110 protein-coding genes and 3 tRNA genes (2 of these 113 running past the window's edge) are annotated in these 112,161 nt (G+C 62.1%); 58 read left to right on the top strand and 55 right to left on the bottom strand.

Annotated elements, in window-relative coordinates; translation table 11 throughout:
* Window positions 1–534: the 3' portion of a hypothetical protein gene (locus ACZ5U1_RS09450; RefSeq protein WP_464778188.1), read on the top strand. 303 nt of this gene lie to the left of the window's left edge; 534 of the gene's 837 nt are visible here — the last part of the coding sequence; its start codon lies off the left edge, out of view; the stop codon is at window positions 532–534.
* A 10-nt stretch (window positions 535–544) separates the two neighbouring features.
* Here the strand turns inward: ACZ5U1_RS09450 and ACZ5U1_RS09445 are convergent, their stop codons facing one another.
* Together ACZ5U1_RS09445 and ACZ5U1_RS09440 are read right to left on the bottom strand one after the other, a co-directional pair.
* Window positions 545–916 carry a hypothetical protein gene (locus ACZ5U1_RS09445; RefSeq protein ID WP_464778187.1) on the bottom strand — a complete coding sequence of 124 codons (372 nt, stop codon included), beginning with the start codon at window positions 914–916 and terminating at the stop codon, window positions 545–547.
* Window positions 913–1,098: a hypothetical protein gene (locus ACZ5U1_RS09440; RefSeq protein WP_097092364.1), complete on the bottom strand. Its 186-nt coding sequence runs from the start codon at window positions 1,096–1,098 to the stop codon at window positions 913–915. The genes ACZ5U1_RS09445 and ACZ5U1_RS09440 overlap by 4 nt, the downstream gene beginning before the upstream one ends.
* A gap of 115 nt (window positions 1,099–1,213) precedes the next feature.
* Here ACZ5U1_RS09440 and ACZ5U1_RS09435 point away from each other — a divergent pair, with 115 nt between their 5' ends.
* Entirely contained in the window at window positions 1,214–1,885 is a 672-nt protein-coding gene (locus tag ACZ5U1_RS09435; RefSeq protein ID WP_464778186.1) for a S24 family peptidase, read from the top strand.
* Between the two features lie 51 nt (window positions 1,886–1,936).
* On the top strand, window positions 1,937–2,854 hold the full coding sequence (locus ACZ5U1_RS09430) for an XdhC family protein (RefSeq protein WP_464778185.1): 918 nt from the start codon (window positions 1,937–1,939) through the stop codon (window positions 2,852–2,854).
* Window positions 2,855–2,863: 9 nt separating this feature from the next.
* Here the strand turns inward: ACZ5U1_RS09430 and ACZ5U1_RS09425 are convergent, their stop codons facing one another.
* The 4 genes from ACZ5U1_RS09425 to ACZ5U1_RS09410 all read right to left on the bottom strand — a co-directional run bounded on the left by ACZ5U1_RS09425 (window position 2,864) and on the right by ACZ5U1_RS09410 (window position 6,029).
* On the bottom strand, window positions 2,864–3,049 hold the full coding sequence (locus ACZ5U1_RS09425) for a YbdD/YjiX family protein (protein ID WP_464778184.1): 186 nt from the start codon (window positions 3,047–3,049) through the stop codon (window positions 2,864–2,866).
* Entirely contained in the window at window positions 3,046–5,094 is a 2,049-nt protein-coding gene (locus ACZ5U1_RS09420; protein ID WP_464778183.1) for a carbon starvation CstA family protein, read from the bottom strand. The genes ACZ5U1_RS09425 and ACZ5U1_RS09420 overlap by 4 nt, the downstream gene beginning before the upstream one ends.
* A gap of 64 nt (window positions 5,095–5,158) precedes the next feature.
* Window positions 5,159–5,617, bottom strand: a complete 459-nt coding sequence (locus ACZ5U1_RS09415) for a DoxX family protein (protein ID WP_464778182.1) — start codon at window positions 5,615–5,617, stop codon at window positions 5,159–5,161.
* Window positions 5,595–6,029, bottom strand: coding sequence for a pyridoxamine 5'-phosphate oxidase family protein (locus tag ACZ5U1_RS09410; protein ID WP_464778181.1), 435 nt, complete (start codon window positions 6,027–6,029; stop codon window positions 5,595–5,597). Before ACZ5U1_RS09410 ends, ACZ5U1_RS09415 begins: the two co-directional genes overlap by 23 nt.
* A 115-nt stretch (window positions 6,030–6,144) precedes the next feature.
* Between ACZ5U1_RS09410 and ACZ5U1_RS09405 the strand changes: the two genes are divergently transcribed.
* Window positions 6,145–6,702, top strand: coding sequence for a 2'-5' RNA ligase family protein (locus tag ACZ5U1_RS09405; RefSeq protein ID WP_464778180.1), 558 nt, complete (start codon window positions 6,145–6,147; stop codon window positions 6,700–6,702).
* An 89-nt stretch (window positions 6,703–6,791) separates the two neighbouring features.
* Here ACZ5U1_RS09405 and yihA read toward each other — a convergent pair whose 3' ends face one another.
* The 9 genes from yihA to ACZ5U1_RS09360 all read right to left on the bottom strand — a co-directional run bounded on the left by yihA (window position 6,792) and on the right by ACZ5U1_RS09360 (window position 15,112).
* Window positions 6,792–7,439, bottom strand: a complete 648-nt coding sequence (gene yihA, locus ACZ5U1_RS09400) for a ribosome biogenesis GTP-binding protein YihA/YsxC (protein WP_449474163.1) — start codon at window positions 7,437–7,439, stop codon at window positions 6,792–6,794.
* 13 nt (window positions 7,440–7,452) lie between these two features.
* On the bottom strand, window positions 7,453–9,153 hold the full coding sequence (gene yidC / locus ACZ5U1_RS09395) for a membrane protein insertase YidC (protein WP_464778179.1): 1,701 nt from the start codon (window positions 9,151–9,153) through the stop codon (window positions 7,453–7,455).
* Window positions 9,154–9,189: 36 nt separating this feature from the next.
* Complete coding sequence (gene yidD / locus ACZ5U1_RS09390) at window positions 9,190–9,402, bottom strand: membrane protein insertion efficiency factor YidD (RefSeq protein ID WP_066526720.1); 213 nt, start codon at window positions 9,400–9,402, stop codon at window positions 9,190–9,192.
* Entirely contained in the window at window positions 9,399–9,785 is a 387-nt protein-coding gene (rnpA, locus tag ACZ5U1_RS09385; RefSeq protein ID WP_464780009.1) for a ribonuclease P protein component, read from the bottom strand. Before rnpA ends, yidD begins: the two co-directional genes overlap by 4 nt.
* Window positions 9,786–9,817: 32 nt before the next feature.
* Complete coding sequence (rpmH, locus tag ACZ5U1_RS09380; protein WP_013848777.1) at window positions 9,818–9,952, bottom strand: 50S ribosomal protein L34; 135 nt, start codon at window positions 9,950–9,952, stop codon at window positions 9,818–9,820.
* 271 nt (window positions 9,953–10,223) lie between these two features.
* Window positions 10,224–10,994, bottom strand: coding sequence for a DsbA family protein (locus ACZ5U1_RS09375; RefSeq protein ID WP_449474159.1), 771 nt, complete (start codon window positions 10,992–10,994; stop codon window positions 10,224–10,226).
* Window positions 10,991–12,340: a M48 family metalloprotease gene (locus ACZ5U1_RS09370; protein ID WP_464780008.1), complete on the bottom strand. Its 1,350-nt coding sequence runs from the start codon at window positions 12,338–12,340 to the stop codon at window positions 10,991–10,993. The genes ACZ5U1_RS09375 and ACZ5U1_RS09370 overlap by 4 nt, the downstream gene beginning before the upstream one ends.
* Entirely contained in the window at window positions 12,340–12,471 is a 132-nt protein-coding gene (locus tag ACZ5U1_RS09365; RefSeq protein ID WP_464778178.1) for a hypothetical protein, read from the bottom strand. Before ACZ5U1_RS09365 ends, ACZ5U1_RS09370 begins: the two co-directional genes overlap by 1 nt.
* A gap of 13 nt (window positions 12,472–12,484) precedes the next feature.
* Entirely contained in the window at window positions 12,485–15,112 is a 2,628-nt protein-coding gene (locus ACZ5U1_RS09360) for an Rne/Rng family ribonuclease (protein ID WP_464778177.1), read from the bottom strand.
* 479 nt (window positions 15,113–15,591) lie between these two features.
* Between ACZ5U1_RS09360 and ACZ5U1_RS09355 the strand changes: the two genes are divergently transcribed.
* Together ACZ5U1_RS09355 and ACZ5U1_RS09350 are read left to right on the top strand one after the other, a co-directional pair.
* A complete protein-coding gene (locus ACZ5U1_RS09355; protein WP_464780007.1) occupies window positions 15,592–16,524 on the top strand; it encodes an N-acetylmuramoyl-L-alanine amidase family protein in 933 nt (310 codons plus the stop codon).
* A 66-nt stretch (window positions 16,525–16,590) separates the two neighbouring features.
* Entirely contained in the window at window positions 16,591–19,128 is a 2,538-nt protein-coding gene (locus ACZ5U1_RS09350; RefSeq protein WP_464778176.1) for a penicillin-binding protein 1A, read from the top strand.
* A 21-nt stretch (window positions 19,129–19,149) separates the two neighbouring features.
* Here the strand turns inward: ACZ5U1_RS09350 and ACZ5U1_RS09345 are convergent, their stop codons facing one another.
* Window positions 19,150–19,659, bottom strand: coding sequence for a hypothetical protein (locus ACZ5U1_RS09345; RefSeq protein ID WP_464778175.1), 510 nt, complete (start codon window positions 19,657–19,659; stop codon window positions 19,150–19,152).
* 216 nt (window positions 19,660–19,875) lie between these two features.
* Between ACZ5U1_RS09345 and prfB the strand changes: the two genes are divergently transcribed.
* The 3 genes from prfB to ACZ5U1_RS09330 all read left to right on the top strand — a co-directional run bounded on the left by prfB (window position 19,876) and on the right by ACZ5U1_RS09330 (window position 22,150).
* Complete coding sequence (prfB, locus tag ACZ5U1_RS09340; RefSeq protein ID WP_464778174.1) at window positions 19,876–21,003, top strand: peptide chain release factor 2; 1,128 nt, start codon at window positions 19,876–19,878, stop codon at window positions 21,001–21,003.
* Window positions 21,003–21,737, top strand: a complete 735-nt coding sequence (locus ACZ5U1_RS09335) for a class I SAM-dependent methyltransferase (protein WP_464778173.1) — start codon at window positions 21,003–21,005, stop codon at window positions 21,735–21,737. Before prfB ends, ACZ5U1_RS09335 begins: the two co-directional genes overlap by 1 nt.
* A gap of 101 nt (window positions 21,738–21,838) precedes the next feature.
* A complete protein-coding gene (locus ACZ5U1_RS09330) occupies window positions 21,839–22,150 on the top strand; it encodes a PilZ domain-containing protein (RefSeq protein WP_464778172.1) in 312 nt (103 codons plus the stop codon).
* A gap of 3 nt (window positions 22,151–22,153) precedes the next feature.
* On the opposite strand, the gene ACZ5U1_RS09325 is transcribed toward ACZ5U1_RS09330, so the two are convergent.
* Genes ACZ5U1_RS09325 through ACZ5U1_RS09315 form a run of 3 tightly spaced genes read right to left on the bottom strand, consistent with a single transcriptional unit; the run spans window position 22,154 to window position 24,256 of the window.
* Window positions 22,154–22,309: a hypothetical protein gene (locus tag ACZ5U1_RS09325; protein WP_464778171.1), complete on the bottom strand. Its 156-nt coding sequence runs from the start codon at window positions 22,307–22,309 to the stop codon at window positions 22,154–22,156.
* A gap of 18 nt (window positions 22,310–22,327) precedes the next feature.
* On the bottom strand, window positions 22,328–23,038 hold the full coding sequence (locus ACZ5U1_RS09320) for a hypothetical protein (RefSeq protein ID WP_464778170.1): 711 nt from the start codon (window positions 23,036–23,038) through the stop codon (window positions 22,328–22,330).
* Window positions 23,039–23,041: 3 nt separating this feature from the next.
* Entirely contained in the window at window positions 23,042–24,256 is a 1,215-nt protein-coding gene (locus ACZ5U1_RS09315) for a toxic anion resistance protein (RefSeq protein ID WP_464778169.1), read from the bottom strand.
* Between the two features lie 191 nt (window positions 24,257–24,447).
* On the opposite strand from ACZ5U1_RS09315, the gene typA reads away from it, so the two are divergent.
* Both typA and ACZ5U1_RS09305 read left to right on the top strand, forming a co-directional pair.
* Entirely contained in the window at window positions 24,448–26,265 is a 1,818-nt protein-coding gene (gene typA, locus ACZ5U1_RS09310) for a translational GTPase TypA (protein ID WP_464778168.1), read from the top strand.
* Window positions 26,266–26,400: 135 nt separating this feature from the next.
* Window positions 26,401–27,453: a DUF1176 domain-containing protein gene (locus tag ACZ5U1_RS09305; protein ID WP_464778167.1), complete on the top strand. Its 1,053-nt coding sequence runs from the start codon at window positions 26,401–26,403 to the stop codon at window positions 27,451–27,453.
* Window positions 27,454–27,480: 27 nt separating this feature from the next.
* Here the strand turns inward: ACZ5U1_RS09305 and ACZ5U1_RS09300 are convergent, their stop codons facing one another.
* The 3 genes from ACZ5U1_RS09300 to gluQRS are packed head-to-tail and all read right to left on the bottom strand — an operon-like array spanning window position 27,481 to window position 29,209.
* Window positions 27,481–28,050, bottom strand: coding sequence for a cob(I)yrinic acid a,c-diamide adenosyltransferase (locus ACZ5U1_RS09300; protein ID WP_464778166.1), 570 nt, complete (start codon window positions 28,048–28,050; stop codon window positions 27,481–27,483).
* Between the two features lie 7 nt (window positions 28,051–28,057).
* Window positions 28,058–28,291 carry a twin transmembrane helix small protein gene (locus ACZ5U1_RS09295; RefSeq protein WP_464778165.1) on the bottom strand — a complete coding sequence of 78 codons (234 nt, stop codon included), beginning with the start codon at window positions 28,289–28,291 and terminating at the stop codon, window positions 28,058–28,060.
* 9 nt (window positions 28,292–28,300) lie between these two features.
* Window positions 28,301–29,209 (bottom strand): tRNA glutamyl-Q(34) synthetase GluQRS, encoded by a 909-nt coding sequence (gene gluQRS, locus ACZ5U1_RS09290; protein WP_464778164.1) that lies wholly within the window; start codon window positions 29,207–29,209, stop codon window positions 28,301–28,303.
* Between the two features lie 96 nt (window positions 29,210–29,305).
* Between gluQRS and ACZ5U1_RS09285 the strand changes: the two genes are divergently transcribed.
* Entirely contained in the window at window positions 29,306–29,872 is a 567-nt protein-coding gene (locus ACZ5U1_RS09285) for an HNH endonuclease (RefSeq protein ID WP_196224561.1), read from the top strand.
* A 14-nt stretch (window positions 29,873–29,886) separates the two neighbouring features.
* Here ACZ5U1_RS09285 and ACZ5U1_RS09280 read toward each other — a convergent pair whose 3' ends face one another.
* Complete coding sequence (locus ACZ5U1_RS09280; protein WP_464778163.1) at window positions 29,887–30,621, bottom strand: Crp/Fnr family transcriptional regulator; 735 nt, start codon at window positions 30,619–30,621, stop codon at window positions 29,887–29,889.
* Window positions 30,622–30,832: 211 nt separating this feature from the next.
* Here ACZ5U1_RS09280 and murA point away from each other — a divergent pair, with 211 nt between their 5' ends.
* Window positions 30,833–32,116, top strand: coding sequence for a UDP-N-acetylglucosamine 1-carboxyvinyltransferase (murA, locus tag ACZ5U1_RS09275; protein ID WP_464778162.1), 1,284 nt, complete (start codon window positions 30,833–30,835; stop codon window positions 32,114–32,116).
* A complete protein-coding gene (locus ACZ5U1_RS09270; RefSeq protein WP_464778161.1) occupies window positions 32,109–33,632 on the top strand; it encodes a sensor histidine kinase in 1,524 nt (507 codons plus the stop codon). Before murA ends, ACZ5U1_RS09270 begins: the two co-directional genes overlap by 8 nt.
* Here ACZ5U1_RS09270 and ACZ5U1_RS09265 read toward each other — a convergent pair.
* From ACZ5U1_RS09265 to ACZ5U1_RS09255, 3 genes are all read right to left on the bottom strand, one after another.
* The gene (locus tag ACZ5U1_RS09265) at window positions 33,577–34,014 is read right to left on the bottom strand and encodes a response regulator (protein ID WP_464778160.1); all 438 of its coding nucleotides are present in this window, start codon (window positions 34,012–34,014) and stop codon (window positions 33,577–33,579) included. The genes ACZ5U1_RS09270 and ACZ5U1_RS09265 overlap by 56 nt on opposite strands.
* A gap of 69 nt (window positions 34,015–34,083) precedes the next feature.
* Entirely contained in the window at window positions 34,084–34,314 is a 231-nt protein-coding gene (locus ACZ5U1_RS09260) for a DUF2188 domain-containing protein (RefSeq protein ID WP_464778159.1), read from the bottom strand.
* Window positions 34,315–34,318: 4 nt separating this feature from the next.
* A complete protein-coding gene (locus tag ACZ5U1_RS09255; RefSeq protein ID WP_464778158.1) occupies window positions 34,319–34,936 on the bottom strand; it encodes a DNA-3-methyladenine glycosylase family protein in 618 nt (205 codons plus the stop codon).
* A 78-nt stretch (window positions 34,937–35,014) separates the two neighbouring features.
* Between ACZ5U1_RS09255 and ACZ5U1_RS09250 the strand changes: the two genes are divergently transcribed.
* A complete protein-coding gene (locus tag ACZ5U1_RS09250; RefSeq protein WP_449474120.1) occupies window positions 35,015–35,332 on the top strand; it encodes a 2Fe-2S iron-sulfur cluster-binding protein in 318 nt (105 codons plus the stop codon).
* 21 nt (window positions 35,333–35,353) lie between these two features.
* Here ACZ5U1_RS09250 and ACZ5U1_RS09245 read toward each other — a convergent pair whose 3' ends face one another.
* Window positions 35,354–36,100: a hypothetical protein gene (locus ACZ5U1_RS09245; protein ID WP_464778157.1), complete on the bottom strand. Its 747-nt coding sequence runs from the start codon at window positions 36,098–36,100 to the stop codon at window positions 35,354–35,356.
* Window positions 36,101–36,152: 52 nt separating this feature from the next.
* Entirely contained in the window at window positions 36,153–36,893 is a 741-nt protein-coding gene (locus ACZ5U1_RS09240; protein WP_464778156.1) for a TrmH family RNA methyltransferase, read from the bottom strand.
* A 107-nt stretch (window positions 36,894–37,000) separates the two neighbouring features.
* Between ACZ5U1_RS09240 and ACZ5U1_RS09235 the strand changes: the two genes are divergently transcribed.
* The 4 genes from ACZ5U1_RS09235 (at window position 37,001) to ACZ5U1_RS09220 (ending at window position 42,017) form a co-directional block, all read left to right on the top strand.
* Window positions 37,001–37,087: transfer RNA gene (locus ACZ5U1_RS09235), tRNA-Tyr, on the top strand.
* Between the two features lie 97 nt (window positions 37,088–37,184).
* Window positions 37,185–37,505 (top strand): DMT family transporter, encoded by a 321-nt coding sequence (locus ACZ5U1_RS09230; RefSeq protein ID WP_464778155.1) that lies wholly within the window; start codon window positions 37,185–37,187, stop codon window positions 37,503–37,505.
* Window positions 37,506–37,575: 70 nt separating this feature from the next.
* Window positions 37,576–39,855: a beta-glucosidase BglX gene (gene bglX / locus ACZ5U1_RS09225; protein WP_464778154.1), complete on the top strand. Its 2,280-nt coding sequence runs from the start codon at window positions 37,576–37,578 to the stop codon at window positions 39,853–39,855.
* Between the two features lie 293 nt (window positions 39,856–40,148).
* A complete protein-coding gene (locus ACZ5U1_RS09220; protein ID WP_464778153.1) occupies window positions 40,149–42,017 on the top strand; it encodes an ABC-F family ATP-binding cassette domain-containing protein in 1,869 nt (622 codons plus the stop codon).
* 6 nt (window positions 42,018–42,023) lie between these two features.
* Here the strand turns inward: ACZ5U1_RS09220 and ACZ5U1_RS09215 are convergent, their stop codons facing one another.
* Window positions 42,024–42,470, bottom strand: coding sequence for a nuclear transport factor 2 family protein (locus ACZ5U1_RS09215; RefSeq protein ID WP_464778152.1), 447 nt, complete (start codon window positions 42,468–42,470; stop codon window positions 42,024–42,026).
* A gap of 205 nt (window positions 42,471–42,675) precedes the next feature.
* Complete coding sequence (locus ACZ5U1_RS09210; protein WP_464778151.1) at window positions 42,676–43,980, bottom strand: NtaA/DmoA family FMN-dependent monooxygenase; 1,305 nt, start codon at window positions 43,978–43,980, stop codon at window positions 42,676–42,678.
* 306 nt (window positions 43,981–44,286) lie between these two features.
* Here ACZ5U1_RS09210 and ACZ5U1_RS09205 point away from each other — a divergent pair, with 306 nt between their 5' ends.
* The 7 genes from ACZ5U1_RS09205 to ACZ5U1_RS09175 all read left to right on the top strand — a co-directional run bounded on the left by ACZ5U1_RS09205 (window position 44,287) and on the right by ACZ5U1_RS09175 (window position 52,077).
* A complete protein-coding gene (locus tag ACZ5U1_RS09205; protein ID WP_464778150.1) occupies window positions 44,287–44,613 on the top strand; it encodes an SDR family NAD(P)-dependent oxidoreductase in 327 nt (108 codons plus the stop codon).
* A gap of 165 nt (window positions 44,614–44,778) precedes the next feature.
* The gene (locus tag ACZ5U1_RS09200; protein WP_464778149.1) at window positions 44,779–45,132 is read left to right on the top strand and encodes a hypothetical protein; all 354 of its coding nucleotides are present in this window, start codon (window positions 44,779–44,781) and stop codon (window positions 45,130–45,132) included.
* A 291-nt stretch (window positions 45,133–45,423) separates the two neighbouring features.
* A complete protein-coding gene (locus tag ACZ5U1_RS09195; RefSeq protein ID WP_464778148.1) occupies window positions 45,424–46,095 on the top strand; it encodes a TadE/TadG family type IV pilus assembly protein in 672 nt (223 codons plus the stop codon).
* On the top strand, window positions 46,068–46,763 hold the full coding sequence (locus ACZ5U1_RS09190; protein WP_464778147.1) for a TadE/TadG family type IV pilus assembly protein: 696 nt from the start codon (window positions 46,068–46,070) through the stop codon (window positions 46,761–46,763). Before ACZ5U1_RS09195 ends, ACZ5U1_RS09190 begins: the two co-directional genes overlap by 28 nt.
* A 95-nt stretch (window positions 46,764–46,858) precedes the next feature.
* Window positions 46,859–48,643, top strand: coding sequence for a pilus assembly protein TadG-related protein (locus ACZ5U1_RS09185; protein ID WP_464778146.1), 1,785 nt, complete (start codon window positions 46,859–46,861; stop codon window positions 48,641–48,643).
* Between the two features lie 161 nt (window positions 48,644–48,804).
* A complete protein-coding gene (locus ACZ5U1_RS09180; protein WP_464778145.1) occupies window positions 48,805–49,953 on the top strand; it encodes an HlyD family secretion protein in 1,149 nt (382 codons plus the stop codon).
* Between the two features lie 6 nt (window positions 49,954–49,959).
* A complete protein-coding gene (locus ACZ5U1_RS09175; protein WP_464778144.1) occupies window positions 49,960–52,077 on the top strand; it encodes a glycosyltransferase in 2,118 nt (705 codons plus the stop codon).
* Between the two features lie 67 nt (window positions 52,078–52,144).
* On the opposite strand, the gene ACZ5U1_RS09170 is transcribed toward ACZ5U1_RS09175, so the two are convergent.
* A tRNA-Ser gene (locus tag ACZ5U1_RS09170) sits at window positions 52,145–52,235 on the bottom strand.
* Between the two features lie 221 nt (window positions 52,236–52,456).
* Between ACZ5U1_RS09170 and ald the strand changes: the two genes are divergently transcribed.
* Complete coding sequence (gene ald / locus ACZ5U1_RS09165; RefSeq protein ID WP_464778143.1) at window positions 52,457–53,572, top strand: alanine dehydrogenase; 1,116 nt, start codon at window positions 52,457–52,459, stop codon at window positions 53,570–53,572.
* 22 nt (window positions 53,573–53,594) lie between these two features.
* On the opposite strand, the gene ACZ5U1_RS09160 is transcribed toward ald, so the two are convergent.
* The gene (locus ACZ5U1_RS09160) at window positions 53,595–54,797 is read right to left on the bottom strand and encodes a phospholipase D-like domain-containing protein (protein WP_464778142.1); all 1,203 of its coding nucleotides are present in this window, start codon (window positions 54,795–54,797) and stop codon (window positions 53,595–53,597) included.
* A 123-nt stretch (window positions 54,798–54,920) separates the two neighbouring features.
* On the opposite strand from ACZ5U1_RS09160, the gene rpoZ reads away from it, so the two are divergent.
* On the top strand, window positions 54,921–55,265 hold the full coding sequence (gene rpoZ, locus ACZ5U1_RS09155; RefSeq protein WP_196224478.1) for a DNA-directed RNA polymerase subunit omega: 345 nt from the start codon (window positions 54,921–54,923) through the stop codon (window positions 55,263–55,265).
* Between the two features lie 225 nt (window positions 55,266–55,490).
* Here rpoZ and ACZ5U1_RS09150 read toward each other — a convergent pair whose 3' ends face one another.
* Complete coding sequence (locus ACZ5U1_RS09150) at window positions 55,491–55,937, bottom strand: hypothetical protein (RefSeq protein WP_196224477.1); 447 nt, start codon at window positions 55,935–55,937, stop codon at window positions 55,491–55,493.
* 138 nt (window positions 55,938–56,075) lie between these two features.
* Here ACZ5U1_RS09150 and ACZ5U1_RS09145 point away from each other — a divergent pair, with 138 nt between their 5' ends.
* Both ACZ5U1_RS09145 and ACZ5U1_RS09140 read left to right on the top strand, forming a co-directional pair.
* Window positions 56,076–56,747 carry a spermidine synthase gene (locus tag ACZ5U1_RS09145; protein WP_464778141.1) on the top strand — a complete coding sequence of 224 codons (672 nt, stop codon included), beginning with the start codon at window positions 56,076–56,078 and terminating at the stop codon, window positions 56,745–56,747.
* A gap of 170 nt (window positions 56,748–56,917) precedes the next feature.
* The gene (locus ACZ5U1_RS09140) at window positions 56,918–57,922 is read left to right on the top strand and encodes an IS30 family transposase (RefSeq protein ID WP_464778140.1); all 1,005 of its coding nucleotides are present in this window, start codon (window positions 56,918–56,920) and stop codon (window positions 57,920–57,922) included.
* Between the two features lie 62 nt (window positions 57,923–57,984).
* On the opposite strand, the gene ung is transcribed toward ACZ5U1_RS09140, so the two are convergent.
* The gene (ung, locus tag ACZ5U1_RS09135) at window positions 57,985–58,683 is read right to left on the bottom strand and encodes a uracil-DNA glycosylase (RefSeq protein WP_464778139.1); all 699 of its coding nucleotides are present in this window, start codon (window positions 58,681–58,683) and stop codon (window positions 57,985–57,987) included.
* A gap of 84 nt (window positions 58,684–58,767) precedes the next feature.
* On the opposite strand from ung, the gene ACZ5U1_RS09130 reads away from it, so the two are divergent.
* From ACZ5U1_RS09130 to ACZ5U1_RS09115, 4 genes are all read left to right on the top strand, one after another.
* Window positions 58,768–59,736, top strand: coding sequence for a serine hydrolase (locus tag ACZ5U1_RS09130; RefSeq protein ID WP_464778138.1), 969 nt, complete (start codon window positions 58,768–58,770; stop codon window positions 59,734–59,736).
* A 64-nt stretch (window positions 59,737–59,800) separates the two neighbouring features.
* The gene (locus ACZ5U1_RS09125; RefSeq protein ID WP_464778137.1) at window positions 59,801–60,166 is read left to right on the top strand and encodes an Mpo1-like protein; all 366 of its coding nucleotides are present in this window, start codon (window positions 59,801–59,803) and stop codon (window positions 60,164–60,166) included.
* A gap of 70 nt (window positions 60,167–60,236) precedes the next feature.
* Window positions 60,237–60,994 (top strand): IS5 family transposase gene (locus ACZ5U1_RS09120; RefSeq protein WP_464778136.1). Its coding sequence is split into 2 segments (ribosomal slippage): window positions 60,237–60,555 and window positions 60,555–60,994, totalling 759 coding nucleotides; the frame shifts between segments, so codons are not numbered across the junction.
* A 74-nt stretch (window positions 60,995–61,068) separates the two neighbouring features.
* Window positions 61,069–62,136, top strand: coding sequence for a GNAT family N-acetyltransferase (locus ACZ5U1_RS09115; RefSeq protein WP_464778135.1), 1,068 nt, complete (start codon window positions 61,069–61,071; stop codon window positions 62,134–62,136).
* Here the strand turns inward: ACZ5U1_RS09115 and ACZ5U1_RS09110 are convergent.
* The gene (locus ACZ5U1_RS09110; protein ID WP_464778134.1) at window positions 62,114–62,974 is read right to left on the bottom strand and encodes a transcriptional regulator; all 861 of its coding nucleotides are present in this window, start codon (window positions 62,972–62,974) and stop codon (window positions 62,114–62,116) included. The genes ACZ5U1_RS09115 and ACZ5U1_RS09110 overlap by 23 nt on opposite strands.
* Complete coding sequence (locus ACZ5U1_RS09105; RefSeq protein WP_464778133.1) at window positions 62,971–64,101, bottom strand: GNAT family N-acetyltransferase; 1,131 nt, start codon at window positions 64,099–64,101, stop codon at window positions 62,971–62,973. The genes ACZ5U1_RS09110 and ACZ5U1_RS09105 overlap by 4 nt, the downstream gene beginning before the upstream one ends.
* A 191-nt stretch (window positions 64,102–64,292) precedes the next feature.
* Here ACZ5U1_RS09105 and ACZ5U1_RS09100 point away from each other — a divergent pair, with 191 nt between their 5' ends.
* The 4 genes from ACZ5U1_RS09100 (at window position 64,293) to ACZ5U1_RS09085 (ending at window position 67,984) form a co-directional block, all read left to right on the top strand.
* Entirely contained in the window at window positions 64,293–65,291 is a 999-nt protein-coding gene (locus ACZ5U1_RS09100; RefSeq protein ID WP_460986619.1) for an NAD-dependent epimerase/dehydratase family protein, read from the top strand.
* A gap of 287 nt (window positions 65,292–65,578) precedes the next feature.
* Window positions 65,579–66,586, top strand: a complete 1,008-nt coding sequence (locus ACZ5U1_RS09095; RefSeq protein WP_464780006.1) for a KpsF/GutQ family sugar-phosphate isomerase — start codon at window positions 65,579–65,581, stop codon at window positions 66,584–66,586.
* Window positions 66,587–66,627: 41 nt separating this feature from the next.
* Window positions 66,628–67,389, top strand: coding sequence for a cytidylyltransferase domain-containing protein (locus tag ACZ5U1_RS09090; RefSeq protein ID WP_464778132.1), 762 nt, complete (start codon window positions 66,628–66,630; stop codon window positions 67,387–67,389).
* A 4-nt stretch (window positions 67,390–67,393) separates the two neighbouring features.
* Window positions 67,394–67,984, top strand: coding sequence for a histidine phosphatase family protein (locus tag ACZ5U1_RS09085; RefSeq protein ID WP_464780005.1), 591 nt, complete (start codon window positions 67,394–67,396; stop codon window positions 67,982–67,984).
* Window positions 67,985–68,104: 120 nt separating this feature from the next.
* Here the strand turns inward: ACZ5U1_RS09085 and ACZ5U1_RS09080 are convergent, their stop codons facing one another.
* The 4 genes from ACZ5U1_RS09080 to ACZ5U1_RS09065 form a co-directional block, all read right to left on the bottom strand.
* Window positions 68,105–68,929 carry a hypothetical protein gene (locus tag ACZ5U1_RS09080; RefSeq protein WP_464778131.1) on the bottom strand — a complete coding sequence of 275 codons (825 nt, stop codon included), beginning with the start codon at window positions 68,927–68,929 and terminating at the stop codon, window positions 68,105–68,107.
* A 148-nt stretch (window positions 68,930–69,077) separates the two neighbouring features.
* Window positions 69,078–69,623, bottom strand: a complete 546-nt coding sequence (locus ACZ5U1_RS09075) for an LptA/OstA family protein (protein ID WP_464778130.1) — start codon at window positions 69,621–69,623, stop codon at window positions 69,078–69,080.
* Complete coding sequence (locus ACZ5U1_RS09070) at window positions 69,623–70,270, bottom strand: LPS export ABC transporter periplasmic protein LptC (RefSeq protein ID WP_464778129.1); 648 nt, start codon at window positions 70,268–70,270, stop codon at window positions 69,623–69,625. The genes ACZ5U1_RS09075 and ACZ5U1_RS09070 overlap by 1 nt, the downstream gene beginning before the upstream one ends.
* Window positions 70,271–70,291: 21 nt before the next feature.
* Window positions 70,292–70,909, bottom strand: coding sequence for a ribonuclease D (locus ACZ5U1_RS09065; RefSeq protein ID WP_464778128.1), 618 nt, complete (start codon window positions 70,907–70,909; stop codon window positions 70,292–70,294).
* Window positions 70,910–71,151: 242 nt separating this feature from the next.
* On the opposite strand from ACZ5U1_RS09065, the gene ACZ5U1_RS09060 reads away from it, so the two are divergent.
* Window positions 71,152–71,991, top strand: a complete 840-nt coding sequence (locus ACZ5U1_RS09060) for a cold-shock protein (protein ID WP_464780004.1) — start codon at window positions 71,152–71,154, stop codon at window positions 71,989–71,991.
* 310 nt (window positions 71,992–72,301) lie between these two features.
* The gene (locus ACZ5U1_RS09055; RefSeq protein ID WP_464778127.1) at window positions 72,302–73,786 is read left to right on the top strand and encodes an AAA family ATPase; all 1,485 of its coding nucleotides are present in this window, start codon (window positions 72,302–72,304) and stop codon (window positions 73,784–73,786) included.
* A 244-nt stretch (window positions 73,787–74,030) separates the two neighbouring features.
* Here ACZ5U1_RS09055 and ACZ5U1_RS09050 read toward each other — a convergent pair whose 3' ends face one another.
* The 8 genes from ACZ5U1_RS09050 to hflK all read right to left on the bottom strand — a co-directional run bounded on the left by ACZ5U1_RS09050 (window position 74,031) and on the right by hflK (window position 83,514).
* Window positions 74,031–75,347: a cell wall hydrolase gene (locus ACZ5U1_RS09050; protein WP_464778126.1), complete on the bottom strand. Its 1,317-nt coding sequence runs from the start codon at window positions 75,345–75,347 to the stop codon at window positions 74,031–74,033.
* 18 nt (window positions 75,348–75,365) lie between these two features.
* A complete protein-coding gene (cysK, locus tag ACZ5U1_RS09045; protein WP_464778125.1) occupies window positions 75,366–76,295 on the bottom strand; it encodes a cysteine synthase A in 930 nt (309 codons plus the stop codon).
* Entirely contained in the window at window positions 76,292–77,596 is a 1,305-nt protein-coding gene (locus tag ACZ5U1_RS09040) for an MFS transporter (protein ID WP_464778124.1), read from the bottom strand. The genes cysK and ACZ5U1_RS09040 overlap by 4 nt, the downstream gene beginning before the upstream one ends.
* A 106-nt stretch (window positions 77,597–77,702) precedes the next feature.
* Window positions 77,703–78,107, bottom strand: a complete 405-nt coding sequence (locus ACZ5U1_RS09035) for a hypothetical protein (RefSeq protein ID WP_464778123.1) — start codon at window positions 78,105–78,107, stop codon at window positions 77,703–77,705.
* Between the two features lie 25 nt (window positions 78,108–78,132).
* The gene (locus tag ACZ5U1_RS09030; protein WP_464778122.1) at window positions 78,133–79,764 is read right to left on the bottom strand and encodes a helicase HerA-like domain-containing protein; all 1,632 of its coding nucleotides are present in this window, start codon (window positions 79,762–79,764) and stop codon (window positions 78,133–78,135) included.
* A gap of 123 nt (window positions 79,765–79,887) precedes the next feature.
* Entirely contained in the window at window positions 79,888–81,399 is a 1,512-nt protein-coding gene (locus tag ACZ5U1_RS09025) for a Do family serine endopeptidase (RefSeq protein WP_449474036.1), read from the bottom strand.
* A 136-nt stretch (window positions 81,400–81,535) separates the two neighbouring features.
* Window positions 81,536–82,387, bottom strand: coding sequence for a protease modulator HflC (gene hflC, locus ACZ5U1_RS09020; RefSeq protein WP_196224459.1), 852 nt, complete (start codon window positions 82,385–82,387; stop codon window positions 81,536–81,538).
* A complete protein-coding gene (gene hflK / locus ACZ5U1_RS09015; RefSeq protein ID WP_464778121.1) occupies window positions 82,387–83,514 on the bottom strand; it encodes an FtsH protease activity modulator HflK in 1,128 nt (375 codons plus the stop codon). Before hflK ends, hflC begins: the two co-directional genes overlap by 1 nt.
* A 73-nt stretch (window positions 83,515–83,587) precedes the next feature.
* Between hflK and ACZ5U1_RS09010 the strand changes: the two genes are divergently transcribed.
* From ACZ5U1_RS09010 to ACZ5U1_RS08970, 9 genes are all read left to right on the top strand, one after another.
* Entirely contained in the window at window positions 83,588–84,547 is a 960-nt protein-coding gene (locus ACZ5U1_RS09010; protein WP_464771246.1) for an Mrp/NBP35 family ATP-binding protein, read from the top strand.
* 66 nt (window positions 84,548–84,613) lie between these two features.
* Window positions 84,614–85,048 carry a CoA-binding protein gene (locus ACZ5U1_RS09005; protein ID WP_464778120.1) on the top strand — a complete coding sequence of 145 codons (435 nt, stop codon included), beginning with the start codon at window positions 84,614–84,616 and terminating at the stop codon, window positions 85,046–85,048.
* A 39-nt stretch (window positions 85,049–85,087) separates the two neighbouring features.
* The gene (locus ACZ5U1_RS09000) at window positions 85,088–87,364 is read left to right on the top strand and encodes a molybdopterin cofactor-binding domain-containing protein (protein WP_464778119.1); all 2,277 of its coding nucleotides are present in this window, start codon (window positions 85,088–85,090) and stop codon (window positions 87,362–87,364) included.
* Between the two features lie 8 nt (window positions 87,365–87,372).
* On the top strand, window positions 87,373–88,428 hold the full coding sequence (gene hemH, locus ACZ5U1_RS08995; RefSeq protein WP_464780003.1) for a ferrochelatase: 1,056 nt from the start codon (window positions 87,373–87,375) through the stop codon (window positions 88,426–88,428).
* Window positions 88,373–89,095: an acetoacetyl-CoA reductase gene (phbB, locus tag ACZ5U1_RS08990; protein WP_449474026.1), complete on the top strand. Its 723-nt coding sequence runs from the start codon at window positions 88,373–88,375 to the stop codon at window positions 89,093–89,095. The genes hemH and phbB overlap by 56 nt, the downstream gene beginning before the upstream one ends.
* A complete protein-coding gene (locus ACZ5U1_RS08985) occupies window positions 89,095–89,388 on the top strand; it encodes a ribbon-helix-helix domain-containing protein (protein ID WP_449474024.1) in 294 nt (97 codons plus the stop codon). The genes phbB and ACZ5U1_RS08985 overlap by 1 nt, the downstream gene beginning before the upstream one ends.
* A gap of 68 nt (window positions 89,389–89,456) precedes the next feature.
* The gene (locus ACZ5U1_RS08980) at window positions 89,457–91,889 is read left to right on the top strand and encodes a TonB-dependent receptor (RefSeq protein WP_464778118.1); all 2,433 of its coding nucleotides are present in this window, start codon (window positions 89,457–89,459) and stop codon (window positions 91,887–91,889) included.
* Between the two features lie 174 nt (window positions 91,890–92,063).
* Complete coding sequence (locus ACZ5U1_RS08975) at window positions 92,064–92,831, top strand: energy transducer TonB (RefSeq protein ID WP_464778117.1); 768 nt, start codon at window positions 92,064–92,066, stop codon at window positions 92,829–92,831.
* A 27-nt stretch (window positions 92,832–92,858) separates the two neighbouring features.
* The gene (locus tag ACZ5U1_RS08970) at window positions 92,859–93,542 is read left to right on the top strand and encodes a Fe2+-dependent dioxygenase (protein ID WP_464778116.1); all 684 of its coding nucleotides are present in this window, start codon (window positions 92,859–92,861) and stop codon (window positions 93,540–93,542) included.
* A 14-nt stretch (window positions 93,543–93,556) separates the two neighbouring features.
* Here ACZ5U1_RS08970 and ACZ5U1_RS08965 read toward each other — a convergent pair whose 3' ends face one another.
* The 6 genes from ACZ5U1_RS08965 to ACZ5U1_RS08940 form a co-directional block, all read right to left on the bottom strand.
* Entirely contained in the window at window positions 93,557–94,429 is an 873-nt protein-coding gene (locus tag ACZ5U1_RS08965; protein WP_464778115.1) for an FAD:protein FMN transferase, read from the bottom strand.
* 98 nt (window positions 94,430–94,527) lie between these two features.
* A complete protein-coding gene (locus ACZ5U1_RS08960) occupies window positions 94,528–95,367 on the bottom strand; it encodes a DUF4198 domain-containing protein (RefSeq protein WP_464778114.1) in 840 nt (279 codons plus the stop codon).
* 10 nt (window positions 95,368–95,377) lie between these two features.
* Window positions 95,378–95,902: a DUF2271 domain-containing protein gene (locus ACZ5U1_RS08955; RefSeq protein WP_464778113.1), complete on the bottom strand. Its 525-nt coding sequence runs from the start codon at window positions 95,900–95,902 to the stop codon at window positions 95,378–95,380.
* Window positions 95,903–95,921: 19 nt separating this feature from the next.
* The gene (locus tag ACZ5U1_RS08950) at window positions 95,922–96,560 is read right to left on the bottom strand and encodes a PepSY-associated TM helix domain-containing protein (RefSeq protein WP_464778112.1); all 639 of its coding nucleotides are present in this window, start codon (window positions 96,558–96,560) and stop codon (window positions 95,922–95,924) included.
* A 371-nt stretch (window positions 96,561–96,931) separates the two neighbouring features.
* Window positions 96,932–101,602 carry an NAD-glutamate dehydrogenase gene (locus ACZ5U1_RS08945; RefSeq protein WP_464778111.1) on the bottom strand — a complete coding sequence of 1,557 codons (4,671 nt, stop codon included), beginning with the start codon at window positions 101,600–101,602 and terminating at the stop codon, window positions 96,932–96,934.
* A 170-nt stretch (window positions 101,603–101,772) separates the two neighbouring features.
* Window positions 101,773–103,047, bottom strand: a complete 1,275-nt coding sequence (locus ACZ5U1_RS08940) for a PAS domain-containing protein (RefSeq protein WP_464778110.1) — start codon at window positions 103,045–103,047, stop codon at window positions 101,773–101,775.
* 188 nt (window positions 103,048–103,235) lie between these two features.
* Here ACZ5U1_RS08940 and ACZ5U1_RS08935 point away from each other — a divergent pair.
* The 5 genes from ACZ5U1_RS08935 to ACZ5U1_RS08915 all read left to right on the top strand — a co-directional run bounded on the left by ACZ5U1_RS08935 (window position 103,236) and on the right by ACZ5U1_RS08915 (window position 106,500).
* Window positions 103,236–103,311, top strand: a tRNA-Thr gene (locus ACZ5U1_RS08935).
* 164 nt (window positions 103,312–103,475) lie between these two features.
* Window positions 103,476–104,714, top strand: a complete 1,239-nt coding sequence (locus ACZ5U1_RS08930; protein ID WP_464778109.1) for a tyrosine-type recombinase/integrase — start codon at window positions 103,476–103,478, stop codon at window positions 104,712–104,714.
* Window positions 104,715–104,745: 31 nt separating this feature from the next.
* Window positions 104,746–105,423 carry a hypothetical protein gene (locus ACZ5U1_RS08925; RefSeq protein WP_464778108.1) on the top strand — a complete coding sequence of 226 codons (678 nt, stop codon included), beginning with the start codon at window positions 104,746–104,748 and terminating at the stop codon, window positions 105,421–105,423.
* A 72-nt stretch (window positions 105,424–105,495) separates the two neighbouring features.
* Window positions 105,496–105,675, top strand: coding sequence for a helix-turn-helix domain-containing protein (locus tag ACZ5U1_RS08920; RefSeq protein WP_087573338.1), 180 nt, complete (start codon window positions 105,496–105,498; stop codon window positions 105,673–105,675).
* A gap of 123 nt (window positions 105,676–105,798) precedes the next feature.
* The gene (locus ACZ5U1_RS08915; RefSeq protein WP_464778107.1) at window positions 105,799–106,500 is read left to right on the top strand and encodes a hypothetical protein; all 702 of its coding nucleotides are present in this window, start codon (window positions 105,799–105,801) and stop codon (window positions 106,498–106,500) included.
* A gap of 521 nt (window positions 106,501–107,021) precedes the next feature.
* On the opposite strand, the gene ACZ5U1_RS08910 is transcribed toward ACZ5U1_RS08915, so the two are convergent.
* Window positions 107,022–107,782 (bottom strand): IS5 family transposase gene (locus tag ACZ5U1_RS08910; RefSeq protein WP_464777745.1). Its coding sequence is split into 2 segments (ribosomal slippage): window positions 107,022–107,449 and window positions 107,449–107,782, totalling 762 coding nucleotides; the frame shifts between segments, so codons are not numbered across the junction.
* A 652-nt stretch (window positions 107,783–108,434) separates the two neighbouring features.
* On the opposite strand from ACZ5U1_RS08910, the gene ACZ5U1_RS08905 reads away from it, so the two are divergent.
* The 4 genes from ACZ5U1_RS08905 to ACZ5U1_RS08890 form a co-directional block, all read left to right on the top strand.
* Window positions 108,435–108,854, top strand: a complete 420-nt coding sequence (locus ACZ5U1_RS08905; RefSeq protein WP_464778106.1) for a hypothetical protein — start codon at window positions 108,435–108,437, stop codon at window positions 108,852–108,854.
* Window positions 108,851–109,108: a hypothetical protein gene (locus ACZ5U1_RS08900; RefSeq protein ID WP_464778105.1), complete on the top strand. Its 258-nt coding sequence runs from the start codon at window positions 108,851–108,853 to the stop codon at window positions 109,106–109,108. Before ACZ5U1_RS08905 ends, ACZ5U1_RS08900 begins: the two co-directional genes overlap by 4 nt.
* Before the next feature lie 105 nt (window positions 109,109–109,213).
* A complete protein-coding gene (locus ACZ5U1_RS08895; RefSeq protein WP_464778104.1) occupies window positions 109,214–111,337 on the top strand; it encodes a hypothetical protein in 2,124 nt (707 codons plus the stop codon).
* A protein-coding gene (locus tag ACZ5U1_RS08890; RefSeq protein WP_464778103.1) for an HNH endonuclease crosses the window boundary here: on the top strand, window positions 111,334–112,161 show its 5' portion. 123 nt of this gene lie beyond the right edge of the window; 828 of the gene's 951 nt are visible here — the first part of the coding sequence; it begins with the start codon at window positions 111,334–111,336; its stop codon lies off the right edge, out of view. Before ACZ5U1_RS08895 ends, ACZ5U1_RS08890 begins: the two co-directional genes overlap by 4 nt.

The raw sequence follows: 112,161 nt of genomic DNA, 5'->3' as shown, positions 1-112,161 counted from the left end.
AACTGGCTGTCTCGCGGCCGGACCTCGGGAGCCTCCAGAATATCGAGCCCGCTGATGCGCCGCGCCGACGCGCATCCCGACGCCCCGGCGCGTGCCCCCATCTTTGCGAGCCGCGACTTTGGCGGTTTGGAGATTTTTCCCCGGATTGGTCCTGCGCGCGGTGAACAGTTCGAATCGGATCAACCGGAAGCAGAGGCCTTGATCTTGCCCGGTGCGCCGACGCCGGAAGAAGCCCCGGACAGCGATGCAATTGAAGCCGTGAGCGTCATTGCCTCCGATCCCACCCCCGCCACGCTGTCCAACGACATCCCGCCAGCTCCCGGCCTGCCTTCGCTGGCTGAACTCACCGCGCGGTTCGAAAAAGGCCTCGCCGATCGTGTGCGCGGCACCAGGACTGCTGCGGCGGACGGTGTCATCGCTGACATGCCGACCGAACAGCGGGTCCCGGTGCGGGATCGGGTCGAGGATGATGTCGATCAGGCGCTGCGCGCCGCGCTTGGCACATTGCGAGCCATGGCGGATCGGGCGCGCTGAGAACTGCCGCTCACCAATCTTCGATGGTGAGCGCCGACAGTTCGATCCATTCGTCATCCGCATCCGATCTGCCGCCGTCAATCGTGATGTCGGCGACAAAATGTCTGGGCAGCGTCCATTCCGCTTCCTCCAGTCTCTCGGCAAACCGGGTTCGCCGATCTTTGGCGTCCGGTCCCTTTATCCGCAGCGTAATGACGTGCCGCCTCCCTTGGAACAATGCGCTGGCCCAGGGGCGGCTCATGGCGCGTTCTATGCTGGCGGGTTCGCCTGCACGCTCGATCAATTGGGCGAGCAGTCGGGGCAGGGGGTCCTGTCCGCTCAGGCGCCTTCCTTCATTTTCGACCAGTTTCCGGCCTTGGCGGAGATGATCCAGACTTGTCATTGACCCGCGCTCCTGCGATATGTGTTCATGAAATGTTCTATACGTCTTTTGATCCGTTCCCCCGGTTCGCGACCTTGACGCAGGTCGAACACCAGACGGGGATCGCGAACGCTTTCACGACCAAAGCGTGTCGCCGGAATGCCGTTGTCCCGCAGGAACTTCTCTACGGCGCGAATCAGCATGCGGTTCAATCTCCCTCTTCGATGCGATTCGCCCCCTGCGAATCCCTAAGTGTTTTCCTATTTCTCCCCCTATTTCCTACTTGTCTAGGAAAAATCCTATCATTATGGATGAATCATGGTCGGTAATGGAGAAGATCCGCGCGTGGTGCTGGAACGGCTGATCGCCGAGAGGGGGGAGAATTATGCCGACCTGTCCCGCCTGCTGAAGCGCAACCCGGCCTATGTTCAGCAGTTCATCAAGCGCGGCACGCCCCGCAAGCTGGATGAGGAGGACCGGCGGGTGCTGGCCCGCTATTTTGGCGTTGCCGAAGACCTGCTGGGTGGGCCGACGCGCCAAGCCCCGGTGGAAAGGAAATCGCGGCCTTTGCCCGCAGTGGTGCCTGTGCCGCGCCTGTCGCTCGGCGCGTCGGCCGGACCCGGTTCGCTTGACGAGGATGAGCGGGCGGCGGGTGTCATGGCTTTCGACGCCAATTGGTTGCGCCATCTGGGTGTGAAGCCTCAAAGAGTTTCCATCATCCGGGTGGATGGCGAATCGATGGCGCCGACGCTCAATGATGGTGACGAGATCATGGTCGACCATGATGATGACGCGATGCGGCTGCGCGACGGTGTATATGTGTTGCGGCTGGACGGCGTGTTGATGGTGAAGCGTATCGCGATGGGTCCACGCAGAGGATTGTTCAGTGTGCGCAGCGACAATGTTCATTATCCCGATTGGGTGGACATCGACCCATCGCTGGTAGCGATCGTCGGCCGGGTCGTGTGGACCGGGCGGCGGCTGGTCTAGCTTGGCGACGCATCGGCGACCTCCTATGTGCGATGGGCAAGGAGGCCGGGATTGAACGACAATGACGCAGTGATACGCAAGGCGATCGAGTGGCGTGGCGCGTCCATGGCGCTGGCAACGGTCGTATCGACATGGGGATCGGCCCCCCGGCCGCGCGGCAGCCACATGATCGTCCATCGCGACGGCCGTTTCGAAGGCAGCATTTCAGGCGGCTGCGTTGAGGCCGACGTCCTGCAACGCGCGGAGGAGGTCATTGCGGGCCGTCCGGCGCATCTCGAACGCTATGGCGTGGCTGATGGAGATGCCTGGGCAGTGGGCCTTCCCTGCGGAGGTGAGATCAGCGTGCTGGTCCAGTCGGTGGAGGAGGGGAGCTTCGCGCCTGCGCTGTTCGACCGGATTGCTGAGGCCCGCGATGGGGGGCGGTCCCTCATCCTTTCCACCGACCTTGGTACAGGCATCACCCGCGAGGCAGTGATCGAGGGGCAGTTCCACAACCGTTACGATCCGCCGCGCCAGTTGCTGATCGTGGGCGCAGTGCAGATCGCGCAGTCCTTATGCGCACTTGCCCAGGCCATGGGCGTCAGACCCGTGGTGATCGATCCGCGCGGCCGCTTCCTGACAGAAGAGCGTTTCCCCGGCGTCGAGTTGGACGACCGCTGGCCCGACGAGGCGATCGCGGCGCGCCGTCCCGGTGAAGCGACGGCAGTCGTGACGCTCAGCCATGATATCAAGATCGACGATCCGGCTCTGGCCGCTGCCCTGCGCGCGCCGACCGGCTATGTCGCCGCGCTGGGATCGCGAAAGAGCCATGCGGCGCGGCTTGAGCGCCTGTCGGCAATGGGCTTTTCCGCAGAGCAGATTGGGCGAATCGACGGCCCGGCCGGGCTCGACATCGGCGCAGTTGGCGCGGCTGAGATCGCCCTGTCCATCGCAGCTGGCATGATCGCAGGTTTCAACGCCCGCAGTTGACCGCCGCCCTCAACAGCATTTGCCACCATTCTTCCCGCCATAGCGCGCCTCCTGCCGATCGCGGAAAAACTCGGTGGGCGTCATGACCGGCTCGCCGGGATGATGCATGTGCATGTGGCGGGCATAGCCCTCATAATCGGGCACACCGACCATCATCATCGCCATCCGGCGCATCCTGTCGAACAAGCCGATCATTCCGCTGGCACCAGAGACGCGGGGATTTCGCGCGCCGTCGGCGCATCGGCCCGCCGCGCGGCAAGGCAGGTGCGGACGGTGAAGAACAGCAGCGAAAGCACCACCATCAGAAAAATGGCGACAAGTCCGGCGTCCACCCGATCGTTGAAGATGATCTGCTGCATTTCCCCCATCGATTTGGCGGGGCTGAGCAACTTGCCTTCATTCGCCGCTGCCGAGAACTTCGCCGCATGGGCAAGGAAGCCGATCTTCGCATCGGTCGAAAATAGCTTCAGCAATCCCGCCGACAGCGTGCAGACCAGCAGCCAGGCGGTCGGGATCATCGTCACCCAGGCGTAGCGGTTCCGCTTCATCCGGAACAATACCGCCGTCGCCAGCATCAGTGCGATCGCGGCCAGCATCTGGTTGGAAATGCCGAATACGGGCCATAGCGTGTTCACGCCGCCGAGCGGGTCCGTGACGCCCTGATAAAGGAAGAAGCCCCAGGCTGAAACCGTCAGCGCGGTGGCCACCAGCCCCGGCATGATACCCGCTGTATCCTTGAAGCGCGGCACGGCCAGCCCGATCAGGTCCTGCAGCATGAAACGGCCCGCGCGCGTCCCTGCGTCAACCGCTGTCAGGATAAACAGCGCCTCGAACAATATGGCGAAATGATACCAGAAGGCCTTCATCGCCGGGCCGCCGATCACATGGGAAAAGATTTCCGCCATCGCTACGGCCAGCGTTGGCGCGCCGCCTGTGCGCGAAATGATCGTATGTTCGCCCACATCCCTGGCGGTTTGCGCGATCAGGTCCGGGGTGATGGGAAAGCCCATCGCCGTGACTGCGGCTGCCGCGCTCGATGGATCGGTCCCAATCACCGCCGCCGGACTGTTCATCGTGAAATAAATGCCGGGATCGAGGATCGACGCGCCCACCAGCGCCATGATCGCGACGAATGCCTCCATCAGCATCGCGCCATAGCCAATCAGCGGCGCATCGCTTTCGCTCGCGATGAGCTTGGGTGTCGTGCCGCTGGCGATCAGGGCGTGAAATCCCGACACCGCCCCGCAAGCGATGGTGATGAACAGGAAGGGGAAGAGTCCGCCCGACCAGACCGGGCCATTGCCATTCACGAACTGCGTTACGGCGTGCATTTTGAGCGGTGGCGCCATGATGACGATGCCGATGGCAAGCGCGGCGATGGCGCCGATCTTGAGAAAGGTCGACAGATAATCGCGCGGTGCCAGCAGCAGCCACACCGGCAGCACCGATGCCACTGCGCCATAGCCGATCAGGATCCAGCACAATTGTACCGGCGTGAAGGTGAAGACCGGCCCCCATAGCGGCGATTGCGCGATGGACTGCCCATATATGATCGCCGCCAGCAGGCCGATGAGGCCGATCAGCGACACCTCGCCAATCCGCCCCGGCCTTATCCAACGCGTATAGGCGCCCATCAGCAGCGCGAGCGGCACCGTGGCGGCCACGGTGAACATGCCCCACGGACTTTCCGCCAGCGCTTTTACGACGATCAGCGCCAGCACGGCCAGGATGATCACCATGATCATGAAGGCGCCGAACAGCGCAATCGTCCCTGCGGCCTGCCCCATTTCCATGCGGATCAGTTCGCCCAGCGACTTGCCGTCGCGGCGCATGGAAATGAACAGGACCATGAAATCCTGCACCGCGCCTGCCAGCACCACGCCCGCGATGATCCAGATAGTGCCGGGCAGATACCCCATCTGCGCGGCGAGGACCGGCCCCACCAGAGGCCCGGCGCCCGCGATCGCTGCAAAATGATGGCCGAACAGGACCACGCGGTCGGTTGGGACATAATCAAGCCCGTCCGCTCGCCTTAGCGCGGGCGTGGGCCGTGCAGGATCGAGCCGCATCACATGCCGCGCAATGTAGAGCGCGTAATAGCGATAGGCGACCAGGAAGCTGCTGACCGCCGCCACGACGATCCAGAGCGCATTGACCGCCTCGCCCCGGGATATCGCAACCACTGACAAGGCGATCGCCCCGACTATGGCCGTCAGGATCCAGGGGATGTGCCGGGTCATCACTCTCTCTATCTTCGTTCGTGGAATGCGGGCGCCACAGTAGGGCCGCGCATTTCAAAGACAATCATTGATATGGGACGTCATGTTTCCGCCCGAACGGCCATTCGACCGCCATGCTGGACCACAAGGCCCACCATATGATCACCGGCTGCAACAGCAGGCGCGGGCCGTGATACCACCAGCTCAAATGCACGCCGCTCAATGGAATATCGTTGAGCGCATGGTTCAGATTGGCTGGCCAAACGCACAGCGCGTAAAGGGCAAGCCCGATCCCGGCGGACTTCCGCAGTCTAGGAATATGCAATCCCGCAGCCCCCGCAATTTCCGCCACGCCGGTCAGCGCGATGATGTCAGCGGGGTGGGGCACCCAATATGGCGTGATGGCGATGAAGCCGCCGGGCCGGGTCAGATGGGCCACGCCCGCGATCAGATAAAATAAGGACAATATCCAGCGTGACGCCGTCCTGACGCGATCTCGCTTGCCCGCCCCTTCGTCAAGATCAGAGCTGGACCTCCCCTTCATCCTCTCCATCCCAATAATGCGCCCGTTCCGCGCTGACCTTAATCATCACGAGCCCCGGCGTGTCGATGCCTTCGCCGAACCAGCGGTCAAGGTCGCTGTTCCAATGCGCCTCGAATGCCCCCTTGTCACGGACAAGATCGGCGCGTCCTTCTATCGCCACGAATAGCGGACGCTGCTTCAATAACCCGCCGGAGCCCTGAAAGGCCAAGCCAACCTTCGGGTCGCGCTCAATATCGTGGACCATGACGGTGTCGTCGGTGGTGAAATAATAGCTGTCGCCATCATAATCGACGTCGCGATTGTTGCTCATCGGCCGTGCGGCGATCTGGCCACCTTCAGCGCGGGTGGAAAGCATCGCGAAGTCGATTTCCTTCATTTTCTTCGCCAGCTGCGGCAGCGTGAGGTGGGCCATCGGACACTCCTTGATTGAGACCATGCCCAACGTCCCAATGGTGGATCGGCTCCCGGGACTCGCTATCAGCACTATAGGAACATATAGTGAACATATCGACTCGAAAGGATCAGCCATGCGCCATGACATGTGCGCCGACACCAAATATCGTCTCTTTTTCGCGCTGAAACCGTCGCCCATCATCGCGCGCCAGACGGATCATTTTGCCGAGACACTGGGCGGCGGGGAGCGCCGCATCCGGCCGGAGCATCAGCATGTGACGCTCGCCGTGACCGCCGACTATGTCGAATATCCCTATGCGGTGATCAAGGCATTGTTGCGGGCGGGAACTGCGATCGATGCTGAACCTTTTGACTTGAAGCTCGACCGGCTGAGCCTCAGCAACCGCTCCGCTGCTCTCCGCCCTTCCCGATCTGTGCCGCTGCTCAATCAATTACAAAAGTCGATCATCGCCGCGATGCGGGGGGCAGGCGTGGCCTTGCGCCCCGGCTGGACCTTCAGCCCGCACCAGACGCTATTCTACAGGGATGGCCCTCCGGCGCAGCAAGCGATCGACGGCTTCCTGTGGTCGCTCGACCAGTTTGTCCTGGTTTGCAGCCATGTGGGCCGCACCCGGCACGATATTCTCGGTACTTGGACGCTCAAGGGCGACGGGCAGTATGAGTTGTTCTGACCCCGCCTTGGCTGTTTGGGGAATGTGATAGCTTAAAGCGCAAGCGGAAGGAGGGGCAGCGCCTGCTGCTCCGCTTTAACGGAGACCCATCATCCTTCAGTAACGCTCGCCAGAACGGCAGCCCGAAGTTCCGCTATGCCCATGCCCTTTTCGCTCGATGTCGGGATAATCTCCGGATGGGCGGCAGGGCGCTTCCGAACGGCATCGCCGGTCGCCTGTATCACTTCGGCGAGATGGCTGGCCTTTACCTTGTCCGCCTTGGTCAGCACGATGCGATAACTGACGGCCGCCGCGTCGAGCATGTCGAAAATCTCATTATCGACATCCTTGATGCCATGGCGGCTGTCGATCAGGACGAGTGCGCGCTTCAGCTTCGCCCGCCCGCGCAGATAGTCGTTCACAAGGAAGCGCCACTGGCGCACCATATCCTTGGGCGCGCGCGCATAGCCATAACCCGGCATGTCGACGAGGCGAAAACGCAGCGGGTCGCCGACATCGAAAAAGTTCAGTTCCTGTGTCCGCCCCGGTGTGTTCGATGTGCGGGCAAGCCCGTTGCGGCCCGTCAGCGCGTTCAGCAGGGACGATTTGCCGACGTTCGATCGGCCCGCGAACGCCACTTCATTGACCGACATGTCGGGCAGGAACTTCAAATCCGGTGCTGACTTGAGGAAGGTGATCGGCCCGGCGAACACCTTGCGCGCTTCCTCGATCAGCTCTGCCTGTTCCTGCTCGTTCACTGGGATATCCGCCTTATTTCGCCGGAGCCGCGTTCAGCACGGGGTGGCGCTTGTAGAGCCACCACTGCTGCAGCATCGACAGGCAGTTGTTGGTGATCCAGTAAACCAGCAGGCCCGCAGCGAACGGCGCCATGATGAACATCATCATCCACGGCATGATCGAAAAGATCTGCTGCTGCATCGGGTCCATCTGCGCCGGGTTCAACTTGAACTGCAGCCACATCGAAATGCCCAGCAACAACGCCAGCACGCCGATCGCCAGGAAGGACGGCGGTGTGAAGGGCAGCAGGCCGAACAGGTTCAGGATGTGCAGCGGATCGGGCGCGGACAGATCCTTGATCCACAGCACGAACGGCTGATGGCGCATTTCGATCGTCAGCTGCAGCACCTTGTACAGCGCGAAGAAAATCGGGATCTGGATGAAGATGGGCAGGCAGCCGGCGAGCGGATTGACCTTCTCGCGCTTGTAGAGCTCCATCATCTCCTGCTGCAGCTTGGGCTTGTCGTCCTTATACTTGTCCTGCAGCGCCTTCATCTTCGGCTGCACCGCGCGCATAGCCGCCATGCTGGCGAACTGACGCTGGGCGACCGGGAACATCAGCGCGCGGACCACGAAGGTCAGGCAGATGATCGCCACGCCGAAATTGCCGATATGTTCGAACAGCCAATGCAGCAGCGCGAAGATCGGCTTTTCGAACCAGTAGAACCAGCCCCAGTCGATCGCCCGGTCGAACAGCGGAATGCCCGCGTCCTGATAGGCTTCGAGCGTCTTCACTTCCTTCGCGCCCACGAACAGGCGAGTGGTTTGAGTGATGGCTTTGCCCGGCGCGAGCATCGTCGGCGCAAGACTGTAATCGGCCTGATATTGTGTGCCTGCGCCCTTGCGGAACTGGCCTTCAAAAGCGGCCTTCTGGTCGGGGACCAGCGCCGACAGCCAATATTTGTCGGTGAAGCCCAGCCAGCCACCGGTCGATTGGAAGCTCTGCGAGGAAGGACCCTCGTCGAGATCCTTGTAATTCACGTCATAATTGGCAGCGCCGTTGAACACGCCCATCGGGCCGATATGGATGGTCCAGGTGTCCGGATCATTGGGGATGCCCGTGCGGTTGATGTAACCATAGGGCTTCACCCCCACCACGCCTGTGCCGCTGTTCGCGACCTTCTGCTGCGCGGTGATCATGTAATTCTCATCGACCGACAGGCGGATTTCGAAAGCCTGGCCCGCACCATTGTCCCACCGCAGGGTCACAGGGCTGGTCGGCGTCAACTCCTTGGCATCGGCGGTCCAGACGGTGTTCGCGTCAGGGGCCTTAAGTCCCTCGCCCTGCCATCCGAACCCGGCAAAAAAGGCGTCCTTCGTGCCCGAAGGGCTATAGAGCCGTATCGCAGGCGAATTTTTCGCAATCGTTTCGCCATAGGTGGGCAGCACGATATCGTCGATACGCGCGCCCTTCAGGTTGATGGAGCCGGTGAGCTTGGGCGTACGGATCGCGACACGCGGGCTTTCCTTCAAAACCTGCGCACGATCGCGAATCGCGGACGGGCTGCTCGCCACCGGGCTTGATCCCTGCGTCACCGGCGTGGTCTTGCCACCTTCGATCTTGGTCGCGGGTGGGTTGGCGGCCGGGAAGAAATGCTGGGCGATATAGGGCCAGCCGAACAGGATCGCTGCGGTCAGTAGCACCGCCAGAATAATATTCTTCTTGTCGTCCACGCTTGTCGGCTCCGCCGTCTCTTGTGAAAATTCGTATCAGGGGACCGGGTCGTAGCCCGAACCGCCCCAAGGGTGGCATCGCATTAGCCGCTTCGTGGCGAGCCAGCTACCCTTCACCGCACCATATTTGCGGATGGCCTCTATGGCATATTGCGAACAGGATGGCGCATAGCGGCAGCTGGGGGGCAATATGCGCGAAGGGCCAAGCTGCCAGAAGCGCGCGATCAGGATGAGCAAGCGAGCAATCATTGCTCCTGAGCGCCCTGTTCGCGGGAAGGTTTCTTTCGCGGAGGCCCTCGATGGGTGCCAGCAGGGCGGCTCATCACCTTACCCAGGGCCTTTTCCAGTTCCGAGCGGAGCAAGGCAAAGTCGCGCTCTATGCCTTCGGAACGGCCGATCAGCACATGGTCGGCGCCCGCGACTCCGTGGATGGGCAACAAGTCCCGCGCCAAGACGCGAAAACGGCGCTTCATCCGGTTGCGGATGACAGCGCCGCCAATCTTTTTCGTAACCGTGATGCCGATACGCATCGCCGGATCGCCATCGCCACGTTCGCGCACCAGCAGGACAAAGCCCGGCATCGGCGCGCGCCGCCCACGATTCGCCGCCAGGAAGTCAGCGCGCCGCCTCATCATGGCTGGCGCGCGATCCGGCGGCGCGTCGTTCAGGCGCTCAGGCTCTTGCGGCCCCGCGAACGGCGGGCGCGGATCACATTGCGGCCGCCGGGGGTCGCCATGCGAGCGCGGAAACCGTGACGGCGCTTCCGAACCAGATTGCTCGGCTGATAGGTGCGCTTCATCGTTCATTCCTCAAAGCAAAACGTCAAAATCGGGCGTGACAAAAAAGGGCCGCGATGGGCGGCCGCATGTCAGGGGGCGTCCGATAGGCAAAAGCTGTAGATGAGTCAATGGCGGAGAGGGGGATATGCTCAACATGTCCCCTCTCCCCTTCAGGGGAGAGGGTGCCGAGCGTAAGCGAAGGCGGGAGAGGGGAAATGGCGTGAGAGCGCCTTGTAGCCGCCCCCTCTCCCCAACCCTCTCCCCTGAAGGGGAGAGGGAGAAGGTCGCCCACTACTTCGCCCGTACCGCCGCTACCGCCTGCTTCAGCGCGTCATAGCCCACCGCGCCATTCAATACCTGATCGCCCACGACGAAGGTCGGCGTGCCCGTGGCGCGCAGCTTCTGCGCCAGCGCGATGTTCGACTGGATTTCACCATCATATTTGCTGTTCGCCATGGCCGCCTCCGCAGCCTTTCCGTCTATGCCGACCTTGGCGGCAGCGCCCAATATAGTGTCTCGCGTGACCTTCCCGCTCGCATACAGCGCGCGGTGGAAAGGCATATACTGGCCCTTCTCAGCCGCCAGCAACGACACCTTGGCCGCATCTGCGCTCTCGTCGGACAGGATCGGCAATTCACGATAGACGACCTTCACCCCCTTGTCCTCGCCCACCAGCTTGGCGAGGTCGGGCAGGGATGCGCGGCAATAGCCGCATGCGTAATCGAAGAATTCGACCACCGTGACATCGCCATTGGCCGCGCCTTCCCACGCGCCCGCATAGGGCGTTTCGATCGCCTTGCGACTTTCGCCGATGCTGTCCGACACGCGTTTAGCCTGCAGCCGTTCGACCGCCTCGGGAATGATCTCGGGATGCTCCAGAATATAGTCGCGCACGATCTTCTCGATCGCGGCCTTGTCTCCGGCGGCGACGCTGCCGCTACTCTGCATGCCCAGAGCCGCGCCAGCGGCAGTGGCGGCGATGAAGGCGAGGGCGCCAATCGTCATCTGAATGGTCCTGTTGGAAAGGGCGGCGCGAATGCCGGGTCGAGAGGTTTCGGTCATTTCTTCTTTCGCTTCTGCTCGACGGCTGCGCGGGACACCATGGCGATATCCTGTGCCCGCAGATAGTCAACCGTGCCCGGCCTCAATCCCTGCATGGCCGCGTCAGCGCTGCGCAGCGCCATCTGATCGTCGCCCATCAATGCATAGCGTTCCGCCGTGGCCAGCGCCGCGCGAGGCGTGTCACCCCGCCGTTCATAAACGACGCCGAGCTGATACCAGGCAAAGGGGTTTTCCCGATCGCGCGCTACGGCGTTGCGCAATACCTGTTCGGCTTCCACGAAATTCCGGTCATCTTCGGTCGCGATGAGCGCATGGCCCAGCATCGTGGCGATCAAGGGCTGCTGCGTCAGTTGCACCGCTTCGCGTAGCGGCGGGATGGCGTCGGCGGGCTTTCCGCTTTCCAGCAGCACCTGACCCTTGAGTTCCAGAAAATACGGGTCGTGCGGCTGCGCTGCCAGAAGGGCGTTCACCTCGGCGATCGCTTTGTCGGGATAGGCGCTTTTATGCCAGGCGTAGGCGCGCGCATAATGCGCCGGGAGAGACTGATCGCTCTCGGGATATTTGATCAGCGTCTGTGTGGGTTCGGAAACGAAGCCGACCAGCTTGGCCTTTATGCGCTCGAACCGGGCTTCCAGCTTCGGGTCGATAGGTTTGTCCCACGCTGGATCGACCGTATAAACTTCTCGCAGAACATTGATGCGTTCGCCGGACAGCGGATGCGTGCGGCCGTAGCTGTCGTCCTGCGGGATCGCGAGACGATATTCCTGGTTCTGCAACTTCTTGAAGAATTCCAGGCTGCCCTTGCCCGACAGGCCCGACTTGCTCAAATAGCGCGCACCTGCAAGGTCGGCAGAGCTTTCCTGCGCGCGGGAAAAGGCGAGATATTTGCCCATCGCCGCTTGCTGGCCCATTCCCAAAATGCCCATGCCCGCTTCCGCGCCGCCTGCCGCAATCGCAGCGGCGCCCAGGACCAGGCTGAGCAGGGTGATGCCGGTCGCCGCCTTCATGCCTTCCGATGACCGGATGATATGTCCGCCCTCGATATGACCAAGTTCGTGCGCGACGACCCCTTGCAGCTGGTTTACATTGTCTGTCGCCGCGATCAGTCCGCTATGGACCCAGACATACTGACCGCCTGCTACGAAGGCGTTGATTTCCGGATCGTTGATAACGAGCACCTGGACATTGCGCGGTTCCATTCCCGCCGCGCTGACGAGCGGTCCCGACATGTCCGCCATGAAAGCTTCGGTTTCGGCGTCGCGAAGTATCTGTTGCGCCATCGCGGGCTGGACCATGAATGCCAGCGAGGCAACGGCGATCGCGGCGGTGCGCAGCCATCGGCGCATCATGGCCGATCACCATGGATCAGGGACGAAGGCAGCATGTCCGCGCCCCTGCCAGCACCGGGATGAACTCCGCCTGAAGCGAGAACGCCGCCGCCTTCCCGGAAATCCGGAAGGGCAGCGGCGTTGCTCATCGGGCGGACGTCCTTACTGACCGAAGGTGCGCTGCCACCATCCGCGGCGCGGTGCGCTATCGTCGTCGTTCGTCTCTTCGCCATCAGCCGTCGAGACCGCGCTCTCACCAGCAGGAGCTGCCGTTGGTGCCCCAGCTTCCGGTGCAACGGCTCCTGCGATCGCGGGAGCCTCCGCCGCGTCCTGGGCAATGGCCTCGACCTTCTTGCGCCGCGTGCGCTTGGGCTTGGCGGGTGCCTCGGCTTCCGGTTCCACGCTCACGGCCGGTTCGGCAGGCGCTTCGGGAGCGGCCTCTGCCTTCTTGCGCCGCGTGCGCTTGGGCTTGGCGGGCGCTTCCTCGGCTGCCGCTTCGACCGGAGCCTCGGGAGCCTCCACGGGCGCTTCTACGGCTTCCTTTGCCTTGCGAGCACGGGGGCGACGGCGCGTCTTTGGCGCCTCTTCCTCCGCAGGCGCTTCGGGCGCTGCTTCTGCTGCCGTCTCGGCGACAGGCTCGACAGCGGCAGGCTCGGAAGCCTCGACGGCTTCGCTAGCAGCCTCGTCGGCGACCGCTTCGCCCTCGCGACGACGGCGTCCGCCACGACGACCGCGACGGCCACGACGGCGACCGGCCTCTTCGCCTTCGCCATGGGCCTCGACAGGCTGTCCTTCCGTTACTTCGTCAGTCGATTCGGCTTCTTCGCCAGCGTCCTCGACCGGGGCACCGGCAGCTTCCGCCTCACCTTCGGCGTGATGCTCGTCACGCTGGCCGCCACGGCGGCGACGACGGCGACGACGACGACGGCCGCCTTCGCGATCCTCGCCCCGGTCGCCGCGCTCTTCGCGCTCAGCGGCCTCGACTTCCTCGATTTCCTCTTCTTCCAGCTCCTCGACGATATCGAGGTCATCCTCTTCCTCGACGATCGGAGCATAGCTCACCACCCGTTCGGGACGCGGGCCGCTGGCTTCCACCGACATGCGCGCGCCTTCGACTTCGCCGTCCGGCAGGATCGCGATCGTCACGCCATAACGCTGCTCGATCTCGTCCAGCTCGCGGCGCTTGTTGTTGAGGACGTAGAAGGCCGCTTCCTGGCTCGCGCGCAGGGTGACGAGGTTGCCGCGACCACGCGCCGCTTCCTCTTCCAGCATACGCAGCGCGCTAAGGCCCGCCGATGACGCCGTGCGGACAAGGCCCGTGCCTTCGCAATGCGGGCACTGGCGGGTCGATGCTTCCAGCACGCCGGTGCGCAGGCGCTGGCGGCTCATTTCCATGAGGCCAAAGCCCGAGATGCGGCCGACCTGAATACGGGCGCGATCGTCCTTCAGCGCCTCCTTCATCGCCTTCTCGACCTTACGGATGTTGGAGTTCATCTCCATGTCGATAAAGTCGATCACGACCAGACCCGCCATATCGCGCAGGCGCAACTGGCGAGCGATTTCGCGCGCGGCTTCCAGGTTGGTGGCGACGGCGGTCTGCTCGATGCCATGCTCTCGCGTCGACCGGCCCGAGTTGATGTCGATCGACACCAGCGCTTCGGTCGGGTTGATGACCAGATAGCCACCCGATTTCAGCTGCACGACCGGATTATACATCGCGGCCAGCTGATCCTCGACGCCCGCGCGCTGGAACAGCGACACGGCATCGGCATATTGCTGCACCCGGCGCGCATGGCTGGGCATCAGCAGCTTCATGAAGTCCTTGGCGGCCTTATAGCCATATTCGCCCTCAACAATGACCTCTTCGATATCCTTGTTGTAGATATCGCGGATCGCGCGCTTGATGAGGTCGCTGTCATTGTGGATCAGCGCAGGCGCTTCGGACTTCAGCGTCTTTTCGCGAATCTCGTCCCACAGACGGGCGAGATAGTCGAAATCGCGCTTGATCTCCGGCTTGGTGCGCTGGAGCCCGGCGGTGCGGACGATGCAGCCCATGGTCGAGGGCAGGTTCATCTCCGCGACGATCGTCTTCAGGCGCTTGCGGTCAGCGGCGTTGCTGATCTTGCGCGAAATTCCGCCGCCATGCGACGTGTTCGGCATCAGCACGCAATAGCGACCGGCCAGCGAAAGATAGGTGGTAAGGGCCGCGCCCTTGTTGCCGCGCTCTTCCTTTACGACCTGCACCAGCAGCACCTGACGGCGCTTGATGACGTCCTGAATCTTGTAGCGGCGGCGCAGCGCCATGCGCTTGCGGCGCAGTTCGTCGGCGGCTTCGTCACCACCGCGTTTGCGGCGGCCGCCCTTTGCGGGGCCTTCGCTGCTTTCGGCGGCCTCGCCCTCATCCTCTTCATGATGGGTGGCTTCGACCAGTTCCAGCCCATCGTCGCCATGATGATCCTCGTCATCCTCGAAATCGGCACGCAGCGCCGCCTCTTCCTCGGCATGCTCGCGCTCTTCGCGCAGCAGCGCCTCGCGGTCTTCGCGGGGAATCTGGTAATAATCGGGGTGAATTTCGCTGAACGCCAGAAAGCCGTGGCGGTTGCCGCCATAGTCGACGAACGCCGCCTGAAGCGAGGGTTCTACACGGGTAACCTTGGCGAGGTAGATATTGCCTTTGAGCTGCTTGTGCTCGGCCGATTCGAAATCAAACTCCTCGATCCGGTTACCTTTGACGACCGCGACCCGGGTCTCTTCCCGGTGGCGCGCATCGATCAGCATACGCATTGTCATTTATTATTCTCCGGCGAAGGCGGCCAGCGGCACTGGGCCGGGCTGCCACGCGATAGTGGGGGGACGAACGCAGTCGCGCCGCCAGCGGCGCGGGTGTTGCTATCGTCCGGTTTGACAGGAAAAACTGCGCTTCTGCTGCATCGGCAGGGCCGGGCAAATCGCCGGTCCGCTCCATCCACGCCGCATCGCCCGCTATCGGGCTCAGCGTGGAATGGAAATCATGCCTCATGCAGCGTCAACCTGTTCGTCGCATCGGGTCTCAAGCGCCTTGGCGCCCGCCGATGCTGCCGTGAAAGTTCCTGATGAAGAACCGGGCCTAATATGGGCGTTTCTTTCAGGAATGTGAATGGGTAGCAGCCTAAGGCCAGCCTAGCAACGTCCCCTGCAAAATTGTTTGGTCCAGGACGAACGCTGCCATTCCTGCGATTCATCACCGAACATGGTGAAGCAAAGGTAAACGCGGCGCCGAATGGCCGCCGCTGAAATGGGGCTGGACGGCATGGGGCGGTGCGGGGCACAAGCGCGCCATGCTGCACGCTCTTGCCCTGGCAACTGCTTTTCTGGCCGGTCCTCAGGGAGCGGAGCGCATCAGCTTCGACAAGCCAGCCTCCATGGCGCCCCGTCCGGCCAAGCGGCTGCACAGTATCACCGTGCCAATCCCGCCGGTTGCGCGCGGCCTCTCGCTGCCACGGGTGGAAGGATCAGCCGACGCGTCACGCCCGCTGATCGTCATCGATGCGGGGCATGGCGGGCATGATCCCGGCGCGATCAACGCGGAAACCGGCGAACGGGAAAAGGACCTGACGCTCGCGATCGCGCAGGCGATCCGGGATCAGCTGGTGAAGTCCGGCAGACTTCGCGTCGCGCTGACAAGGGATGACGACCGCTTCCTGGTCTTGCAGGAGCGCTATGGCATCGCGCGGAAGATGAATGCGGATCTCTTTATTTCGGTCCATGCCGATTCGGCCGAAAATCATGACGCGCGGGGTGCGACGATCTACACCTTGTCGGAGGTGGCATCGGACCGGGAAGCAGCGAGGCTGGCGGCGCGGGAGAACAGGGCGGACGTTTTGAACGGCGTCAATCTGGGCGGGCAGCCCGATCAGGTGTCGTCTATCCTCATCGACCTTACGCAGCGCGAAACCATGAAGGAATCGGCGAATTTCGCTCGTCTTCTTCAGCGGGAGGGGGCGCCGTTCCTGGCCTTCCGCAGCACGTTCCACCGCTATGCCTCACTCATGGTTTTGAAGGCGCCGGACACGCCGTCGGTCCTGTTCGAGACCGGCTATCTCAGCAATGCCGAGGATGCCGCTTTCCTCGCCTCGCCCGAGGGACGCAGCCGCATAGCGAAGGGCGTTGCGAAGGCGGTCGAGATATATTTCGCCCGCCGACTGCCCCTTGGCGGCGGCTGACCGGGGCGCGACCCGACGATCCGCACTGGCGCTGGCCGCATTTTGACCTTAGAGCCTCCTCTCGTCATGGAAGAGGCCCGTCCCCACACCGCCCGCTTGTCCTTTGCCGACCGTTTGCGCGGGGGTGGACGCGCGTTCCGGGAAAGGCTTTCCCCGCTTTGGCAGCGGCGCTGGTTCCGCTGGGCGGCGATCGCGCTCGGCGGAATTTTCCTCGCCATCCTGCTGTTCTGGATCATCTTCGCGCGCGGCTTGCCCGATGCCGGAACGCTGCTGGAATATGAGCCGCCGCTGCCCACGATCGTGCGCGACATCAATGGCCAGCCGGTGCACAGCTATGCACGCGAGCGCCGGGTCCAGCTGCAATATAGCGACTATCCGCCGCTGTTGATCCGCACCTATCTGGCGGCGGAGGACAAGACTTTCTTCGATCATCATGGCGTCGATATCCCCGGCTTTTTCGGCGCGGTGTTCGACTATGTGACGAAGATCGGCTCCGGCCAGCGCGCCAAGGGCGGATCGACCATCACCCAGCAGGTCGCCAAGAACCTGCTGATCGGCGATGAATATTCCCCCACGCGCAAGGTGAAGGAGATGATCCTCGCCTACCGCATGGAAGATGTGCTGACCAAGCAGCAGATCCTCGAACTTTACCTCAACCAGATATTCCTCGGCCGCAACGCCTATGGCGTGCAGGCCGCTGCGCGCGCCTATTTCGACAAGGATGTGGGCGATCTGAAGCTGCACGAGATGGCTTATCTCGCCATCCTGCCCAAGGGGCCGGCCAATTACCGTCCCGAAAGCCCGACTGGCCACGCACGCGCGCTCGATCGGCGCAACTGGGCGCTGGGCGAGATGTACAAGAATGGCTGGATCAGTCAGGCGCAACTGAACGAGGCGCAGGCACAACCGCTGGGCACGGTGCCACCGCATGGCTCCAGCTTCGACGCGCGCGCGGGCGGCTATTATATGGAGGAGGTTCGCCGCCGCCTGATCGACCGGTTCGGCGAAAAGGCGGAGGACGGCCCCAACAGCGTCTATGCAGGCGGCCTGTGGGTCCGCAGCCCCTATGATCCCAAGTTGCAGGAAGGCGTCGCGACGGCATTGCGCAATGGCCTGCTGCGTTTCGACGCGGGCAAGGGCTGGTCTGGTCCGGTGGGCAAGATCGACATGGCGCGCGGATGGAAACGCGAACTGGCAGCGAGCTATATTGGGATCGATTATGCAGACTGGCGCATAGCGGCGGTTATCGACCGCGATTCTTCGGGCGCCGAAATCGGCTTTTCCGACGGATCGACCGGGACGCTGCCTGCCAGCGCCGCGCAAATGCCCTATCGTCGCGTGGGCGGCCCCGCCTTTAACGCCATGAAGGCGGGCGACCTGATCGCGGTAGCGCGAAACGGATCGAGCTGGGCGCTGCGCAACGTGCCCGAAGTGTCCGGCGGGATGATGGCCGAACAGGTCCATTCCGGGCGCGTCCTGGCGATGCAGGGCGGCTTCGACAGTCGCCTGTCCTCCTATAATCGCGCGACGCAGGCGATGCGTCAGCCCGGTTCGACCATCAAGCCGTTCGTCTATGCCGCCGCGCTCGACGGCGGGATGACGCCAGCGTCCATCATCGTCGATGGGCCGCTATGCGTTTATCAGGGCGCGGGGCTGGGGCAAAAATGCTTCCGCAACTTCTCGGGCGGCAGTGCCGGGCCGCAGACGATGCGCTGGGGCGTGGAGCAGTCGCGCAACCTGATGACGGTGCGCGCCGCCAGTCAGACTGGCATGGATCGCGTCGTGCGCACGATCAAGGCGATGGGGATCGGCGATTATCAGCCCTATCTCTCCTTTGCTCTGGGCGCGGGCGAAACGACGGTCGAGCGGATGGTGAACGCCTATGCCATGCTCGCCAACCATGGCCGCCAGCTTTCGCCCAAGGTGATGGACTATGTGCAGGACCGGCGCGGCAAGGTGATTTGGCCGCTGCGCTGGCGTGCCTGCGACGGCTGCAACATGGCGAACTGGGATGGAAAGCCCATGCCGCGCTTCGGTTTTGAAGGGCGACAGGTGATGAACCCGATGACTGCCTATCAGGTGGTGCATATCGCCGAAGGCGTGATCCAGCGCGGCACCGCGACGGTCCTTGCCGACCTGAAGCGGCCGCTGTTCGGCAAGACCGGCACCACCAACGGGCCGACCAATGTGTGGTTCGTCGGCGGATCGCCCGACATCGTCGCGGGCGTCTATATGGGCTATGACCAGCCGCGCAGCCTGGGCGGCTGGGCGCAGGGTGGCCGCATCGCCGCGCCCATCTGGAAGGCGGCGATGGCGCCCGTGCTGGAAACGATGCCCAAGACGCCTTTTGTTGCCCCAGCGGGCGTCCGCATGGTCACGATCGACCGCCGTTCGGGCAAGCGCGTCTATGGCGTCTGGCCAACCGACGAGCCCAAGCCTGCGGTGATCTGGGAAGCGTTCAAGCCCGAGACGGAACCGCGCCGATCGATCCGCAAGGAAGAGGTGGCCGCTCAGGAACAGGCCGCCGCCCGACGGGAGGCAGGGTCGCAGACGCGGCAGCGGACGGACAGCGACTTCCTGCAGGATCAAGGCGGGATTTACTAACCTCCCGCCTTCGCTGGCCCGTTATTGCGCCTTTGCGCGCAACCCGCCGGAGAAGCGTTTCATCAGAAATGCGAGGCCCCCGACATAGGCGGCCGCTGTCACGATGGCGACTGCCGCAGCGGCGAAATCGGCGTCCTTTTCAAATATGATGGGGTTGCCGAGCGTCAGCAGCAGCATGAAGGCGTTGTTGACGATCAGGCTGGCTTGGCCGCGAATGAGCAGATAGATCGCGACGACCACGCCAGCTAACCCAATGGCCATTCCGGCCATGCCCAGAACAGTCGGCAGGCTGTGCAGCAGAAATGCCAGGCCCAATCCGCCAAGCGAACCGCATAGCGCGGGTGCGAACTCCGCAGGATTCATGCCCTTGATACCAGCCCAATAAAGCACGAAGATGAAACCGAAGAAAAGGAAGCTCGCCACGCCCAAGGCGGATCCGATGGCGTAGAAAATGCCGATGATCGGTACGAGCGCGAGTATCACGAGAACGGCCTGCGCCGGTGCGGGATGGGTAGATTGTCCTTCAGCCAAGATTTTGTTCCTCTCCTTGCGCCTCTTTTGGGCGTAGCAGAGGGTGTATGGCATAGCCTCTGGAGGGACAAGGTTTGCCTGGCCTGTTCGGAGACTGCGCGGTCATGGCTTCGAGGATTGAATCTTCCCAAATCCGCTGCCCTCGGATAGGGGCAGGCGTTTAGTGCGTTTCCTGCCCGATGCCGGGGAGCGCCCCGAATTGTCTGGAGAGTTCCCATGCGCGCCGAAGCGCAGCAATATATCGACCGTATCGACGCCGCGCTGGACCTGCTGCGCCGCTTCCTCGACTGGGATCGCGCGCTGCGCCGCCTCGACGAGTTGAATGCCCGCGTCGAGGACCCGACGCTGTGGGACAATCAGAAGATGGCGCAGGAAGTCATGCGCGAACGCACGCGGCTGGAAGCCGCGATCGGCGCGACCCGTGCGATCGACAGCGAAAAGACCGACACAGCCGAACTCATCGAAATGGCCGAGGCCGAAGGCGATGAGGATATGGTCAATGAAGGCATCGCGTCCCTGAAGGCGTTGGCCGACCGCGCGGACGAGGACAAGATCAAGGCGCTGCTGGCGGGCGAAGCCGATGCCAGCGACACCTATCTGGAAATCCATGCGGGTGCAGGCGGCACGGAAAGCCAGGACTGGGCGGAAATGCTGTCCCGCATGTATCGTCGCTGGGCGGAACGGCGCGGCTATAAGGTCGAACTGGTCGACTATCAGGCCGGGGACCAGGCAGGCATCAAGTCCGCGACCTTCCTGTTCAAGGGCGAGAATGCCTATGGCTATGCCAAGACGGAAAGCGGCGTGCACCGGCTGGTGCGCATCAGCCCCTATGACAGCTCGGCGCGGCGGCACACCAGCTTCTCGTCCGTGTGGGTCTATCCGGTGATCGACGACAATATCGAGATTGAGGTCAATGAAGGCGACCTCAAGATCGACACCTATCGTGCGTCGGGCGCCGGTGGGCAGCACGTCAACACGACCGACTCCGCAGTCCGCATCACCCACATCCCCTCGGGCATCATCGTCGCGTCGCAGAATGACCGGTCGCAGCACAAGAACCGCGCGACGGCCATGAACATGCTGAAGGCGCGGCTCTACGAAGCCGAGTTGCAGAAGCGCGAGGCGGCGGCTTCGGGAGAATATCAGGCGAAGACCGAGATCGGCTGGGGCCACCAGATCCGCTCCTACGTGCTCCAGCCCTATCAGTTGGTGAAGGACCTGCGCACCGGCGTTACCTCTACCTCTCCCGATGACGTGCTCGACGGCGCACTCGATCCCTTCATGGCGGCTGCCCTGTCGCAGAAGGTGACGGGCGAGAAGGTCGACGTGGAGGATGTCGACTGATGATGCGGGCGGCGCTGGCGGGATCATTGTTCCTGCTGGCAGGCTGCGGCCTGTTGTCGTCCGCCAAGCAGGATGACCGGCCCGCCGCCGCGCGCGACTTTCCGCGAGCCGACAGGCCGGTCGCACCCATCGTCTCTACCCGCTGGTCCAGCGAGGAAGCGCGCGATCGCGTCAACGAAGCCGACGATATCATGGACCGCGCGGGCATTCGGCCGGGCATGACCGTCGCGGATATCGGCGCCGGCGAAGGCTATTATACCGTCCGCCTCGCAAATCGGGTGGGTCCCAAGGGTCGCGTGCTGGCCGAAGACATCATGCCCGAGGTGATCGAGGCGCTGTCTCGCCGCATTACGCGGGAGGATTGGCGCAATGTCAGCGTACGGTTGGGCGCGCCGGAAGACCCGAAGCTGCCCGAAAACAGCTTCGACCGCATCCTCATGGTCCATATGTATCATGAGATTGCGGAGCCCTATGCCTTCCTGTGGAACCTCAGCCCCGCGCTCAAGAAGGATGGCGAGTTGATCGTCGTCGATGCGGATCGCCCGACCGGGCAGCATGGCACGCCGCCGCGCCTGCTGATCTGTGAACTCGCAGCGGTTGGTTTCCGGTTGGAGGAACTGGTGCCCAAGCCAACGGCGGGAGGCTATTTTGCCCGCTTTCGCAGAATCGCGGCCCGGCCGTCGCCCCAGAGCATCGTGCCCTGTGCGATCAAAAGCACAGCTGATTCAAATTAGCGGTTTCCCTAGGGGGAAAGGTGGCTCATGGCGAGTTAACCATGATTCTGTGGATGGCCTTGACCTTTTTGTGATTGATTGGCCGGAGGGAGAAGCTCGGTATGATCGACCAAGGCACATTCCTGTCGGGCAACGCCGAACAGCGGCGGCACACTGCACGACACAAGATGTTCGGCCCTGTAACCCTATGCGTCGGCAATGCAGAGATGCGGGGTCATTTTCTCGACCTGTCCACATCGGGAGCGTTGGCGCACTGCGAAACGCCGCCGACTGCCGGCAGCTATGTGGCGATAAGGGCCATTGGCGTTGAAGCAAGTGGTCGGGTCATGTGGGCGCAGGGGAAGCGCTTCGGCATCCAGTTTAGTCAGCCCATGGCCGACGAGGCAATCGACACCCTCATTCGCGGCAGTTGAGGGTCAGCCTCGTTTGCGCCATTTCCTGAACAGGGATGCGCCGACCAATCCGCCGCCCAGCAGCGCCGCGATGGCGCCCCCGGCAGAGGCGAGCGCCCAGGCGCCAGCGGCCAGCAGTCCGGTCAGAAAATCGACGATGATCAACGTCAGATGGATCATGGCGGAAGGATCGCTGGCCTAGCGGCCAAGTTCCTTGGCTTCCTGATATTTGAGTTCCAGGAAACGGTTCTGCACCGCCAGTTTGTCCATGTCCCCACTGGCGAGTGTCTCGCTGATCCGCGCGAGTTCTCCGTCGATCACCTTCAGTCCTTCGATCAGCTGTTGCTCGGGGACGCGGCCGTTGCGTTCCTGGCGGCGTAGTGGGACGGGAATGGACTCATAGCCCGTGACCAGTTCGGGCAGGTGATCGGACAGCAGCTTGCGGATTTCCTGCGCGGCTGGCTCCTTGTCATTGAGGCGTTCGAGCTGTGGGGCAAGCGTCTCCAGCTTGACCCCGATGCTGTCGGCCAGAGCGACGGCGGGGGCGGGGAGGGCCTTGCGCTGATTGTCGAGCCAGATTTCGGTCTGGAGCGGGAGCGTGGTTAGCGGGGCGGAAGCAAGCGACTGCGTCCGGATGCGCGGCTCGGAGGGGAGGGCCGCGATCAGCAGAAGCGCGGCGATCAAGATACCAAGCGCAATCATCAGGCCGCTTGTACCGAGCGGAATGAAGAAGCCGGCAACCATGCAGCCAATGAGCACCGCGAGCACCGACCAGAAGGCCCATTTGACCTTCCGCATCAGGGCCGCGATGCGCCTGCGCCGGGCGCGTGCCGACAGGCTGCGCGCTCTCAAGCCGTGACGGCGAAGCACTGCTTCGGCATTGGCAAGGACACGGTCGGACCTGCTCACGGCTTACGCCTCGATCGCGCTCAACAGGGGATTGTCGGCGCGCGCCTGCTGCGCTGCCTGCGCCTGGCCCTCAGCGCGGGCGATATAGCCTTTCGACTTTTCGACCTCCGCCGTCAGCGTGTTCACCGTCGTCCTCATATTCTCCAGCGCCTTGGCCTTGAACGTGTCGATATTGTCCATCGTGTCGTAGATATTCTGGAAGGCGCGCTGAAGCGTTGCGATGGGGATCGTGCTGGATGCCGCCTGCTCATGAATCTGGGCGGTCTGGTTCTTCAGCATCTCACCGGTCGAATCGATCATGTTCGCCGTGGTCGTGTTGAGCGCGGTGATCTGTTCGAGCACAAGCTTCTGGCCCGCGAGCGCCTGCGCCACGGTGACAGCGGTGCGTAGCGCGGCGACGGTGGTGGTGCTGGCGCGGTCGACGCCCTTCACCAGCTCCACATTGTTCTTCTTGACCAGGTCGAGCGCGAGATAACCCTGCACGGTCACGGCCATCTGCGTCAGCAGGTCCTGCGTGCGCTGGCGGATGTAGAATAGCGCGCTTTCGCGGATCGCCTTCGCTTTGGTGGGATCGGCGGAATCGAGTTCCAGCGCCTTCACCTCCAGCCGCGCGTCGAGCGTCTTGGAGATGTGGATCATCTGCTCCAGACGGCCCATGGTCGCCCACATATTCTGCCGCTCGACATCGATGGCGGCATTATCCTTGATCAGTACGTCCTTGCCACTGGCAAGGGAGCCGAGGATCGAGTTGATGTGACCCTGCGCGCTTTTATAGCCGTCGAAATAGTCGCGCAGCTTGTTGCCGAAGGGGATGATGCCGAACAGCTTCTTGGGCGCCAGCAGGCTGCCGCGCTTGCCCGGATCGAGATCCTCGACCGTGCGGCGCAGTTCGGCAAGGTCCGCGCCCACCTTATTGTCGCTGTCCATGGCTCGGACGGGGCGGTCGAGGAAGCGGTTGGAGTGGCCCGCCGCTTCGGCGATTTCCTTGCGCCCCATATTGGTCAGCTGGTCCACGCGCTGGCCGAATTCGGGCGAGTTGGCGTCCTGCGCGACGAGATCGTCGATGAAGGCATTGACCTTCTCGTCCAGCTTGGACCGCTTATCCTCATCGATCGGGACAAGGCCCGCCGCCTTGTCGGGCGCGATCGGTGGCACCGGATCGGGCGGCGTCAGGTTGAGCGTGTCGGCTGTCGCCGTGGTGGGCGCGGTGCTGGCCATAACGTCTCCTTCAAGCTGTTATATGTAACTATAACAGTGGTGCTTCAATGCGGAATATGGTCCTGCCTTCCGGCCGATGCAAATGCACCCCTCGCCCTTGCCGCAACGCATCATTTCCTGTAGGGGCGCGCGCGATACTCTGGTCAGGCGTGGTGCCGGCCGGGAAAACCAAAAATCCCGAAGGCAGATGCATGTCCCTGCGTAATATCGCGATCATCGCGCACGTTGACCATGGCAAGACCACGTTGGTCGACCAACTTTTCCGCCAGTCCGGCACCTTCCGCGACAACCAGCGCGTCGAAGAAAGGGCGATGGATTCGAACGACCTTGAAAAGGAACGCGGCATCACCATTCTGGCGAAGCCGACCTCGGTCGAATGGAACGGCACCCGTATCAACATCGTCGACACGCCCGGCCACGCCGACTTCGGCGGCGAGGTGGAGCGCATCCTGTCCATGGTCGATGGCGTCATCCTGCTGGTCGATTCTTCCGAAGGCGCGATGCCGCAGACCAAGTTCGTGACCGGCAAGGCGCTGGCGCTGGGCCTGCGTCCCATCGTCGTCGTCAACAAGGTTGATCGTCCCGATGAGCGCATCCAGGAAGTGCTGGACGAAGTGTTCGACCTGTTCGTGACGCTTGAAGCCAATGACGAACAGCTCGACTTCCCCGTCCTCTACGCCTCGGGCCGCAACGGCTATGCCAGCGAAGACCCGCAGCGTCGCGAAGGCACTCTGGAGCCGCTGTTCCAGAAGATCGTGGACCATGTGCCGCCGCCGTCGCTGGAGCAGGACGCGCCGTTCAGCTTCCTCGTGACGCTGCTCGACCGCGATAACTTCCTTGGCCGCATCCTCACCGGCCGTGTCCAGTCCGGAACGGTCAAGGTGAACCAGGCGATCCACGCGCTCGACATGGACGGCAAGGTGATCGAAACCGGCCGCGCGTCGAAGATCATGTCGTTCCAGGGCCTCGACCGCGTGCCGGTCGACGAAGCCAAGGCGGGCGACATCATCAGCCTCGCGGGGCTGACCGTCGCGACCGTCGCCAACACCATCTGCGACACGTCGGTCACCGTACCAATCCAGGCGCAGCCGATCGATCCGCCGACGCTCTCGATGCGCTTTGCCGTCAACGATTCGCCGATGGCGGGCCGCGAAGGCAGCAAGGTGACGAGCCGCATGATCCGCGATCGCCTCGCCCGCGAAGCCGAATCGAACGTCGCGATCAAGGTCACCGAAAGCGACGACAAGGACAGCTTCGAAGTCGCCGGTCGCGGTGAATTGCAGCTGGGCGTGCTCATCGAAACCATGCGTCGCGAAGGCTTTGAACTCGGCATCTCGCGCCCCCGCGTGCTGTTCGGCGAAGACGAGAATGGCAACAAGACCGAACCCTATGAAACCGTCGTCATCGACGTGGACGATGAATTCTCCGGCACGGTCGTGGACAAGATGAACATCCGCAAGGCCGAGATGACCGACATGCGCCCCTCGGGCGGCGGCAAGACCCGCATCACCTTCTCCGCCCCCTCGCGCGGCCTGATCGGCTATCATGGCGAATTCCTGTCCGACACGCGCGGCACCGGCATCATGAACCGTCTGTTTGAAAAGTACGGCCCCCACAAGGGCAAGATCGAAGGCCGCAAGAATGGCGTCCTCATCTCGAACGGCGCGGGCGAGGCCAATGCCTATGCGCTTGGTCCGCTCGAAGAGCGCGGCATCCTGTTCGTCGGCGTGGGCGAAGCGCTGTACGAAGGCATGGTGATCGGTGAGAATGCCAAGCCCGAAGACCTTGAAGTCAATCCGATGAAGTCGAAGGCGCTCACCAACTTCCGCGCCAGCGGCAAAGATGACGCCGTCCGCCTGACCCCGCCCAAGCGCATGACGCTGGAGCAGGCGATCGCCTATATCGACGATGATGAAATGGTCGAAGTGACGCCCAAGAACATCCGCCTGCGTAAGCGCTATCTCGATCCGAACGAGCGCAAGCGCATGTCGCGCGCCAAGGCGGCTTGATGCAAGAGGCTGGTGTCGAAGGGCACCGGCCTTTTTCGTTATGCATTCCCTCTGGCAAGGCGGTTCGCGAATGCCGCCCTGCCGGGGCGAAGGAAGCTACTACCGTCCGCCTATGAATTAAGTTATACTTAACCCATGGGGGACACACGCTTAACCGCGCTGGCAGCGATGCTGTGCGCGTTCATCGCATCGGCGCCGCTTTCGGCCCAGACGCCTCGGCCCGGCACTTTGGAAACCTATAAGGACTGGATCATCGGTTGCGACAATCGCAGCCGGTGCGAAGCCGTGTCCCTGTTGCCAGAGGGAGCCGACTGGCCGGACAAGCCGGTCATGCTGGGCATTCAGCGGGATGCCGGTGGCGCATCCCAGCCGGAAATCTGGATAAGCCGCGATGCGCGGGGGCAGGAAGACATCAGTTTCCTGGTCGATGGCCGCAAGATCGCGACGGCGGCGAGCAGGGATGGGGAAGCCCGGCTGCAAGGACCGCAGGCGTCGGCGCTCGCCATTGCGATGGCGCGGGGGTCGAAGCTGGAGCTACGGTCGGCTGGCACGCTGATCGCGCGTCCCTCACTTGCCGGTGCTGCCGCTGCCATGCGCTATATGGACGCAAGGCAGGGGCGCGCGGGCACGATGGCGGCGCTGGTCGCCACAGGTCCGCTGGCCGCCAGCGCCGTGCGGGCAGCGCCGCCGATGGTTACGATAAGACGGGCGCCCATCCCGGCTGGCACTACGCCGGTGACGCTGTGGCGCGAAGAATTGGCGGCGCTCGGCAAGTTCACCGCCTGCGCCGACGAGATGCGCGACGCATCCCCGCCGGAGCTTTATCGCCTCTCCCGAACCGAAACGCTGGTGCTGGTTCCCTGCGGCGCGGGTGCCTATAATTTTTCCGCGGTTCCCGTGATTGCGACCGGCATTCCGGGGCGGCGCAGCTTCCGCTACGCGTCCTTCGACTATCAACCGGGGTGGAGCGAGAATGCGGCCAAGCCCATGCTGGTCAACGCGTCGTGGACGCCCGAAAACGCGTCGCTGGAAAGCTATGCCAAGGGCCGGGGCCTGGGCGATTGCGGCAGCAGCGAAAGCTATGTCTGGGACGGCGTCAGGTTCCGCCTGGCCTCCGCGAGCGCGATGGGCGAATGCCGTGGCGCGTGGCACTGGATCACCACTTGGTCGGCGAAGGTCATGCAATAGGGCTGCGGCGCCTTTGACGCACGCTCCTTAACGCGAGGCGCCGGGAACCCATTTGATGTCGTCCGTCCCATTGCCGTTCAGGCGTCGGGCAAGGACGAAGAGCAGGTCGGACAGCCGATTGAGATAGGCGAGCGCCTGAGGGTTGAGCGCAACTTCCGCCGCAGCCGCCGTAGCGCTGCGTTCGGCCCGGCGCGTTATGGCGCGGGCGAGATGGACGGCGGCGGCGGCGGGCGACCCGCCGGGCAGGATGAAGCTGTCCAGCGGTTGCAGATCGGCGTTCATGGCGTCGATCTGGTCTTCCAGCCGTTTGACCTGGGTGGCGATGATACGCAGCGCCCAGGGCACGTCCTGCCCATCCGGCACGGGCGTCGCCAGGTCAGCGCCCAGATCGAACAGATCATTCTGGATCGTCGTCAGCCATCCCGCTTCGGGCTGTTCGCCGATGGCAAGGATGGCAAGGCCGATCGCGCTGTTCGCTTCATCGACATCGCCGACCGCCTGCATGCGCGGCGCATGTTTGGGCAGGCGTGATCCATCCACAAGGCCGGTCGTGCCCGCATCGCCAGTGCGGGTGTAGATCTTGTTCAGCTTCACCATCGGCGGATCAGCCGTTGCCCTTCATCAGCAGCAGGATCGCCACGATGATGACGGCCGCTGCCTGAAACAGGATGCGGTTCATCATCATCTTGTTCTGCTTGAGGCTGGAAGGGCTGGGCGTGCCCTCCGGCGCGTTCAGCTGCTCCTTCGTTGTCTGAAGAAAGGCGATGATGCCCCGGATCAACGCAAAGAGCGTCGCGGCCATGGCAAGGATGAGGGCGATGATGAGAACGGTGTTCATGGCCTGAATCTAGGCCTTGGCTAACGAAATGCCAACCGGAAAGCGCCCGTCGCGCAGATCGGCGGCGAGGGCAGCGGGATCGACGCCTTGCGCGCGCAGGTCCGCAAGGGCGATCGAACCATCGCGCTTGGCAAGACGCTTGCCATCCGCGTCGACGAGCAGCGGATGGTGACAATAAACGGGTGTCGGCAGGTCGAGCAGCGCCTGAAGCAGCCGATGCACATGCGTCGCGGCAAACAGGTCTTCCCCGCGCAGCACATGGGTCACGCCCATCGCGGCATCATCGAGGGTACAGGACAGATGGTAGCTCGCGGGCGCATCCTTGCGGGCGAGGACGACGTCGCCTGCGGCCTGGGGCTTCGCTTCTATCACCTGTTCGCAGAGGGGCAGCGCGGAGGTGGGGAGGGGAACAGACGTCCAGTGCAGTTCCCCCGCGGGCGCAACCGCCTTCGCCATATCCAATCGCCAGGCATGGGGCTCGCCCGCCGCGATCCGCCGTTCCCTCTCGGACGAAGGCAATGCGCGACAGGTCCCCGGATAAACTGGTCCCTCTGGACCGTGCGGCGCGCTGGTGCTGGCCGCGATGTCGGCTCGGGTGCAAAAGCAGGGGTAGAGAAGGCCCATCTGCCGCAACCTTTCCAGCGCGGCTTCATAATGATCGAGCCGGTCGGACTGAAAGACGATCTCGCCATCCCACGCCACCCCCAACCAGTTGAGGTCCTCCACTATGCCCGCGACATGTTCGGGACGGCTGCGGGTGCCGTCGATATCCTCGATGCGGAGGTGAAACGAGCCGCCATTCGCGCGGGCAAAATCCATGGCCAGCAAGGCCGACCAACCGTGGCCGATATGCAGCCTGCCGGTAGGGCTCGGGGCGAAGCGGGTTACCACATGCTGTGGCGATGAGGATTGGATCATACAGGCCCTTGACGGGTCGGGGTGGTTAATGCTGTCATGTTGCCGTCACGTTCCTGATCAATCAGAAACTTGGCAAATGGGGGTTCGAGGGTTCTTATGTACCATCCCGACCTGATACGACATCCGGAAAACTGTCCGGCGCTGGTCCTGAACGCGGACTATACGCCGTTAAGCTATTATCCGCTCAGCCTTTGGCCCTGGCAAACCGCTATCAAGGCGGTTTTTTTGGAACGGGTAGACATCGTCGCCAGCTATGAGCGGGAGGTGCACAGCCCCAGCTTGCAGATGAAGATCCCGTCGGTCATCGCGCTCAAACAATATGTAAGGCCGTCGGAACATCCCGCCTTCACCCGGTTCAACCTGTTCCTGCGCGACCGTTTCACCTGCCAATATTGCGGGTCGCCCAGTGACCTGACCTTCGACCATGTCGTCCCCCGCCGGGCGGGCGGGCGAACGACATGGGAAAATGTGGCCACGGCCTGCTCCCCCTGCAATCTGCGAAAGGGCGGGCGCACGCCGAAGGAAGCGGGCATGCGGCTGCATGTCACGCCGATCCGGCCGACAAGCTGGCAGTTGCAGGAACATGGCCGCGCCTTTCCGCCCAACTATCTGCACGAAAGCTGGCGCGACTGGCTGTACTGGGATGTCGAACTGCTGGCCTGACGCCCGCCAGCCCGTCAGCTTACGCCGGGTATCCAGTCCAGATCCACGTCCTTGTGGCGATTGGTGTAATGGCCAATCTCTTCCAGCCTTGCCATGTTCAGCAGGGTGATGCGGCCGTTCGCCCGGCTGATCAGCCCTTCCTGTTCCATCTGCCGCACCATGCGGTTCACATGGACGGACGTCAGCCCGATGGCGTCGCCGATTTCCTCCTGCGTCAGCTTCAGGTCGAAGCTGTCGGTGACGCCGTCATCCGTGACGCGCAGCCGGTCGAAAATGTCGAGCAGGAAGGACGCGACGCGCGCCTTGGCCGACGTACGGCCCAGCGATGCGAGCCGATCCGTCAGGGCGACCTTCTCTGAACTGGACAGCAGGAACAATAGCGCCGCGACCCTGGGATATTCCTCCAGCAAACGGCGCAAGGCGTGCTTGTCGAACGGACACACAATGGCGTCGGACAGCGCGACGAGCGATTCGGGCGCCTTGCTGTAGATCGTGCTGGCGGACCCGATGAAATCGCCAGGGAAATAGACGCGCAAAATCTGGCGGCTGCCATCGGGCAGGATGACGAAGCTCATCACCCGTCCTTCGCGCAGCACGAACAATTCGGTCACGGTATCATTGACGCGCTGGATCATGGCCCCGCGCTTTATCTTGCGCGGATTTTCCTCCAGTCTGGTCAGCGCGTTCCTCTCCTCCTCGGACAAGGGCACGTGCTTTGCGAGCCTGTCCGCGAAACAACTTGTCGCCACCCACAGCACCTTTAATCAAATTTGTCGTTACGGTGGCAAAACGCCCCTTGCGCCTTTTGGCTGCATTTGCGGGCCGCGCACTAAACTCGATCAATTTCAGCGACCCGAAAGTGTAAATGTTTCGCGAGCGTATGCCGGGAAGCACTGTCGCGTTAACCGCAATGATCGCTCGCGCCTTGCGCCAGACGCAATTAGCGTTAAGACCCAGCCGATGGACCGCATTCAAATACGCGGCGGCAATAAGCTCAGCGGCCGCCTTCCCATCTCCGGCGCCAAGAACGCCGCGCTGACCCTGCTGCCTTGCGCGCTGCTCACGGATGAGCCGGTCACGCTGCGCAACCTGCCTCGCCTGGCGGACGTCGACAGCTTTGGTCATCTGCTGAACCAGCTGGGCGTATCGACCATGATCGAAGGCGCGCGGCCGGAGGATTTCGGGCGTGTCATGACCATGCGCGCTGGCCGGGTCACATCGACCGAAGCGCCCTATGATATCGTTCGCAAGATGCGCGCCTCCATCCTGGTGCTTGGCCCCTTGCTCGCGCGCGCGGGTGAGGCGCGGGTTTCGCTGCCCGGCGGCTGCGCCATTGGCAACCGGCCGATCGACCTGCACCTGAAGGCGCTGGAGGCGTTCGGCGCGGTGATAGAGATTAATGCAGGCTATGTGCGCGCCTCCTTGCCCGATGGTGGATTGCCGGGCGGGATATACACATTCCCGGTGGTCTCCGTGGGCGCGACGGAAAATGCCCTGATGGCCGCCGTTCTCGCCAAGGGCACCTGCGTTCTGGAAAATGCCGCACGTGAACCGGAAATCGTCGACCTCTGCAAATTGCTCATCGCGATGGGCGCGGATATCGAAGGCGTCGGGACCGACAAGCTGATCATCCACGGTCGGGACCGTCTGCATGGCGCAACCTACAGCGTCATGCCCGACCGGATCGAGGCAGGCAGCTACGCATGCGCGGCGGCGATCACCGGCGGTTCGCTCGAACTGGCGGGTGCCTGCGCCGATGACATGCACGCAATATTGGCGGCCCTTCGCGATGCGGGTGTGCAGGTCGATGAGCTGAAGGACGGCATCAGGGTGTCGGCGGACGGCAAGCTGAAGCCGCTGACATTGTCCACCGCGCCCTTCCCGGCATTCCCGACGGATATGCAGGCACAGTTCATGGCCATGTTGACCAAGGCCGACGGCGCATCCGTGCTGACCGAAACCATCTTCGAAAACCGTTACATGCACGTGCCCGAACTGGCGCGCATGGGGGCGGACATCGGGGTCAATGGCCGCACCGCCGTTGTGCGGGGCGTCGATCGTTTGGTGGGCGCGCCGGTGATGGCGACCGATCTGCGCGCGTCGATGAGCCTCATCCTCGCCGGGCTTGCCGCCGAAGGGGAGACGCAGGTCAATCGCGTCTACCATCTTGATCGGGGCTATGAGCGGCTGGAGGAAAAGCTGTCGGCCGTGGGCGCGGATATCGAACGGGTCAGCGATGGCTGACGGCAGGGGGCTGGAGACGGATCGCGCGGCCGTCCTGGCGCGCTATGATCTGGATGCCGGCGGCTTTCGCACGCTGGACCAGATAACCGACTTCGCCGCCGCGCTTTGCGAAGCGCCGATCGCTCTGGTCAGCATCGTCGAGGACGAACGCCAGCGCTTTTTGGCGCGCACCGGGCTGGATGCGGAAGAAACGCCGCGCGACCTCTCCTTCTGCGCGCATGCCATGCAGGATGGCGCGATCTTCGTCGTGCGGGACGCCAGTGCAGATCCACGCTTTGCTACAAATGCTCTGGTGACCGGCCCGCCGCATATCCGTTTCTATGCCGGGGCGCCCTTGCTCAATGGCGAAGGCGTGCCGCTGGGCGCCCTTTGCATCATCGATGACAAGCCGCGCGACGACCTTACATCGCTTCAACGTCAGGGCCTTTCCCTGCTCGCGCGCCAGGTGATGATGGAACTGGAGGGGCGGCGCCGCGATCAGGATATCATCGCCCAGCAGGTCAAGGATGCCGAGGCGGTGGCGGAAAGCGACCGGCTATTCCGCACGTTGGCCGACACTATGCCGCAGATGGTCTGGTCCACACTGCCCGACGGCTATCATGATTATTATAACGCGCGTTGGTATGAATATACCGGCGTGGCCGAACATTCGACGGACGGCGACGGCTGGAACGGCAACTTTCACCCGGACGACCGCGAACGCGCATGGCAGTGCTGGCGCCATTCGCTGACGACCGGCGATCCTTATGAGATTGAATATCGGCTCCTCCATCACAGCGGCGAATATCGATGGACCCTTGGCCGGGCGCTGCCCATCCGCGATGATGAAGGCCGCATCACGCGGTGGATCGGCACCTGCACGGAAATTCACGAGCAGAAACTGATGATGGAAGAGCGTGAAATCATCGCGCACGAACTGTCACACCGGATCAAGAATATCTTCTCAGTGATTTCAGGGCTGATCGGGCTATCGGCGCGTCAGGACCCGGCGATCCGCCCGGTGGCTGATGATTTGCGCGACCGGATCATGGCGCTGGGTCGCGCGCATGACTTCATCCGCCCGCATAACGCGGAGGGCGACGAATATCTGCGGCATAGTCGCCTGCGCGGCATATTGGAGCAAATCTTCGCGCCCTATACCGATGCGGGGGAAAGCCGCATCGTATTCTCCGGCGAAGATCCCGCGATCGATGACCGATCGGCCACGCCGCTCGCGCTGCTCTTTCATGAGCTGGCGACCAATGCCGCCAAATATGGGGCGCTGTCAGTGCCGTCGGGCCGGGTTCATATCGACGTCCGGCGCGAGGACGCGGAGATCTGCATCGAATGGCGGGAAGAAGGCGGGCCGCCGGTAAAGCCGTCGAGCCGTGAAGGCTTCGGCAGCCGCCTCATGGCCCTCAGCGCCGAGCGGCAACTGGGCGGACGGATGCAACGTGACTGGCGGCCCGAAGGGCTGGTGATCAGCCTGTGGATTCCATCCCGTTCCATGATCCGGGCCGTGGCTGAAATGGCGTAAAACCGTATATATCGGCCGTTCCCAAGTCCCGTTGTTCAGACGCGGCGAGGCGAAGGGTTTCGGCAATGCTGTGCGGGCGGAAGGGCTTGGTTATGACTCCCAGCGCCACTTCAGCTGCGGCACCGATCTGCGCGGGATTGGCGGTCACATAGATCACCCGAACGCCATATCGGGCGGCAAGCTCCATGCCGATGCCCGGCCCGGTAGGCCCGTCGCGCAGGTTCAAATCCACCAAAGCAATATCGCAGTCATTAGCGGCCATAAGGGCGCTTTCACGGTCGGCGGCAATGGCGCTGACCGCGAAACCCGCGTCCTCCACGATCTGCTCGATCTCCAGTGCGACGAAAATTTCGTCTTCGACGATTAGAACCTTCTTATTCATGCCTCAGCCCGCGAAACTGGAGCCGATAATGTCCAGTTCGCCATCTGGTTCCGCAACAATCGAAAAAAGTCAGGATGACGCAGCGTCTTCCTGGTTCGTCCAGAGCGTGTCGAACCTGGTTCCCTGCATCAGCAGAACGCTCGCGGGGTAGCCACCGTCCCCGGCCTTGCGCGCCGTCTCGGTCGCGTTTTCGACAGCGGCTTCGCGGGTGGGGAAGGGGCCATAATAGCGGTTGTCGAGATTGATCTTCCAGACGCCCTCATGTTCAAGGACGATGTAGCGGGCATGGGGCAGGGTCATGGGTTTAGAGTACCTCCGTATTATAATGGTGCCAGGCCATGATCGCGGCAGCACCCCTATGCGGCCGCCATCGTTCGGCAAGCGCCCGTGTCTCGCGCTCGCTCGGCCGTTCGGGAAGGCCCAGGATGCGGCCCACCTCGATCTGCACGGCGAGGTCGCCCGCAGGCCAGACGTCGGGCCGCCCTTCAGCGAACAGCAGGTAGATTTCGGCTGACCAGCGGCCGATGCCCTTGATCTGGGTGAGGAGGGCAATCGCCTCCTCATCATCCTGGGGCAGGGCGTGAAGGTCGACCTGCCCGCTTGTGACCAGTTCAGCAAGGCTCCGGGCATAGCCTTGCTTCTGACGCGACAGACCGCAGGCGCGCAGCGCGTCAAGATCGCGGGAGAGCAACTGGTCCGGCGCGCATCCCTCGCCCAGTTCCGCCTCCAGCTTGCGCCAGACGGCGGCCGCCGCCGCGACGCTCACCTGCTGACCGACGATGGTGCGGAGCAGCGTCTCGTAGCCCGGCTCCCGCACGCGCGGCACGGGATAGCCGACCCGCGCCAACGCAGCGGCAAAACCGGGTTCGAGGACGGCGATCGCGTCCAGGCTTTCGCGCAGCTGTTCCGGGGTCGTGACCATGCTCTGCTTGTTTCCGGCTCTTGATTTATCGGCGCCCCCGCCTATGAGCGGCGGTGGAAAATTTTGGGATCGAGGTACATGCCTAAACTGATAGTGGTCAACCGTGCGGGTGAAGAACAGGCTGTCGAGGGCGACAGCGGCCTGTCCGTGATGGAAGTCATCCGTGACAACGGCTTTGACGAGCTTCTGGCGCTGTGCGGCGGTTGCTGCTCCTGCGCCACCTGCCATGTTTATGTCGATCCCGCTTTCGCCGAAAAGCTGCCTGCGCTCAGCGAAGATGAAAACGACCTGCTCGACAGTTCGGATCATCGCAATGAGAGCAGCCGTCTTTCCTGCCAGCTGGTGATGAACGACGATCTGGACGGCCTGCGCGTCACCATCGCGCCGGAAGACTGAGCCTTCCGATCGGGGCGCCCGTTACCGGCTGACGCGCAGCGTCGCCATGGGCGCCTCGCTCGTCAGCGGGGTGATCCGCCAGACGATCCGCTTGCCCGCGGTGGTGCTTTGCGCGCCATCTTCCTGATTCTGGCTGACGATTTCCGCGTTGGTGGTCAGCGTGAAGTGGCCGTCGAGCGCCTTTGACGCGTCCTCTCCTGGCCCGCTTTGCCCCATGGGTTCACGGCTCTTGTCGAACCCGTTGGAATAGCCCGGAGCCTTCACCCGCACCCTGTCGTCCCCGCGCAGTTCGATCGCGACGAACGGCAGGACGATTTCCGCGTCGCTGTTGAAGGGGAAGAGGAAGCTGTGGGTCAGCCGCCCGCTGATCGCATAGTCGATCTCGAACCGGTGGTTGCCCATATAGCGGGCGGAGCGAAAGCCCTTCTCCTTCGAAAGGGCAGTGGCGATCGCCTGCATCTGCGCCTCGTCCCCGGAACCGCTGCCACCGCCAAATCCTTCTTCATGCCCCTTCTGCATCGCAGTTTTGTGAAGAGCGCTGTCCTTCTTTTCCGGGGAACCGTCGCCGATGGGATCATCGCCGGGCGTGCCGGAGGAGGAGCCAAGCCCCTTCATCTCGGACGACAATATCTCGCCCTTATAGGTGAAGCTGAACTGCCGATCCGCCCGGATGTCGAGGGTTGATTCGAACTTGCCCGGCGTCACCAGACAGGCGCCCAGCATCAGGCAGCAGGCTAACGCGCCAGCAGTGCGAAGAAATGCGGCCATATCGTCCCCCGTTCCCATGCGCCGACGTAAAGGCGGCGCGCCTTGTGCCCCGTTACCGGCTCGCGGCGGCGTACAGGGCGATCGCAGCCGCGTTGGAGACGTTCAGGCTCTCCATGCGCGGGCTGATCGGCAGTTTAGCCAAAATATCGCAATGGGCCATGCTGTTGTGGCGAAGGCCTTCGCCCTCCGCGCCCAGCACCAGCGCGACACGCGATTCGCCGATAGCGTCGCCCAATATCGTGTCCGCCTCACCATCCAGGCCAATGCGCCAATATCCCGCCTCGGCAATCTCATCGAGCGCGCGGGCGAGGTTCACCACGCGCACCCAAGGCACGATTTCCAGCGCGCCGGAGGCGGAGCGGGCGAGCACACCCGATTCAGGCGGCGCATGTCTGTCCTGCGTCACGATGCACAGCGCGTCGAATGCCGCCGCCGACCGAAGGATCGCGCCCACATTATGCGGATCGGTCACCTGGTCGAGCACCAGTACGGGCCGCTTGTCGTCCTGACCCGCTTCCAGTGCGTCGCCAAGCCACACGTCATCCAGCGGTTCGACCTCCGCGACGATCCCCTGATGGGGAGCATCGGACGGCACCATGCGGCCAAGGTCCGCCACATCGGCATAAACGATGGGCAGCACTGGCGGCAGGTCCAGCGCATTCAGCGCGTCGCGTGTGCCCCAGATTTTCCGGACCACCCGGTTCGGATTGGCGAGAGCCGCGATGACGGCATGCCGCCCGTAGAAGCGGGGGAAGTTGCCCTTGGGCTTTGCGCTGCGATGTCCTTTTTTCATGGAAGCGCTCTTTTCACATCCGGCCATTGACAGGCAAGCCTCCATTCGCCATTGAGCGCGCCTCCAGCGCGGTAAAAGGCAGTTTTTGCTTGCCGCGTCAGGGCACTGGACAGGTGGCCGAGTGGTTAAAGGCAGCAGACTGTAAATCTGCCCGGGTTTCCCGTACGCTGGTTCGAATCCAGCCCTGTCCACCACCCTTTGGCTTTAAGGCCTCCAGGGCGCGCCGCCTCTTTCGGGTTTCCGGCTCGCGCGCCTTTCATCCGAGCCCGCCTGAAATAAGGAACGCTGGTCATGGCGTGGCTCGTGCTTGGCATTGCTGTTTTTACCGAAATCTGCTGGGCGCTCAGCCTTAAATGGGCGGCGACCATCGGCAGTTGGCAGGCTTCGTCCGTGCCTATCGCCTTGAGCTTCCTCAACATGGGTCTGCTGGCGCTCGCGATGAAGGGCATTCCTGCCGGGACCGCCTATGCGATCTGGACCGGCCTTGGCGCTGTGGGCGTCATCATCGGCGGCATGATCCTGTTCGGTGACCGCATTGCGCCGGTACAGGTCGGGTTCATGGCGCTGATCGTCATCGGCGTCATCGGCACGAAGCTGTTCGCGCCCGCCTGACCGCGCCGCCGCAACATATGGCGGAGCAGGGCGTTGGCCCGGCAACGATCATCCGTTACGCTGTCGTCCAATGACCATCGACCGTCGCGCCTTCCTGGCTGCCGCCATGTCCGGCTCCTTCGCTTTCCCCTTTGCGCGCCGGGCGTTTGCCGCGACCGAAGTGGAACGCGTAGATGCCCTGATCGCTCGCATGACGGTGGAAGAAAAGGCGGGGCAGATGACCTGCCTCACCGACAGCTTCCGTCCCTATAATCCGCCCAATCCGCAAGTCGGCATCCAGGATGAAAAACGACTGGCGGAAGAGGTGCGCAAGGGCCGGGTAGGCTGCCTGTTCAACGGCATCGGCGTGGCAGGCGCCCGCCGCGCGCAGGACATCGCCGTCAAGGAAAGCCGCCTCGGCATACCCTTGCTACTGGCGGGCGACGTCATCCATGGGCTGAAGACCATCTTTCCCGTGCCGCTGGCAGAGGCGGCGAGCTTCGATCCCGCGCTCGCCGAACGCACCGCCCGCGCCATGGCGCAGGAGGCAAGCGCGGCGGGCCTGCACCTGACCTTCGCGCCGATGGTCGATGTCGCGCGCGATCAGCGCTGGGGCCGGGTCGTCGAAGGGGCAGGGGAGGATGTCTATCTCGGTCGCCTGTTCGCCGCCGCCCGCGTCAGGGGATTTCAGGGGCGTGACTTGCGGCGGGACGATTCGCTCCTTGCCTGCCCCAAGCATTTCGCCGCCTATGGCGCGGTCGCGGCGGGCCTTGAATATGGCAGCGTCGATATTTCCGATGAAACGCTGCGCGAAACACATCTCCCGCCCTTCGGCTCTGCCTTTGCGGCAGGCGCGCTCACCACCATGGCGGCATTCAGCGAGATCAACGGCGTGCCCGCGACCGCCGACCGGGAATTGTTGACCGACTTGTTGCGCGGCGAGATGAAGTTCCGGGGCTTCGTCTTTTCCGACTATACGGCCGACGAGGAACTGATCGCCCATGGCTTCGCGGAGGATGAGCGCGACGCTGCGCGGCTGGCGGTTCTGGCTGGCGTCGACATGTCGATGCAAAGCGGCCTTTATATCCGCCACTTGCCCGATCTGGTGAAGAGCGGCGCGGTGCCGATGGGGACGATCGATGTCGCCGTGCGTCGCATCCTCTATGTCAAAACGGCGATAGGATTGTTCGACAATCCCTACCGCTCCATCAGCGAAGAGGCCGAGCGCACCCGCATCGCCACGCCCGCGCATCGCGCCCTGGCGCGGGAAGCGGCGGGCCGCTCGATCGTGCTGCTCCAGAACAGCGGCATCCTGCCCCTCGACCCCGCCAAGCGCCAGAAGATCGCGCTGATCGGCCCGTTCGGTGAGGATCGCGCCAATATCTACGGCCCCTGGGCGTTTTACGGCGACAAGGGGAAGGGCGTGGACATTGCCGCCGGGCTGCGCGCCGCCATGCCCGACCCCACCTTGCTGAGCATAGCCAAAGGCTGCGACATCATGACGTCGATCGACGGCGGCACCGCGCAGGCGGTCGAGGTGGCCAAATCAGCAGACATCATCCTGCTCGCCCTCGGCGAATCGCAGGACATGTCGGGAGAGGCGCAGTCGCGCACCGTGATCGAATTGCCGCCGCCCCAGCAGATGCTGGCCGATGCCGTCGCGGCCACCGGCAAGCCTGTCATCGTGCTGTTGCGTCACGGCCGCGCCCTTGCGCTGCACGGTTCCGTCGCGAGCGCGCAGGCTGTCCTCGCCACCTGGTTCCTGGGATCGGAAGCGGGCCATGCCATCGCCGACATCCTGTTCGGTCGGGTCGATCCTTCCGCCAAGCTGCCGGTCAGTTTCCCTTGGGAATCCGGTCAGGAGCCCTTCTTCTACGACCGCAAGTCCACGGGCCGCCCGGTGATCGACAACCGCACCGAATATCGCGCGCGCTACATGACGACGGACAACAGCGCCCGCTATCCCTTCGGTCACGGGCTCAGCTACACCAGATTCGCGCTCGACAATCTGGAGCTGTCCGACACCGCCTTGCGCTGGGACCGGGCGATCGAGGTGACCGCCCGGCTCACTAACAAGGGGGATCGGCGCGGCAGCGAAGTCGTGCAACTCTACATCCGCGATCGCGTGGCGAGCCGCACCCGTCCCGTGCGCGAGTTGAAGCGAATCGAGCGTGTCACGCTCGGGCCGGGAGAGAGCAAAACGGTGCGCTTCTCCCTGTCTCGCAGCGACCTGCAATTCGTCGGATCGGGCAACCGCATCATTGCGGAACCCGGTCTGTTCGACCTGTGGCTCGGGCAATCTTCCGAGGGTGGCCTGCACAGCCAGTTTACCCTCTATGCGGCGGAAGCCACGCCCGCGCCCGCCCGATAAGCCCGCCATCTCCGCAAAAGCAGGGCAGGCACCGCGCCGCTCCAACGCGCTTTCCTACAGGGGCCGGTCCATGGCATGGCGTTATCGGCTCTTTCCCAACGTGAACCTTCCCCGCCTTATGGGTGCGGGGCCTTATTTCGCAAAAATTCTCCTATTGCGAAATCGACGCCACCCGTCCGTACTCACGCAAATGCGTCGGCCACAACGGTGTGAACTTCGCAACGGCTTACCCGGCTGCAAAACTCCGTGTCCGCACCTTCACCACCCTGCGCGGCTCTGCTAGAGGGCGTCCCATGCTGAATATCAGGGACATCACCGTGCGGCTGGGTGGCCGTACCATCATCGACCGCGCCAGTGCCGCACTGCCGCCGCGCAGCCGCGTCGGTCTGATCGGCCGCAACGGCGCGGGCAAGTCCACGCTGATGAAGGTCATGATCGGGCAACTCGACCCCGACGATGGCGGTTGCGACATGCCGCGCGACACGCGCCTCGGCTATATTGCGCAGGAAGCGCCAACCGGCACGGCGACGCCCTTCGAAACCGTGCTGGCGGCTGACAAGGAACGCGCCGCGCTGATGGCGGAGAGCGAAGCGACCCATGACCCCGATCGCCTCGGCCATATTTACGAGCGGCTGATGGCGATCGACGCCTATACCGCGCCTGCTCGGGCAGCCCGCATTCTCGTGGGCCTTGGCTTTGACGATGAAATGCAGGGGCGCCCGCTCGACAGCTATTCGGGGGGCTGGAAGATGCGCGTCGCGCTCGCCGCGCTGCTCTTTTCCGAGCCTGACCTGCTGCTGCTCGACGAACCCAGCAACCACCTCGATCTCGAAGCGACGATGTGGCTGGAAAGCTTCCTCAAAAATTATCGCGGCACCGTGGTGGTCATCAGCCATGAGCGCGACCTGCTCAACAATGTGGTCGATTATATCCTCCATCTCGAAGGCGGGAAGATCACCCTTTATCCCGGCGGTTATGACGCGTTCGAACGGCAGCGCGCCGAGCGGCTGGCGCAGCAGGAGGCCGCGCGCGTAAAGCAGCAAGCCGAACGCGAGAAGTTGCAGGATTATGTCGCCCGCAACTCCGCCCGCGCCTCGACCGCCAAGCAGGCCCAGTCGCGCGCCAAGGCGCTGGCGAAGATGCAGCCCATCGCCGCCGCGATCGAGGATCCGTCGCTGTCGTTCGCCTTTCCCAGCCCACCCGAACTGCGCCCGCCGCTCATCACCATGGACATGGCGGCGGTCGGCTATGGTGACACGCCGGTCCTGCGCCGCGTGAACCTGCGCATCGATCCCGACGACCGGCTGGCCTTGCTTGGCCGCAACGGCAACGGCAAGACCACGCTCGCGCGTCTGATCGCGGCGCAGTTGGCCCCGATGGAAGGGTCGATGAACAGCTCGGCCAAGATGAATGTCGGCTATTTCACCCAATATCAGGTGGAGGAGCTCGACATCGCCGACACGCCGCTCCAGCATATGACCCGCGTCATGAAGGGTGCAACGCCCGGCGCCGTTCGCGCCCAGCTCGGCCGCTTCGGCTTTTCCGGCGAGCGCGCCACGCAGCAGGTCGGCTCCATGTCGGGTGGCGAGCGCGCGCGGCTGGCGCTGGCGCTGATCACGCGCGATGCGCCGCACCTCCTGATCCTCGACGAACCGACCAACCACTTGGACGTCGATAGCCGTGAAGCGCTGGTTCAGGCGCTCAATGAATATTCGGGCGCGGTCGTGATCGTCAGCCATGATCGCCATATGATCGAACTGGTGGCCGATCGCCTCGTCCTGGTGGACGGGGGCACTGCCCAGCCGTTCGACGGCAGCCTGGAAGACTATACCGACATCATCTTGCGCAAGGCGGATGGCGGCAGCAGCGGCGGGGACGCGCCCAAGGCGGATCGAAAGGCGGAAAAGCGCAACGCAGCCGAATGGCGCGAAAAGCAGAAGAGCCTCAAGGCAGCGGTCAGCAAGGCCGAAAAGGAAATGGCCACGCTATCCGCCGAACGCAGCCGGATCGATCAGGCGTTGTTCGATCCCAAGGCAGCGACGGGTGCTGAGGCGAAAATGACCACGACCGATCTCATGGTCCGCCGCGCCTCGGTCGAAAAGAAGCTGGAAACGATCGAGGAAAGCTGGATCGAAGCGAGCGCCGCGTTGGAGGAACTCTAACGGCCGTCAGCCAGCGTCGATGCGGAGGCGCGTCAGGCGGATCTCGCTGATGCGCCAGCCGTCGGCCAGCCGCACATAGCGTTCGTGATAATGGCCATAGCCATGCATCCAGCGGAAGGGCAGGGGTGAGCCTTCCTGCACCCACAGCTTGTCCTCCATCGCCCAGATGCCGCTGGCTTGGCTGTCGGTCTCGATGTGGATTTCGGGCATATGGCCGTGGTGAACGGTTGTGACCTGCTCCAGCATCGGCGCCAAGCGTGCCATATAAGGCGCAGCGCCGTGGATCAGCATGCTCTCGTCCCGTTCCCCAGCGGCATCGCGGAAATCGGCGATGAGGTCGGGCGCAAAGACAGCTTCCAACGCAGGCCAATCCTTATTGTCCATGGACCGGAAGTAGCGCGCCTTCAGCGCATATATCGCCAAAGTCGCAGCGATCTTGTCGGTTTCGGTCAAACGTTCCTCCCACATGTGTGCACGACTTTGTGGCCGTTTGGGGAGGACCCTAACGCAGCGGATGCCACGTTCCAAGCGATGGCTCGCATGAGCCAGAGCCGCCACATATTGCCGAAACAACTGGAGCGCGCCGCGATGTGCGGGCGCGCTCCAGGTTCAAGATTGAGGGGGCGCGGAGCAGCGCAACCGCTCCACGCCAATCGCGTCAGAATTCGCGCAGGATTTCGCGCAGCGTCGTGCCTTCATATTCGGTGCGCACCGCGCCCGCCTTCTGAAGGGTAGGGATGACGCCGTTGACCAGATCGGCAAGCTGATGGTTATAACCCGATCCTTCGATCAGGAACCCGTCGCCGCCCACTTCGTCCATCACCGCCATCATCTTTTCGGCTACCTGTTCCACGGTGCCGCTGAAGTCCATGCCGCTCGCACCCTTCCCGACGGAGAACAGGTCGCGAAGGGATTTACCCTCTTCCCGGCCCGCCTTCTTCATGAACTCAAGGGCGCTGGTGTGACCGCCTGCCACAATATCCTGCGGCACGGGTGCATCCACGTCGTAGAGCGAGAAGTCCACGTCCAGCGACGACGAAGCCATCACGATATTATGCTCGAACGAAGCCTGCTTTTCGGCCTCGCTCATTTCGGGCCGCTCGCCGCCTTCGGGGAAGATTTCCACAGGCGTCAGGAAGAATACCTTGATATCGTCGGGATTGCGACCCTGCGCTTCGGCGCGGTCCCGAATATCCTGGCGATAGGCTTTCATCCCCGCAACGCCGCCGGTCATCATGCCCAGCACGACTTCGGCATTCTTGGACGAAAACTGCCGTCCACGCTCGGACGCGCCCGCCTGCGCCAGAACCGGATAGCCCTGCGGCGATCGCAGCGTGTTCAGCGGCCCGCGCGAACGGAAATGCTTGCCCTCGAAATTGACCGTGTGGACCTTGGTATGATCGACATAGACACCCGTTTCGGTGTTCGCGACCAGCGCGCCCTCTTCCCAGCTATCCCACAGCTTCTTGACCAGCTCAACGAATTCATCGGCAATGTCGTACCGCTCGTTCGGCGGCAGCAGCTTTTCCATGCCGAAATTCAACGCCGCATTCTTCTCGCTCGACGTCACCATGTTCCACCCCGCACGCCCCTTGGTCAGGGAGTCGATCGTCGAAAGCAAGCGCGCGAGGATATAGGGCGGGTAGAAGGTCGTCGAAGCCGTCGCGATCAGGCCGATGTGCGATGTTTCCTGCGCCATCACCGGCAGCAGCGGCATGGGGTCGAGCTTGGGCGACAGTGTCGCATTCTTGAGGTCCAGCTCCATCGAGCCACCATAGCGATCGCCAACGATCAGGCTGTCTTCGAAGAAGACGAAGTCGAACTTCGCTGCCTCCAGCATCTTGGCCAGTTCCTTATGATAGGAACCATCCGCCCACTGCGAGCCAAACTCCTTGCCATCGCCCGGCCAGGAAGTCGCGCCGAACTTCGTGAAATAGCCAAGGTGGAACTTCGTGTGGGCCATAGCCTGATACTCTCTCTAAGGTTTATCTCATTAGCATTTTCAAACGGTGGCCAGGCGCCCCTACGCCAGATCATCTGTTGAGGCACAACTACCCGGCCATCTGCTCCTAATAGTTGACGAATATCAACCTTTGTCAAGTGGTAGAAGCAATTCCGGTTCGAGGCGTTTCAAAAAAGCCGCGTTTCGAGCATCGCTCGATGCTGAAAGACGTCATGATCTGGCTTGCGACGGAACGGATTTCCCGGAACAACGGCGGCTGGCGATCAGCAAAAGCCTGACGTCCTACGATCATCAGGAGCTTTGGGTATGCGCAAGGTAGCAATAGTAACGGGCGCAACGCGCGGGATCGGCAAGGCAGCGGCACTGGAACTCGCAAAGTGCGGATTCGCCGTCGCGGTTACCGGTCGTACCCGGCATGAAGGAGAGGGGCGGCTGACGAGTTGGGGCGCCCCGGAAGCAATCATCGTACCCGGCAGCATCGATGCTACAGTGCGTGAGATCGAAGCCGCCGGGGGCGAGGCTCTAGGCGTCCCGCTGGACATATTGGACCGAGCGTCCATTGACGCCGCAGTGGATGCTGTGCTTGCCCAATGGGGCAGGATCGACGGCCTGTTCAACAACGCCATCTATTAGTCACCCGCCATCATGGCGCCCATCTCCGCAATCGATGTGGATGCTGCGGAGACTGCCATGCGTGGGATGATGGTCAATCAACTGCACATCACGCAGCGCGTGCTTGAACCCATGTTGAAACAGGGCGGCTGACGTATCGTCTTCATCACCAGTGGCGCGGGCAGCATGCTTTGCGAACGAAAGCTGACCGAGGGTGGCTGGGGCCTGCTATATGCGGCGGGAAAAGCCGCTTTCAGCAAACTCGCGGAATTTGTCGATCTGGAATATCGGGATCAGGGGATTGCGAGCTTCCACATACAGCCCGGCCTGACCATCACTGAAGCCATGACGGCGCAATATGGCGAAGCCGCCAAGGGGTTTGGCGGCGGACTGCCGTCCTATATGCCCGCCGATACCGGACGCACGGTCGCCTGGATGATGGCTTCTCCGGACGCGCCAGCCTATGCCGGACCCACGCTGTACCAGGCGTCCACCTTCTTCGAAGATAATGGCATCGTTCCGCGCTTCCCCGGCGACTGAGCCTGACCTGCCCATCTGGCGCACCCTTCACTCGGCCCGGAATGCCCGCGCGAACTGGTGTCTAAAGGCTTTGTCAGGTAGGAAATCATCGTCCGATTTACGGTTTCGATGAACAGTTCCGCAGGCATGCCGGGCTCGTGAGGCGAAGCGTTACAAAAGCAATATCCGGAACTGGCGTCGATGACCGCCCAGGGTGCCGATCTCGATCACGCCCATCCGTCTAGGCCGTTTACCAAATCTGAACGCTGATCGGGGATATAGCCTTTGCTATAGCTTTAAGGATGCCGCCGCGTGGCGATTTTACGCAGTATCTTTTACCCACTGAAAGCGGTTCGCCGCTTCGGTACGAACCTGTCGAAAGACAGGAAGGGTACGGCTGCCCTGGAATTCGCCATCGTCGCACCGGCTTTGCTCGCGCTGCTATTCGCGATCCTGTACACGATGATGATATATTTGGCGCAACAGATGTTGGAGACGGCGGCTCAAAGCGCAGGACGCCTGCTGTTGACTGGCTCAGCCCAAACGACCCAGATGGCCAATGGCCACATGGGCATGACGTCCGATGACTTCAAGGACGCCATTTGCAACGGATACTCCGGAACCAATTCGAGCGGGGAGGCCGTAAGCGCTCCATCGCTCCTGCCCGCGCTGCTCACCTGCTCCCGGCTGACGGTCAACGTCACCACCGCAAGTGGCTATAATGTGGGCAGCACTTCTGCGCCCACATTCACCTATGACAGCAATGGCGTGCTCACCTCGACAGGGACAGGTTTTATCTACCAGTCGGGCGGTAGTGGCAAAAACCGGATCGTCGTTCTCCAGTTGGTGTATCTGTGGCCGACAGGAAAAGGGCCGCTAGGCCTGAACCTGATCAATCAGCCCAATGGCAATCGCAAGCTGGTGGCAACGTCGGTGTTCACGACGGAAGATTATTCATGCAACGCATCGCAAACCTCATGCTGAGGCGCTTCACGCAGGATGCTCGTGGCGCAGTCATCGTGGAATTCGCGATCTGTGTGCCGGTGCTTGTGCTTATGTACACGGGCGGCGTTTGCCTGTCGGATATGATCGCCTGCAACCGCAAGGTTACCATAGCGACCCGTTCGCTGGTCGATCTCACCAGCCGAACCATGTCCCCCACGGTCATCTACAACGCCCCGCAGAGCGCCAGTGCGAAAACCTATCTCAGTGCCAGTGCGGTTGTTCTGTCGCCTTACAAGCTCAACAACGCGACCGAGCAGATTTCGCTGCTTCGGATCTGCGACGCCACGCATGCCTATGTTGTATGGACCCAGGCGCAGACGCAGAATGTCGATGGCAGCGTCGTCACGACCAAAACTTCGGAACACACTGCGGGTACGCTTCCAACTGTCGAGACGCAGTCGGCTAACGCCGTCATCTCGATCCCGGCCGATATGATCAATTCAACTATGGTGCCGACCTCACCGGACGGATCGAATGTCTGTCAAAATCTTGTTCCCGGCGTCGCCAACAAGACCCAGGTCGGCACTGCCGGAGGCTGGCTGTACATGGGCAAGATTACTTACAATTTCACGCCATCGGTCAGTTATATACCTATCCAGACCAAGGCGCTCACCCACACCATCTACATGACTCCTCGTCTTTACTAGGTGCTTGACCGATGACAAAATCCTCTTGTCTCCGTTCTTCGGCTGCGATGGCCCGCCTCGCTGCTCGTCTAAAGGCTGATCAGCGAGGCGGAGCCATGATGATCATGGCATTTTCGCTCATTCCGTTGACCTTCGTCACCGGGTTTGGCATCGATTATTCTCGCGCCATGAGCCTCCAGACGCACCTGAACGCCGCCGCCGACGCAGCGGCGCTTGCGGCTGTCGGACCATCGATGATCCTTCAGTCGAACAGCGACGCGACTGCTGCCGCGCGTACGATGTTCAGTGCTCAGGCCAGTCTTCTGAGCGGTTACCAGAACCTTCAGGTGACCCCCACGATTACGGACGGGACCTCCGGCGGCAGCGGCGCACTGGGCTATCTTCGCAAGGCTACCGTCAGTTACACGGCCAAGTCGGTCAATGTATTCGGTGGCATTCTGGGAGCTGGCACCCTGACGGTCAGCGGAACGTCCTCGGCAAGCGCCGCGCAACCGCCCAATGTCGATTTTTACCTTGCGATGGACAATTCGCCATCCATGCTCCTGCCCGCAACGTCGGACGGGATCAGCAAGATAATCGCGGCCACCAAGACGAGTGAAAACGCAAACGGCTGCGCCTTTGCATGCCATGCGATGCTTCCGAAAACCGACAATATTTACGTCAAGGATCAGCAAGCCCGCCACATATTGCTTTCGGCAGGATATTATACGTCCGGCTCCACAACCCAGAATGTTTTCTACAGATGGGATTCGTCTGCCGACCTGGTCTATGACAGCGCCGGTAATCTCATGACCTCAACTTCAACACCGACGGTCACAGGCCCCACGCGAACAACATCCGGGAATGGAGCCAACAAGAAGAACATCGACACCACTGTCAGCACTTATAACGTCACTACTTATACTGTCACTTCCAGTTCCAGCGGCGCGTCTACCGTCAAAAAGAAAGTGACGCCGACCACGACCACGACTGTGGTTTCCACGCCGACCAGCGGGGGTGCCTCGACCACCACCACGAGCACGACTACGGGCACGCCAGCGTATTCCGACTATGACACCGGATACTGGGCTGACGGCTATTGGCTTACCCACAATTACGGCAGAATCTATGGTAGCCCTTCTAGCATTACGCTGCGCAAGGATGACATGGTGTCGGCCGCATCGCAGTTAATTCCTTTCGCGGCCAACCAGGCATCGCAATATCAGGTCACCTATCGGGCACAGATGTTTTCATTCGACTGGACGCGATCCGGCAATACTTCACCCGTCAGGACGCTCAATAGTCTGAACAATGTCGCGTCCTACGGCAGTGGATTTTCGGCAACATCCCTGTTCCCGGCGGATGATTATTGGTGGAAGAACTCGATGCCGACGAGCGGCACCAATATAGACGATAAAGCCACCGAAGTGACGAACATGCTCACTACCATGAAAAATCTCATTCCCAATGCGGGAACGGGTGCCCCGGGAGCAACGCCGCAAAAGATATTGTTCATCATCACTGACGGCATGCTGGATCAGCCAAATGGCGGCGGCCGTTATTTTGGCCCAATGCGGAGCAGCGACCTGACCCAATGCACGGCCATCAAGGCCAAGGGTATCAAGATCGCGATCCTCTATACGCAATATCTGCCAGAATCGCTGTCTGGCGACAGCTGGTCGCAGACGAATATCGCGCCGTTTCTGCCACGTCCCCCCTCGCCCTATCCGGCTGGGAACGCCGGGACTTCTGATCAGGTTCTGACCGCGCTGCAAAGTTGCGCATCATCCGGCATCAACGGTTCTCCGTTGGTGCAGACCGTGACAGCCGATGACAGTATTGCCACGGCCCTGCTGCAACTCTTCTCCACAGCGCTCCAGACGGCTCGACTGGTTCAATAGCGATCGCAATCGACGGTGCCGAGTAGAACCGGCACAAGAGGGCACTCGCGAGACGTCATTAACGCGCCGCTAACTATCCGATGTTACGCTTCGGAAGAGTGTAAAAAGGCAGCGGGTCAGCGGCGAAAATGATTGATATTCAAAATCTTTTGCGCGCACGAATGACGCGTATCATATTGGCGACCGCCCTGATCGGGGGTGGCGCCATGGGTTTCGCGCCCTATGTGTTGAACGATGTTTCTACCCAAGCGGCGATCAACGCTCCGCTGATCAGGCTGACGGCCGCCGCCGATGGGACGGTCGCCGATCTCCCGGCGAACGGCCATTATTTCGACAAAGCCACCGGAATACATCTGTTGGACCTGTCGCAGGATACGGGCGAGGTCGCCGAACTAAAAGCGCAAGCCGAGATTGCGCAGACGGAAATGGCGCTCAGCGAACGGCAATTGGCGGAACTGAACGGCCAAAGTCAGCGATTGGCGCAGCGCGCGACGCTTTTTTCCGGCGCCATGGCAACGCGCCTTAGCGCTGATCGCGACTCCGCGCAGGCAGATCTCGCGGGGTGCCAGGCCGAACGCGCAGAGCAAGCCGCTAATCTGGCCCGCACGCGCGTGCTGGCGGCGCGGGGCTTCATATCGCCCGCCGGGGTGCAGAAGGCGGAAGCTGCCGCATCCTTGAAGAGCAGCAATTGCAGCAGCGCCGCCGCCAGGCTGCGGGCCATTCAGGTTACGCGCAGTGCCGCGCAATCGGGCGTGTTCATCGGCGACAGCTATAATGACGCGCCCTATGCAGTGCAGCAGGGTGATCGCCTGCTCTTGCAGAAGCAGGCGGTCGAAAAGACGTTGAGTGACGCGACGGCCCGTTACCGTCAGGCCAGTCTGAGATTGAAGGATGCGCTGGCCCGGGCGGGCTATCGTGCCCCTGCGGGAACTTTGGTATGGGCGGCGGTCGCCAGCCCCGGCGCCGCCATTCGCGCGGGCGAGCCGGTGCTCGACCTGATCGATTGCCGTCGGCGCTTCGTCCAGGTCACCCTTCCCGAGCGGAAGGCCGAAGTCGTCGGTCCCGGCACGCCCGCAGACGTTCGTATGATCGGTTCCGATCAGTGGCTCAAGGGGCAGGTCGTGAACATCACCGGCGCGGCGGGGCGGCGCAGGGAGGAATTGCTGGCCGCTTCCACCTATTCGTTGCCGGAGGATCGGGAGATACTGGTCGATGTCGCCCTGCCAGCGCCCGAGCCCCGGCAGATCGATGCCGCGCGCAAATGCGATGTGGGACGTTTGGCCGAGGTCCGGTTCAGCCGCAGGCTCTGACGGCACATGTCCAGCATCGCTACCACTGCACCTTTCGCGCCTCTGGCGTTGCTGGTGGGATTCTTGCTGCTTTTCGGCAAGATATGGCCGTGGCGTGCGGGGCTGGTCGCGACGATTGGGTGCACCATTGTCTATTATCTGCAGTGGCGGATCGCACAGACGATTCCCTGGGGCGAGGGTGCGGGCAAGCTATGGTGGCCGCTCACCTGTCTGCTGGTGGAAAGTGCCGCACTGTTCGATGGCGCGATCTTGCTGGCAATCCTTTCCCGGCCGCGCGACCGGTCGGCGGAAGCTGATGCGGGGCAGGCACGGCTGCGCGCTGCATGGGAAGAAGACCCGCTGAATTTATCCCCGGTGGATGTTTTCATAGCCACCTATAATGAACCGCGCGAAGTGCTGGAAAAATCCATCCTCGGCTGTCTCGCCCTCGACTGGCCGGACGCGCGCATATGGGTGCTGGACGATGGTCGGCGACCCTGGGTACGCGACCTGTGCGTGGCCAAGGGGGCTGGCTACATCAACCGGCCGGACAATAAAGGCGCGAAGGCCGGCAATATCAATCACGGGCTGACGGTCACCGACGCGCCCTTCGTGGCGGTGTTTGACGCGGACTTCGTGCCTCGCCGAGACTTCCTGCTGCGCACCATGGGCTTTTTCGAGTCTGATCGGATTGGCATCGTCCAGGTTCCGCACAGCTTCTACAATCACGACCCCATGCAGACCAATCTGGGCCTGCAACAGGCCATGCCGGACGATCAGCGATTTTTCTTCGAAGCGATCATGCCGGGCCGCGACGGTTGGGACGCCGCCTTTTGCTGCGGATCGAACTCCGTGACGCGCAGGACCTTGTTTGAATCGATCGGCGGAGGGCTGCCGGAAGGATCGATTACTGAAGACATGCTGCTGACGCTGGCCAGCTTGCGACAGGGTTATGTTACCCGCTATCTGAATGAGCCTCTGGCCTTTGGCCTCGCTCCGGAAAGCACGACCGCCTTTTTTGTTCAGCGTCAGCGCTGGGCGCAAGGTGCGATCCAGATACTGTATCTAAAAGAAGGTCCTTTGGGGCCAGGATTGAAACTGCGCTATCGCCTGCTGTTCCTGCCCAGCGCATGGATCACGCAGGGCCTCCAATCCATGTTCACCGTGCTGACGCCCATCTGCTTCATGCTGTTCAATCTGGCTCCGATGGTCGGCATCGATCTGGAGGCGGTCATTCACTATGTCCTGCCGCTGATCGTCGCCATGTTGAGCGGCATCACGCTTCTGGCACCGGGGCGCTATTACCCGCTTGCCGCGCAAATTTTGTCGCTGTTCCAGTCCTTCCGCATTTTGCCCGTCGCCCTGCAAACATTGTTCCGTCCAAAAGGCCTTGTCTTCAAGGTCACACCCAAAGGGTCAGACGCGGGCGGGAATCCATGGGAAAGAACGATATTGTTCGTAGCGCTCGGCCTCCTGGCGCTCAGTTTCGCTGGCCTGATGATCAATGTTACACCGGAATATCGGGTCGTGTCGCAGGTCGGCCTGCTGCCCATGGTGACCTTCTGGACGATCGTGAACATGTTCATCCTGCTGCTGGTTGCCATGATGTGCCTGGAAAAGCCGCGTGTCCGGGGCGAGGAGCGCTTCGCGCTGCGGCAGGCCGTGACGATTCTGAGCGCGCAGGGACAGATGATCCGGTCAGACAAGGGCGACATCTCCATCTCCGGTCTTGGGCTGGAGCTTGCTGACCCGGCGGGCCTGAGTGTCGGCGAGCGCGTCGATGTCGTGTTGCCGGACGTTGGCCTGTTGCGCGGATTTGTACGCCGTTCGGGCAGGCGCCTCGGCATTGAATTCGACTTTCATTCAGAGGACATCCGTGACCGGCTGATCGTCGCCCTGTTTACGAACGAAATCCGGATCAATGCCGTTCGTCCCTCTGCGGCCGCCGCTGCTCTGGCTGTCGCCAAACGCCTCTGGTTGGCGGATCTTCGGACCACTGAAGTACATTCCCGTATTGCCAACAGTGATCCGGCGCCCGAGAAATTAAGCGCAACCACGCGTGTCGTCCCAGCTGCGCTCCAAGGACCCAAAAGGGCGCCTGAGCGGGATATGTCAGGCAACGACAGGGTAACTCGGGCAGCCTGATAGATCCGCTCAAGAACGGGTTGTCCAACAGGATCACATTCCGCTTCTAGGCTTTTCACTAAGGTGGTGGCGGAGCGGGAGGGATTCGAACCCTCGATACGCTTTTGACGTATACTCACTTTCCAGGCGAGCGCCTTCGACCACTCGGCCACCGCTCCGCATGCACTGGAAGGCGGCTCCCTATCGTGCGGCGCGGCGGGTGGCAAGGGGATGCCGCGACTTGCTTCAATTTCGCGGCGCTACGTCACCCGCCGTCGCGCTACGTTGACCGTGACGGATAGGCAAATGTCCGGCCGCAACCTACATTCAGGAACAAACGTCCCATTTGCGGCGATACCCTATCCAGATGCGGCATCTCTCCGGAACGGAAAGGCTGAACATGATTGTAGGCACGGTCAGGGAGATCAAGAATCACGAATATCGCGTCGGCCTGACGCCTGAGAGCGTGCATGAACTGACCTCGCATGGCCACCGGGTGCTGGTGGAAAACGGCGCGGGGGAGGGGATCGGCGCGCATGATGCGCTGTACGCCAGAGCCGGGGGCGAGATCGTCCCGAGCGCGCGGGACGTGTTCGAAACGGCCGAAATGATCGTGAAGGTGAAGGAGCCGCAGCCGGAGGAACGCGCCATGTTGCGCCCGGGCCAGATACTCTACACCTACCTCCATCTCGCGCCCGACCCGGACCAGACCCGTGACCTCCTGGCGTCGGGCGCTGTCTGCATCGCTTATGAAACAGTCACCGACGCTGGCGGGGGCCTCCCGCTGCTAAAGCCCATGAGCCAGGTTGCCGGGCGCATGTCGATTCAGGCGGGCGCGACCGCGCTGGAAAAGGCGAATGGCGGCCGGGGCGTGCTGCTGGGCGGCGTGCCCGGCGTCCTTCCGGCCAAGGTCTGCGTGATCGGCGGTGGGGTCGTCGGCTTCAACGCGGCGCAGATGGCGGCGGGCCTCGGTGCGGACGTCACCATACTCGACCGCAGCCCTGAAGTGCTGGAGCGGCTGGGCATCTATTTCGAGGCGCGGGCAAAGACCCGCTTTTCCAACCGCGCCAATCTGGCCGAATGCGTGGCGGACGCGGACCTCGTCATCGGCGCCGTGCTCATCCCCGGAGCCGCCGCGCCCAAGCTGGTCAGCGCCGACATGCTCAAGACCATGAAGAAAGGCTCCGTGCTGGTCGACGTCGCAATCGATCAGGGCGGCTGTTTCGAAACCAGCCATCCCACGACCCATGCCGATCCCACCTATATCGTCGATGGCATTGTCCATTATTGCGTCGCCAACATGCCCGGCGCGGTCGCGCGCACCAGCACCTACGCGCTCAACAATGTCACCCTGCCGCATGCGCTGCGCATAGCTGATCTGGGGTGGAAGAAGGCGCTGCAATCCGACCCGCATCTGCTCGCGGGGCTCAACGTCTGGGACGGCAAGGTGACCTATCAGGCGGTGGCTCAGGCGCTGGACCTGCCCTTTACCCCGGCGGAGGAAGCGCTGGCCTGATGGCCGCCCCGGGGCGACCTCTTTAATCCGCGTCCGGATTGCGGAAATTCAACCGCCGCGTGACGGTGTAATCCACCACTCCCACCAGGAAATAGCTGATCCACTGCTTCACCAAAGTCAGCACCCCGCGCTGCGCCTTGTAGCGTTCCAGCGTGATCTGTCGGCTTTCCTCTGCGCGACGGCTGATGAAGTCCCTCGCTTCGTCCGCCAGCGCCTTGTCCTCGATCCGCAGCATGATCTCCAGATTCAGGAACAGGCTGCGCATGTCGAAATTGGCTGATCCGATGAAGACCGCGTCATCGATGACGATCAGCTTCATGTGCAGCTTGCGCTTCTGATATTCCCATATCTCCACCCCGCGCCGCAGCAGCGGCCCGTACAGCAGCCGCGCCGCCGCCACCGTCGCGCCATTGTCCGACCGGGACGGCAGGATCAACCGAGCGCCCTCTCGCCGCGCCGCGCGCGCAATGCGTTTCAGCATGCCGCGTCCCGGCGAGAAATAGGCGGCCACCATGTCCACTCGCCGCGCATGCTCCAGGTCATGCTTCACCACCTGCGCCCAGGGGCTCAATCGCCGGGTCGGCCCGCCGATCAGCCATCGCATCGGATCATCGGGGTCATGGTGCAACGACGGGTGCCAATGCCGCACCATCCCCCGCATTGTGCGGAAACTCTGCTTGCTGGTCGATACCCACCGCCACAGCTGCCCGTACCAGTTGGTCATCGCCGCGACCTGCGGCCCGTCGATCAAAAGGCCCAGGTCCACCCAGGCATCCTCTTCGGGCAATCCGAAATAGCCATCCTCCACATTGAACCCGCCGAGCAGCAGCCGCCGGTCGTCCGCGATGGTCATCTTCTGATGGTTGCGGATCAGATAGCGGGTCGACCGCCGCGCGCCGAATCGGCCAAACCGTCCCCCGGCCTTGATCAACGGGTCGAAGAAGGCGACGGGCGTGTCGGCCGATCCGAACGCATCGATCATCAACGTCACGGCAACGCCGCGCCCTCGTGCCGAGATCAGACGATCCAGCACCATCCGCCCGCTCTCATCGGCAGCGAAGATATAATAATAGAGCTTCAGGCTGTCCCGCGCGCCATCGATCAGGCCGATCAACGTCTCTCGCAGGGCGGGACCATGTTCGATCACGTCCAGCCGGTGACCCCGGATGGACAGGCCGATCCCGGCCTCGTCGCGCTTCACAGGGGACTGCCGGTTGGTAGCCATATCCCGTTCATGCGCCTAATTGCCGCTATGCGCCACGGCTTTATGGGCTTTTCATTGACTCCCCGCCCGCCCGCTGATAGGCGCTGCCCTCACGATTTCCATCATTTTGCCAGGAGCGCCCGTTTGGCCCGCGTTACCGTCGAAGATTGCGTCGACAAGGTTACCAACCGTTTTGACCTCGTCCTGCTTGCGGCGCAGCGCGCCCGTGAGATTTCCGGTGGCGCTGAACTGACGTTGGACCGCGACCGCGATAAAAACCCGGTCGTCGCCTTGCGCGAGATCGCTGAAGAAACCGTTCTCCCGGCCGAACTGCACGATTCGCTCGTCGGCTCGCTACAAAAGGTGCAGATCGACGACGACGACACGCCGGACGAAATCGGATCGATCGCTCAGTCGGCAGAGGCCCTGCGCCTCACCGCCGCCGCCCCGCCGCGCAACCAGAATGTCGGCGGCGACTACGACGGCTGATCCGTTCATCGGTTCGGAGAGGGAATGAGGCTCGGCCTGCGCAAGCAGGACCGGGCCTCGATCCGTTTTGGGGCCTCATCAAATCCTCCCCATCGCTAGATGGGGAGGGGGACCGCCGCGCAGCGGTGGTGGAGGGGAAATGGCACGACCTGCGCCGTTTCCCCTCCACCAGCCTGCGGCTGGTCCCCCTCCCCACGCCTTCGGCGCAGGGAGGATTTGATATTTTCACCCCCCCAAACAAAAATCCCGCAAAGCCCGCGCATCATGCAGCGCATTATGCGGTATCCTGCTATTCGCCGCCGCACTGAATCCCGCCGCATTCACCAGCTGCAACTGCAACCCGTTCATATCCACCATCTGCCCCGGCCCGGTCACCAGCAGCGCGCAGAAATGCGCCAGATCCTCCGGCCAGTCCGCGACGATCACCGGCTCCGGATCACCCGCCAGATAATCGGCCAGATGATGCGCAGCCTCGACCCGGCTCAACTCCATGTCGATCCCCGGCGGCACATGGCGCAGATAGGGGATGACGTTGCGCTGCACCCAGCCATGCGGCTCCTCCGCCAGCGGCAGCGACACGTAAAATTCATCGTCGCCAAATTCCGGCACCAGCGCGACGCTGATCAGCGCGCCTGCAAATCCGTTGAATTCGGTGTCGAGGAAATAGCGCATGAAAAAGAACTGCCTGCTGGAAAGGGGTGAAGGGGCTGTCCGCGAGATAGGGGCAGGGCGCCTCTTGCGCCAGCCTTTGATGATTTGCCTCGGCTCAAGCAAGCTGCCATGCGGGGCCATCGACACAAGGACCTGCCAGTGACCCCTCGCATACTCATCGACACCGCCGCCGTGCCGGGCGGACAGGAACTGAAGCTCTATAGCCGGGGCGGCGATCACATGATCGTTCTCGAGCGCAACGAGCTGATGAGCAGCCGCATGAGCGGTTCGGAAAAGGCGTTAGCCGTCATGTCGCTTGAGCGCCTGAAGGGCCGAAAAGCGCCGCATCTCCTGATCGGCGGTTACGGCATGGGCTTTACCCTGCGCGCGGCGCTGGCGGGCATGGGGCAGGACGGTCGCGCTACGGTCGTCGAACTGGTGCCCAAGATCATCGAATGGGCACGGGGTCCGATGGTCGAACTGGCGGCAGGTTGTCTGGAGGACCCGCGTGTCACCCTGATCGAAGGCGATGTCGCGGCAGAGATCGCCGCCAGCCAGCAACGCTACGACGCTATTCTCCTCGACGTAGACAACGGCCCCGACGGCCTCACCGCGCCCGCCAACGATCGGCTCTATTCCTCCGCTGGCCTCGCCACCGCCAAGGCAGCGCTCAAGCCCGGCGGCATCCTCGCCATCTGGTCCGCCGCTCCCGACGCTGCCTTCACCCGCCGCCTGCGCGACGCGGGCTTTCTGGTCGATGAGGTAGCGGTCAAAGCCCGCGATAATGGCAAAGGCCCCCGCCACGTCATCTGGTTCGCCCAGAAGCGGTAAGCCTAACCCTTCTCCCGCAGGCGGGAGAGGGGCGCGACAACCCCTTCCCGTTGTCAAAACTTCGTCATCCCAGCGGAAGCTGGGATCTTATGCGGCTTGGCCGAACGCTACCTCCCGAGATGCCCTGAGTTCACGGAACAAGTGCAACACCTGCTAGGGGTGTTGTTGCGATGGGACAGAGATATGGCCAGCTCAGCCTTGAGGAGCGGATCGAGATTTACCGCCTGCATGCAGGCGGTAAATCGCAAAGAACCATAGCGGCGCATCTCGGGCGGGCGCCAGCTACGATCAGTCGCGAACTGCGGCGCAACAGCGTGCGAACCAAGGTCTGGCCCGGTGGCTATGAGCCTGTCCGCGCCCAGCAGCTTGCCGAACGCAGGCGCCGATGGGATTGCCGCTTCAAGCTGGAACGCCAACCGGACCTGCGCGGCCTTGTGAGGGACGGCCTTGCGATGGGATGGTCCCCCGAGCAGATCGCAGGCCGATTGACGCGCGAGCACGGTCGCACCCTCATCAGCCCTGAGTCAATCTACCGCTTCATCTACCACCGTTCGGCACAGAAGGATTATTGGCACCGCCTGCTGCCGCGCGCCCGGCACAGGCGCGGCCACCCTGTCCCTACCGGCGGGAGCATGCTCAACATCATCAAGCATCGCCGCTCCTTGAGCGAGCGCCCTCCTGACGCCGACGACCGGCAAAGCCCGGGCCATTGGGAAGCCGATTTCATGCTCTTTGCCCGCTATGGCCAAGCCATCCTCGTCGCCCATGAACGCGCCTCCCGGTTCACGATCATCCACCGGCCACAGGATCGAAAGGCCCGCAGAACCGCAGGCCATCTGGCGGACATGCTGGCCGACCTGCCCAAAACCCTCCGGCGCTCCATCGCTTTCGACAATGGACCCGAGTTCGCCCGGCATCACCAGCTCGCAAGCCAGATCGGCATCCAGACCTCCTTCTTCGATGTCCGATCACCCTGGCAAAAAGGCGGCGTCGAAAATGCCATCGGACGCCTCCGCCGCAGCCTCCCCCGCAAAACCAACCTCGATGCCATCACCCCCGATGATATCCTCGCTGCCATACAGCGATACAATCATACGCCAAGAAAATGTCTCGACTTCCTTACCCCCGCAGAGGCATTCTCTCGCTTCAATCCAAATGTTGCACTTCAAACGTGAATCTACATCCCAGCTTTCGCTGGGATGACGAAAGTGATGGCCATTGCGGATCAAGCGGCGCCTCATCCCTCAACCCCACATTCCGGCAAAGCCCAATCAATCCCCCCACGCCCCTTCGCCTCCAAAAAGGCATTGGCCTGCGAGAAATGCCGACACCCCAAAAACCCATTATGCGCCGACAGCGGCGAAGGATGCGCTGCCTTCAGCACCAAATGCCGCGTCTGGTCCACAAAAGCCGCCTTCCGCTGCGCATAAGCACCCCACAGCAGGAACACGACCGGCTCCTCCTGTCGGTTGACCAGCCGAATGATCGCATCGGTAAACTCTTCCCAGCCGCGCTTCTGGTGTGAAGCGGCGCGCCCCATCTCGACCGACAACACGCTGTTCAGAAGCAGCACGCCCTGCCGCGCCCAATGCTCCAGAAAGCCATGCTGCGGCGCGTCGATGCCCAGGTCGCTCTTCAGTTCTTTGTAGATATTCTTGAGCGAAGGCGGCGTACGTACCCCCGGCTGCACGCTGAAGCACAGCCCATGTGCCTGCCCCTCGCCATGATAGGGGTCCTGCCCCAATATCACCGCCTTCACATTGCCGAGCGGCGTCAGGTCCAGCGCGCGGAAATATTCGCTGCCCTTAGGGAATATGCGCTTTCCCTGTCGCTTCTCCTCTTCCAGAAATGTTTTGAGCGCCTGCATATAGGGGCGGTCGAATTCCTCGCGCAGCGGCGCGCGCCAGCTTTCGTCGAGCTTGATCGTTGCGGTCATGACCGCCTGATGACCTGCCCGGCAACGGCCTGTCAACCGCACGGCGGCCTTGCTCCGCGCCGGAAAATGAGGGAAAGGAAAATCATGCCGCGCCTTTCCTTCACGACCGCCCTTTTGGCGGCCCTCGGCCTGTTTCTCGCACCGCTGCCCACGGCTGACGCCTTCGGTTCCCAGCCCAATGTGGTGCATCAAACGGCCCAATCGCGTCTTCTCGGCGAATTCACCCGTTTCGCGGCGCTCAGCGACGGCACGGTCGGCATAGCGGTGCGCGACCTGCGCAATGGCGAGACGCTGGAGCTCAATGGCGACACGCTTTTCCCCATGGCCAGCACTTACAAGGTCGCGGTGGCGGGCAAGATCCTGTCGCTCGCCGACGCGGGTACGCTGCGTTTCGATGAAAAGCTCCCGCGCCTCGGCACGCCGATGCCGGTCACGACCTTGCTCGACCTCATGCTCACCCGCAGCGACAATGAAGCGACCGACGCGCTCGTCGCCCGCGCTGGCGGCCCGCAGGCGGTCCATGGCTGGCTCCAGTCGCTCGGCATTCGCGGCCAGCGGGTAGACAGCAACACCGCGCAATTGCTCGCCCGGGCAAAGGCGGTGGGTGGAGCGGGGGACGACGCCGACACCGGCCTGTCATCGCGGGCACGGGATGCGCGGGACCTACCCAACATCGCCTTCGCCGCCGATCCCCGCGACACCTCCACGCCGCGCGCGATGAACGACCTGCTTGCCGTCATCCAACATGGCAAGGCGTTGAAGAAGGGCAGCACGGCCATGCTGCTCGGCATCATGGCGCGCTGCAAGACGGGCAAGGCGCGCCTCGTCGCCATGCTCCCGCCCGGCACGCCGATCGCGCACAAGACGGGCACGCTCAATGGCCTGGGCAATGACACCGGCATCATCACCCTGCCGGACGGCCGCCCCATCGCCATTTCCGTCTTCGTCATGAAGGATCATCGCGGCCACGCCGCGCGCGACCGCATCATGGCCGAAGTGGCGCGAGCGGCCTATGACTATTTCCTTTTCGCCCCTGAATCGCGCACGGCCTGACGCATCGCCCTTAACATGGATTGAACTTGGCTATAGCCCGGTCGTCCCGCAGCGGGAGGATGGCATGCGCGATGTCGCGGCGTTCAGCGATTTCTGGCCCTATTATCTTCAGGAACATGCACGCCCCGCGACAAGGGCGATGCACTATGCGGGGACCAGCACCGTTGTCCTGCTGCTCGGCGTGATGCCCTTGACCGGCCGCTGGTGGCTGCTTCCGGCCCTGCCTGTCGCCGGTTACGGCTTTGCCTGGGCCGCCCACGCCCTGATCGAACGCAACCAGCCCGCCACTCTCCGTCATCCCCTCTGGTCCCTGCGCGCCGATTTCCGCATGTGGTTCCGCTTCCTCACCGGACGCATGCGCCGTGATCTCGCCCGCGCAGGCGTCCGCCCGGACGGATCGGTCGACCCCGCCAAGCGCCTCAGCCTCTAGGCGCTGTCTGCATTCACAGGATTCCCATTGAGTTGAAGTTCTGATTCAAGGTTGTCGAAGGAGACGATCATTGAGCAGACGTGCACTGACGGACGACCAGTGGGAGCGGATCAAAGGGCATCTTCCCGGGCGATCTGGCATGCCGGGCCGGAGCGGAGTGGATAACCGGTTGTTTGTCGATGCGATCTTGTGGATGGCGGGCAACGCAGCGCATTGGCGGGATCTTCCTGAGGTTTTCGGGAAGTGGACGGGGGTGCATGCCCGCTTTCGCCGCTGGTCTCACAATGGCGTGTGGGAAGAGCTTTTCCATGCCATGGCCGATACGCCCGACTTTGAGTATGTCATGATCGACAGCACGATCTCAAAGGTCCACGCCGACGCGGCGGGCGCAAAAGGGGGGCTCAAAGTGCCGCCATCGGTCGTTCGCGTGGCGGGCTGACAACCAAATTGCATGCCGTGGTCGATGCGATCGGCCTGCCGCTGCGCATCCATCCAACGCCGGGGCAATATGGCGATTGCCCGCAGGCCCAGTCCCTCCTGGCCGGGCTCAAGGACGTTGATCATGTCATTGCCGATGCCGCCTATGACGCCGATCCGCTACGCGCCTTCATCGCCGGTGAACTCGGCGCAACCGCTCAAATCAAGGCCAATCCCAGCCGCGCTGTCGCGCCGCCCATTGACTGGAGGCTCTACAAGGAGCGCCATCAGGTCGAATGCTTCTTCAACAAACTCAAACGCTTCCGTAGGATCGCCTTACGATGCGAGAAAACCATCTCAGCCTTCATGGGCTTCGTCCATCTCGCATGCGCCATGATCTGGATACGGTGAATGCAGACGGCGCCTAAGGCACCCCCCACGCCAGTGACTTGACCGCTCCCGCCGCTCTGCCACAAGAGGCGGCGATGGCCCTTAACGCCCACTTCTCCCCCTTGCCCGATCTCGCCGCGCTGGCCCAACGCTGGCAGGCGTTGGAGGCGGCATCGGACGCCGCCTTCTTCCTCGGCTGGACCTGGACCAGCAGCTGGCTCGAAAGCTACGCCGTCCGCCCCGACCTCCTAAGCGTCACGGACGGAGAGGGCAGGGACATCGCCCTCGCACTCACCGGCCATGCGCTACAGCCGCGCCTTCTCGGCCGCTGCGCCACTCTCTCGCTCAACCAGTCGGGCGACCCCGCCGCCGACCGGCCCTATGTCGAATATAACGGCCTGCTCGCCGAGCGCGATCGTGAGGCAGAATCCGTCCAGGCCTTCCACACGGCCCTCCAGCGCCGTACCGACTGGCGCGCCCTCCGCCTCAGCGGCATCACGCCCGGCTCTCCTTTGCTCGGCCTGCGCGCCCACCGCGCCACCCGCCTCGACCGCTCACCCGTTTACCAAGCCGATCTCGAAGCCGTCCGCGCCGCAAAGGGCGACTATCTCTCCCTGCTAAGCGCCAACACCCGCAGCCAGATTCGCCGCGCCATCAAGGACCATAACGGCCTCCCCACCGTCACCGCCGCCACCGCAGATGAAGCCGCCACATGGCTCGAAGAAATGCGCGCCCTCAACGAAGGCCGCCACGATGACAATGCGTGGGCAGACCCAGCCTTCCGCCGCTTCCTCCTGACCCTCGCGGGCAAAGGCATCCCCAGCGGCGAAGTCGAACTCCTCCGCTTCACCGATGAAGGCGGCCCGGTCGGCCTGCTCGTCAATTTCATCCATCGGGGCCAGGCGCTGAACTATCAGTCCGCTTTCGCCGCCCCGCGCACGGCCAAGGACAAGCCCGGCCTGCTTTGTCACACCGCCGCCGTCGCTCATTATGCAGAGCGCGGCCTAACCCTATACTCCCTCCTCGCAGGCAAGGACCGCTACAAGCAAAGTCTCGCCACGCGCGAAGAGGCGCTCGAATGGTGGCTCCTCGAACGCTTCTCGCCTGCCCTAGAAGCCGAAGCGCTGCTCCGCCGGTTGCTTAAACGCCCAGCTTCCGCATGATTCGATAGGCGAGCCGCCGCGCGCTTTGCCGCTCCGGCGCAGCGCCGATCCGCCCCACCGGCAATCCCCGCCGCCGCAGCAGCGCGTTCAGCCCATGAAGCTCGCTCTCGGCAACGCTACGCTCCGACCGCCAAGTCACCGACAGACTGATCGACACGCCCGCGCCATTCTCCACGAAATGCGGCGCCTTCACCGGCACATGGATCGCGTCACCGGGCAGCAGCTTCACCGCCGTCCCGCGCCCGCGAAAATCGTCCCGCCAATTCAGGTTACGATGCCCGCCCGCATGAAAAGCCTCGCTCTGCACCGCAGGCACCAATTCCTCGTCTCCAGCCGGAAAGACGGTCATCACTTTTTCGCCCATGATCTGGAGCAAAATATTATGCTCCGGGTCCATGTGAAACGGCGTCACGCTGTCCGGCGACGACAGGAAGATAAACGCCTCCCGGTTCAGCATCGCCCCCGTCCGCACGTCCACGATCGGAGCCAATTCCGCCAGCGCCGTGTCCAGCAACGCGCCATAGGCGGCATCCCGCTCGACATTCTTCAGCACCGCCCAGCTGCCATTGGTCTCGATCGTCCGGATCGTCTCGCCCAATGTCAGCCCATTGGACGGCGTATCTTCCGGCCGCACGCCCAAAGGCAGCTTGCCCAGATTATACTCGACCGAAGCCGCAGGCATCCGCTCCGCCAATCCGGCCAACGCCTCGATCGCCAGCAACGGGTGCCCAACAAGCCCATGGTGCAACTTCACCGACGCGTCCGGATAGGCTCCCGCGAATATCCGCCGCGCCTCCTCATCGAAAACCTGCGCGCTGATCGGCAAATGAGCAGTCATCCTTGTCCCTTCATGTGGCTGGCCATCGCCTCCACGCCATTGGCCAGCGCGAAGGCTGCCATCCGCCCGATCCGATCGATCCCGCTCCCATGCAGCGCCACGCGATATTGCACGATCGTCCGCCGCTCGGCCCACAGGCTGTCGATCATCGGATGATCGGGCGCAGCACAGCTGTCCATCCACCCGATCGCCGGATCACCCTGCACCGCATGCAGGTTGGCAAGCTCGATCAGCACGCCCGGCGAAAAGCGCCCCATCTCCTCGTCAAAGGCGATCTTGAAGGAAAAGGCGCCCTCGCCATGGCGGAAATTCGCCAGCATCGCGATCGGCCGCCCGCCCAGGTCAATGCGCAGGAAATGCAGCAATCCGGCATCGAAAGCCGCCGCGCAGGCCGCCCGGAAAAAGGCCGCGTCCTGCGGAGAACAGCCAAGCGCCGACCCCTCACGCCCCTTCCACCCCGAAGCCTCCAGCGCCAGAAAATCGGCACACCAGTGCGGCAGCTCCGCCCGATCCACCAGCAGGCGCTGGCTCACCGTGCCAAGGTCCGCCAGCCGCTTTTGCAGCCGCCTGATCTCCTTGCGCTTCTTCGCTCGCACATGCGTTTCCCAATAGGTGTCGGCATCCAGATCGGATCGCAGCATGGCGCGATCATAACGATGCACCTCGCGCCGCCCCCGCCGCTGCTCGACGCACAGCGCCTCCAGCGCGGCGGCGTTCGCCCCCGCTGCGTCCAGTCCCCGCAGATACAAAAATCCCGCCGCCCAATGCGCGTCATCCAACTGTGCCAGCAATCCCCGCCAAGCCGCCACCTCATCACCCCGCCGGATCAACGGAGCGCCAAAGAAGCAATGCTCATGCATCCAGTTGGTGACGCAGGAAATCGGCAGGCGCCCGTGACGGGCCGCCACCGTCACCGGCAACAACCCGATCAGCGCCCCTCCCGCATATGCCTCGACCATCCGCACGCCCGGTGTCCCCGCCAGATGATCCAGCGCCGCGCACAGCATGTCCGGCGCGTAAAAGGCGTTCGCCTCCGCCGCCTCCGCCGCCAAAGCGGTCCAGCGGGCGCGCTGCGCGGGGCCATAGGCACGGGTGCCGTTGGGCAGGGGATGCGATGCCATGTCCATGGCAAAGCGCATAAACTTCAATGATTAGGGAAAGACTAAACTGCCTCATTTGGGGCAGCAGGCCGCCTCTTTGGGGGAAAGCCCTTTACATCGCGCGTCGGATTGTCTGTTAACGATGGGGCTAACCCGCGACGGCTGAAAGAGATTCCCATGGCGACCCACCTGATCCTGTCACATAGTGTGGTGGCCGCATGACCATCCTCGTCACCGGGGCGGCTGGCTTCATCGGCATGGCCGTCGCCGACCAGCTGCTTGCCGCCGGGCGGGCGGTGATCGGCATCGACAATATGAACGACTATTATCAGGTCTCGTTGAAGCGCGACCGGATCGCCGCGCTGCAACAGCGGCATGGAAAGCTGTTCACCTTCGCCGAACTGGATTTCGCCGACATGGACGCGCTGCACGCTGCGCTCGCAGGGCAGACGGTGGAGGCGATCGTTCATCTGGGCGCGCAGGCGGGCGTGCGTTATTCGCTCATCAATCCGCATGCCTATGTCCGCTCCAATCTCGCCGGGCATGTCAACATGCTCGAACTGGCGCGCGAACGGCGGGTGCGGCACCTCGTCTATGCCTCGTCCTCCTCGGTCTATGGCGGCAATGACAGCCTGCCTTTCCGCGTGGAGGATCGCGCCGATCATCCCGTCTCGCTCTACGCCGCGACCAAGCGCGCCGATGAATTGATGAGCGAGACCTACGCCCATCTCTTCCGCATTCCGATGACGGGGCTGCGCTTCTTCACCGTTTATGGCCCCTGGGGTCGGCCGGACATGGCGATGTGGATCTTCACCAAGAAGATCCTGGCGGGGGAGCCGATCCCCGTGTTCAACCATGGCCGGATGCAGCGTGACTTCACCTATATCGACGACATCGTGAATGGGGTGATCGGCTGCCTCGATCACGCGCCTGCGGATGATGGATCGCTAAAGGCGGGCGGCAGCCGTTCGCCGCACCGGCTGTATAATATCGGCAACAATCGGCCCGAAGAGCTGATGCATCTCATATCGGTGCTGGAGCAGGCGATCGGGCGCAAGGCAGAGATAGATTTTCAGCCGATGCAGCCGGGCGACGTGCCCGCCACCTTCGCGGACATCAGCGCGATTGCCCAGGATATCGGCTTCGCGCCGACCACCGGCATAGAGGTCGGCGTCCCTCGATTTGTGTCCTGGTATCGCGACTATCACGCAGGATAACCGGGCAAAACCCGGCACTACGCGCGCCTCGGGGGAAAGTTCCAACCCTCAACATATAAGCAATAATTTGCAGGATATGTGGCAATAAAGGCGCGCAAATATTCGCTCATATTGGCAAATTGAATTGCCATTCTGCCGTTAACGGTTCTATTCCCGTCACCGGGACGGCTTCGAGCCGAAATGGGTCGCTTATAATGAGGTTTAGGGTGGAGCGCCGGATGGCGGCCGCCGCCATGCAGCATCGATCAGGAAAACCTGCCGTGCGTCATGGAAAAAAGGGCGAACTTGTGTCGACACTATCGAAAATTGTGCCTTTTGGCTCTGGCAGCCGGATCGTGGAAACCGCCTGTAGAACCTTGTCTGTCGCTTCCCAGGGACTGAACGCGCTGGAGGCGAAATTCTCCGACCGTGATTTCGCCGCGATATTCCTGCGCGTCGCTGGTATGATCATGAGCGTGCGCGGGCGCCTGATCGTCACCGGCATGGGGAAAAGCGGCATCGTCGCGCGCAAGATGACGGCGACCCTGACCTCGACCGGCACGCCCGCGCTCTTCATGCATCCGGCCGATGCAGGTCATGGCGACCTTGGCATGGTGACGCCTGACGACATCGTGCTGATGCTGTCCCATTCGGGCGAATCCAACGAACTCGGCCCCATCATCCAATATTGCAAGCGGTTCGGCATTCCGCTGCTCGGCCTGACGGCTCGCGCGGAAAGCACGGTGGCCAGCGCTTCCGACGTCTGCGTGCTGTTGCCCGCCGTTCGGGAAGCCTGTCCCAACGAACTGGCGCCCACCACCTCCACCACGGTCCAGATGGCCTTTGGCGACGCGCTTGCCATCGCGCTCATGGAAATGCGCGGCTTTTCGGCCGATGACTTCCACAAATTCCATCCCAATGGCCGCCTTGGCGCGCAGTTGCTGAAGGTGCGCGATCTGATGGCGGCCGGTGACAATGTCCCCCGCGTCGCCGAAGATGCGTCGTTGCTCGACGCCACCATCGAAATGACGCGCGCGCGCCTTGGCGGCACGGCGGTCGTCAACAGCGCTGGCGAACTGATCGGCGCCTTCACCGATGGCGACTTGCGGCGAACCCTCACCGATACGCGGCAACTGACCGAAACCGTCGGCCAGTTCATGACCGTGCCCCCGCTTTCCGTGGGGCCTGACGATCTCGCCTCTGAAGCACTGCGCCTGATGCACATGCATAACATCACGCTGCTCTTCGTCTGCGAAGGCGGGCGGCTGGCGGGTGCCGTCCATATGCACGACCTGCTGCACGCCGGGGTCGCCTGAACAGCATCATCGTCATTCCGGCGCGGGCGGGCTCGTCCCGTTTGCCGCGCAAGCCCCTGCGCCTGATCGCCGGGCGCACGCTGCTGCACCGGACCATCGCCATGGCGCGCGCCGCCATCGCCGACCTCGCCGACGCGGAACTGGTGGTGGCGACCGACGACCGCGAAATCGCCGATCACGCCAATGCCGCAGGTTGCGCCGCCGCCATGACGGACAGCGCGATCGCGACCGGCTCCGGCCGCGCGCTCGCCGCCGCGCTCCAGCGCCCGGCTCCCCCGCGCTTCGTCGTCAACCTGCAAGGCGACTCCCCCTTCCAGCCGCAGGGCGCCCTAAGCGCTGTCATCCGCGCGCTGCACGCAGGCGCTGAGGTCGCAACCCCCGTCATCGCCCTCGACTGGCAGGCGCTCGCCGCCCTGCGCGATCATAAGCTCCGCTCGCCCTTCAGCGGCACCACCTGCGCCCGCGCACCCGATGGCCGCGCGCTCTGGTTCTCAAAAACCATCATCCCCGCCATCCGCGACGAACAGGCCCTGCGCGACAGCCAGCCACTCTCGCCCGTCTGGCGCCATGTCGGCCTCTACGGCTACACGCTAGAAGCCCTGACCCGCTTCGAACAAACAGCCCCCACCACGCTCGAACAGTTGGAAGGCCTGGAACAGCTCCGCCTCCTCGAACTCGGCATCCCGGTCACCACGGTCGCGGTCGACCCGCCCATCTTCGACAGCTCCGGCATCGACACAGAGGCCGACATTCAGCGCGTAGAGGCCCTCATCGCCACCCATGGCGACCCCACGCCCGCCTGACCTCATGCGCCGCATCTTCATCATCCGTCACGGCAACACCTTCGAAAGCAGCGCCACCGCCTGCCGCATAGGCGCGGGCACCGACCTGCCCCTCGTAGAAAGCGGTCGCGCCCAGGCCGACCGCCTCGGCCACTGGTTCGCCGCGCAGAGCCTCCCCTCCTGCCGCATCCACAGCGGCCCCCTCAGCCGCGCGCGCGAGACCGCAAGCCGCATCGCCGCCGCGCTCAACCAGCCCGTCACCGGCACGCTTCCCTGGCTCGATGAAATCGACCACGGCCCTGACGAAGGCCGTCCCGAAGCCGAAGTCCTCGCCCGCATCGGCCAACAGGCGCTTGGCGCATGGGACGAACAAGCCATCCCACCCCCCGGCTGGATCGTGAACGCGCCATCCCGCATCGCCGCCTGGCAAAGCTATTTCGCGCAAAGCGGGGAGGGGACAGGCCTGCTCGTCACCAGCAACGGCGCCGCCCGCTTCGCCCTGCTCGCGCTCGGCCTCTCGCCCGCCTCGCTCAAGCTGCGCACCGGAGCCTATGGCGAGTTGGCCGTCGCGCCTGACGGCACCGTTACCCTCTACAACTGGGACCAACGGCCCTAAACGTTGCCACAATCCAAAAAGCCTCTCCCCTTCAGGTTCAAACGAGGCACGTGACTCGTTTGGAGGGTTTGGGTGGGGGGCGCTCCCCGGCTTCCGATTGCACCTGTCAAACGACGCCGCTCACCCCACGGGTGTTGCGCTGGCCGTCACAGGTTGCAGCACGGCAGGCTTCGCCTCGGGCGCGGCAACAGATTTGTCCGCCGCCGCTTCCGGAGCCGCAGCCTGCGCCTTCAGGCTCGCCGCCGCATTTTGCAAAGCGACCGCCGCCGCTTCCAGCGCTGCCGCCGCGGAACCTGACCGCCCAGTCGGTTCCCCCGTCTTCGCGACAGTCACTCCCGCAGCCGTGATCGCCTCGTGCGGAGCATCGACCCGGCCCGTCCCTCCAGCTTCTGCCGCACCCACCGCAGAAGCCGCTACCGAAGCCGACGCTACCCGAGCCGTCCCCGCCGCCGTCACCACCGGCTGCGCCTCGCACACCGCATCAATCCCCAGCGCGCTTTCGGAAAAGTTCGTCGCCAGCTGCGGCAATTCCCTGTCCTGCGCCTCGGTCGCCAGCGTCAGCAGCGTCTCGGTCATCTGGCAATTGCTGCCCGTCTGCACCGTCCCGGAATGGCCGTTGCCCAGCTTCGTGTTGAACTGCTCATAGGCGCGCTGCCCATCAGCAATGCCGTTCACCCGCATGAAGCGCGTCTTCAGCACATTATTATAGCTGCTCAGCAGGCCCATCTTCTTGTCGACAAAGGCGGAATATTTCGCCTCGATCTCCTTGTTCACGCCTTTGCAACGCAAAGCCCCCAGCATCAGCATCACATGCAGATCCCGGACCTTCGCCGCTTCTATTTCATAGGGTTGCCAGCACTGATTTGGACCGGAGGCGGCTACCTGGCCGGAAGAGAGCGCAACAAAACAACAGGCAGCAACCGCCGCCATCTGCAACCGTGACATGATGGACCTCGCAGAATCGAAAGAGGCGACCCCGCTATCCCGATAGTAGCATTTTGCCCCAAAAATGCCATGTTTATTAACGCGCATACGCCCGCCTGGGCGCAGGAAAACGCTCCCCGGCCCCTACCGCATCAGCACTGGTAAAGCGTCAATTCTTCCGCTGCGGCACGGTAAAGGTGCCCGACACACGGCCCGATCCGCCCGAAACCCCCGGCACGCCGCCGCCGGAAGACCGCCCGTCCACCGTCGACCGACCGCTGGTCAGGTCAATCACCAGCCGCCCGCCGGTCAGCCGATTGGCCCCCTGCGTCAACGTCACATTGCCCAGCATCGTGATCAGGCGGCTGTTAAGGTCATAGATCGCCACATTGCCGCGCGCCGTCTCGTTCCCTTTGGTCACGATGACATTGCCCGAAGCGTCGATCCGGTCGACCTCCACACCATTTCCGCCAGTACCATTGCGGTAAGCGACGGTCATCCGTGCGGCGTTCAGAGTCATGCCCGCCTGCGTCACCTGGACATTGCCCGAGACGACGACGCGGTCGGCGCGGTCCTGCACCTCGATCCGGTCGGCGGTGAAGTTTACCGGCGCGTTGCTGTCATGATTCTTCAGCACCTGCGCCCCGGCGCCCGCGAAAACCATGGCCGCGCCCAAGGCGCCAGCGCTCGACAGCAAAATCAGCGATCTTTTCATCACTTTTGCCCTTTGATGCCATTTTGTTCGATGCGCAAGCTCGCCCTGCCATTGAGCGTAACCGTCCGCGCGTTCAGGTCAGCGTCCAGATGGTCGCCGCTGAACGTGCCGATGGGTATCCGGCCATCGACGCGCCCCGCGCTGCGCATGCGTCGGCTCTTGAGGTCGATGCCCACGTCCCGCGTCGTCAGCCTGTATCCGCCCGCCGCCTCGAACTGCACCGGCCCGTCCACCGCGACACGTTCCTTGTCCATGTCATAGCGCCCTTTGCGCGCGTTCAGCACGGCCGGGCCTTGGGACAGCAGGATGCGCGCCGACATGTCATTCAGGTCCACGATCGGCTCGCGAGAGCTTTTCTGCACTGCACTTCCGGCGCGCAACGAAAAGGGCTGCCCCTTGCTGTCCTCGCCGCGATACAGCGCCTCGCTCACGCGCATCCGCTCCTTCGCCACCTCGACCTTGTTCTTGTCGAGTACGAAGCTCACCTTGTCCCCGCCGGTAAAGGGCGCCATCACCAACAACGCCGCCAGCACGCCCACCAGCACCGGCAACCAGTTTTTCAGCCGCGCGACCAGCCTGTCATGGCTGCCACCCGGCCGCGCCCAATGGCGCCTGACATGACGTTGCTGATCGGCCTGTATGGACATGGGAAAGCGCTTCTAAGCCCCTTACATATGCGCGAAGATGTCGATCTCCGGCCATCCCGCCAGGTCCAGCTCGGCCCGGTGAGGAAGGAAATCGAAACAGGCCTGCGCCAGTTCCATCCGCCCTTCGCGGATCAATCGCTTGTCGAGTTCAGCCTTCAGCGCATGCAGATACCGCACGTCGGACGCCGCATAATCCTTCTGCGCGTCGGACAGGGTGGGGGAACCCCAGTCGCTCGACTGCTGCTGCTTGCTGATTTCCTGCCCCAGCAATTCGCGCACCAGTTCCTTCAACCCATGGCGGTCGGTATAGGTGCGGATCAGGCGTGAAGCGATCTTCGTGCAATAGACGGGCGCTGCCACCACGCCCAGATAATGTTTGATCGCCGCGATGTCGAAACGCCCGAAATGATACAGCTTCAATCGTGCCGGATCGGCCAGCACCGCGCGCAGGTTCGGCGCGGCATAATCGCTGCCCGGCATGAATCGCACCAGATGCTCGTCACCCTTGCCATCGCTGATCTGCACGACGCACAGGCGATCGCGCGGCGTGATAAGGCCCATGGTTTCGGTATCGACGGCGACGGGGCCGGAGGCAAGGACGTCTGCGGGCAGGTCCTCTTCGTGGAAATATACTGTCATCCAACCCCTCTATGGCGAAAGCGGCGGTAACTCAATCGACGCTTTTTCGGCGCTGCCAAAATGCCCCACGCTGGTTCATTCGGGCGAATGTGGCGGCAATCGGGCTAAAATCATTCGCGCATGGCTGAAAAGTTGATATAGTGATTCTCAAACCCGCATCCGTGCGGTGGATTCTGCATGTCATTTCGCCCGGCATGTTTGTCCGATTTAGTCGGGGGCGAAGCGAAAGTGACCAACAGGGCATGAGTTTTGATAGAGGTCGCCGCGGCGGGCGCGGCAAGGACAAGCGCGACGGTTTTGGCGACGACAATTTTTACGGCGGCGGTAACGATCGTGGCGGCTTCGGCGGTGGTTTTGGAGATCGTGGTGGTTTCGGCGGTGGTGATCGCGGCGGCTTCGGCGGCGGCGGTGATCGCTTCGGCGGTGGCGGCGGCGGTGGCTTCCGCAGCGGCGGCGGCGGCGGCTTCGGCGGCGGCGGTGGTGGCGGCTTCGGCGGCGGCCGTGGCGGCGGCGGCGGCATGCCTGCCCAGGTCGTTGGTGAAGGCACCGGCGTTGTAAAGTTCTTCAACGGTCAAAAGGGCTTCGGCTTCATCGTTCGTGATGACGGCGCGGAAGACGTGTTCGTCCACATCAGCGCCGTTGAGCAGGCAGGCCTCACTGGCCTCGCTGAAGGTCAGCAGCTCGGCTTCACCCTGGTCGACCGTGGCGGCAAGATTTCGGCAACTGACCTCAAGATCGAGGGCGAGCCCCTTCCGGTCGTCGATCGTCCGCGTGAACCCCGCGAACCCCGTCCGGGTGGCTTCGGTGGTGACCGTGGCGGCTTCGGCGGCGGCGATCGTGGTGGCCCGCAGCGTCAGCTGACCGGCGAACGCGCCAGCGGCACGGTCAAGTTCTTCAACGCCATGAAGGGCTTCGGCTTCATCCAGCGCGACGATGGTCAGCCTGACGCATTCGTGCACATCAGCGCAGTCGAACGCGCAGGCATGTCCGCCCTCAACGAAGGCGACCGCCTGGACTTCGAACTCGAAGTAGACCGCCGCGGCAAGCACGCAGCCGTCAACCTTCAGTCGAAGGCCGACTGACACATAACTCTGCCCGCATAAGCGGAGAGGATAGAAGGGGTCGCCTGCCCGGCGGCCCCTTTTTTTGTTGGGGATTGCTGGGTATGGGTGCTTGGCGCCATTCTCGGATATTTACCTGCTCGGACGCCCCACCCATAAGCGGTCACTCGCTGAGGGCGCTGATCGGCCGGAAGGAAGGACGGCCCTAGGACGAACCCGGCATGCCCTTATCACTACCTGAAAGACAGTCTTTGGGAAAAATCAGACTAGCACTTCGTCAAGTATTGCCATTATGGAGTCATAAATATCCGGACCGTCGAGGGGCTTTGTGTTGCAATTAAGCGAACTGAACGGGCAAACCGCCCTGCTCTCAGGTTTGAATAATCTCAATGTCATCGTGGGCCGTAACGGTGCGGGTAAAAGCCGTTTCCTCCGCGATATCGACTCGACATTGAGTCAGGCTGACGAATTCCATATTCGGTATGTCAGTCCTGAACGCGCCGGCTCATTTAAGCGTGACGGCAATGTCATGACCAATATGAGCAATAATGCAAACTGGATCCGGAGCGTGAGATCCAAGAATCAGGTCGACAATTTTAAGTCCGCGTCGGCTATGCTCTTTCGTGACGCCGAAACAAACTACCTTCGGCGTCTGGAAGAAGATCCAACGATCAGAGATGATCACTCCAGGACGTTCCGAAATGATCGCCTCAGCAAAATCAATCGCTTGCTGACGAACATATCCTTGGAAAAAGGTTCATCCGACTACGAGTTTCGATCACTTGTAGACAATGCCGTGATCAGCCCCGATCAGATCAGTAGCGGCGAATCTGAGGCCGTCGCTCTAGCTGCGGAAATCCTCTATTTTTTCGACGCACTCGATCCCAAGAAGATGAATGTTTTGCTACTCGACGAGCCGGACGTGCATCTGCACCCCGACCTTCAGGCTCGCCTCGGCAAACTGATCATCGGCATGCTAGATGAGTTTGCGGATCAAATTGATAGAGTTGCCGTCTGCATCTCAACGCACAGCACGCCCTTGATCAGTTCGCTCGCGGACTCTGACTATGTGTCGATTGGAACGAAGAGCTTCGGGGTCGAAACGGTTCAGTTGAAGCCGGCGAGTGTTGAACTTCGTAAGGCCGCTCCTTTCTTCGGCCATCCGCTATCGCTTGCGCTTAGCCAAGACGCTCCACTCATTCTCGAAGGCGAAGACGACGAGCGAGTTTGGCAACAGGCCGCCCGCACATCGCAAGGCGGGATCAGAATCTTTCCAGTGTTGGCAGGCAGCGTCAACCAGCAAGGAGAAGTCGAGACGTTCTGCGGCGAACTGCTGGGCACACTCTATGACAACCCTGTCGGCTTCTCGCTGCGCGATGGCGATGGCGTGATAGATGAACCGCTTGAACATCAGCCGCCGATTAAGCGGTATCGCCTGCGGTGCTACGCTATCGAAAATACGTTGCTGACCGACCAATGCCTTGCGGTCATGAACAAGACTTGGGAAGAGTTTGTTGCAGCAGCCGCGCAATGGGTCGGTGCCAATGCTACCCATCGCGACCTTGCCAGCATGCAACAATTAGTCGCATCAACCGACCGCCTGAGACATACAAAGATCAAGAATATCCGGCAGCTTGTCTGCGCGATACTAGAATGCAGCAAACCTTGGGAGGTAGTTGTCGGACAGGCGATCGGTGTCTTGAATCGTGAGAGTCTCGAAAGCGGCAATATGCTGGCGGACTACCTCGATCCGGCGATGCTGCGCGAGATCGTATTCAGAGACACGGAGAACGCTTTACAGCCTGTGGTGGCCTGAGCTTCTCGTTTCGTTGGCGCTCGTCGCGTTCACCTAATGCCTTGAACGGCAGCTATTCAAATTTGGCCGCTTGAAAGCGGTCAGTCTCTTCACGGCCAATTTGTGCTGATCAACTACCCGACTGCCGTAGCGCCGGACTTCTAACTACACATTCCCCGCATTGGCTAACCGCCCCCGCCCCCGCCGGAGGGAGAGGGAAGGCCCCTCCCAAAAATAGGAAAATAGGAAACCCCCAAAAACGCGTTTAATTCGCCATTTCATTCATGACTTTGACCGGCGGCACGATCGTCACCGTCTCAAACCGCTCCTTCCGCCGCACTCCGTTCAGCGGCGGCGGAACATTCACCTGCTCCACCGGCACCCGCTGCCGCATGCATTCTCCCTTGTTCTCCCGCGCCGTCTGCCCACAATTCCACAAGGCCCGCTGCAATCCCGTCCCGCTATTGTGAATATAGGCAAAGCTCATGCTTTCCATCTGATCGCCCGACAGCGGAAACCCACTCGGAGCGCTCCCCGCCCGCCAAGCCATAATCCGACACTCCGGCCGCCCCGCGCAGAAAGTCTGCGCCATCACCGGCCAGTTGTCGGGCGCCGTCCCCTTGCCAAGTTCCACCAGAAAGCTCCGCGCTCCCGGCGCGATCGCGATCAACCTTACGCCGCCCATTATCCGGCCCAGCGAGTCCGCGCCGATCGCCTCTTGCGGCTTGGCCGTCAAAGCCGCCAGACTGCTCCCACCCGGAGCCAGAACGCCCGGGCCCTCGCTGCTCCCGTCCTGATGCGCCATCGACAGTCGGGCGATCCGCGCAATCACCGGCTCCACACTATCCCGCGCCAAGCGGAAAGCGGGCGGCGTTCCCCACCACCCCCGCCAGCGGAAGAAAAGGTGCGTCCCCACCGCCGTGATCTTGTCCAGGCTGCCGCTCCAATAGGGCACCACCCAATCCGTATGATAGTGGGTGGCATAGCCGACCGGCTTGAACACCTTGCCCGCCAGCGCGGCCTTTGCGATGTCTCGCGCTCTGTTCCATGCCTCTTCCCCCGGCGTCCGCGCCAGCGCGCCATCGCAGGTGAAAGTGAACTGACAGCCGGTCGATCGTTCCTGCCCCTGAAAGACGACCCCGCACACCGTTTTGGGGAAAGCGGGGTGCCGAACCCGGTTCAGCACCACCTGCGCCACCGCGCGCTCGCCCACCGCGTCATCGCCCGCTTCGTAAAGCTGCGCGGCCGCCAGGCAGTCCGTGGCCCGCGCCAGGTCGCTTTCCGAGCCAGTGAACACAAACGGCCGCGCTGCCGGATTGGGGAGCCGCGAGAAAGGCACAGCCCCGTTGAACGCCCGCGCCTGATCCTGATTCAGCGTATAAAGCTCCACCGGCTGCACAACGGGTGCCGCTGTGGTCGGCCGCTTCATCAGCGCGCGCTGAACCAGTGCCGCCCGTGCCGCATCGGCAGCAGGCGCCCGTGCATCCCACCGCGCCACCAGCGCAGGCAAACCGGCAAATAGCAGGAGCCAGATCAGCCACATCGCGCGATGTGGCTGGCTGCTGGTAGAAGCGTCGATCATTCCTGACCCTGCGCCATCCTATTCGGGCAGGAAGTCAGGCACCGACAGATAGCGTTCGCCAGTATCATAGTTGAAGCCTAGAACGCGGCTGCCGGGCGAAAGCTCCTTCAGCTTCTGCGCGATTGCTGCCAGGGTTGCTCCGGACGAGATGCCCACAAGCATGCCTTCCTCCCGCGCCGCGCGGCGGGCATATTCCTTGGCATCGGCCGGATCGACCTGGATCACGCCGTCGAGCAACTGCGTGTGCAGGTTCGCGGGGATGAAGCCAGCGCCGATACCTTGAATGGGGTGGGGACCCGGCTGTCCACCGCTGATCACTGGCGAAAGGGTAGGCTCAACCGCATAGACCTTCAGGGTGGGCCACAGCTTCTTGAGTACCTCCGCAACGCCCGTGATGTGACCGCCCGTACCGACCCCAGTAATCAGAGCGTCAAGCGGGCTGTCCGCAAAATCTGTCGCGATCTCCTGCGCGGTCATGCGAACATGCACGTCGATATTCGCGGCATTTTCAAACTGTTGCGGCATCCAGGAATTGGGCGTTTGCTCGATCAACTCCAGCGCGCGTTCAATCGCGCCCTTCATGCCCTTCTCGCGAGGAGTCAGATCAAAGGATGCGCCATAAGCCAGCATCAACCGGCGCCGCTCCACCGACATGCTTTCCGGCATGACGAGGATCAGCTTGTAACCCTTCACCGCCGCGACCATGGCCAGGCCAACGCCCGTATTGCCAGACGTCGGCTCGATGATGGTTCCGCCGGGTTTCAGATCACCCGACTCCTCGGCAGCTTCGATCATCGCAAGCGCGATACGGTCCTTGATCGATCCGCCCGGGTTGGAGCGTTCCGATTTGATCCAGACTTCGGTGCCCTCAGGCGCGTCTGCAAACAGGCGGCTCACCTGAATATGCGGTGTGTTGCCGATGGTTTCGAGAATATTGGCAGCTTTCATTTGGCCTTCTCCTGGCTGATCTCGGCCTCCCTTAGGTCGGGTGGGTCAAAGGTACGTGCAAGGCGCAATTCGGGAAAGAGCCGCGCCCATAAAATTGTGATGATTATAGCGCCTATCCCGCCGCCAATCACGGCCGCAACGGGACCAACCAGCGCGGCGAGGAAGCCTGACTCCGCTTCACCCAATTCGTTCGACGCCGAAATGGTGAGTTGTGAAAGGCTGGATACCCGGCCCCGCATCGCATCGGGCGTGTGAAGCTGGATCAGCGACTGGCGCACGTAAACAGACACCATGTCCGCAGCGCCCAGCAGCACCAGCGCACCTATGCCGATCTCCATGGCAATATTGCGGGGAATGAAGGCAGTGGCGCCAAACAGGATCGTCGACAGCCCGAAGATCATGACGGCGCCCAGCATCTTCAATCCGACCTCTGATCGCATGGGTCGAAAGGAGAAGAAAAGCGCGACGATGGCCGCTCCGATAGCGGGAGACGCGGCCAGATGTCCCAGCCCCGCCGATCCAACCTTCAATATGTCGCGTGCGTAAACGGGCAAAAGCGCCGTCGCTCCTGCCAGCAGTACCGCGAACAGGTCCAGAGTGATGGTGGCCAGCACGAGCCGGTTCGATCGCACATAAGTCCAGCCGTCAAGCATCTGCCGGACCGGGTGACGACTTGTGTCGCGCGGCGGCTGTTTGACTGGACCGATCAGCAACATGCCCCAAAGGGCAATCGCGAACAGTAGCGATGTAAGAGCATAAGCGCCCCAGGGCGTCATGGCGTAGACATAACCACCCAAGGCGGGACCGATGATCATCCCTGCCTGCCATGCAACGCTGGACAGCGCGATCGCATTGGGCAGCACGTCGCGCGGCACTAGGTTGGGCGCCAAGGCGCTGTAGGCAGGCCCATTGAACGCGCGCGTAATTCCCACCACGCCGGCGATGCCAAAAATCAGGGGCAGGCTCACCCAGCCTTCATAGGTTGCAAAAGCCAGCAATCCCGACGCTGCCATGAGCAGTGCCAAGGTCAGGCGCGCAATGGCGCGGCGGTCGAAATGATCCGCGACCCAACCGGTAAGCGGGGTCAGAAAGAAAAGAGGCACGAACTGCGCCAACCCGATCAGGCCGAGCTGAGCGGCGGCGCCCGACGTGCTCATACTTTCGCGTGCGATATTGTACGCCTGCCACCCAAGCACGGTCATCATGCCATATTGGGCCAGTACGCCCGCCAGCCGCCCCATCAGATAGGCGCGGAAATCGCCGAAGCGCAGCGGGTGACGGGAGTCGGCGGGGGCCTTCATATGATTTCCTTACCGCCTGCACCGCATTACGCAATTACAGCGGTAGAGAATGGCAAAAGCAGTTTTTGCAGCCGCGAAACTCTCGCTTTCGTCCCCCCTCGTTATTTTAGCGGTCGGGGTCCAGCAGGATCCCACTCACCGACCCATTGCGAACCGAGCAGATAAAGGGAACAGACCGGCGGTCATCAGCCGGGCCGACCGATCCTTCGACCTCCCATCCAGTCGACATGGATCTCGCTTCGACGCGACCCAATATGCGTGCACCCGGACCTGCTTCCTGACGGGCCTTGGCCGCGCAGGCATTGCGCGCTGCGGCTGCGCTATGGATGGAGCCATATCGAGGAGAGGCATAAGGTTGCCGCCTCGCGTCACGTTCCTCCTGCCGGTCACGAACGATATCGCTGACAATTGCTGCATCGGCCGCACGGTGCAGATCGCGATAATCCTGCGCGTGGGCAGGCAAGGTAATTGTCAGGCTGATGGCGCAAATAGCCATGTTACCGATATGCATATCATGCCTCCTCTGCGGTTGGCCTTTATTTGAAAAGGCTACCCAATATGCCGCGCACAAGTTGTCCCGCCAAGCCGCCTGACGAGGAGCGGCGGCTGGTTCCTCCAAATACCGCCCGGCCGAGCTCATTGGCAACCTGCCGCCCGACCGAAGAGGCAGCCGAACGGGTGGCTGACTGAACAGCTCGGTCGAGGGCAGAGGGCTTGGCCGCCTCACGCGCGGAGGCCGCGTCGCGCCTTGCCTGCTCCTTGAGTTCTACTTCCCGCTGTTTGGCCTCCAATTTTGCTTGCACGGCGGCGGCCTTGTCTGCTTCAGCATTCGCCTTGGCGGCCTGCGAGGCAGCAGCGGCGGCTTGACCGCGGGCGGCCAATATCTCCTCAGCGGACTCGCGATCGATCGCGTCATCATATTTGCCCGCGCAAGGGGAGATGGATTGAATGATCGCCCGTTCCTTTGCGTCTACCGGCCCCAAACGTGAACGGGGCGGGGCGATCAGGGTGCGCTGGACGATGCCGGGCGAGCCATCCTCCTGAAGCAGCGAGACTAGCGCTTCGCCGACTTTCAATTCCGTAATCGCCGTTTCAACGTCCAAGTCCGGATTGACGCGGAATGTCTCGGCTGCGGCCTTTATGGCCTTTTGATCACGCGGGGTGAACGCGCGCAGTGCATGCTGAACGCGGTTGCCGAGCTGTCCTGCCACGTCTTCGGGAATGTCGATCGGGTTCTGGGTCACGAAATAGACGCCCACGCCCTTGGAACGGATCAGCCGAACGACCTGCTCGATCTTGTCCGTCAGGGCTTTGGGAGCGTCGTCAAAAAGCAAATGCGCTTCGTCAAAGAAGAAGACCAAAACAGGCTTTTCCGGGTCTCCGACCTCGGGAAGCGTCTCGAAAAGCTCACTCAGGAGCCAGAGCAGGAAGGTCGCGTAGAGCTTGGGACTCTGCATCAGTTTGTCGGCGGCCAGAATGTTGACATAGCCGCGCCCTTGATCATCCACTTTCAGGAAGTCGTGAATGTCGAGCGCCGGTTCCCCAAAGAAATGGCCGCCGCCCTGGCTGTCCAGTTGCAGCAACTGGCGTTGGATGGTGCCGACGCTCGCCTTGGTCACATTGCCATAGCGGCTGGACAGTTCGTCGGCATTTTCCGCACAATAGGCCAGCATGGCCTGGAGATCGCCGAGATCAAGTAGCAACAGCCCTTCATCATCGGCATATCTGAACGCGATGGAGAGTACACCCTCCTGGGTTTCGTTCAGGCCCATGAGCCGGGCCAGCAACAGTGGCCCCATTTCGCTGACCGTGGTGCGGATCGGATGCCCCTGCTCGCCATACAGGTCCCAGAAGATCGCTGGATTGTCGGCATAGCTGTAATTTTCCAGGCCGATCTCCTTTGCGCGAGCGACCAGCTTGTCGGCGTTTTTAGCGGTCGGTGAACCAGCCATCGCGATGCCCGACAGATCACCCTTCACGTCGGCAAGAAACACCGGGACACCCAGTGCGGAAAAGCTTTCGGCGATACCTTGTAGCGTTACTGTTTTGCCAGTTCCGGTAGCGCCTGCAATCAGTCCATGACGATTGGCCCGGCGCAGGTTGAGCGTCTGTGGAATGCCGCCATCCTTGTCCGCCGCGCCAAGACCGATGAAAATGCCGTCGCTCATGCGTCATGCTCCCCAAAAGCGGCGGGCCGCGCCCGTCGGAAGTGCTGTCTTGCCATCTTAAAGGCGAGACAGGACTTCCGGCAAGCGCGACCCGCTATGGTCGTCCGATGCGCTGTTGCCGGGTTATTTGTCCCGCAGGCGCACAGGCAAGAATACGGCAGGCTGGCCGCGACGTAGAACCTGCAACAGGATGGCGTTGCGTCCTTGCGACGACACCTGACGCACGGCTGCGTCCAGTTCTGCCTGGCTAGCCACGGGCCGGTTGTTGGCGGTGATGATCACATCGCCCCGGCGCAGGCCCTTTGCTCCTGCGTCAGTCGAAGAATCCACTGCGGTGATCACGATTCCACGCGTATCCGCCGCAATGCCCAACTGGCGAACGATGTTGGGCGTGAGCGGAATGGCCGAAATGCCCAACGACTGCTGCGTCGCCTGTCCGCCGCTAGATTGGTCATCCTGCTGTTGATTGAAGTCATCATCTTGCTGCTGGGCGAAGCTATTGAGTTCATCCTCTGACGGACGCTGGCCGACGATGGCGGTTACGGTCTGACGTTGACCATTGCGGAGCAGAACGATCGACACGCGGGAGCCAATCGGCTGCGATGCAACGATGGATGACAGGTTCTGGTCCGGCGTCACTTCCTGCCCAGCCACGCTGACGATGACGTCGCCCGCCTTGATACCGGCGCGGTCGGCGCCCTTGCCCGGTTCCACGCCCTGAACGAATTCACCGCGATTTTTCGCAAGACCCAGAGAATCGGCGAGGTCTTCGCCCAGCGGACTGATCTGGATCCCCAGATAACCGCGCTTGACGCTCTGCCCTCTCCGCAGCGTGTCAACAATCGGCGCCGCCTGTTCGGACGGAATCGCAAAGCCGATGCCAACGTTGCCGCCAGAGGGTGAAAGGATCTGGCTGTTGATACCAATCACATTGCCGCGCATGTCGAACATCGGGCCGCCGCTATTGCCCTGATTGATTGACGCATCGGTCTGGATGAACTTGTCGTAGGTGCCGCCGGTGCCGCGATGGACGGCAGAGATGATCCCTGCGGTCACGGTGCCCGACAAGGCGAACGGGTTACCGATGGCGATGACCCAGTCACCGACGCGCGCTTTCGTGCTGTCGCCGAACTTGACGAACGGCAACGCCTTTTTCGGCTCTATCTTCAGCACCGCGATGTCGGTCGCCGGGTCACGGCCGATCAGCTTCGCCGAATATTCCTCGCGATTGGTGAGGGTAACCGTGATCGCATCCACCGACGCGCCTTCGGCGCCTGCGGACACCACGTGATTGTTGGTGACGATATAACCATCGGCCGAGATGATGAACCCCGAACCGAGAGATTGGGCCTGGCGGGTCTGCGGCTTGCCGCTCTGGCCCTGGCCGAACAGATCGCCAAAGGGGGTGCCAGCGAATGGGTTTTGAACCTGAACGCGCTGTCGTGTGGAAATATTGACGACGGCAGGCTGCAACTTTTCGACCATGTCAGCCAGGCTGGCAGGGGCGCCTGCTGGCGCGGCGGCCTGCATGCCCTCATTTTGCGCGACTTGCGCGCCGACATTCGGGCTGGAGGTTACGGCGATGGCGGTGCCACCAAGCAGCAGGGCGCCGGTAAGGGCATAAGCGTAACGCACTCGTGACGGTCCTCTCGTGAACTTTGGCGAAGGAAAGGCGGGACTCTGGGTAGAGTCGGATGCGCCGCCCAGCCTTAACCCTCATTGAATGAAGCTGGTTCCGAAATGATCTACAACCCTCTTCCGCATTCCACGGTTATCGATCCTTGCCTTGAAACTGTTTCAGGAACTCATTGTCGCGCGACAGCACCATCGTCGTCGAGCCCGGCCGATCGGGCGCAAAGGTCAGCCTATAGGCCTGCATAGCGCGATAGAAATCGTAGAATTGCGGATCCTTGCCAAAGCTTTCCGAATAAATGCGCGCCGCATTCGCATCGGCTTCGGCGCGGATGATCTGCGCCTGCTTCGCGCCCTGAGCCCTGATCGTCAGCGCTTCCTGCTCACGGGCGGTTCGCATCCGGGTGAAAGCACTTTCCAGCGGAGCGCCGTCGGGCAGGTCTGCCCGCTTGATCCGTACATCGACGATCTGCGCCCCATATTGACGGGCTACGCGATTGAGACCGGCCTCAATATTGTCCATGACCTGGCCGCGCTCGGGCGACAGCAACGCAGCGAAGGGACGTTTGCCAAGCTCGTTCCGGAGCGCCGAACCCAGGATCGGCCGCAGGGCATCGGAAACGCGCTCCTCGTTCCCTGCCGCAATATACATGCGCAATGGATCGACGATCCGATAACGCGCGAAGGCGTCGACCTGCAACCGAAGCTGATCCGTCGACAGCACTTGCTGTCTTTCCATTTCGACCGACAGGACGCGCTTGTCGATCCAGACAATCTGATCGATGAACGGCCAGCGCAATATGACGCCCGCACCGGTCTTGCCGAACTCTTCGTTGGCACGATAGCGGTTCACGATCTTCTTCGGATCGCCAAAGCGCACGATCACGCCCTGCTTGGTTTCGGGCACGATGGCAACGGTGCTGCCGATGAGCAGCAGCAGAGCTATGACCGATAGCGCCAAAGCGACGGGATGGCGAATAAGCGTCGGCATTATTGGCCCCCTTCCGCAGCGGCGGAGCCGGAAGAAGCGGACGCCCCCTGCGCGCGCCGCTTCAATTCCGGTAGCGGCAGGAACGGGGTGACATTGCCGCTTTCGACGATCGTCTTATCGACGTTGGACAGGACGCCCTCCATGGTTTCGTAATACATGCGGCGGCGCGTCACGTCGGGCGACAGCCTATATTGCTCATACACCTTGTCGAATGCCGCAGCCTCGCCTTGGGCCTTGGCGGTAACCTGCTGCGCGGCGGCACGCGCTTCGTTCAGATATGTTTGGGCCGTCTGCTGCGCCGCAGAGACAGCCTTGAACGCGTCATTGACCGCCGTCGGCGGATCGGCTTGCTTGATCGCGACGCCCTGCACACGGATACCGGACCTGTATCCGTCCAATATCGCCTGCATCCGCTGTTCGACCTGCTGCTCGATTTCAGTACGGCCCGCGCCCAACGCGTCGTCCAGGCTGGCGCTGGCGACAACCGATCGCATGGCGCTTTCGGCGACTTCCCTAACCGTTGCATCAGGGTCGGACAGCTGGAACAGATAAAGCTCAGGACTGCGGATATTCCAGCGAACCGAGTAAGCAAGGTCGATGATATTCTGGTCGCCGGTCAGTACCAGATTTTCGCTCTGCGCGCTGGGTGAACCGATATCAATGGCCCGGATTTCCTCCACATCGACCGTAGTTACATTCTCGAAGGGCGCGGGCAGCGTCAAGCTGATCCCCGGCGACAAGGTCCGGCTATATTTGCCGAGCAGCGTCACGACACCGCGCTCCTGCGGGCCGACGCGGTGAAAGCAAGTGAGCACGAGCCACAGCAAGATGAGGATGCCGACGGCAGCGGGCCAAAGCGTCTTTCCGGTTGGTCGAGGTGGGAGGTTGCCAAACCCGCCGCCACCGCCCTGGCCGAAGCTTTCCCGGCTGCGGCGCAGCAGTTCTTCAATCGCGGAAGGCCCCTTGCCGCCTGAGGTCTTCCCCGGTTGCGTCCAGGGATTCCGGGGGCCGCCATCGCTTCCCTTGCCCGGACCTTCATCGCCACCCGGGCCGTCGCTTTTGCCGCCCCAAGGGCCTTGGACCATTGCGCTAGCGATGCCAGGCATCCACCCGAAAAATCTCTTCATTCCGTCTCTATAGGAAGGCTGGGTCGCGAAAAACAGTGCCCTTCGCAACGATTATTGCCTAGGAGGCGCTGTCATGACCGATCTTGAGAGTTTCGCCGCCCGCCTGAAGACCTTGACCGATGGCCGCGCCAGCACGCCCCGGATCAAGGATGGAATCATGAGCCTGGCGCTGGATGTCGGCGGCCTTTCCCCCGAACGGCGGGATGCCGTCGCTGCGGCGATCAGGGAAGGAGGGCTGTCGGTGGCAGGTGTGCAGGATGTGCGGATCGCCATGACAGCAGAAAGAAAGGCTCTCCGCATCATTGCCGTTGCATCCGGCAAGGGCGGAGTGGGCAAATCCACCCTCTCGGCAAATCTTGCCGTTGGCCTCAAACGAATGGGTTTTGCGGTAGGTCTGGTGGACGCCGATATTTACGGACCGTCGCAGGCCAGGCTAATGGCCAGCGAAGATAAAAAGCCCCAAGCGCGCGACAAGCATTTGATCCCCGTCGAAAGCCCATTAGGCATTCCGATGCTGTCGATGGCGCACCTGGTCGAACCCGGCAAGGCGCTGGCCTGGCGCGGGCCTATGGCGGGCAATGCGCTTTCGCAGCTGATCGATGCCGATTGGGGCGAGACTGAGGTGCTGGTCGTGGACATGCCGCCGGGGACCGGGGATGTGCAACTTTCGATGGTGCAAAAGCATAAGCCTGCGGGAGCGGTGATCGTATCGACGCCTCAAGACCTGGCTTTGCTCGATGCCACGCGCGCGGTCAGCCTTTTCGAGCAGACGCAGGTGCCCTTGATCGGGCTGGTGGAGAATATGGCCGGGTATAGCTGTCCGCATTGCGGTGAGATATCCGATCCTTTCGGCGCGGGTGGGGCGGAAGCGGCTGGCTCAGCCATGGGCATGCCCTTCCTCGGGCGTATTCCTTTGGCGATAGACATTCGGCGCCGGTCGGACGCGGGCGACCCTCCAGCAGCGACGGAAGATGCCTCTGGCGAGGCTTTCCTTGCAATCGCCAGCAAAGTGGCGGCCTGGTTACGGGGCTAAAGGCGGCGTTTGGGAACGGTTCATCGCATCCCGCGTCTTTAGGATGGCCGAGAAGGAACCAAGGACATGCCGCTGACGCTGCCGCAGGAAATTGCCGACCTTTTAAGGGAAACGCGGACCATCGCTTTGGTTGGCATCTCTGATCGGCCCGGCCGTCCAAGCTATGGCGTCATGAAATTCCTTCAGAACCATGGTTATCGCGTATTGCCGGTCAATCCGCAGATTGCGGGAGAGCATGTGCATGGGGAGTTTGTCTGGGCACGCCTAGCCGACATCGGCGTTCCAATCGACATGGTGGATATCTTCCGTCGCAGTGAAGCAGCGGGGGAGGCTGTGGACGATGCGATCGCCGCAGGGGCCAAGGCGGTGTGGATGCAGTTGGGGGTAATTGATGAGGCTGCCGCTCGGCGCGCGGAGGCTGCCGGATTGAAGGTCGTCATGGATCGCTGCCCCGCCATCGACATTCCCCGTTTCAATATCCCGCAGGTCCACGCGTTTTAGCGCTTTCCAGCTGCCGCAAGCCTCTTTATCAACGTCCTCATGACGCGCGCACTGCGGAGGCAGGCAAATCATAAAGGCACGGCAAGGGGGCTTGATCGGCGTACGCTTTTAGTAGGCGCTGGAGCGTCGGCTGGCCTGCTGCTGGCCTGGGGCGCATGGCCGCGCAGCTACCGCCCAAATCTGAACACCGCGCCCGGCGAAACCGTCTTCAATGCCTTTCTGAAGATCGATAAGGCAGGCAGGGTACTCGTGGTCGTGCCGCAAGCCGAGACGGGACAGGGCGTGACGACCTTGCTGCCACAGATACTGGCGGATGAGCTGGGTGCGGACTGGCGTACCGTGGGCGTGCAAAGCGCGCCCATCAGCCCGCTCTATGCAAACACGTTGCTAGCCAGCGAGTGGCTTGCGAACGACTGGTCGAGGCTGGCGGGTGGCGTCGGCAATTGGGCGATCGAGCAGTATGCGACGCGGCGTGCTTTGATGCTGACTGGCGCTGGGACGTCAGTGCCAATGTTCCACAAAGCCTATAAGGAAGCAGGCGCCGCCGCGCGCGTGCTCTTGTGTCAGGCCGCTGCGGCGCGCTGGGACGTGTCATGGGAAAGTTGCGACATCCAGAACGGCATCATTTCTGATGGTGGCCAGCGCACATTGAAGATCGGCGAGGTCGCCGCCGAAGCAGCGGAATTCGAACTGCCCGAGATATTGCCGTTCCGCCAAGATCAGGTTGACCGGCTCTTCGGGCAGGATTTGCCGCGCCTCGACACGCCTTCGAAGATTGATGGCAGCCATAATTTCGCTGCTGATGTCCGGCTGCCGGACATGGTTTTCGCTTCCATCCGGCAGGGGCCGATCGGCGATGCCGTGCTCACAAGGGTGAACGAGCAGGCTGCAAAGTCCGTCACCGGCTTTATCAAGCTGGTGCGCACCGAACGGTGGGTGGCCGCTGTCGCAACCAACTGGTGGGCCGCCAACAAGGCGCTTGATCTTAGCGATCCGGTTTTTGAATTATCGAGCACGCCGGTGAGCAGCGCCAGCATTGATGCTTCGCTTGAAGGGGCCTTTTCGGGATCGGATGGTCGGCGGCTGTATTCGCGTGGCGATCTCAAGCCGCTTTTCGATAACGCCACCATCCTGGCCAGCGAGTTTACCGTTGCTCCGGGGTTGCATCTGGCGCTGGAGCCTCCTTGCGCGACCGCGCGTGTTACCGACGGTCTCGCCGAGATATGGATGCCTGCGCAAGCACCTGCACTCGCGCGTAGCGCGATAGCGGATGCTCTCGATCTGCCTGAGCAGCAGGTGGTGCTATACCCCCTGCATGCCGGGGGCTCTTTCGGCCGGAAGATGGATTTTGAAGTGGGTATCCAGGCTGCGTCGATAGCGAAAGACGTTGGGCGGCCCGTCCAACTGCTCTGGTCAAGGCTGGAAGATGTGATCCAGGATCGTCCCAGTGCTCCCGCCCATGCCCGTATGGCGGCCAAGCTCGGCCGCAACAGCGCGATTGAAGGATGGCTTGCGAAAGTGGCGGCTCCTTGCGCCATGACCCAGACGTGGAAACGGATTGCCGATCGCAAATTACCGCATGAAGCAAGCCGTGATACTGCCAACGCAACAAGCCGTCTCGCTGTTGCGGGGATGGAACTGCCATATGCGTTACCGAATTGGGCGGTCGATCATTTTCCCGCCGATGTTGGACTGCCGCTGGGCTTTGCACGCGGAAATGCTCATCTTCATGGCGCCTTCTTTACGGAAAGCTTTATCGATGAACTGGCTCATCTTGCCGGTATGGAAGCGCTCTCTTTTCGCATTCAGATGCTGGGCGGCAACCCGCGACTGGCACACTGCCTGACGACCGTCGGATCGATGGGGGGATGGCAGGGAGGTATCGAAGGTAGCGGTCAAGGTCTGGCAACGCATGTCATAGATGGCGCTTATGTCGCCGTCATGGTCGAGGCAGCGATCGAGGGTGGTCGGCTCAAGGTTGGGCGGATCATCGCTGCGGTAGATGGCGGGGAGCAGGTCAATCCGGACATCGCACGTCAACAAGTGGAAAGCGGCATCATTTATGGCCTGGCTTCCGCAATGGGTGCTTCGGTGCCTTATGCGAAGGGAATGCCCACGCGCTCGATCATCTCCCGCATGGGCCTTCCTCAGTTGCAGGATATAGGTGAGGTCACGGTGGAACTGATCCGAAGCACTGCACCCCCGGACGGGCTCAGCGAGATTGGGGCGCCTGCGATTGCTCCGGCCATAGCGAACGCTCTTTTTACTGTTACAGGGCAGCGATTCCGCCAGCTGCCGATCTTGACGCGGACATGACATTGAATATGGAAAATATCGGCGTCCTTATCATCAATCTCGGTACGCCCGACGCACCGGACGCGGCGTCCGTGCGGCGTTATCTGGGTGAGTTTCTGTCTGATCCGCGGGTGGTGGAAATCCCTCAGCTTCTGTGGCAGCCGATATTGCGCGGTCCTATCTTTCTTACGCGCCCGGCCAAGTCCGCGAAGGCTTACCAGGAAGTGTGGACAGACAAGGGGTCGCCGCTCGCCGTTTATACTTGTGAAACTGCTGCCGCACTCCAGAAAATTACCGGGTCGGAGGTTAGGGTGGATTGGGCCATGCGCTATGGATCACCGTCCATCGCCGAACGGCTGAATGCGATGATCGCCGCCGGATGCGACCGCGTCCTGCTGGCTCCGCTTTACCCGCAATATTGCGCGGCGACGACGGCCACCGCTCTGGACGCCTGCTATGCCACTTTGGCTGACCTGCGAGCCCAGCCAGCCATCCGCACATTGCCTCCATATTTTGCGGAAGCAGCCTATATCGAGGCGCTGCGCAGTTCGACCGAAAGCCAACTGGCTAAACTGGACTTCAAACCGGATCTGCTCGTGGCCAGCTTCCATGGAATGCCTGAACGAACGCGCGATTTGGGTGATCCCTATTATGATCAGTGCCGTGCCACCGCTAGTCTGCTGCAGGAAGCGCTTGGCAGAGAAGTGAGGCTATCGTTCCAATCACGATTCGGGCGAGCGAAATGGCTCGGTCCAGCAACGGATGAGACGTTGCGGGAGCTTCCCGGGCAGGGCGTTCGATCCGTTGCTGTGCTTACCCCCGGTTTTTCGGCCGATTGTCTGGAGACGTTGGAGGAAATCGCTATCCGGGGGCAGGAAGAATTTTTGGCGGCTGGAGGCCAGGCGTTCACCCATTTGCGCTGTTTGAACGCATCGCCAGAAGCTATCATTCTTTACCGCGAACTGATCGGCCGCGAACTGGCTGGTTGGGTTCAGGAAGCGTTTCGTCCAGTTCAACATGGAGGGGATTATGGACAGAGTTGCCATCGTAACGGGCGGAACACGCGGCATCGGGGAAGCGATTAGCCTCGCGCTCAAGCAACTGGGTTGCAAAGTCGCGGCCAATTATGCCGGAAACGATGAAAAGGCGCGGGACTTCACGGAGAGGACAGGCATTGAAGCCTTCCGCTGGGATGTGGGAGATCATCAGGCTTGTCTGGACGGTTGTGCAGCGGTTGCCGAAAGGCTGGGGCCCGTCGATATCGTCGTCAATAACGCGGGCATCACCCGCGACGGCGTGCTTGCCAAGATGAGCTTCGACGACTGGAATGAGGTGATGCGCATCAACCTTGGCGGTTGTTTCAACATGGCCAAGGCGACCTTCGGGGGCATGCGGGAAAGAGCATGGGGGCGGATCGTCAATATCGGTTCCATCAATGGTCAGGCTGGCCAATATGGGCAGGTAAACTATGCCGCCGCCAAGTCCGGCATCCATGGCTTTACCAAGGCGCTGGCGCAGGAAGGGGCGAAGTTCGGCGTTACCGTCAACGCGATCGCGCCGGGCTATATCGACACCGACATGGTGGCTGCGGTGCCTGCTCCGGTTCTGGAGAAGATCGTTGCCAAGATCCCGGTCGGCCGCCTCGGCCAGGCCGAAGAGATCGCACGCGGCGTAGCCTTTTTGTGCAGCGAAGAGGCGGGCTTCGTCACGGGGAGCACGATGTCGATCAACGGCGGGCAGCATATGTATTGATGGCGCAGGGCGACCACAGTGAAGGCGCGGCGCCGCCAACCGGGTCGCCCTTCTCACCTCCCGTCAAGCGAAGCGTGACGATTGCGGGGCATCAGACTGCCATCAGTCTTGAACCCATATTCTGGCAGGCTCTCCGCACGGTCGCTGTGCGAGAGAGTTTGCCTCTCAATGCCTTGATCGCACAGATTGATCTTGCGCGGCTGGCGGCTCCAAGCCCGCCTAATTTGGCCAGCGCGATACGATGCTGGCTCTTCGCTAATGCGGTGCCCGACAATAATAATTATTCGCAATAGCGTTGACTCTGCGAACAATTCGCAATAGCTGGCCCCTGACGATTAGTGAGAAAAGGGGTTTTCGTTTGATGTCCAGCAGTTCCAAATCGATCCCGTCCTTCCTGGCGCTTGGCTGCGTGAGCGCAATCGCCTTTGCTTCGGCCGCCCACGCGCAAGACGGTACACCCGTACCCAAGCTGGGCGGGATGACTGTGACGGACACCGCAATCGATGCCTCGGAGATCAAGGTTGAACGCGCGGAGTCCCCCAAATATGTGCGTCCGTTGCTGGACACGCCCCAGACGATCACAGTGATCAACAAGGAAACGATTCAACAGCAGAATCTGCTCACCCTGCGTGACGTGCTGTCGACCGTGCCAGGCATCACCTTCGGTGCTGGCGAGGGCGGTTTCGGTTATGGCGACCGCATCATCATGCGCGGTCAGGACGCGAAGAACGACGTTACCGTCGACGGCGTCCGATCGGGCGCATTCCTGAACCGCAACGAAGTCTATAATATCGAGCAGGTCGAAGTCACCAACGGAGCGAACTCCGTGATGAACGGCGGCGGTTCGGTTGCGGGTACGATTAACCTCGTGACCAAGCGGCCGCTGGCGGATGACCAGACGATCCTGAACGCGGGGATCGGCACCGACAATTATTACCGTGCGACGGTGGATGCGAACAAGCGCATCAACGACCTGATCGCGGTGCGCATCAACGCGGTGTATCATGAAAATGACGTGCCTGGCCGCGACGTCGAAAATTACAAGCGCTGGGGCATCGCGCCTGCGATCACGATCGGCATCGACAGTCCGACCAGCCTGACCTTGCAGGGCGAGTATCTGGATGACGATGCGATGCCGCAATATGGGCTGCGCTATTATCCGGCGCAGGGTGGCATCTTGGATGAGTTTGACCGCTCGGGCTATTATGGCTTTGCCAATATCGACAAGCAGGACAGCAAGACCAAGTCGTTGCAGGCGATCTTCAGCCATGCGTTCAGCGACAGCTTGAAGGTGCGTAACCTGACGCGATATGAAAAGATCAGCCAGAATACCATCACCAGCCAGCCGACAGGCGACTTCTGCCTGTCTTCGGGCGTACAACCTGATGGATCCGCTTGTGCGGCAACGGTCGCCCCCGGCTATTTCATGCCAAACCGCGGCAACGGGCGAGGCAATACACGCTTCATCAACAACGAAACTGCCTATAACCAGATTGATCTCAGCGCAGATTTCGCGACGGGCGGGATTGAACACACGCTGGTCCTCGGTGCGTCTGCATTGTGGGAAAAATATAACCAGCTTGCCGGAAACAGCCTGCGTGCGGCCGATGGCACAAACCCGTTCGCGACCTCCTATCCGCTCGTCAGCATCTCCAACCCCGGTGAAGTGGTGCAGGGTCCGGCAGGCTTCGTCTATGGCAGCAACAACTATGTCGGCCCCATCAACTTCATCCGGGCGACGAGGGCGTTGGGTGAGCAGACAAGTTACGCCGCCTATCTGTTCGATGCGATGAAGTTCACGGATTGGCTCGAACTCAACGGCGGTATCCGTTATGAGAAGGTGAAGGGAAGCAGCAAGAACGTTAGCTTCGATACGGTTGCTGGTTCTGCCACCCTGGGTAACCCGACCGGCGTATCGGCCCCGGCGAAATTTGACGATAACCTCTTGTCCTATCGGGTTGGTCTGGTCGTGAAGCCCACGCCCAATACCAGCCTCTATGTCGCCTATGGCAATTCGAAGCTGCCTTCGAAGGCGTCGGTTGACGGCTCCTGCGCCATCGACACGGGCACCGGCGGCGGGACCTGCAACGTGAAGCCGGAAACGACCAAGAACTACGAGATCGGCGTCAAGGCTGACCTGTTCGACGCCAAACTGCTGCTGACCGCTGCGGCCTTCCGCAATGATCGTAACCAGATCAAGGTTGTGTCCGGCAATGTACTCCTTCCCGATCAGGCGACCGATGGTCACCAGCGGGTCGAGGGCATTTCGTTGGGCGCATCGGGCAATATCACCAGCAACTGGACGATTTCCGCCAACTACATGTATCTGAAGAGCAAGATCCGGCAGGGCGTGTCCGACTTCTGCCTCGATAATCCGGGATCGACCAGCACGACGGCAGGCAACTGCGCTAACAACGCCGATTTCCTTGATCCCACTCGTGGCTATTCGCTTACGAATACTCCCAAGCATTCAGGCAGCCTGTTCACCACCTATCGCTTCGGCTTCGGTCTGGAACTGGGTTACGGCATAACCTACCAGGGTAAGTTCCTGCTGAACCAGCCGACGCTGGCGCAGCTCGTGGCAGGCAACTATGTCGGCTATCATGTGCCGAGCTACACCATCCATCGGTTCATGGCGAACTACCCGATCACCGAAAATCTTAAGGCGCAGCTCAACGTCCAGAACTTCACCAACGAGAAGTATGTGACGACTGTGCGCAACAATGTGAACGGCAGCTGGGCGCAGCCCGCAGCGACCCGATCCGCAGTGCTGAGCCTGAACTACACTTTCTAATGACCACCCTCCCCCGGCATCGTCCCTTGCCGGGGGAAAGGCGGATGGCGATGCACTCCTCCTCGGATCGCCATCCGCCCGTTGCGGAAGAAATAAGAGGGGTGCGATTGATTCGCATTAGGACCGGCGTTATGTGCCTGTTCTGCGGGGGATCGCCGTGAAAGGGAAAGTGGCATGTTCGATGCAGCGGAACGGTACATTGCAGATGATGCTGCATCTTCCGTTTCTCCGCCACTTAGCCCGACACCATCTCCCAGCAGCCAGGTGCCGGAGGTTCCGGCAGCCGATGCTTCGCGCTATGGTGAACGACGCCAGATCAATTTGCCCACGATCTTGCTCATCATCCTCATTCACGGTGTTTTGATCTTCGCGCTCATTCACGCCCGACAACATATTCAGCACGTCCGCGAAGCCCGCCTGTCGGTCGTGAACTTGATGCCGCCTCCACCGCCGCCCGCTGCGGAGACGCCACCGCCTCCGCCATCTGCGCCTCCGTTAGTGGCGCCTCCGCCGCTGGTTCAAGTGCCAGTTCCGCCGGTGCCGATCGCTACTACGCCTGATCCTTCTCCAGTCCCGGTTCCTCCAACGCCTGTTGTAATCCGGGCGCCTGTGCTTGCCGCGCCGACGGTTCCTGCCTCGCCGAGTACCGTTCAGGGGGGCGACCTAGCGACGCAGATGGTGGCGGGTAAGCCGCCGCGCTATCCGATCGAAAGCCGTCGCAAGCGTGAGCAGGGAACTGTCATTCTGTCCCTGACGCTGGGCGTCGATGGGGCTGTGGAAAGCCTGACTATAGCACAGAGCAGCGGCTTTCCCCGTCTGGACGCTGCGGCGCGCGAAGCGGTGCGAAGCTGGCGGTGGAAGCCGATGGTCCGGGACGGCCAGCCGGTGCGGGTTAAGGGCGTCGTTGAAATCCCCTTCGTCCTGCGCAGCGCAGATACGTGAACAATCGGCGCTGATAGAGTTTCCGACATGCTGACAGTTATCCCCGACTTACTCGATCCTGCCACTGTGCAGCGCGTCCGGACGCTCATCGACGCCGCGCAATGGATCGACGGCAATGTGACCTCAGGTCATCAGTCGGCACTTGCCAAGCGCAACATGCAACTGCCTGAGGAAGCTCCAGAATCTCAGCAAGCGGGGCAGATCATTTTGGAAGCATTGGGACGCTCGCCGTTATTTATCGCTGCTGCGTTGCCGCTCAAGATATTCCCGCCCCTGTTCAACAGCTATGAGGGCGGGCAAGCATTTGGGGTGCATGTGGATAATGCTGTCCGGGTGCAAACGGGCACCGGCTTCAGGGTACGATCCGACCTCTCGATCACCGTCTTCCTGGAGGACCCGCAAAGCTATGATGGCGGCGAATTGACCGTCGAGACCAATTTCGGCGTGCAGCAGGTGAAGCTACCGGCGGGCCATGCGGTTTTGTACCCTTCGTCGTCGCTTCATCGCGTTGAGCCGGTGACGCGCGGGCGGCGGATTGCCAGTTTTTTCTGGCTACAATCAATGGTGCGGGACGATGCTGCGCGTCAGATGATGTTCGACCTGGACAGCAGCATACAGGCTCTGGCCGTCGATCTTGGACATGACAATGTCCAGGTGATCCGCTTGACGGGCGTCTATCACAATCTGCTGCGGCGATGGGCAGACGCCTGAAGCGGCTGGCTCGCCTAATCGAGCATCGAGGCTAGAGCTGGCGTCATATATTCCTGGGCGCCGTCTTCGATGCGGAGAATGAGGCGTGCGGCAACATCATGACGCGTCGCCAATGCCATGCCGCGCTCATGCCCCAAGATCGTGATGGCAGTCGCCCAAGCATCTGCCAGCATCGCGCTTTCGTGTAGGACTGTGACCGACGCGACATCATTGGCGATGGGTCTGCCAGTTGCCGGATCGATGCTGTGAGACAGGTGCGCGCCGTCCTCGGTTTGGAAGCGAACATAATCGCCCGAAGTGGCTACAGACAGGCCGAACAAGGCGATGCGGAGGGTGGGCACTGTGAGGCCCGGCGGCGCGTCGACATCAACCCACCAGGGCTGATGATCGGGCTTGAGCCCATCGCCGCGTAATTCCCCGCCGATCTCGACCAGAAAATGGCGAGCTCCGAGATCGCGGAGAGATTCTGAAACGGCATCGACTGCGAACCCCTTTGCGATGCCAGAAAAGTCCAGCTTCACGTCAGCAAGGCGGCGGGTGCTTTGATCCGCGATCTCGACCATGGTCCAGGGTGCAGGATGCGCAGGCACTATTTCCGGGCCTGTTATGCCCGATGGGCCGAAACCCCAGCGTTCGACCATCTGTCCGATCGCTGGGTCAAATGCGCCGCCGGAAAGGCGAGCCATGTCCAACCCGGCTTTGAGCACCGTCATCATGTCTGACGGAAGCGGTGCCCACGTCCCGACCGGCAGTGCATTGAAGCGGCTGATGTCAGAATTTGCTTCCCAGTTGCTCATCTGGGCGATGACGCGAGACAGTGCGTCATCGATTGCGCTCGCGCAGCCGGGTGGAGCATCGACGATCCGGGCCGACCAGCTTGTGCCCATGGTCGGTCCGGAAAGATCCGTGATATATCCCGTTCCGCCCCGCTGAGCCGATGGGGGCTGCGGGGGCGGCATGTCAGGAATGGCGATGCGAACGCCGGTCAGGGGGCCAGTACTTCCAAGGTGGTGACATAGGATGCGCGGCGCGGTGCAGGAGCAGCGGGCGACGTCGCCTGAGCGCCTTCGCCACCTTCGCGATTTTCGCCGACTGTGGCGTTCAGCCAGTACATGCCAGGCTGCGGCCAGCTGATCGAAACTTTCCCGTCCTTGCCGGTAACCAGATCCTGCTGGCCCAACGTGTCGCGATAGCGGATACCGCCGGGGATTACCGTTACCTTGAGATCCGTAGCGGGCTTCCCGTCGAGAAGGAACTGGAAGGTCGCCGCTTCGCCTGCCACCAGGTCGTTTGGATGGGTGACGGGCACCAATTCGATGCCAACGCCGGTCGGCTTGAATATGGTGGTGGTAGGCGCTCCCAGCGTCAGGAAAATCTCGTTGCGGTTGGTGGCTTCGACCGTCTGGATGTTGGTGGCTCCGGCTGGGATCGCTTCGGCCAATTTCTCCTTGGTCGTGCCCCGGGGCAGGCGCTTTACTTCGCCGTTGAGGGTGTAGCTGCCCATGACTCCGGTCGACACGCTGGCGACGCGATATGTGCCGGGCTGCGTCAAGTGAACATCGAAGGTGGAGCGATATTTGCCGGTCGCGGCGTTCTCGATCTTGCCTGCCGAGCCGTCGGGCTGCGTCACCGCGACCGCGTCGGTGCGCATGGGCATATGTTCGAAATAGAAGAGGTCGTTTGAGACCGCTGCGTCGACCGTGACCCAGCTATCCGCACCGGACAAGGTGGTCGAGGACGGCAGCATCCACTGGCGGTGGGCCTGGGCAGCGCTGGTGGTCATCAGCGTGGCGAAGGTCGCTGCGATCAGATATTTGGCTTTCATGACAGTCCCCTTATTTGCTGACGCTGAGGCTGACCTGCCCCAATTCATTGTTGCCCTTTGCGCGGATCACGGTGCCTGGCTTTGCGGGCCAGCTGAAAGGCAGGCGGAGCAGTTCGCGGCCGCCGACTTCGCGCGCGGCTTCCACCACTAACGTGTAGTTGCCGGGTGAGAGTTGGCCGAGCGGGCCTTTGCCTGGCGTGAAGGCGACCTTCTGATCACCGGGGGCGCGGGTTGCTCCGGTGATGCCATCCGCGGGGACTTTCAGCGATCGGCCGGAGACGCGCCACCATTGGCGCAGGTCGCGGAGCCATTTGGTGCCTTCGCCCTTCGCCTTGTCGATATCATACCAGACCGACAGGGTGCGCGGGGTGGCGCCTTTCTTTTCCAGCCAGATGGCGACGTAGGGGCGGTGATATTCGGCGACGGAAAGGCGCGGGATGGCGACGTTGACGTTCAGCGTCTGGGCGGTGGCGGGGATTGCGGCGGCGCCGAAGGCGGCGCTGCTGCCGAGGATGAGTTTGTAGCGGCTTTGCATGTGCTGCTGGTCCCCTGAATTAATGAAGGAAAAGGAGAATTAAAACGGTTGGGATGATGAGGCCTGCCCCGACGATGGGCCAGGTGCTGGGGCGCTTGGCGGCGTGGAGCTGGAGGAGGAGGAGGCCAGTCATTGCGAAAACGAAACAAGCGACGGCGAAGATGTCGATGAACCATTTCCAGACGGTGCCGGTGTTGCGGCCCTTGTGGAGGTCGTTCAAATAGCTGATCCAGCCGCGGCTGGTGCTTTCGCTGGTCACTGCGCCGCTCTGCCGGTCGATGGAGACCCAGCCGTCGCCGCCGGGGCGGGGGAGGGCGAGGTAGATTTCGTCGGCGGACCATTCAGCTTCGCCCGCTGCGCGAGTGCCGATTTCCTTTTCGACCCAGGTGGCGATGGGCGCGGGGAGCGGCTTTTTGCTGTCGGGGCGATTGTCGGGAGCGACTTGTTTCAGGAGCGGCGCGGGAAGGGTCGCGGACTTTTCGATGGTTTGCGGTGAGGCTTCGACATCGGCGGCGTGGTTGAGGGTGATGCCGGTGAAGGCAAAGAGCAACAGGCCGATCAGGCTGATCGCGGAACTGATCCAGTGCCAGCTATGCAGTTGCTTCAGCCAGAAGGTCTTCTTCTTTTTCTTGGGCTGGAGACGGGCAGGGGCGTGCATTGGGAGGGTCGGTCCTGATGATGAGGTGGACCGGATAACGCGAACGACTCGCAATTGCAAACGCGGAGAGGGCGGAAATTGTATTAAAGTGTAGGGGTTGGGGTGGGATAGGGCATCGGGCCTTTAATCTGAATCGCCCAGCCCCGTTCGGGTTGTTTGAACGAGTCACTTGCCTCGTTCAAATGTCGAAGCCCTCCTCTTCCTAAAAAAGAAGTAGAACCCTTCGACAGGCTCAGGGCGAACGGCATTAATAGGGGTGGAGCCGATATAAAGCACGAAGCTCTAGGGCGCGTGGCGGGGCACGAGATCCCAGCTTTCGCTGGGATGACGGTAGAGGCTGGGATGAAATGCTGTTGAGGGGGGGGGCGCTATTAGCGCCCCAATAGTCCCCTTGCTTGCCCCGCTATTTCCGCGAGCATGGCGACGTTGGGTGCCGCAGCCGCCTTGGCGCGGTGGACCAGGGCGCGGAATTGGGTGATGCGGGGCTGCTTTTCGGCGAGCCATGCGTCGACATGGGCGAGGATGTCCTTGCCGTTGGATTTGCCGCCCTGTTCCAGGAAGTCGAGACGGACCTGCTGCATGTCGCGGGCGACGCCGGAGATGAGCAGCCTTTCCCATGGATCGCTGGGGGCCATGCGGGCGGCGGTTGACTGCACCCAGTCGATGCCGACCGTTTCGCCCAGATGGGTGAAGGCGCGGGTAAGGGCGACTTCATCGACCTTTAGCCGCACCGCAAGCGCGGCGATGCCGACGGCGCCGTCCAGCTTGAACAGACCGGCGGTGCGGCGCACAAGATCTTTCGGCGCGCCCAGGGCGAGGAGGCGGTCGATGACGGCATTGGTGCGGCGCAGGGCTTCGCTGGTGAGGAGGTCATCGACATCGCGGGCCAGCTTTTCGACGCCGCTGGCAAGCAGGGCGTGACCGGCGCCGGGCAGAGTCCCGGTGGGAAGGCTGCGCAAAATGTCGGCAATCTGTATCCGCACGCCATTGGCGACGTCGGCGAACAGGGCGAGGCGCGCCGCCTCCGACATAACGGCGGCGTCGATGTCGGCCCAGAGCGTGCCGATGTCATAGAGACGCTCCGCAATCAGGAAGGCGCTGGCCAGATCGGCGAGCGAGCAGCCTTCTTCTTCGGCGAGTTCGAAGGGGTGGATGAGGCCGAGGCGATTGACGATGCGGTTGGCGACTTTGGTCGCGACGATTTCCTTTGCAAGAGCGTGGGCGGCAATGGCGTCCGCCTCCTTCTTTTGCATGGCGGGCGGGAAAGCCGCCGCGAGTTCAGGACCCATGCTGGGGTCGAGGGCAAGTTGCCCCTGTTCGATGGCATCCTGTAGCGCGAGCTTGGCCGTGGAGAGCAGGACGGCCAGTTCGGGCCGGGTAAGGCCAAGACCATCCTGTCCACGCCGAAGCAGCATGTCATTGGCGGCAAGACCCTCCACCTGCCGGTCGAGCCGCCCGCTTTCCTCGAAGGTTTCGATCAGCCGGACATAGCTGGCGAGGTCCGCCGTTCCACCGGATTCGGCGATGGACAGGCCCAGCACCTGAAGGCGGTTATCCTCCAGCACGATGTCGGCCACGGCATCGGTCATGCTTTCGAGCAGCTTGTTGCGTGCGTCGAAGGTCAGGCGGCCTTCCGCCATTTCCTGATTGAGCGCGATCTTGATGTTCACTTCATTATCCGAGCAATCGACGCCCGCCGAATTGTCGATGAAGTCCGTGTTTATCCGGCCCCCGCGCAGCGAAAAGGTGATGCGCGCGGCCTGGGTGACGCCGAGATTGGCGCCTTCACCGACGACCTTGACGCGCAAATCCTCCGCATTGACGCGCAGGCGGTCATTGGCGGGATCGCCCACATCGCCATGGCTTTGCGCAGCGGACTTCACATAGGTGCCGATGCCGCCGAACCACAACAGGTCGGCAGGGCTTTTGAGGATGGCGCTGATGAGCGCCGCCGGTTCCATTTCGGTTTCGGTGACGCCCAGCATTGCCTGAACCTGAGGGCTCAGCGGGATGCTTTTCAATGTGCGGGGAAATACGCCGCCGCCTTTTGAGATCAGCGACTTGTCATAATCGTCCCAGCTGGACCGGGGCAGTTGGAACAGGCGGTTGCGTTCCTCCCAGCTTTTCGCCGGATCGGGGTCCGGATCGAGGAAGATGTGGCGATGGTCGAATGCTGCGACGAGGCGGATCGCCTTCGACAGCAGCATGCCGTTGCCGAACACATCGCCCGACATGTCGCCGCAGCCGACGACGCTGACCGGCTCGCTCTGCACATCGATGCCCATTTCGGCGAAGTGCCGCCGGACGCTGATCCACGCGCCGCGCGCGGTGATGCCCATCGCCTTGTGATCATAGCCATGCGATCCGCCGCTGGCGAAGGCATCGCCCAGCCAGAAGTCGTGATCCAGCGCGATGGCGTTGGCGACGTCGCTGAAGGTGGCCGTGCCCTTGTCCGCCGCGACCACGAAATAGGGATCGTCGCCGTCGTGAATGACGGTCTGCGCGGGATGGCGGACCTTGCCCTTCACGATATTGTCGGTGACCGACAGTAGCGCCCGGATGAAGATGCGGTAGCTTTCGGTGCCCTCCGCCATCCATGCGTCGCGATCGACCTGCGGGCTTGGAAGCTGCTTGGGGTAGAAGCCGCCCTTTGCCCCGGTCGGCACGATGACGGCATTCTTGACCCGCTGCGCCTTCATCAGGCCGAGTATTTCGGTGCGGAAATCGTCGCGCCGGTCGGACCAGCGCAGGCCGCCGCGTGCGATCGGCCCCGCGCGCAGGTGGATGCCCTCAACGCGGGGGGAGTAGACCCAGATTTCGCGCCAAGGCAGCGGTGCAGGCAGGCCGGGCACCTGCGCGCTGTCGAGTTTGAAGGCGAGCGCTTCGGCGGCGGCGTTGCTGAAGAAATTGGTGCGCAGTGTGGCGGTGATGACGGCGCGCAGCAGGCGCAGAACCCGGTCTTCGTCGATCGCGCTGACCTTTTCGAGGCCCGCATTGATGGCGGCCTGCGCCTGTTCGGCACGGGCCGGGCCGTCCTTTGCGGCGGGGTCATGCAGTGCCTCGAACAGGGTGATGAGCTGGCGGGCAATCTCCTGTTCCCGGCGAAGCGTTTCGGCGAAGGTCGCCATGCTATAGGCCATGCCGGTCTGGCGCAGATAGCGGAACAGCGCGCGGAACAGGACGACGGCATGGGGGGCGAGACCTGCCGTCACGATCAGTTCGTTGAACCGGTCATTTTCGGCGCGGCCTTCCAGAACCTGCGCGATCGCTTCGGTCACTATGTCGGCGCGAGCGACGACTGCATCGCCGCTGCCGCCCGTGGGGAGTTCAAGGACGAAGCGCTGCACATGGCCCTGTGCGCCGCCATCGACCGCTGTCGTCATTTCATCGATGACGCGGAAGCCGAAATTTTCGAACGCCGGGACGACTTCCGACAGGGCGATCACATCGTGGCTGTAGAGCTTCAAACGCAGCTGTTCGGGCGTGTCTTCACCATTGCGGTAGATGCGGATCGACTTGTCGCCGGGGCCGCCAAGGCCGTGGAGCAAGCGGATGTCGATCGCTGCTTCGGCTGGACCAGCGCCGTTGCGATAGGCCATGGGAAAGCCGGGCGCATAGCGTTGGGCAAGCGCGGCGGCGCGGCCGGGCTCTTCGGTTTCGGCCAGCGCTTCCTCGACGGCGGGCAGCCAGCCGCGCACCATTTGCTTCAATTGGCGGTCGAGCGGCACCTCGTCAGGCACCACGCCGCCATCGCGCAGGTCGAGCGTGATGCGCAGCAGGGCAAGGCCGCTTTCCTCAAGCGCGATCGACCAGCTGAGCACGGGGGCATGGGCCGCCTGCGAGAGCATGTCCTGCACGGCGAGGCGGCGAGCGGTGGTCAGTTCGTCGCGCGGCAGCCAGGCGAAGGCGTAGAGATGGCGGGGGAGGGCGCTGGTGCCGAGCGCCAGCTTTGGACGCGGCCGATCGGTCAGCGACATGAAGGTGAGCGCGAGCCGTTCCAGCGTTTCATGATCGAAGCCGATCAATATGTCGTGCGGCAGGGCGGTGAGCGCGTGAACGAGCACTTTGCCCGCATGGCCGCCGGGATCGAATCCGAACTTGTCCATCAGCGCGGACAACGCGGATCGCAGCAGCGGCACCTTGTCGGGGCTGGCCGACAGAGCCGCGCTGGTCCACATGCCCGCGTGAATCGAAAGGGCGACCACCTGCTTCCCTTCCCGCACCGGCACGATGATGAGGTCGAGCAGGACGGCGCGATGGACGCGCGAAAGCTTGTTCGATTTGATGATGAGGGGATTGCGCTTACCCTCTTCAAACCAGGTGAAGGCCGCTTCGAGCGAAGCGGGCGCGAGCAGTGGTGTGTCATCCAGCGTGCAGATGCCCAGCTGATCTTCCGCCTTGCCGTTGCGAAGGCGGCGTTCGTGGCCCGTTTGCGTGAAGTGGCGGGCGAGGAACCAGCGAAGGAGCGCGGCCCCTTCACCGTCGGGGATGGCGTCCGCGTCCCGGCTCATGGCGTCGCGCATCTTCGGCCAGTCGGCAACGGCAGCGCGGACATCGGTCAGCGTCTGGCGCAGCGATTTTTCCAGCGCACGGCGGCCCTTCGCATCGGCGCGGTCCGCTTCGATATAGATCATCGATTCGCGGCGGGCGCTGGGGGCTTCGTCGTCCAGAATGGCGGTCAGCTTGCCCGCGTCGCTGCGGTCGATCGAGAGGACGGGGTGAAGCAGGCGGTAGATGGTGACGTCATGCGATGCCAGCGCATTGGCGATCGAATCCACCAGAAAGGGCATGTCGTCATTGACGATGGCGATCCGCATGTAGCGGCCGGTCGCGCCTTCGCCGAGTGTTTCGATGGCAATGGCGAGTTGGCCCGGTTTGCGGACATCGGCGGTGCGGCCGAGGAAGGCGGCTGCGGCTACCGCCGCCTCATGATCGAAATCCTCGCTTTCGCCCGGGAGTGCGCCCCTTTCCAGCGCTGCCTCAAGCGCCTTGCGGATCGATACGTTTACCTGTCTCGTCTTCGGCTCGGACAATGCCGTCATGCGTAACCTCTTCCCGCTGCGGCTTTATGCCGCTTTGCCTGAACGGGGACGACGCTGGCACGTTGTCACGCGACTCCCCGGCTCGCCTTGTTATGCGCTAGCGCCCGAGGAGGCTCAATTGGGGAAATGAAATAAAGTTACTGGCCGTCGAAATATAATGAGCGTTGTCGTTAAGCGGCTGCGGCGACGATCACTCGCTGGCCAAGGTCCGATCCATCGGGAAGGGTGCCGACTATGGCCAGAGTGCCGTCCGCTTCCCGCCGGGCGATGACGACGGCTAGGCCGTCTCCGTCGGTCGAAATGGCGAAGGGATCGATCGGCGCGGCGGCCTTCATCGCGGCGCGCGCGGTCTGGCTGGAGTCGGGGCGAGGGGGCAGGAGCGAGCGGCGCTGGGCGCGCTCGTCCCGGATCAGGGCCTTGAGGCCGCCTGGATATTCGCCGAGATAGTCGCCAAGTGTGCCAAGGCCGAGCCCTGCGTTCTTCGCATGTTCGAGCGCGGTCGCATATTCGGTGATGCGCGTCTTGTCATAGGTGGAGCCGAAGACCAGCTTCACCACGGCGGTAAGCGGGCTGCGGGCCTGGGGCTTGATGCCGGCGTCGGCCAGCATCTCGGCATAATCTTCCGGTGACGCCTCGCTCATCAGGGCGAAGTCGTAGGCGAGGCCGATGGCGCGATAGAGGGCGCCGTGGGTGCGGGCTTCGCTGGTGCGCGCCTGCTCCGCGCCGTCGCGGGCGAGGGCGAGCCAGTCGGCAAGCGGTGCGTCGTCGGCCGGGCTTTCCATGCCGGACAGGTCCAGCGTGTCGTCATCTTCGCCCGCCGCCGGACCATCCGCCCAGATCGGTGCGACCGCATGCGGAGCGGCGTTGCTGCGCAGGGCGGCATCGACTTCGCGACCTAGCTCGTCGGCGACGGCCTGGCTCGCCAGTTCCTTCCAGCTGATGACGCCGAACACGAAATCGATCGTCTCGCCATCGGACGAAAAGGGCATGAGGATGCCGCGATAGAGTATCTCCGCCCCGCGCTGGTTGAGGAAGCCCGCTTCGAAACCGATCGGCGCGGCGTTGGCGATGATCTGCAGATAATGATCCGTCAGGCGCGACAGCAGCGAGCGCGAGGGCACGTCGTTGATGAACTGGATGGCGCCGGTGACATCGCACTCACGGCGCAGCGCGGTGCCGAGATACACGACCGCCGGATTGTCGAGCCCGGTGCTGAAATCCAGAAGGACGCTATTGGGGCCGAAATCCTCCAGATGATCGGGCGAGAGATCCTCGATCGACGGAAGCGTGCGGTCGCCCAGCAGTGACGCCCAATAATTATAGGCGCGCACCTGCATGCGTCGCTCGTCGAAGCCTACGCTGGACGGCGGCTCCATCGCCTCGTGATCGGCATAGTCGAAATCATCCTGTTCATTGGAGATTTCCTGCCCCCGCAGAGTGTCCATCCGGTCGGTCCTAATCCAGAAGAAAAGCTTTCCTGAGACTCGACACTGCCATGGGATGGTAAACATGCCGTGAAGAAGCGGCTCGCCCGACGCAACGCGCGCGCCGCATGCCCCCCGAAGAGATGATGCGCGAAGATGCATTGCCCGCTTGTCCTGCGCATCAACCGCTGTTATCTGGCCCACCCAATGCCGCTTTAGCTCAGTTGGTAGAGCACATCATTCGTAATGATGGGGTCACGTGTTCGAGTCACGTAAGCGGCACCATTTCCTTATGCCTCGATATCCCTGAAAGCTTGAATTCTTGCTATTATATGGCAAAGTTCCGTCCCTAGACGTTGCTTTTTGTTTCTGATCATGCCCCCAAAATCCAGCGTAAATGGGGGCACGGCTGGGGGCATGAAGCTCGGCATGAAATGGGATGCCCCCGTATGACGCTAAAGGCATTGGAAATTAAGGCATTTCTGCCCAAGAAGAAGCCCTATCGGGTGGCAGATGAGAAGGGCCTTTACGTCGAAGTTTTTCCGCACGGTTCAAAGCTTTGGCGATTCAAATACCGATTCATGGGCAAGGAAAAGCGGCTGGCTTTCGGTGGATTTCCCGAAGTGAGTCTTGCTGACGCGCGGCAGCGGCGCGATGAGGCCCGGAAGGTGTTACGTGAAGGGCGCGACCCGGCACATGAGCGTAAGATGGACAAAATCGCTCGTGAGGTTAGCGCGGGCAACAGCTTCCAAAGCGTCGCGGAAGATTTTATTCAAACCAAGCTGGTCAACAATGGCAAGGCCACGGCTACCGTCGCAAAGGCGCGCTGGTTCCTCTCCCATTTGACACCCGCTCTAGGTTCAAGACCGATCGCCGAGATCGAACCTGCCGAACTGTTGGTAGTGCTGAAGGCGATCGAACGACGTGGTCATTTGGAAACAGCGGGCAAGACGCGGGCGCTTGCTAGCCGCGTTTTCCGCTATGGCGTGGCGACAACACGATGCGCGCACGACCCCGCCGCGTTGCTGACCGGCGCCCTGACAACAGGCAAGGTTAGGCATCATGCCGCGATCCTTGATCCCGCACAGCTGGGCGAATTTCTCCGCGCAATTGATGACTATGGCGGCGGTCCCATCGTCAAGCTGGCTATGCAACTGGCGCCACATGTGTTTTTGCGCCCCGGCGAATTGCGGCAGGGCAAATGGCCGGAAATCGACTGGGAAGCCGCTGTCTGGCGCGTTCCCGCAGAACGAACCAAGCTGCGGCGGCAACACAGTGTCCCATTATCCCGGCAGTCGTTGGGCATCCTGAAAGAGCTTCAACAGCATAGCGGTGGCTTCGATTTTATGTTTCCGGGCCAGAGGTCGCACCTCAAGCCAATGAGTGAGAACACCCTAAATGGCACATATCGCCGATTGGGGTTCGATAAAGATACGGTATCAGCCCACGGCTTACGCGCGACCGCCTCAACGCTGCTGAATGAGTCTGGCAAATGGCACTCGGACGCCATTGAGCGGGCGCTGGCTCATGGTCACAGCAATGCGGTGCGCGGAGCCTATGCCCGTGGGCAGCATTGGGACGAACGGGTGGAAATGGCCCAATGGTGGAGCGATTATCTCGACCAACTCCGTCAGGGCGCTGAAATTATTCCGCTTATTTCCGGGGCCAAAGCCAATGGCGCGAAATAGAAAGACGCGCCTGCCTTACGAACTCTATGGCATGGCCCAGGCACGGGTTCAGAAAGACTACCCAGATTTCCTCAAAAGTGGCTGGATTGGGACGGCGGCGCAGGAAGGGCACCTGATTCGGGAGACGCTTGTTGAGCTTGGCTTTGCCCTCGAACCGAGATGGGGCTGGGATACGATCGGTTATGAAGTCCGTCTGATCGAACTGTCGATGACGGGGCTTAGGCCGGAAGATAAGGGTCATGCTCAATTGGCACGTGAATGCCGAAAGTTGGCCAGCACCATCGACCAGTCCGCTAAATCGGTAGCGAAGCTGAGTCATTCGCAAGCCGTCAGCGTAGCCTCAATGTTCATGACGGCGTCGATCGCCGATCATATCCCCGATTTCTTCGTTACCGCCAGGCGTCTGGAGGCGGTCGCTGTCTTTCTGGAAGCCTTCAAGCAACCAACAAAATGGGCGTCTTCCAGCAGGCGCGAGACGCGGCTGGTGTTAGCCTGCAAGCTGGCACCGATCTTTGAACATGAGTTCGGGGTGCCTGCCAAGCCACGGGGTGGTTCCGAGGTATTCTCAGACATCCGCGACGAGAATGACTGGACGAAGTTCTATCAAGGGATCGCGAAGCTGGTGATCGGCGAGGCGGTAACGCCTGACAGGCAGGAAATCCTTTGGGAAGCGGCCAAGCCGTCGGAAATGCCGCCCCAATCGGAATAGGCAATCACCGACAGCGACCTGGCTGCGATCGCATTATGTCCTCGGCACCCCAATGGACATCAGGAGGTGCAGATGGAAAAGCTTTTGACGATCAGAGAGTTTTGCGAGCGTAACGGCGTTGGTCGATCGACCGTCTATCGCGAGAATGCAGCGGGGCGGTTGCCGTTTCGCAAGATCGGGCGAGCGACACGCATTGCGCAGAGCGATGCGCAGAAGTGGCAGGAGGATTTGTTCGTTTCCGGCCGTGCCTAACCGTTCCCTTGAAACTTGCAGCAAAATGTTTCCCGCTGTGCCAGCCTCGCCAATGGAAGTCCTTTGTGCTCAATGGCTTGGCCGGCGTGGTGCCCTGCTGCCTTTATATAGGACCGGCCTTCGGTGTCTTCGATCAGGCTCAAGCGTGGCGGCGCGCGCAATTGCGCCACCCGCCAAAGCTGGCAATTGCGCACAACTGATTGCCAAAAGCTGATCGATGCCAGCCTTGTCGCGTGGAGGGCTGGAATGCCGCTCAATCGGTTCATTACGATAGCTTGGGGTCGCGGAGGCGTTCCCTGCGATGAAGCCGTGGAGGCGACCGGGCAGTTCGTTCGGCTGGCACGGGAATGGATGCGAGTGCGTGGTTATCAGATGCCGTGGGTATGGGTACAGGAGCGGGGTATCAGGTTCGGCCAACATGCGCACATCCTGCTCCACGTCCCTGCCAATCTCGATCCTCTATTCCGGGCGATGCCGCTTCGTTGGACAAAATCAAAGTTACCGAACGGCTATAGGTCGGGCGTCGTCCAAACCCAGCGGCTCAGATTTGCCGCTACCATGAATGGCGATGCCTATGGTGCTGAATTGCATGGGAAGCTGCACTATATGCTGAAATGCGCGCCAGCGGAAATGGAAGCGACTTTTGGATTGTTAGGGCATTACCAAGTGCGATGGGGGCAGAGATGTCTTGTCATCGGCAAACGATCGGGCGTTTGGCAGGACTGGAAGAAGAAGGCGTTTCTGTTCTCAGCTACTCATCAGGTGCCGCCGTTTGGCCAGCATTCGCCGACAGCTTTCCACCCCATCCCACCCCGTCTTGCATAACCGCCGAACTCATTTCTGTGAGTTCCACAAAGGAAAATTGCCAAATGATTTCGGAAAATCTAGCGGTGGGGGCGAGGTTTCCATAAAGTCGAAATATGTGCAGTGGAGCTTGAAGATGGGCGGTGTAGGCTCAGGCCGACATGGAAGCCGACCGACAACGGATTCCGCGCTTTGGATCGACATTTCATGGATGCTGCGATCAGGCTTTGCCAGCGCTGGACACAGTCTGAGCGGAAACCTGAATTGGATTTGCGGTGGCGAACCCTGTGGTTCGATCAGCTACGCCGCAATCATGGATCACCCCGGACTTGAGCGGGTCGAATTGTTTTTCGATCAAGGCTCTGGCCGTGATCGAGAGCACGTCAGGCAATCGATCAGACTTTGTTATACCGAGCCTCCTTATGGCGGTAAGCGCTGGTGGATGATCTGCCCCTTCACAGGGATCAGGGTCGGGAAGCTTTACCTTCCTTTTGATGGGGATCGCTTTGCGTCCAGACAAGCTTGGCGACTAGGGTCAGGACTCATTGATTGAGCCAGAAGATGACGGTTGCAGCGATGCAGATGGCTGACATGAATGTGTGCGCACAGCGGTCGTAACGGGTGTGGATGCGACGCCAGTCCTTGAGCCTGCCGAACATGTTCTCGATCTTGTGACGCTGGCGATAGAGCACGGCATCGTGCGGGATCGGGACCTTTCGGTTCTTCTTTGACGGGATGCAGGCGGTGATGCTGCGTTCCGCGAGCGCGTTGCGGAACCAGTCGGCGTCGTAGCCTCGATCGCCGAGCAGGGCTTTGGCGCGGGGCAAGGCGTCGAGCATCAGGGCAGCGCCTTTGTAGTCGCTCATCTGCCCCTCGCTGAGCAGCATGACCAGCGGTCTGCCCTTTCCGTCGCAGACGGCGTGGAGCTTGGAATTCAGGCCGCCTTTGGTGCGTCCGATACGTCGGGGAACAGCCCCTTTTTGAGCAGACTGGCTGCGGTCCGGTGCGCCTTCAGATGCGTCGCATCGATCATCAGTTGGTCAGGCTGCCCGGCCTTCGCCGAGAGCGCTGCGAAAATCTTGTTGAACACGCCAAGTCGGCTCCACCGGATGAAGCGGTTGTAGATCGTCTTGGGAGGGCCATAGTCGGCAGGTGCATCGCGCCACCGCAGGCCGTTCCTGATAATGAAGATGATGCCGCTGATGATCCGACGGTCATCCACCCGGGGCACGCCGTGCGACAGCGGGAAATACGGCTCGATCCGGCGCATCTGCGCCTTCGAAAGCCAAATCAGATCACTCACGGCGACGCCTCCTCACGCCGCCATTGAATCAACCAATCCTCAGCACCGCAAGTAATTTAATAGGTCCTGACCCTAGATTATCAGTCCCAGCGCCATACCAGCCGCGACAGGCCGTTCGAGGCCCTTTCCCGGCTACAGAAAAAGCTGGGTTGCAACGAGGGGTGGGAACAGCCGATTCAGCGACCCAAAGGAATGTGGCGGCGCACCTTCCGGCGCCATGAGGAACGGTATTGGGAGCTGGACGCTGAGTGTGCAGCGCAGATGATGGTGGTGATTAGGGGCACGGGGTTGGAGCTGGCCCTCGTTTAACTCCGATAAGGCACAGGCACGCGATGCCACGTTTGTGTCAGATGCCTCATAGTTGGAATTCTTCCGACGCCCCCTTGTGCGCCTGATCTCTCTGACGGATTTGGCGCCAAGGTCACAGTGCATGGACAAGCGCAGCGTCACATCGTAACGTGGCGCCGCTGACCCGATCTTAGCCGTGAGGGAAGGCCCGCAATCGCGCGGAGAACACAGGCTCTCGACTGCTACGGTCGGGCGGCCTGCGGAATATAAAACCTTTCGGGAATACGCAGGGCGCGTGTTCCTGTGTTCGCGCGCGGCTAACCGTCCCGGCTGTCGGGGCGGGCGGTTGAACACAGGGGACGAGATGCGCGCTGTCATAGCCATAGCTGCGCTGGCCGTAATCATGACGCCCGCCAGCGCAAAAAATAGTGATTTTGATTGGACAGCTTTTCCAGAAATGTCGAAAGAGCGAGCATTGCCGCAAATCGCTGCCGCTCTCCGTAACACGTTGTTCGACGCGGGTTCCGTTACCAACTTCATGATCTGTTACCCACCTGTAAAGGTACAGATGAAAGAGGGCCGACCGGTACGTTGGACAGTTATGCTGTCGGTTAATGCCAAGAATCAATATGGTGGTTACGCTGGCAATCAGGGGATGGCGGCCGTTTTCTACTCTGATCGCCCGGTGTGGGCGTTCTCGATTGGCGCACCGCTCGATGGTCGAACTCTAGCCAGATGTGAACGCAGGTCCGATGCTGAAATCCAGGGTCTGATCCAGCAATGATACGCGTGGTCATAGCTTGTGCTGCACTTTTCGTCGCACAGGGCTGCACCGACACCGGGGAAGCTGCGGAGAAGCGCTATGAAATGGTCCAGCGTACTGGCGACAAAGGGGAGATATGCGAAGCTGCGAAAGCTGTAGTCGATGTCTATCTTCACGCCGGGAACGAGGAGAAATATAAATGGTGGCATCCGATCGCCAGTACACGCTGCCTCATTGCACGGCTCGAAGGTCCAGATGGTCGCCCAGCAATGTAATGATCGCCGCCTTATGCTAGACCCTGCATAGATTTGCCGCGGCGATAGGGATGACCGGCCGACGTTGCTTGCCTATAATGGCTGCAAGAGTGAATCGGGTGGCTGGTGGCGGGAAAACGACAACATTATATACCGCGACTTCTCCAACGCGGATTTCTCGCCGATGCTCCGGGTGATGCCGAGCGCACATGGCTTCACCGCGCCGCTGCGCCTGCGCTGCTCGTGGGCATCAAGGATGTTGGGACGGAGGACTGGTTTTATTCGCGCAAAGGCGGCCCGGGCGAGCTGACGCTCGACGATGCGATCACCGCTTTCGAACAGGACCTCGGCAAAGATGTTGCGATACTGCGGACTATGCCGCCCGGCACCGTCATCGATTCGAACCATGCCGCGGGCATTACCGTGCATCTGGTCATGCGGACGGCCCATCTGCGCCGGACGATAGAGGATGGGATCGACAGCATCACCGGCGAGATCGAATCCTTGTTCACCGATCCGACACGTCTTGGCGCCATGATGGGGATCGACAGCCCGGTACTGGCCACTGCGGTAACAGAAGCCATTCGCAACATCGCGCAGGATCTCGTGCCGTCCGGATTTCCGCCGACGCTCAGCGAGCGGCTGCTATCTTTCCTTGTCCGCGAGCGCGGCAGTGAACTTGCGGCGCAAGCGGTCGCCACTTTGGCGCCGATTTTCCCTACTCTCTTCAAAGATCTCACCAGCCGCGTGAGGGAAAGCCATAACGCGATCGTCGCCAGGCCGCTCGACGATCATGGCTGGGTCAGCGCGCTCAGCGTCTTGCATTGGTCGATCGAGGCCGCGAGCGATCTCATTCTGCCCGACGCCATAGCGCTTGCCCGGGAGGTTGGTGGCACGCTCGCACCGCTTCTCTTCACCAATGGCGTCGATGTGACACTGGTTCTGCTGCCCATCGCGCATGACCGGATGCTAGTCGGAAAACGTGATCCGGCGGAAGCTATTGGCCTGTCGACTTTCAACGCCGAAGCCGCAGCGAGTTGTCAAAGGTTCTTCATCGGTTGGCGCGCCTTCGATGACGAGAACCTGAGCGCTGCGATCGGCAGCGGCCCGGCGAGCGCGCTGGCCGAGTCGATCGCCGAGGCTGTCAATGATGCCGAGACCGCACGACGCAGCCAGGTGTCGGGCGACCTGCTGCAAGCCCAGCCGCGGGCTTTCACATATCGGGACTTCTCCTATCGCGTGACCTTGCACGATTTTGGGGATGATCTTCTGGTGCAGGAATATGGTGCAATCCTGCAAAGAGTCATCAGCGCGTTGCCGCACGATATTCCGCTCCACGATCTTGACGGCGTCACCATCGGGATCGACTATGCCGAGGCGCTGGCGAAGCTCGATCGCGGTGACCCGGACTTGCCTCCTGTCACCAGCGGCGCGCTCGGTTATGGCGTCGGTGTCGCAATGCCGGTGACGGTGTTCCGCGACGGGGTCCCCAAATCGCATCTGGTGCTGGCGGCCGGAATTGCCGCTGGCTGGGCGTCCGATGATCCAGAACTTCGCGCCGCCAGCCTGCATTTGCTGATCAGGATGCTGGCGGGGATTGCGCACACCACGCGCTACGCAGATGTGCCTGCGTTCACGCCAGACGCGATGGGCCGGGAACTGCACCTCGCCGTTGCGCACGCCCCGAGCGCCTATTGGAGTGCGAAGCAGGCGGCATTCGTCGATCCCGATCAAGGCAGAACTTATTGCGATCTGGTCGTTGACAGCCTCGCATATGCGCGAACCGAGATCGCGGCTGCCCGTTTACGGATGGCTGACGATAGCGACATTGGGGGTGCATCAACCATCGCGCTCAAATGCGTATCGGCGGTGCTCGTCCATGCTGCGGATTGGCTGGGTCATCGCGATGGCCTTGCACCCGACAAGGCTTTCGCCGGTGATGATCTGGCCCAGCGTCTCGCACCTTCCGGTCTCGACCATTGGCTAGCACTGTTTGGACGCGATCTCGCCGCCAGCTATGGGGACGACGACACGATAGATCTTGTAGTGGTATCGACGCTCAGCCGCCATGCCGAACGCCTATTTTGGAGCCTGGGCATCTATTGCTGGCCTGATGGTGAGGATATCCGATGCGTGGTCTCCGACATGCCGCTAGCAGCGATCCTTCTTCCGGCGATCAACCTGCAAGATCCGACAGCGGCAGGCACCGATGGCCGATTGTCCGGCCCGTCCGAATTGGCCTCGGTATGATGGCGGTGGATCAGCGAGAGGCGTTCGATCCAGACAAGTCGGTTAGCCTGCCCAATCGCAAATGCGCCTATTGCGGCATTGTCCTCGAGCGCCGTATCACCACACGGGATCATGTCGTCGGGCGGCGGTTCGTGCCGGAGGGGACATTGGCAACTGGTTTCTTCCTTCAGGTCAAGGCATGCCGCCCCTGCAACGATCGGAAGGCGGCACTTGAGGATGACATTTCGATCATCACGATGCTGCCCGATACGCGCGGCAACTATGTCCGGGATGACGAGCGCCTGCGACGGACGGTCGCGCGCAAATCGCGCGGTGCGATCAGTCCGGCGACCCGCAAGCTTGCTGCGCAGAGCTACAACAAGATCGAAGCCAACATCCCGATCGGCGATGGTATCTCGATGACCTATAACGGCGTGGCCATGCCCACCCTTGAGGATCAGCGTGTCGCGCGCCTCGCATATTACCATGTTCAGGGGTTTGCCCATTTTCGGTCGTTCAATGTCGAGCGTAGCCATGGCGCATGGCTCGAGCCGGGCGAATTCTTGACCTTGGGCCAGTTGACCAAAGAAGACTGGGGCAATCCGCGGATTATAGCGTTCGTCACTGCGACGCGCAGCTGGGAGCCGATCTGCACGACGATCCTAGCCGATGGATATTTTAGGCACGAGATGCGAAGAATGGCCGGCAGCGAGCTTTCGAGCTGGGCGGTCGAGTGGAACGGGCGATTGCGGGTGTTCGGTCTCTATGGCCCGGCCGCCGAGCGAGAGGCGTTTGTTGCAGCGCTTCCGAAAGAAACCGTGGATTTCGTTTGGGGCGATACGAGC

This window comes from Sphingobium sp. TomTYG72, from assembly GCF_055394715.1.
This window is presented reverse-complemented; position numbering and strand designations above follow the sequence as displayed.

Excerpts from the sequence above, each read along its gene's own strand:
- ACZ5U1_RS09445 (WP_464778187.1), bottom strand. The coding sequence starts at position 916 with ATGACAAGTCTGGATCATCTCCGCCAAGGCCGGAAACTGGTCGAAAAT.
- ACZ5U1_RS09440 (WP_097092364.1), bottom strand. The coding sequence starts at position 1,098 with ATGCTGATTCGCGCCGTAGAGAAGTTCCTGCGGGACAACGGCATTCCG.
- ACZ5U1_RS09435 (WP_464778186.1), top strand. The coding sequence starts at position 1,214 with ATGGTCGGTAATGGAGAAGATCCGCGCGTGGTGCTGGAACGGCTGATC.
- ACZ5U1_RS09425 (WP_464778184.1), bottom strand. The coding sequence starts at position 3,049 with ATGATCGGCTTGTTCGACAGGATGCGCCGGATGGCGATGATGATGGTC.
- ACZ5U1_RS09420 (WP_464778183.1), bottom strand. The coding sequence starts at position 5,094 with ATGACCCGGCACATCCCCTGGATCCTGACGGCCATAGTCGGGGCGATC.
- ACZ5U1_RS09415 (WP_464778182.1), bottom strand. The coding sequence starts at position 5,617 with ATGAAGGGGAGGTCCAGCTCTGATCTTGACGAAGGGGCGGGCAAGCGA.
- ACZ5U1_RS09410 (WP_464778181.1), bottom strand. The coding sequence starts at position 6,029 with ATGGCCCACCTCACGCTGCCGCAGCTGGCGAAGAAAATGAAGGAAATC.
- ACZ5U1_RS09405 (WP_464778180.1), top strand. The coding sequence starts at position 6,145 with ATGCGCCATGACATGTGCGCCGACACCAAATATCGTCTCTTTTTCGCG.
- yidD (WP_066526720.1), bottom strand. The coding sequence starts at position 9,402 with ATGATTGCTCGCTTGCTCATCCTGATCGCGCGCTTCTGGCAGCTTGGC.
- rnpA (WP_464780009.1), bottom strand. The coding sequence starts at position 9,785 with ATGAGGCGGCGCGCTGACTTCCTGGCGGCGAATCGTGGGCGGCGCGCG.
- rpmH (WP_013848777.1), bottom strand. The coding sequence starts at position 9,952 with ATGAAGCGCACCTATCAGCCGAGCAATCTGGTTCGGAAGCGCCGTCAC.
- ACZ5U1_RS09375 (WP_449474159.1), bottom strand. The coding sequence starts at position 10,994 with ATGACCGAAACCTCTCGACCCGGCATTCGCGCCGCCCTTTCCAACAGG.
- ACZ5U1_RS09370 (WP_464780008.1), bottom strand. The coding sequence starts at position 12,340 with ATGCGCCGATGGCTGCGCACCGCCGCGATCGCCGTTGCCTCGCTGGCA.
- ACZ5U1_RS09365 (WP_464778178.1), bottom strand. The coding sequence starts at position 12,471 with ATGAGCAACGCCGCTGCCCTTCCGGATTTCCGGGAAGGCGGCGGCGTT.
- ACZ5U1_RS09360 (WP_464778177.1), bottom strand. The coding sequence starts at position 15,112 with ATGACAATGCGTATGCTGATCGATGCGCGCCACCGGGAAGAGACCCGG.
- ACZ5U1_RS09350 (WP_464778176.1), top strand. The coding sequence starts at position 16,591 with ATGGAAGAGGCCCGTCCCCACACCGCCCGCTTGTCCTTTGCCGACCGT.
- prfB (WP_464778174.1), top strand. The coding sequence starts at position 19,876 with ATGCGCGCCGAAGCGCAGCAATATATCGACCGTATCGACGCCGCGCTG.
- ACZ5U1_RS09335 (WP_464778173.1), top strand. The coding sequence starts at position 21,003 with ATGATGCGGGCGGCGCTGGCGGGATCATTGTTCCTGCTGGCAGGCTGC.
- ACZ5U1_RS09330 (WP_464778172.1), top strand. The coding sequence starts at position 21,839 with ATGATCGACCAAGGCACATTCCTGTCGGGCAACGCCGAACAGCGGCGG.
- ACZ5U1_RS09325 (WP_464778171.1), bottom strand. The coding sequence starts at position 22,309 with ATGATCCATCTGACGTTGATCATCGTCGATTTTCTGACCGGACTGCTG.
- ACZ5U1_RS09315 (WP_464778169.1), bottom strand. The coding sequence starts at position 24,256 with ATGGCCAGCACCGCGCCCACCACGGCGACAGCCGACACGCTCAACCTG.
- typA (WP_464778168.1), top strand. The coding sequence starts at position 24,448 with ATGTCCCTGCGTAATATCGCGATCATCGCGCACGTTGACCATGGCAAG.
- ACZ5U1_RS09305 (WP_464778167.1), top strand. The coding sequence starts at position 26,401 with ATGGGGGACACACGCTTAACCGCGCTGGCAGCGATGCTGTGCGCGTTC.
- ACZ5U1_RS09300 (WP_464778166.1), bottom strand. The coding sequence starts at position 28,050 with ATGGTGAAGCTGAACAAGATCTACACCCGCACTGGCGATGCGGGCACG.
- ACZ5U1_RS09295 (WP_464778165.1), bottom strand. The coding sequence starts at position 28,291 with ATGAACACCGTTCTCATCATCGCCCTCATCCTTGCCATGGCCGCGACG.
- gluQRS (WP_464778164.1), bottom strand. The coding sequence starts at position 29,209 with ATGATCCAATCCTCATCGCCACAGCATGTGGTAACCCGCTTCGCCCCG.
- ACZ5U1_RS09285 (WP_196224561.1), top strand. The coding sequence starts at position 29,306 with ATGTACCATCCCGACCTGATACGACATCCGGAAAACTGTCCGGCGCTG.
- murA (WP_464778162.1), top strand. The coding sequence starts at position 30,833 with ATGGACCGCATTCAAATACGCGGCGGCAATAAGCTCAGCGGCCGCCTT.
- ACZ5U1_RS09270 (WP_464778161.1), top strand. The coding sequence starts at position 32,109 with ATGGCTGACGGCAGGGGGCTGGAGACGGATCGCGCGGCCGTCCTGGCG.
- ACZ5U1_RS09265 (WP_464778160.1), bottom strand. The coding sequence starts at position 34,014 with ATGAATAAGAAGGTTCTAATCGTCGAAGACGAAATTTTCGTCGCACTG.
- ACZ5U1_RS09260 (WP_464778159.1), bottom strand. The coding sequence starts at position 34,314 with ATGACCCTGCCCCATGCCCGCTACATCGTCCTTGAACATGAGGGCGTC.
- ACZ5U1_RS09255 (WP_464778158.1), bottom strand. The coding sequence starts at position 34,936 with ATGGTCACGACCCCGGAACAGCTGCGCGAAAGCCTGGACGCGATCGCC.
- ACZ5U1_RS09250 (WP_449474120.1), top strand. The coding sequence starts at position 35,015 with ATGCCTAAACTGATAGTGGTCAACCGTGCGGGTGAAGAACAGGCTGTC.
- ACZ5U1_RS09245 (WP_464778157.1), bottom strand. The coding sequence starts at position 36,100 with ATGGCCGCATTTCTTCGCACTGCTGGCGCGTTAGCCTGCTGCCTGATG.
- ACZ5U1_RS09240 (WP_464778156.1), bottom strand. The coding sequence starts at position 36,893 with ATGAAAAAAGGACATCGCAGCGCAAAGCCCAAGGGCAACTTCCCCCGC.
- ACZ5U1_RS09230 (WP_464778155.1), top strand. The coding sequence starts at position 37,185 with ATGGCGTGGCTCGTGCTTGGCATTGCTGTTTTTACCGAAATCTGCTGG.
- bglX (WP_464778154.1), top strand. The coding sequence starts at position 37,576 with ATGACCATCGACCGTCGCGCCTTCCTGGCTGCCGCCATGTCCGGCTCC.
- ACZ5U1_RS09220 (WP_464778153.1), top strand. The coding sequence starts at position 40,149 with ATGCTGAATATCAGGGACATCACCGTGCGGCTGGGTGGCCGTACCATC.
- ACZ5U1_RS09210 (WP_464778151.1), bottom strand. The coding sequence starts at position 43,980 with ATGGCCCACACGAAGTTCCACCTTGGCTATTTCACGAAGTTCGGCGCG.
- ACZ5U1_RS09205 (WP_464778150.1), top strand. The coding sequence starts at position 44,287 with ATGCGCAAGGTAGCAATAGTAACGGGCGCAACGCGCGGGATCGGCAAG.
- ACZ5U1_RS09200 (WP_464778149.1), top strand. The coding sequence starts at position 44,779 with ATGCTTTGCGAACGAAAGCTGACCGAGGGTGGCTGGGGCCTGCTATAT.
- ACZ5U1_RS09190 (WP_464778147.1), top strand. The coding sequence starts at position 46,068 with ATGCAACGCATCGCAAACCTCATGCTGAGGCGCTTCACGCAGGATGCT.
- ACZ5U1_RS09185 (WP_464778146.1), top strand. The coding sequence starts at position 46,859 with ATGATGATCATGGCATTTTCGCTCATTCCGTTGACCTTCGTCACCGGG.
- ACZ5U1_RS09180 (WP_464778145.1), top strand. The coding sequence starts at position 48,805 with ATGACGCGTATCATATTGGCGACCGCCCTGATCGGGGGTGGCGCCATG.
- ACZ5U1_RS09175 (WP_464778144.1), top strand. The coding sequence starts at position 49,960 with ATGTCCAGCATCGCTACCACTGCACCTTTCGCGCCTCTGGCGTTGCTG.
- ald (WP_464778143.1), top strand. The coding sequence starts at position 52,457 with ATGATTGTAGGCACGGTCAGGGAGATCAAGAATCACGAATATCGCGTC.
- ACZ5U1_RS09160 (WP_464778142.1), bottom strand. The coding sequence starts at position 54,797 with ATGGCTACCAACCGGCAGTCCCCTGTGAAGCGCGACGAGGCCGGGATC.
- ACZ5U1_RS09150 (WP_196224477.1), bottom strand. The coding sequence starts at position 55,937 with ATGCGCTATTTCCTCGACACCGAATTCAACGGATTTGCAGGCGCGCTG.
- ACZ5U1_RS09140 (WP_464778140.1), top strand. The coding sequence starts at position 56,918 with ATGGGACAGAGATATGGCCAGCTCAGCCTTGAGGAGCGGATCGAGATT.
- ung (WP_464778139.1), bottom strand. The coding sequence starts at position 58,683 with ATGACCGCAACGATCAAGCTCGACGAAAGCTGGCGCGCGCCGCTGCGC.
- ACZ5U1_RS09130 (WP_464778138.1), top strand. The coding sequence starts at position 58,768 with ATGCCGCGCCTTTCCTTCACGACCGCCCTTTTGGCGGCCCTCGGCCTG.
- ACZ5U1_RS09125 (WP_464778137.1), top strand. The coding sequence starts at position 59,801 with ATGCGCGATGTCGCGGCGTTCAGCGATTTCTGGCCCTATTATCTTCAG.
- ACZ5U1_RS09115 (WP_464778135.1), top strand. The coding sequence starts at position 61,069 with ATGGCCCTTAACGCCCACTTCTCCCCCTTGCCCGATCTCGCCGCGCTG.
- ACZ5U1_RS09110 (WP_464778134.1), bottom strand. The coding sequence starts at position 62,974 with ATGACTGCTCATTTGCCGATCAGCGCGCAGGTTTTCGATGAGGAGGCG.
- ACZ5U1_RS09105 (WP_464778133.1), bottom strand. The coding sequence starts at position 64,101 with ATGGACATGGCATCGCATCCCCTGCCCAACGGCACCCGTGCCTATGGC.
- ACZ5U1_RS09100 (WP_460986619.1), top strand. The coding sequence starts at position 64,293 with ATGACCATCCTCGTCACCGGGGCGGCTGGCTTCATCGGCATGGCCGTC.
- ACZ5U1_RS09085 (WP_464780005.1), top strand. The coding sequence starts at position 67,394 with ATGCGCCGCATCTTCATCATCCGTCACGGCAACACCTTCGAAAGCAGC.
- ACZ5U1_RS09080 (WP_464778131.1), bottom strand. The coding sequence starts at position 68,929 with ATGTCACGGTTGCAGATGGCGGCGGTTGCTGCCTGTTGTTTTGTTGCG.
- ACZ5U1_RS09075 (WP_464778130.1), bottom strand. The coding sequence starts at position 69,623 with ATGAAAAGATCGCTGATTTTGCTGTCGAGCGCTGGCGCCTTGGGCGCG.
- ACZ5U1_RS09070 (WP_464778129.1), bottom strand. The coding sequence starts at position 70,270 with ATGTCCATACAGGCCGATCAGCAACGTCATGTCAGGCGCCATTGGGCG.
- ACZ5U1_RS09065 (WP_464778128.1), bottom strand. The coding sequence starts at position 70,909 with ATGACAGTATATTTCCACGAAGAGGACCTGCCCGCAGACGTCCTTGCC.
- ACZ5U1_RS09060 (WP_464780004.1), top strand. The coding sequence starts at position 71,152 with ATGAGTTTTGATAGAGGTCGCCGCGGCGGGCGCGGCAAGGACAAGCGC.
- ACZ5U1_RS09050 (WP_464778126.1), bottom strand. The coding sequence starts at position 75,347 with ATGATCGACGCTTCTACCAGCAGCCAGCCACATCGCGCGATGTGGCTG.
- cysK (WP_464778125.1), bottom strand. The coding sequence starts at position 76,295 with ATGAAAGCTGCCAATATTCTCGAAACCATCGGCAACACACCGCATATT.
- ACZ5U1_RS09040 (WP_464778124.1), bottom strand. The coding sequence starts at position 77,596 with ATGAAGGCCCCCGCCGACTCCCGTCACCCGCTGCGCTTCGGCGATTTC.
- ACZ5U1_RS09035 (WP_464778123.1), bottom strand. The coding sequence starts at position 78,107 with ATGCATATCGGTAACATGGCTATTTGCGCCATCAGCCTGACAATTACC.
- ACZ5U1_RS09030 (WP_464778122.1), bottom strand. The coding sequence starts at position 79,764 with ATGAGCGACGGCATTTTCATCGGTCTTGGCGCGGCGGACAAGGATGGC.
- hflC (WP_196224459.1), bottom strand. The coding sequence starts at position 82,387 with ATGCCGACGCTTATTCGCCATCCCGTCGCTTTGGCGCTATCGGTCATA.
- hflK (WP_464778121.1), bottom strand. The coding sequence starts at position 83,514 with ATGAAGAGATTTTTCGGGTGGATGCCTGGCATCGCTAGCGCAATGGTC.
- ACZ5U1_RS09010 (WP_464771246.1), top strand. The coding sequence starts at position 83,588 with ATGACCGATCTTGAGAGTTTCGCCGCCCGCCTGAAGACCTTGACCGAT.
- ACZ5U1_RS09005 (WP_464778120.1), top strand. The coding sequence starts at position 84,614 with ATGCCGCTGACGCTGCCGCAGGAAATTGCCGACCTTTTAAGGGAAACG.
- ACZ5U1_RS09000 (WP_464778119.1), top strand. The coding sequence starts at position 85,088 with ATGACGCGCGCACTGCGGAGGCAGGCAAATCATAAAGGCACGGCAAGG.
- hemH (WP_464780003.1), top strand. The coding sequence starts at position 87,373 with ATGGAAAATATCGGCGTCCTTATCATCAATCTCGGTACGCCCGACGCA.
- phbB (WP_449474026.1), top strand. The coding sequence starts at position 88,373 with ATGGACAGAGTTGCCATCGTAACGGGCGGAACACGCGGCATCGGGGAA.
- ACZ5U1_RS08985 (WP_449474024.1), top strand. The coding sequence starts at position 89,095 with ATGGCGCAGGGCGACCACAGTGAAGGCGCGGCGCCGCCAACCGGGTCG.
- ACZ5U1_RS08980 (WP_464778118.1), top strand. The coding sequence starts at position 89,457 with ATGTCCAGCAGTTCCAAATCGATCCCGTCCTTCCTGGCGCTTGGCTGC.
- ACZ5U1_RS08975 (WP_464778117.1), top strand. The coding sequence starts at position 92,064 with ATGTTCGATGCAGCGGAACGGTACATTGCAGATGATGCTGCATCTTCC.
- ACZ5U1_RS08970 (WP_464778116.1), top strand. The coding sequence starts at position 92,859 with ATGCTGACAGTTATCCCCGACTTACTCGATCCTGCCACTGTGCAGCGC.
- ACZ5U1_RS08965 (WP_464778115.1), bottom strand. The coding sequence starts at position 94,429 with ATGGGCACAAGCTGGTCGGCCCGGATCGTCGATGCTCCACCCGGCTGC.
- ACZ5U1_RS08960 (WP_464778114.1), bottom strand. The coding sequence starts at position 95,367 with ATGAAAGCCAAATATCTGATCGCAGCGACCTTCGCCACGCTGATGACC.
- ACZ5U1_RS08955 (WP_464778113.1), bottom strand. The coding sequence starts at position 95,902 with ATGCAAAGCCGCTACAAACTCATCCTCGGCAGCAGCGCCGCCTTCGGC.
- ACZ5U1_RS08950 (WP_464778112.1), bottom strand. The coding sequence starts at position 96,560 with ATGCACGCCCCTGCCCGTCTCCAGCCCAAGAAAAAGAAGAAGACCTTC.
- ACZ5U1_RS08945 (WP_464778111.1), bottom strand. The coding sequence starts at position 101,602 with ATGACGGCATTGTCCGAGCCGAAGACGAGACAGGTAAACGTATCGATC.
- ACZ5U1_RS08940 (WP_464778110.1), bottom strand. The coding sequence starts at position 103,047 with ATGGACACTCTGCGGGGGCAGGAAATCTCCAATGAACAGGATGATTTC.
- ACZ5U1_RS08930 (WP_464778109.1), top strand. The coding sequence starts at position 103,476 with ATGACGCTAAAGGCATTGGAAATTAAGGCATTTCTGCCCAAGAAGAAG.
- ACZ5U1_RS08925 (WP_464778108.1), top strand. The coding sequence starts at position 104,746 with ATGGCCCAGGCACGGGTTCAGAAAGACTACCCAGATTTCCTCAAAAGT.
- ACZ5U1_RS08920 (WP_087573338.1), top strand. The coding sequence starts at position 105,496 with ATGGAAAAGCTTTTGACGATCAGAGAGTTTTGCGAGCGTAACGGCGTT.
- ACZ5U1_RS08905 (WP_464778106.1), top strand. The coding sequence starts at position 108,435 with ATGCGCGCTGTCATAGCCATAGCTGCGCTGGCCGTAATCATGACGCCC.
- ACZ5U1_RS08900 (WP_464778105.1), top strand. The coding sequence starts at position 108,851 with ATGATACGCGTGGTCATAGCTTGTGCTGCACTTTTCGTCGCACAGGGC.